124 protein-coding genes, 1 pseudogene and 1 riboswitch (2 of these 126 only partly in view) are annotated in these 109141 nt (G+C 68.7%); of the genes and pseudogenes, 54 read left to right on the top strand and 71 right to left on the bottom strand.

The genetic code is table 11. The annotated features are described in order from the left end of the window. Nucleotides 1-219, bottom strand: the 5' portion of a protein-coding gene (locus OG817_RS39010; RefSeq protein WP_406049977.1) for a GntR family transcriptional regulator. 498 nt of this gene lie to the left of the window's left edge; the window shows 219 of its 717 coding nt (coding positions 1-219); the start codon lies at nucleotides 217-219; the stop codon falls past the left edge of the window. Nucleotides 220-536: 317 nt separating this feature from the next. Here OG817_RS39010 and OG817_RS39005 point away from each other — a divergent pair, with 317 nt between their 5' ends. Further along, complete coding sequence (locus OG817_RS39005) at nucleotides 537-1973, top strand: S8 family peptidase (RefSeq protein ID WP_406049976.1); 1437 nt, start codon at nucleotides 537-539, stop codon at nucleotides 1971-1973. A 54-nt stretch (nucleotides 1974-2027) separates the two neighbouring features. Here OG817_RS39005 and OG817_RS39000 read toward each other — a convergent pair whose 3' ends face one another. Further along, nucleotides 2028-2846: an EamA family transporter gene (locus tag OG817_RS39000; RefSeq protein WP_406057610.1), complete on the bottom strand. Its 819-nt coding sequence runs from the start codon at nucleotides 2844-2846 to the stop codon at nucleotides 2028-2030. An 89-nt stretch (nucleotides 2847-2935) separates the two neighbouring features. Between OG817_RS39000 and OG817_RS38995 the strand changes: the two genes are divergently transcribed. Further along, entirely contained in the window at nucleotides 2936-3862 is a 927-nt protein-coding gene (locus tag OG817_RS38995; RefSeq protein ID WP_406049975.1) for an NADP-dependent oxidoreductase, read from the top strand. A 159-nt stretch (nucleotides 3863-4021) separates the two neighbouring features. Here OG817_RS38995 and OG817_RS38990 read toward each other — a convergent pair whose 3' ends face one another. The 4 genes from OG817_RS38990 to OG817_RS38975 all read right to left on the bottom strand — a co-directional run bounded on the left by OG817_RS38990 (nucleotide 4022) and on the right by OG817_RS38975 (nucleotide 9052). Beyond that, a complete protein-coding gene (locus OG817_RS38990) occupies nucleotides 4022-5368 on the bottom strand; it encodes a dihydrolipoamide acetyltransferase family protein (protein WP_406049974.1) in 1347 nt (448 codons plus the stop codon). Beyond that, entirely contained in the window at nucleotides 5368-6345 is a 978-nt protein-coding gene (locus OG817_RS38985; RefSeq protein ID WP_406049973.1) for an alpha-ketoacid dehydrogenase subunit beta, read from the bottom strand. Before OG817_RS38985 ends, OG817_RS38990 begins: the two co-directional genes overlap by 1 nt. Further along, entirely contained in the window at nucleotides 6345-7511 is a 1167-nt protein-coding gene (gene pdhA / locus OG817_RS38980; protein ID WP_396397033.1) for a pyruvate dehydrogenase (acetyl-transferring) E1 component subunit alpha, read from the bottom strand. Before pdhA ends, OG817_RS38985 begins: the two co-directional genes overlap by 1 nt. A 341-nt stretch (nucleotides 7512-7852) precedes the next feature. Next, nucleotides 7853-9052 carry a phytase gene (locus tag OG817_RS38975; protein WP_406049971.1) on the bottom strand — a complete coding sequence of 400 codons (1200 nt, stop codon included), beginning with the start codon at nucleotides 9050-9052 and terminating at the stop codon, nucleotides 7853-7855. Nucleotides 9053-9216: 164 nt separating this feature from the next. Here OG817_RS38975 and OG817_RS38970 point away from each other — a divergent pair, with 164 nt between their 5' ends. Beyond that, nucleotides 9217-10158, top strand: coding sequence for an EamA family transporter (locus OG817_RS38970; protein ID WP_406049969.1), 942 nt, complete (start codon nucleotides 9217-9219; stop codon nucleotides 10156-10158). A gap of 487 nt (nucleotides 10159-10645) precedes the next feature. Further along, complete coding sequence (locus OG817_RS38965; RefSeq protein WP_360455446.1) at nucleotides 10646-11239, top strand: hypothetical protein; 594 nt, start codon at nucleotides 10646-10648, stop codon at nucleotides 11237-11239. A gap of 154 nt (nucleotides 11240-11393) precedes the next feature. Here OG817_RS38965 and OG817_RS38960 read toward each other — a convergent pair whose 3' ends face one another. Both OG817_RS38960 and hisC read right to left on the bottom strand, forming a co-directional pair. After that, the gene (locus OG817_RS38960; RefSeq protein ID WP_406049968.1) at nucleotides 11394-12119 is read right to left on the bottom strand and encodes an SDR family NAD(P)-dependent oxidoreductase; all 726 of its coding nucleotides are present in this window, start codon (nucleotides 12117-12119) and stop codon (nucleotides 11394-11396) included. Next, a complete protein-coding gene (gene hisC / locus OG817_RS38955; RefSeq protein WP_406049967.1) occupies nucleotides 12116-13195 on the bottom strand; it encodes a histidinol-phosphate transaminase in 1080 nt (359 codons plus the stop codon). The genes OG817_RS38960 and hisC overlap by 4 nt, the downstream gene beginning before the upstream one ends. Before the next feature lie 169 nt (nucleotides 13196-13364). On the opposite strand from hisC, the gene OG817_RS38950 reads away from it, so the two are divergent. Further along, nucleotides 13365-14237 (top strand): dimethylarginine dimethylaminohydrolase family protein, encoded by an 873-nt coding sequence (locus OG817_RS38950; protein ID WP_406049966.1) that lies wholly within the window; start codon nucleotides 13365-13367, stop codon nucleotides 14235-14237. Here the strand turns inward: OG817_RS38950 and OG817_RS38945 are convergent. Next, nucleotides 14221-14817 carry a PEGA domain-containing protein gene (locus tag OG817_RS38945; protein WP_406049964.1) on the bottom strand — a complete coding sequence of 199 codons (597 nt, stop codon included), beginning with the start codon at nucleotides 14815-14817 and terminating at the stop codon, nucleotides 14221-14223. The two genes, OG817_RS38950 and OG817_RS38945, sit on opposite strands and share 17 nt — an antisense overlap. Beyond that, nucleotides 14810-15922 (bottom strand): phage tail tip lysozyme, encoded by a 1113-nt coding sequence (locus OG817_RS38940; protein WP_406049963.1) that lies wholly within the window; start codon nucleotides 15920-15922, stop codon nucleotides 14810-14812. Before OG817_RS38940 ends, OG817_RS38945 begins: the two co-directional genes overlap by 8 nt. Before the next feature lie 98 nt (nucleotides 15923-16020). Here OG817_RS38940 and OG817_RS38935 point away from each other — a divergent pair, with 98 nt between their 5' ends. After that, nucleotides 16021-16689, top strand: coding sequence for a GntR family transcriptional regulator (locus tag OG817_RS38935; protein WP_406049961.1), 669 nt, complete (start codon nucleotides 16021-16023; stop codon nucleotides 16687-16689). Nucleotides 16690-17254: 565 nt separating this feature from the next. Here OG817_RS38935 and OG817_RS38930 read toward each other — a convergent pair. Genes OG817_RS38930 through OG817_RS38895 form a run of 8 tightly spaced genes read right to left on the bottom strand, consistent with a single transcriptional unit; the run spans nucleotide 17255 to nucleotide 26150 of the window. Then, nucleotides 17255-19315: a hypothetical protein gene (locus OG817_RS38930; RefSeq protein WP_406049960.1), complete on the bottom strand. Its 2061-nt coding sequence runs from the start codon at nucleotides 19313-19315 to the stop codon at nucleotides 17255-17257. Next, nucleotides 19312-20526, bottom strand: a complete 1215-nt coding sequence (locus tag OG817_RS38925) for an enolase C-terminal domain-like protein (protein WP_406049959.1) — start codon at nucleotides 20524-20526, stop codon at nucleotides 19312-19314. Before OG817_RS38925 ends, OG817_RS38930 begins: the two co-directional genes overlap by 4 nt. Next, entirely contained in the window at nucleotides 20523-21350 is an 828-nt protein-coding gene (locus OG817_RS38920; RefSeq protein ID WP_406049957.1) for an SDR family NAD(P)-dependent oxidoreductase, read from the bottom strand. The genes OG817_RS38925 and OG817_RS38920 overlap by 4 nt, the downstream gene beginning before the upstream one ends. A 10-nt stretch (nucleotides 21351-21360) precedes the next feature. Then, nucleotides 21361-22170 carry a carbohydrate ABC transporter permease gene (locus OG817_RS38915; RefSeq protein WP_396397048.1) on the bottom strand — a complete coding sequence of 270 codons (810 nt, stop codon included), beginning with the start codon at nucleotides 22168-22170 and terminating at the stop codon, nucleotides 21361-21363. After that, entirely contained in the window at nucleotides 22157-23086 is a 930-nt protein-coding gene (locus OG817_RS38910) for a carbohydrate ABC transporter permease (RefSeq protein ID WP_396397049.1), read from the bottom strand. Before OG817_RS38910 ends, OG817_RS38915 begins: the two co-directional genes overlap by 14 nt. Further along, the gene (locus OG817_RS38905; protein ID WP_396397050.1) at nucleotides 23083-24366 is read right to left on the bottom strand and encodes an ABC transporter substrate-binding protein; all 1284 of its coding nucleotides are present in this window, start codon (nucleotides 24364-24366) and stop codon (nucleotides 23083-23085) included. The genes OG817_RS38910 and OG817_RS38905 overlap by 4 nt, the downstream gene beginning before the upstream one ends. A gap of 21 nt (nucleotides 24367-24387) precedes the next feature. Further along, nucleotides 24388-25113: a FadR/GntR family transcriptional regulator gene (locus OG817_RS38900; protein ID WP_406049956.1), complete on the bottom strand. Its 726-nt coding sequence runs from the start codon at nucleotides 25111-25113 to the stop codon at nucleotides 24388-24390. Next, complete coding sequence (locus OG817_RS38895) at nucleotides 25110-26150, bottom strand: DUF4185 domain-containing protein (protein ID WP_406049955.1); 1041 nt, start codon at nucleotides 26148-26150, stop codon at nucleotides 25110-25112. The genes OG817_RS38900 and OG817_RS38895 overlap by 4 nt, the downstream gene beginning before the upstream one ends. A 205-nt stretch (nucleotides 26151-26355) precedes the next feature. On the opposite strand from OG817_RS38895, the gene OG817_RS38890 reads away from it, so the two are divergent. Then, nucleotides 26356-26742, top strand: a complete 387-nt coding sequence (locus OG817_RS38890; protein ID WP_360453966.1) for a phage holin family protein — start codon at nucleotides 26356-26358, stop codon at nucleotides 26740-26742. A 1-nt stretch (nucleotide 26743) separates the two neighbouring features. Continuing rightward, complete coding sequence (locus OG817_RS38885; RefSeq protein ID WP_396397054.1) at nucleotides 26744-27184, top strand: low molecular weight protein-tyrosine-phosphatase; 441 nt, start codon at nucleotides 26744-26746, stop codon at nucleotides 27182-27184. A 1-nt stretch (nucleotide 27185) separates the two neighbouring features. Here OG817_RS38885 and OG817_RS38880 read toward each other — a convergent pair whose 3' ends face one another. Continuing rightward, nucleotides 27186-28397, bottom strand: coding sequence for a pyrophosphate--fructose-6-phosphate 1-phosphotransferase (locus OG817_RS38880; protein WP_406049954.1), 1212 nt, complete (start codon nucleotides 28395-28397; stop codon nucleotides 27186-27188). Nucleotides 28398-28474: 77 nt separating this feature from the next. After that, the gene (locus tag OG817_RS38875; RefSeq protein WP_406049952.1) at nucleotides 28475-28939 is read right to left on the bottom strand and encodes an Lrp/AsnC family transcriptional regulator; all 465 of its coding nucleotides are present in this window, start codon (nucleotides 28937-28939) and stop codon (nucleotides 28475-28477) included. A gap of 89 nt (nucleotides 28940-29028) precedes the next feature. Here OG817_RS38875 and OG817_RS38870 point away from each other — a divergent pair, with 89 nt between their 5' ends. Together OG817_RS38870 and OG817_RS38865 are read left to right on the top strand one after the other, a co-directional pair. After that, on the top strand, nucleotides 29029-29937 hold the full coding sequence (locus OG817_RS38870) for a DMT family transporter (protein WP_406049951.1): 909 nt from the start codon (nucleotides 29029-29031) through the stop codon (nucleotides 29935-29937). Then, on the top strand, nucleotides 29934-30911 hold the full coding sequence (locus tag OG817_RS38865; RefSeq protein ID WP_406049950.1) for an LLM class F420-dependent oxidoreductase: 978 nt from the start codon (nucleotides 29934-29936) through the stop codon (nucleotides 30909-30911). The genes OG817_RS38870 and OG817_RS38865 overlap by 4 nt, the downstream gene beginning before the upstream one ends. Here OG817_RS38865 and OG817_RS38860 read toward each other — a convergent pair. Further along, nucleotides 30904-31905, bottom strand: a complete 1002-nt coding sequence (locus tag OG817_RS38860; RefSeq protein ID WP_396397060.1) for an acetamidase/formamidase family protein — start codon at nucleotides 31903-31905, stop codon at nucleotides 30904-30906. The genes OG817_RS38865 and OG817_RS38860 overlap by 8 nt on opposite strands. Before the next feature lie 138 nt (nucleotides 31906-32043). Between OG817_RS38860 and OG817_RS38855 the strand changes: the two genes are divergently transcribed. The 3 genes from OG817_RS38855 to OG817_RS38845 all read left to right on the top strand — a co-directional run bounded on the left by OG817_RS38855 (nucleotide 32044) and on the right by OG817_RS38845 (nucleotide 35878). After that, nucleotides 32044-32736: a response regulator transcription factor gene (locus OG817_RS38855; RefSeq protein WP_406049948.1), complete on the top strand. Its 693-nt coding sequence runs from the start codon at nucleotides 32044-32046 to the stop codon at nucleotides 32734-32736. After that, a complete protein-coding gene (locus OG817_RS38850; protein WP_406049947.1) occupies nucleotides 32733-34388 on the top strand; it encodes a sensor histidine kinase in 1656 nt (551 codons plus the stop codon). The genes OG817_RS38855 and OG817_RS38850 overlap by 4 nt, the downstream gene beginning before the upstream one ends. A gap of 101 nt (nucleotides 34389-34489) precedes the next feature. After that, nucleotides 34490-35878, top strand: a complete 1389-nt coding sequence (locus OG817_RS38845; RefSeq protein ID WP_406049945.1) for a S1C family serine protease — start codon at nucleotides 34490-34492, stop codon at nucleotides 35876-35878. A 68-nt stretch (nucleotides 35879-35946) separates the two neighbouring features. On the opposite strand, the gene OG817_RS38840 is transcribed toward OG817_RS38845, so the two are convergent. Continuing rightward, nucleotides 35947-36195, bottom strand: a complete 249-nt coding sequence (locus OG817_RS38840) for a hypothetical protein (RefSeq protein ID WP_406049943.1) — start codon at nucleotides 36193-36195, stop codon at nucleotides 35947-35949. Nucleotides 36196-36435: 240 nt separating this feature from the next. On the opposite strand from OG817_RS38840, the gene OG817_RS38835 reads away from it, so the two are divergent. Both OG817_RS38835 and OG817_RS38830 read left to right on the top strand, forming a co-directional pair. Continuing rightward, nucleotides 36436-36942: a DinB family protein gene (locus OG817_RS38835; RefSeq protein ID WP_406049941.1), complete on the top strand. Its 507-nt coding sequence runs from the start codon at nucleotides 36436-36438 to the stop codon at nucleotides 36940-36942. Nucleotides 36943-36953: 11 nt separating this feature from the next. Continuing rightward, nucleotides 36954-37652: a pirin family protein gene (locus OG817_RS38830; protein WP_406049940.1), complete on the top strand. Its 699-nt coding sequence runs from the start codon at nucleotides 36954-36956 to the stop codon at nucleotides 37650-37652. 178 nt (nucleotides 37653-37830) lie between these two features. Here the strand turns inward: OG817_RS38830 and OG817_RS38825 are convergent, their stop codons facing one another. Further along, nucleotides 37831-38160: an L-rhamnose mutarotase gene (locus OG817_RS38825; RefSeq protein WP_360454002.1), complete on the bottom strand. Its 330-nt coding sequence runs from the start codon at nucleotides 38158-38160 to the stop codon at nucleotides 37831-37833. A gap of 301 nt (nucleotides 38161-38461) precedes the next feature. Between OG817_RS38825 and OG817_RS38820 the strand changes: the two genes are divergently transcribed. The 3 genes from OG817_RS38820 (at nucleotide 38462) to OG817_RS38810 (ending at nucleotide 41429) form a co-directional block, all read left to right on the top strand. Further along, nucleotides 38462-40342 (top strand): penicillin-binding transpeptidase domain-containing protein, encoded by a 1881-nt coding sequence (locus OG817_RS38820; protein ID WP_406049938.1) that lies wholly within the window; start codon nucleotides 38462-38464, stop codon nucleotides 40340-40342. Nucleotides 40343-40625: 283 nt separating this feature from the next. After that, a complete protein-coding gene (locus tag OG817_RS38815) occupies nucleotides 40626-41030 on the top strand; it encodes a nuclear transport factor 2 family protein (RefSeq protein ID WP_406049937.1) in 405 nt (134 codons plus the stop codon). A gap of 75 nt (nucleotides 41031-41105) precedes the next feature. Then, on the top strand, nucleotides 41106-41429 hold the full coding sequence (locus OG817_RS38810) for a zf-TFIIB domain-containing protein (protein WP_406049936.1): 324 nt from the start codon (nucleotides 41106-41108) through the stop codon (nucleotides 41427-41429). Nucleotides 41430-41434: 5 nt separating this feature from the next. Here the strand turns inward: OG817_RS38810 and OG817_RS38805 are convergent, their stop codons facing one another. Further along, nucleotides 41435-41848 (bottom strand): PaaI family thioesterase, encoded by a 414-nt coding sequence (locus OG817_RS38805; RefSeq protein ID WP_406049935.1) that lies wholly within the window; start codon nucleotides 41846-41848, stop codon nucleotides 41435-41437. A 153-nt stretch (nucleotides 41849-42001) separates the two neighbouring features. Next, the gene (locus OG817_RS38800; protein ID WP_360454023.1) at nucleotides 42002-42316 is read right to left on the bottom strand and encodes a WhiB family transcriptional regulator; all 315 of its coding nucleotides are present in this window, start codon (nucleotides 42314-42316) and stop codon (nucleotides 42002-42004) included. 158 nt (nucleotides 42317-42474) lie between these two features. On the opposite strand from OG817_RS38800, the gene OG817_RS38795 reads away from it, so the two are divergent. Together OG817_RS38795 and OG817_RS38790 are read left to right on the top strand one after the other, a co-directional pair. Beyond that, entirely contained in the window at nucleotides 42475-42909 is a 435-nt protein-coding gene (locus OG817_RS38795) for a GNAT family N-acetyltransferase (RefSeq protein WP_406049934.1), read from the top strand. 12 nt (nucleotides 42910-42921) lie between these two features. Continuing rightward, a complete protein-coding gene (locus OG817_RS38790; protein ID WP_406049933.1) occupies nucleotides 42922-44040 on the top strand; it encodes a DNA polymerase IV in 1119 nt (372 codons plus the stop codon). Here the strand turns inward: OG817_RS38790 and OG817_RS38785 are convergent. After that, nucleotides 44015-44857 (bottom strand): amidohydrolase family protein, encoded by an 843-nt coding sequence (locus OG817_RS38785; RefSeq protein WP_406049932.1) that lies wholly within the window; start codon nucleotides 44855-44857, stop codon nucleotides 44015-44017. The two genes, OG817_RS38790 and OG817_RS38785, sit on opposite strands and share 26 nt — an antisense overlap. Further along, the gene (locus OG817_RS38780; RefSeq protein WP_406049931.1) at nucleotides 44854-45987 is read right to left on the bottom strand and encodes a mandelate racemase/muconate lactonizing enzyme family protein; all 1134 of its coding nucleotides are present in this window, start codon (nucleotides 45985-45987) and stop codon (nucleotides 44854-44856) included. Before OG817_RS38780 ends, OG817_RS38785 begins: the two co-directional genes overlap by 4 nt. 145 nt (nucleotides 45988-46132) lie before the next feature. Between OG817_RS38780 and OG817_RS38775 the strand changes: the two genes are divergently transcribed. From OG817_RS38775 to OG817_RS38760, 4 genes are read left to right on the top strand one after another with little or no spacing between them, the layout of a single operon-like run. After that, entirely contained in the window at nucleotides 46133-46828 is a 696-nt protein-coding gene (locus OG817_RS38775) for a GntR family transcriptional regulator (protein WP_406049930.1), read from the top strand. Nucleotides 46829-46847: 19 nt separating this feature from the next. After that, the gene (locus tag OG817_RS38770) at nucleotides 46848-47699 is read left to right on the top strand and encodes a fumarylacetoacetate hydrolase family protein (RefSeq protein WP_406049929.1); all 852 of its coding nucleotides are present in this window, start codon (nucleotides 46848-46850) and stop codon (nucleotides 47697-47699) included. Between the two features lie 37 nt (nucleotides 47700-47736). Next, nucleotides 47737-48333, top strand: coding sequence for a class I SAM-dependent methyltransferase (locus OG817_RS38765; protein ID WP_406049928.1), 597 nt, complete (start codon nucleotides 47737-47739; stop codon nucleotides 48331-48333). A 40-nt stretch (nucleotides 48334-48373) separates the two neighbouring features. Then, nucleotides 48374-48751 carry a VOC family protein gene (locus tag OG817_RS38760; RefSeq protein WP_396397079.1) on the top strand — a complete coding sequence of 126 codons (378 nt, stop codon included), beginning with the start codon at nucleotides 48374-48376 and terminating at the stop codon, nucleotides 48749-48751. A 23-nt stretch (nucleotides 48752-48774) separates the two neighbouring features. Here the strand turns inward: OG817_RS38760 and OG817_RS38755 are convergent, their stop codons facing one another. The 4 genes from OG817_RS38755 to OG817_RS38740 are packed head-to-tail and all read right to left on the bottom strand — an operon-like array spanning nucleotide 48775 to nucleotide 50717. Continuing rightward, nucleotides 48775-49158, bottom strand: a complete 384-nt coding sequence (locus OG817_RS38755) for a hypothetical protein (protein WP_406049927.1) — start codon at nucleotides 49156-49158, stop codon at nucleotides 48775-48777. A 56-nt stretch (nucleotides 49159-49214) separates the two neighbouring features. Next, nucleotides 49215-49763, bottom strand: coding sequence for a histidine phosphatase family protein (locus OG817_RS38750; protein WP_406057608.1), 549 nt, complete (start codon nucleotides 49761-49763; stop codon nucleotides 49215-49217). Between the two features lie 2 nt (nucleotides 49764-49765). Continuing rightward, nucleotides 49766-50515 (bottom strand): CbtA family protein, encoded by a 750-nt coding sequence (locus OG817_RS38745; RefSeq protein WP_406049925.1) that lies wholly within the window; start codon nucleotides 50513-50515, stop codon nucleotides 49766-49768. Nucleotides 50516-50519: 4 nt separating this feature from the next. Next, nucleotides 50520-50717 (bottom strand): CbtB-domain containing protein, encoded by a 198-nt coding sequence (locus OG817_RS38740; RefSeq protein WP_406049924.1) that lies wholly within the window; start codon nucleotides 50715-50717, stop codon nucleotides 50520-50522. Between the two features lie 52 nt (nucleotides 50718-50769). Then, a riboswitch (cobalamin riboswitch) is annotated at nucleotides 50770-50835 on the bottom strand. Between the two features lie 108 nt (nucleotides 50836-50943). Here OG817_RS38740 and OG817_RS38735 point away from each other — a divergent pair. Next, entirely contained in the window at nucleotides 50944-51585 is a 642-nt protein-coding gene (locus OG817_RS38735) for a LysE family translocator (protein ID WP_406049923.1), read from the top strand. Here the strand turns inward: OG817_RS38735 and OG817_RS38730 are convergent. Genes OG817_RS38730 through OG817_RS38720 form a run of 3 tightly spaced genes read right to left on the bottom strand, consistent with a single transcriptional unit; the run spans nucleotide 51575 to nucleotide 54291 of the window. Beyond that, nucleotides 51575-52954 (bottom strand): MFS transporter, encoded by a 1380-nt coding sequence (locus tag OG817_RS38730; protein WP_406049922.1) that lies wholly within the window; start codon nucleotides 52952-52954, stop codon nucleotides 51575-51577. The two genes, OG817_RS38735 and OG817_RS38730, sit on opposite strands and share 11 nt — an antisense overlap. A 45-nt stretch (nucleotides 52955-52999) precedes the next feature. Next, nucleotides 53000-53368, bottom strand: a complete 369-nt coding sequence (locus OG817_RS38725; RefSeq protein ID WP_406049921.1) for a DUF1304 domain-containing protein — start codon at nucleotides 53366-53368, stop codon at nucleotides 53000-53002. A 20-nt stretch (nucleotides 53369-53388) separates the two neighbouring features. Beyond that, complete coding sequence (locus OG817_RS38720; RefSeq protein WP_406049920.1) at nucleotides 53389-54291, bottom strand: phosphotriesterase; 903 nt, start codon at nucleotides 54289-54291, stop codon at nucleotides 53389-53391. Between the two features lie 62 nt (nucleotides 54292-54353). Between OG817_RS38720 and OG817_RS38715 the strand changes: the two genes are divergently transcribed. Continuing rightward, a complete protein-coding gene (locus tag OG817_RS38715; RefSeq protein WP_406049919.1) occupies nucleotides 54354-54920 on the top strand; it encodes a CGNR zinc finger domain-containing protein in 567 nt (188 codons plus the stop codon). Between the two features lie 120 nt (nucleotides 54921-55040). Here the strand turns inward: OG817_RS38715 and OG817_RS38710 are convergent, their stop codons facing one another. After that, nucleotides 55041-56489 (bottom strand): DEAD/DEAH box helicase, encoded by a 1449-nt coding sequence (locus OG817_RS38710; protein ID WP_406049918.1) that lies wholly within the window; start codon nucleotides 56487-56489, stop codon nucleotides 55041-55043. A gap of 395 nt (nucleotides 56490-56884) precedes the next feature. Between OG817_RS38710 and OG817_RS38705 the strand changes: the two genes are divergently transcribed. Then, nucleotides 56885-57391 (top strand): DinB family protein, encoded by a 507-nt coding sequence (locus tag OG817_RS38705; protein ID WP_406049917.1) that lies wholly within the window; start codon nucleotides 56885-56887, stop codon nucleotides 57389-57391. Here OG817_RS38705 and OG817_RS38700 read toward each other — a convergent pair whose 3' ends face one another. Together OG817_RS38700 and OG817_RS38695 are read right to left on the bottom strand one after the other, a co-directional pair. Further along, nucleotides 57392-58060: a TetR family transcriptional regulator gene (locus OG817_RS38700; RefSeq protein WP_406049916.1), complete on the bottom strand. Its 669-nt coding sequence runs from the start codon at nucleotides 58058-58060 to the stop codon at nucleotides 57392-57394. Between the two features lie 78 nt (nucleotides 58061-58138). Beyond that, a complete protein-coding gene (locus OG817_RS38695) occupies nucleotides 58139-58555 on the bottom strand; it encodes a hypothetical protein (protein WP_406049915.1) in 417 nt (138 codons plus the stop codon). A gap of 147 nt (nucleotides 58556-58702) precedes the next feature. Here OG817_RS38695 and OG817_RS38690 point away from each other — a divergent pair, with 147 nt between their 5' ends. Both OG817_RS38690 and OG817_RS38685 read left to right on the top strand, forming a co-directional pair. Further along, on the top strand, nucleotides 58703-59059 hold the full coding sequence (locus OG817_RS38690) for a nuclear transport factor 2 family protein (RefSeq protein WP_360454083.1): 357 nt from the start codon (nucleotides 58703-58705) through the stop codon (nucleotides 59057-59059). Nucleotides 59060-59203: 144 nt separating this feature from the next. Beyond that, entirely contained in the window at nucleotides 59204-60670 is a 1467-nt protein-coding gene (locus OG817_RS38685; protein WP_406049913.1) for an ankyrin repeat domain-containing protein, read from the top strand. On the opposite strand, the gene OG817_RS38680 is transcribed toward OG817_RS38685, so the two are convergent. Then, a complete protein-coding gene (locus OG817_RS38680; protein ID WP_406049912.1) occupies nucleotides 60636-61748 on the bottom strand; it encodes a calcium:proton antiporter in 1113 nt (370 codons plus the stop codon). The two genes, OG817_RS38685 and OG817_RS38680, sit on opposite strands and share 35 nt — an antisense overlap. A 73-nt stretch (nucleotides 61749-61821) precedes the next feature. Here OG817_RS38680 and OG817_RS38675 point away from each other — a divergent pair, with 73 nt between their 5' ends. Beyond that, a complete protein-coding gene (locus tag OG817_RS38675; protein ID WP_406049911.1) occupies nucleotides 61822-62325 on the top strand; it encodes a GNAT family N-acetyltransferase in 504 nt (167 codons plus the stop codon). Nucleotides 62326-62366: 41 nt separating this feature from the next. Continuing rightward, nucleotides 62367-62513, top strand: coding sequence for a hypothetical protein (locus tag OG817_RS38670; RefSeq protein WP_406049910.1), 147 nt, complete (start codon nucleotides 62367-62369; stop codon nucleotides 62511-62513). Here the strand turns inward: OG817_RS38670 and OG817_RS38665 are convergent. Continuing rightward, a complete protein-coding gene (locus OG817_RS38665; protein WP_406049909.1) occupies nucleotides 62464-63351 on the bottom strand; it encodes a LysR family transcriptional regulator ArgP in 888 nt (295 codons plus the stop codon). The two genes, OG817_RS38670 and OG817_RS38665, sit on opposite strands and share 50 nt — an antisense overlap. 73 nt (nucleotides 63352-63424) lie before the next feature. Between OG817_RS38665 and OG817_RS38660 the strand changes: the two genes are divergently transcribed. Together OG817_RS38660 and OG817_RS38655 are read left to right on the top strand one after the other, a co-directional pair. Beyond that, the gene (locus tag OG817_RS38660; protein ID WP_406049908.1) at nucleotides 63425-64021 is read left to right on the top strand and encodes a LysE/ArgO family amino acid transporter; all 597 of its coding nucleotides are present in this window, start codon (nucleotides 63425-63427) and stop codon (nucleotides 64019-64021) included. Nucleotides 64022-64141: 120 nt separating this feature from the next. Beyond that, the gene (locus tag OG817_RS38655; protein WP_406049906.1) at nucleotides 64142-64942 is read left to right on the top strand and encodes an MBL fold metallo-hydrolase; all 801 of its coding nucleotides are present in this window, start codon (nucleotides 64142-64144) and stop codon (nucleotides 64940-64942) included. Here the strand turns inward: OG817_RS38655 and OG817_RS38650 are convergent. Further along, nucleotides 64939-65850 carry an SDR family oxidoreductase gene (locus OG817_RS38650; RefSeq protein ID WP_406049905.1) on the bottom strand — a complete coding sequence of 304 codons (912 nt, stop codon included), beginning with the start codon at nucleotides 65848-65850 and terminating at the stop codon, nucleotides 64939-64941. The two genes, OG817_RS38655 and OG817_RS38650, sit on opposite strands and share 4 nt — an antisense overlap. Before the next feature lie 50 nt (nucleotides 65851-65900). Between OG817_RS38650 and OG817_RS38645 the strand changes: the two genes are divergently transcribed. Further along, a complete protein-coding gene (locus OG817_RS38645) occupies nucleotides 65901-66590 on the top strand; it encodes a TetR/AcrR family transcriptional regulator C-terminal domain-containing protein (protein WP_406049903.1) in 690 nt (229 codons plus the stop codon). Here OG817_RS38645 and OG817_RS38640 read toward each other — a convergent pair. Both OG817_RS38640 and OG817_RS38635 read right to left on the bottom strand, forming a co-directional pair. Further along, a complete protein-coding gene (locus tag OG817_RS38640) occupies nucleotides 66515-67441 on the bottom strand; it encodes a DMT family transporter (RefSeq protein ID WP_406049901.1) in 927 nt (308 codons plus the stop codon). The two genes, OG817_RS38645 and OG817_RS38640, sit on opposite strands and share 76 nt — an antisense overlap. Before the next feature lie 10 nt (nucleotides 67442-67451). Continuing rightward, nucleotides 67452-68588, bottom strand: a complete 1137-nt coding sequence (locus OG817_RS38635) for an MFS transporter (protein ID WP_406049899.1) — start codon at nucleotides 68586-68588, stop codon at nucleotides 67452-67454. 240 nt (nucleotides 68589-68828) lie between these two features. On the opposite strand from OG817_RS38635, the gene OG817_RS38630 reads away from it, so the two are divergent. Further along, complete coding sequence (locus OG817_RS38630) at nucleotides 68829-69710, top strand: hypothetical protein (RefSeq protein ID WP_406049897.1); 882 nt, start codon at nucleotides 68829-68831, stop codon at nucleotides 69708-69710. On the opposite strand, the gene OG817_RS38625 is transcribed toward OG817_RS38630, so the two are convergent. From OG817_RS38625 to OG817_RS38610, 4 genes are read right to left on the bottom strand one after another with little or no spacing between them, the layout of a single operon-like run. Next, nucleotides 69694-70095: a GNAT family N-acetyltransferase gene (locus tag OG817_RS38625; protein ID WP_406049896.1), complete on the bottom strand. Its 402-nt coding sequence runs from the start codon at nucleotides 70093-70095 to the stop codon at nucleotides 69694-69696. The genes OG817_RS38630 and OG817_RS38625 overlap by 17 nt on opposite strands. Continuing rightward, on the bottom strand, nucleotides 70092-70865 hold the full coding sequence (locus tag OG817_RS38620; protein ID WP_406049895.1) for a phosphotransferase family protein: 774 nt from the start codon (nucleotides 70863-70865) through the stop codon (nucleotides 70092-70094). The genes OG817_RS38625 and OG817_RS38620 overlap by 4 nt, the downstream gene beginning before the upstream one ends. 41 nt (nucleotides 70866-70906) lie before the next feature. After that, nucleotides 70907-71890, bottom strand: a complete 984-nt coding sequence (locus OG817_RS38615) for a pyridoxal-phosphate dependent enzyme (protein ID WP_406049894.1) — start codon at nucleotides 71888-71890, stop codon at nucleotides 70907-70909. Between the two features lie 3 nt (nucleotides 71891-71893). Further along, the gene (locus OG817_RS38610) at nucleotides 71894-72250 is read right to left on the bottom strand and encodes a helix-turn-helix domain-containing protein (RefSeq protein WP_396397116.1); all 357 of its coding nucleotides are present in this window, start codon (nucleotides 72248-72250) and stop codon (nucleotides 71894-71896) included. A 126-nt stretch (nucleotides 72251-72376) separates the two neighbouring features. Here OG817_RS38610 and OG817_RS38605 point away from each other — a divergent pair, with 126 nt between their 5' ends. Next, nucleotides 72377-72955 (top strand): ClpP family protease, encoded by a 579-nt coding sequence (locus OG817_RS38605; RefSeq protein WP_406049893.1) that lies wholly within the window; start codon nucleotides 72377-72379, stop codon nucleotides 72953-72955. A gap of 105 nt (nucleotides 72956-73060) precedes the next feature. Here the strand turns inward: OG817_RS38605 and OG817_RS38600 are convergent, their stop codons facing one another. Continuing rightward, entirely contained in the window at nucleotides 73061-74221 is a 1161-nt protein-coding gene (locus OG817_RS38600) for a trans-sulfuration enzyme family protein (RefSeq protein WP_406049892.1), read from the bottom strand. A gap of 133 nt (nucleotides 74222-74354) precedes the next feature. Between OG817_RS38600 and OG817_RS38595 the strand changes: the two genes are divergently transcribed. After that, the gene (locus OG817_RS38595) at nucleotides 74355-74882 is read left to right on the top strand and encodes an Lrp/AsnC family transcriptional regulator (RefSeq protein ID WP_406049891.1); all 528 of its coding nucleotides are present in this window, start codon (nucleotides 74355-74357) and stop codon (nucleotides 74880-74882) included. A gap of 82 nt (nucleotides 74883-74964) precedes the next feature. On the opposite strand, the gene OG817_RS38590 is transcribed toward OG817_RS38595, so the two are convergent. From OG817_RS38590 to OG817_RS38580, 3 genes are all read right to left on the bottom strand, one after another. Next, complete coding sequence (locus OG817_RS38590; RefSeq protein WP_406049890.1) at nucleotides 74965-75984, bottom strand: LLM class flavin-dependent oxidoreductase; 1020 nt, start codon at nucleotides 75982-75984, stop codon at nucleotides 74965-74967. A 187-nt stretch (nucleotides 75985-76171) separates the two neighbouring features. Next, nucleotides 76172-76699: an NADPH-dependent FMN reductase gene (locus OG817_RS38585; RefSeq protein WP_396397125.1), complete on the bottom strand. Its 528-nt coding sequence runs from the start codon at nucleotides 76697-76699 to the stop codon at nucleotides 76172-76174. 45 nt (nucleotides 76700-76744) lie between these two features. Continuing rightward, the gene (locus OG817_RS38580) at nucleotides 76745-77968 is read right to left on the bottom strand and encodes a M4 family metallopeptidase (protein ID WP_406049889.1); all 1224 of its coding nucleotides are present in this window, start codon (nucleotides 77966-77968) and stop codon (nucleotides 76745-76747) included. Nucleotides 77969-78138: 170 nt separating this feature from the next. Between OG817_RS38580 and OG817_RS38575 the strand changes: the two genes are divergently transcribed. After that, complete coding sequence (locus tag OG817_RS38575) at nucleotides 78139-80388, top strand: HelD family protein (RefSeq protein ID WP_406049888.1); 2250 nt, start codon at nucleotides 78139-78141, stop codon at nucleotides 80386-80388. A gap of 6 nt (nucleotides 80389-80394) precedes the next feature. Here the strand turns inward: OG817_RS38575 and OG817_RS38570 are convergent, their stop codons facing one another. From OG817_RS38570 to OG817_RS38560, 3 genes are read right to left on the bottom strand one after another with little or no spacing between them, the layout of a single operon-like run. Further along, nucleotides 80395-80577, bottom strand: coding sequence for a DUF5808 domain-containing protein (locus OG817_RS38570; RefSeq protein ID WP_406049887.1), 183 nt, complete (start codon nucleotides 80575-80577; stop codon nucleotides 80395-80397). A gap of 21 nt (nucleotides 80578-80598) precedes the next feature. Next, nucleotides 80599-81033 (bottom strand): hypothetical protein, encoded by a 435-nt coding sequence (locus OG817_RS38565; protein WP_406049886.1) that lies wholly within the window; start codon nucleotides 81031-81033, stop codon nucleotides 80599-80601. Further along, nucleotides 81030-81206 (bottom strand): hypothetical protein, encoded by a 177-nt coding sequence (locus OG817_RS38560; RefSeq protein ID WP_406049885.1) that lies wholly within the window; start codon nucleotides 81204-81206, stop codon nucleotides 81030-81032. The genes OG817_RS38565 and OG817_RS38560 overlap by 4 nt, the downstream gene beginning before the upstream one ends. A 169-nt stretch (nucleotides 81207-81375) precedes the next feature. Between OG817_RS38560 and OG817_RS38555 the strand changes: the two genes are divergently transcribed. Beyond that, nucleotides 81376-82050, top strand: a complete 675-nt coding sequence (locus tag OG817_RS38555; protein ID WP_406049884.1) for a hypothetical protein — start codon at nucleotides 81376-81378, stop codon at nucleotides 82048-82050. Further along, entirely contained in the window at nucleotides 81948-82811 is an 864-nt protein-coding gene (locus OG817_RS38550; RefSeq protein WP_406049883.1) for a M23 family metallopeptidase, read from the top strand. Before OG817_RS38555 ends, OG817_RS38550 begins: the two co-directional genes overlap by 103 nt. On the opposite strand, the gene OG817_RS38545 is transcribed toward OG817_RS38550, so the two are convergent. From OG817_RS38545 to OG817_RS38515, 7 genes are all read right to left on the bottom strand, one after another. Further along, a complete protein-coding gene (locus OG817_RS38545; RefSeq protein ID WP_396397135.1) occupies nucleotides 82740-83348 on the bottom strand; it encodes a hypothetical protein in 609 nt (202 codons plus the stop codon). The genes OG817_RS38550 and OG817_RS38545 overlap by 72 nt on opposite strands. Nucleotides 83349-83409: 61 nt before the next feature. Continuing rightward, nucleotides 83410-84063 (bottom strand): response regulator, encoded by a 654-nt coding sequence (locus OG817_RS38540; RefSeq protein WP_406049882.1) that lies wholly within the window; start codon nucleotides 84061-84063, stop codon nucleotides 83410-83412. Next, the gene (locus tag OG817_RS38535) at nucleotides 84060-85172 is read right to left on the bottom strand and encodes a sensor histidine kinase (protein ID WP_406049881.1); all 1113 of its coding nucleotides are present in this window, start codon (nucleotides 85170-85172) and stop codon (nucleotides 84060-84062) included. The genes OG817_RS38540 and OG817_RS38535 overlap by 4 nt, the downstream gene beginning before the upstream one ends. 52 nt (nucleotides 85173-85224) lie before the next feature. Then, entirely contained in the window at nucleotides 85225-86190 is a 966-nt protein-coding gene (locus OG817_RS38530) for a GNAT family N-acetyltransferase (protein ID WP_406049880.1), read from the bottom strand. A gap of 17 nt (nucleotides 86191-86207) precedes the next feature. Continuing rightward, nucleotides 86208-86564, bottom strand: a complete 357-nt coding sequence (locus tag OG817_RS38525; protein WP_406049879.1) for a YciI family protein — start codon at nucleotides 86562-86564, stop codon at nucleotides 86208-86210. Next, nucleotides 86564-87013, bottom strand: coding sequence for a YdeI/OmpD-associated family protein (locus OG817_RS38520; protein ID WP_406049878.1), 450 nt, complete (start codon nucleotides 87011-87013; stop codon nucleotides 86564-86566). Before OG817_RS38520 ends, OG817_RS38525 begins: the two co-directional genes overlap by 1 nt. Further along, complete coding sequence (locus OG817_RS38515; protein WP_406049877.1) at nucleotides 87010-87651, bottom strand: DUF998 domain-containing protein; 642 nt, start codon at nucleotides 87649-87651, stop codon at nucleotides 87010-87012. The genes OG817_RS38520 and OG817_RS38515 overlap by 4 nt, the downstream gene beginning before the upstream one ends. Before the next feature lie 59 nt (nucleotides 87652-87710). On the opposite strand from OG817_RS38515, the gene OG817_RS38510 reads away from it, so the two are divergent. Together OG817_RS38510 and OG817_RS38505 are read left to right on the top strand one after the other, a co-directional pair. Continuing rightward, the gene (locus OG817_RS38510; protein ID WP_406049876.1) at nucleotides 87711-90368 is read left to right on the top strand and encodes an alpha/beta fold hydrolase; all 2658 of its coding nucleotides are present in this window, start codon (nucleotides 87711-87713) and stop codon (nucleotides 90366-90368) included. Between the two features lie 79 nt (nucleotides 90369-90447). After that, on the top strand, nucleotides 90448-90813 hold the full coding sequence (locus tag OG817_RS38505) for a VOC family protein (RefSeq protein ID WP_406049874.1): 366 nt from the start codon (nucleotides 90448-90450) through the stop codon (nucleotides 90811-90813). A gap of 271 nt (nucleotides 90814-91084) precedes the next feature. On the opposite strand, the gene OG817_RS38500 is transcribed toward OG817_RS38505, so the two are convergent. Next, nucleotides 91085-91315: a hypothetical protein gene (locus tag OG817_RS38500; protein WP_012924486.1), complete on the bottom strand. Its 231-nt coding sequence runs from the start codon at nucleotides 91313-91315 to the stop codon at nucleotides 91085-91087. 210 nt (nucleotides 91316-91525) lie between these two features. Then, nucleotides 91526-92290, bottom strand: coding sequence for an SDR family NAD(P)-dependent oxidoreductase (locus tag OG817_RS38495; RefSeq protein ID WP_406049872.1), 765 nt, complete (start codon nucleotides 92288-92290; stop codon nucleotides 91526-91528). 94 nt (nucleotides 92291-92384) lie between these two features. On the opposite strand from OG817_RS38495, the gene OG817_RS38490 reads away from it, so the two are divergent. Beyond that, on the top strand, nucleotides 92385-92966 hold the full coding sequence (locus tag OG817_RS38490; RefSeq protein ID WP_406049871.1) for a MarR family transcriptional regulator: 582 nt from the start codon (nucleotides 92385-92387) through the stop codon (nucleotides 92964-92966). Nucleotides 92967-93040: 74 nt separating this feature from the next. Next, entirely contained in the window at nucleotides 93041-93406 is a 366-nt protein-coding gene (locus OG817_RS38485; RefSeq protein ID WP_360454188.1) for a VOC family protein, read from the top strand. A 164-nt stretch (nucleotides 93407-93570) separates the two neighbouring features. On the opposite strand, the gene OG817_RS38480 is transcribed toward OG817_RS38485, so the two are convergent. Together OG817_RS38480 and OG817_RS38475 are read right to left on the bottom strand one after the other, a co-directional pair. Next, nucleotides 93571-94380: a DUF3152 domain-containing protein gene (locus OG817_RS38480; protein WP_406049870.1), complete on the bottom strand. Its 810-nt coding sequence runs from the start codon at nucleotides 94378-94380 to the stop codon at nucleotides 93571-93573. Between the two features lie 119 nt (nucleotides 94381-94499). Further along, nucleotides 94500-94982 (bottom strand): GNAT family N-acetyltransferase, encoded by a 483-nt coding sequence (locus tag OG817_RS38475; RefSeq protein WP_406049869.1) that lies wholly within the window; start codon nucleotides 94980-94982, stop codon nucleotides 94500-94502. Between the two features lie 104 nt (nucleotides 94983-95086). Between OG817_RS38475 and OG817_RS38470 the strand changes: the two genes are divergently transcribed. Further along, nucleotides 95087-96595, top strand: a complete 1509-nt coding sequence (locus tag OG817_RS38470) for an LCP family protein (protein WP_406049868.1) — start codon at nucleotides 95087-95089, stop codon at nucleotides 96593-96595. A gap of 8 nt (nucleotides 96596-96603) precedes the next feature. Here OG817_RS38470 and OG817_RS38465 read toward each other — a convergent pair whose 3' ends face one another. Both OG817_RS38465 and OG817_RS38460 read right to left on the bottom strand, forming a co-directional pair. Then, nucleotides 96604-97374 (bottom strand): glucose 1-dehydrogenase, encoded by a 771-nt coding sequence (locus OG817_RS38465; protein ID WP_360454200.1) that lies wholly within the window; start codon nucleotides 97372-97374, stop codon nucleotides 96604-96606. Between the two features lie 7 nt (nucleotides 97375-97381). Then, a complete protein-coding gene (locus OG817_RS38460) occupies nucleotides 97382-97990 on the bottom strand; it encodes a TetR/AcrR family transcriptional regulator (RefSeq protein ID WP_406049866.1) in 609 nt (202 codons plus the stop codon). 105 nt (nucleotides 97991-98095) lie between these two features. Here OG817_RS38460 and OG817_RS38455 point away from each other — a divergent pair. The 3 genes and pseudogenes from OG817_RS38455 to OG817_RS38445 all read left to right on the top strand — a co-directional run. Then, nucleotides 98096-98386: pseudogene (locus OG817_RS38455) on the top strand (ABC transporter ATP-binding protein); the annotation flags it as partial. Between the two features lie 16 nt (nucleotides 98387-98402). Then, nucleotides 98403-98597, top strand: a complete 195-nt coding sequence (locus tag OG817_RS38450) for a hypothetical protein (RefSeq protein WP_406057667.1) — start codon at nucleotides 98403-98405, stop codon at nucleotides 98595-98597. After that, nucleotides 98584-99456, top strand: a complete 873-nt coding sequence (locus OG817_RS38445) for a virginiamycin B lyase (protein WP_406049865.1) — start codon at nucleotides 98584-98586, stop codon at nucleotides 99454-99456. The genes OG817_RS38450 and OG817_RS38445 overlap by 14 nt, the downstream gene beginning before the upstream one ends. Here the strand turns inward: OG817_RS38445 and OG817_RS38440 are convergent. Then, nucleotides 99438-100346, bottom strand: coding sequence for a UbiA prenyltransferase family protein (locus OG817_RS38440; protein ID WP_406049863.1), 909 nt, complete (start codon nucleotides 100344-100346; stop codon nucleotides 99438-99440). The two genes, OG817_RS38445 and OG817_RS38440, sit on opposite strands and share 19 nt — an antisense overlap. Nucleotides 100347-100510: 164 nt before the next feature. Between OG817_RS38440 and pip the strand changes: the two genes are divergently transcribed. The 3 genes from pip (at nucleotide 100511) to OG817_RS38425 (ending at nucleotide 103141) form a co-directional block, all read left to right on the top strand. Then, nucleotides 100511-101464 (top strand): prolyl aminopeptidase, encoded by a 954-nt coding sequence (gene pip / locus OG817_RS38435; RefSeq protein WP_406049861.1) that lies wholly within the window; start codon nucleotides 100511-100513, stop codon nucleotides 101462-101464. Between the two features lie 73 nt (nucleotides 101465-101537). Next, entirely contained in the window at nucleotides 101538-102347 is an 810-nt protein-coding gene (locus tag OG817_RS38430; protein WP_406049860.1) for a phytanoyl-CoA dioxygenase family protein, read from the top strand. Nucleotides 102348-102415: 68 nt separating this feature from the next. Beyond that, nucleotides 102416-103141 (top strand): cupin domain-containing protein, encoded by a 726-nt coding sequence (locus OG817_RS38425; protein ID WP_406049858.1) that lies wholly within the window; start codon nucleotides 102416-102418, stop codon nucleotides 103139-103141. Here the strand turns inward: OG817_RS38425 and OG817_RS38420 are convergent. Continuing rightward, entirely contained in the window at nucleotides 103138-103722 is a 585-nt protein-coding gene (locus OG817_RS38420) for a YdeI family protein (protein WP_406049857.1), read from the bottom strand. The genes OG817_RS38425 and OG817_RS38420 overlap by 4 nt on opposite strands. Further along, the gene (locus OG817_RS38415) at nucleotides 103719-104684 is read right to left on the bottom strand and encodes a helix-turn-helix transcriptional regulator (protein WP_406049856.1); all 966 of its coding nucleotides are present in this window, start codon (nucleotides 104682-104684) and stop codon (nucleotides 103719-103721) included. The genes OG817_RS38420 and OG817_RS38415 overlap by 4 nt, the downstream gene beginning before the upstream one ends. 88 nt (nucleotides 104685-104772) lie before the next feature. Here OG817_RS38415 and OG817_RS38410 point away from each other — a divergent pair, with 88 nt between their 5' ends. After that, entirely contained in the window at nucleotides 104773-105750 is a 978-nt protein-coding gene (locus tag OG817_RS38410; protein ID WP_406049854.1) for an ATP-binding cassette domain-containing protein, read from the top strand. Then, on the top strand, nucleotides 105750-106565 hold the full coding sequence (locus tag OG817_RS38405; RefSeq protein WP_396397169.1) for an ABC transporter permease: 816 nt from the start codon (nucleotides 105750-105752) through the stop codon (nucleotides 106563-106565). Before OG817_RS38410 ends, OG817_RS38405 begins: the two co-directional genes overlap by 1 nt. Before the next feature lie 360 nt (nucleotides 106566-106925). On the opposite strand, the gene OG817_RS38400 is transcribed toward OG817_RS38405, so the two are convergent. Further along, the gene (locus OG817_RS38400) at nucleotides 106926-107771 is read right to left on the bottom strand and encodes an NAD(P)H-binding protein (RefSeq protein ID WP_406049852.1); all 846 of its coding nucleotides are present in this window, start codon (nucleotides 107769-107771) and stop codon (nucleotides 106926-106928) included. A gap of 90 nt (nucleotides 107772-107861) precedes the next feature. On the opposite strand from OG817_RS38400, the gene OG817_RS38395 reads away from it, so the two are divergent. Continuing rightward, a complete protein-coding gene (locus tag OG817_RS38395) occupies nucleotides 107862-108794 on the top strand; it encodes an AraC family transcriptional regulator (protein ID WP_396394617.1) in 933 nt (310 codons plus the stop codon). A gap of 1 nt (nucleotide 108795) precedes the next feature. Here the strand turns inward: OG817_RS38395 and OG817_RS38390 are convergent, their stop codons facing one another. Then, on the bottom strand, nucleotides 108796-109141 hold the 3' portion of the coding sequence (locus OG817_RS38390; protein WP_406049851.1) for a dienelactone hydrolase family protein. The gene runs 344 nt beyond the window's last position; only the last 346 of its 690 coding nucleotides appear in the window; the start codon falls outside the window, past its right edge — the gene reads right to left on this strand; the stop codon is at nucleotides 108796-108798.

Raw genomic sequence — 109141 nt, 5'->3', positions numbered from 1 at the left:
GCGCACGGGTGTCCGCGACACCCCGACCGCGGTGGCCAGCTCACCTTCGGTGAGCAGCTCACCGCCCGGGTAGACCCGGTCCAGGATCGCCGCCTTCACGTAGGCGTAGACCCGCTCGGTAGCCGGGATCTTCTCGACCCCCGGCGCCGCCTCGACCACCACCCGGGCGATCTCCGCGGTCTCCTCGCCCAACTCCAGCGCTGACCGCGACGCCGACACAGCCGACTCGTTCCCCGGCACCCCGCTTGTCACTGAACTCCCACCCATACGACCGGTATCTCTGTTGTATCTATCTTACACAGACCTCTAATCCACCGCCGCGGCCAGGTATTCCCCAGCTTGTCCACGAGTTATCCACAGGCCGATCCACAGCATGTGGGCAACTGAGCGTGAACAGATGGACTGTAGGTAGTGACAAGTGGAGGGTTTCCCCTGCGTTGTGGATGAAGAACTCCACGTTTTCGCGATCCGCTCTAGAGTCTCGGGATACCGAGCCTGGCCCGACCTCACCCAGGCCCCCGTCCCGAGGAGGCAGCGTGTCCCGAAGCTCCCGTCCGCGCCGGTGGACAGCCGGCCTGGCTGCCACTGCGCTCACTCTGACGACACTCGGTGCCGCCACCGCCCACGCCGTTCCGTCCGACCAGGCGTCGGCGGCGGCGCCTGGGCCGCTGATGAACTACGTGGTCAACACCAAGGCCACCCCCGGTCACGTCCGCAAGGCCGAGCTCGCCGTGAAGGCGGCCGGCGGGACCGTCGTGTCGTCGTACGGCCAGCTCGGGGTGGTGATCGCCCAGTCGACCAACCCGGACTTCCGCACCGACGTGCGCGCGGGCAACAACGGGCGAGAGGTCCAGTCGGTCGGCGCGACCCGCACCGCCGCGGTCAGCGAGGGCCCGGTCGGTACGGCGAAGTCCGCCGCCGGAGTGAAGTCGGTCGAGGACGCCGAAGCCGCGCCGGTGCCGGATCCGCGCGAGGTCGACCAGTGGGACATGGTCCAGATCAAGGCGGACCAGGCCCACGCGGTCACCGACGGCTCCCGCAGTGTGCTGGTCGGCATCAACGACAGCGGTGTCGACGACACCCACCCGGACCTGGCGCCGAACTTCGACGCCAAGGACTCGGTGAACTGTGTGAACAACGGCGTACCGGACACCACTGCGGGTGCCTGGCGGCCGACCACCAGCTCGCACGGCACGCACGTGGCCGGGACGGTCGCCGCGGCCCGCAACGGCGTCGGCATCGTCGGTGTCGCTCCCGGCGTGCGGATCGCGTCGGTCAAGGTGGTCAACGACTACGGCTTCATCTACCCGGAGTACTCGATCTGCGGCATCGTGTGGGCCGCCGAGCACCACATGGACGTCACGAACCACAGTTACTTCATCGACCCGTTCGAGTTCTGGTGCAAGGACAACGGTGACCAGGGCGCGGTCCAGGAAGCGGTGCGGCGCGCGTACGCCTGGGCGACGGGTCGTGGAGTGCTGTCCGTCGCGGCCGCCGGCAACGCGAACTACGACCTGGCCAACAAGACCACCGACAACGGCAGCCCGAACGACTCGACCCCGGTCCCCCGGCAGATCAACAACAGCTGCCTGGACATGCCGACCGAGCTGCCCGGCGTGATCACCGTGGCGAGCACGACCCAGGCCAGGGCGCGTAGCAGCTTCTCGAACTTCGGCCTGAACAAGATCGACGTCGCGGCCCCGGGCAGCTCGATCCTGTCCACCCTGCCGGGTGGCGGCTACGGAAACATGAGCGGTACATCGATGGCGTCGCCCCACGTCACCGGTGTCGCCGCGCTGATGAAGTCGGTGCACCCGTGGTGGAGCCCTAGCGACTTGGAGCGGGCGCTGCGCAACGAGGCGGACGACACCGCCTGCCCGACCACCCCGGACGCCCGCTGCACGGGGACGACCGCGAACAACGCCTTCTTCGGTGAAGGCATCGCCGACGCCCTCGACGCAGTACATCGCTAACCAGTCGGAGTGGGGGTCCTCCGCCCAGGACCCCCACTCATCACCGCGCGCTCGTCAGCCGGTGCTGATGAGGACGATTCCAGCGACGACTACTACGGCGGCCAGGGCTCGGCGAGGGCCGAAGCGTTCGCCGAAGAAGACTGCGCCGATGATCGCGCCGAAGATGATGCTGGTTTCGCGCAGGGCAGCGATCGACGCCAGTGTTCCCCGCGTCTGTGCCCAGAGCACCAGCCCGTACGCGATCATCGACACCACGCCACCGGCGAGGCCCGACAGGACCGCCGCCCGGGGCAACTGCAGAACCCGCGGGCCGCGCCACGCGAACACCACCAGCGGCATCGCGAATCCCTGGAGCATGAACACCCAGCCCATGTACGTGAGCACGGGCATCTTGTGCACCGCCAGACCGTCGACCACGGTGTACGACGCGATCATCAGCCCGGTCCCGACGGCAGCCATCAAGGCGGGCAACTGCCGCCGCCCGGGCCGCCCGATGAACACCAGCGCGATCAACCCCGCCGAGATGAGCAGCACGCCCGCCAGTTCGACCGCGGCCAGCGCCTGATGCAGTACGACGATCGACACCACGGCGACCACCCACGGCGACGTACCCCTGGCCAACGGGTACATCTGGCTGAACTGCCCCAGCTGGTACGACGCGAGCAGCCCACCGAGATACGCCAGGTGCAGCAACGCGGACGCGATGATGTACCCCCAGGTGCCGCCCGGCGGCAGCCCCATCACGAGCACCGCGACGAGACCGATCACTCCCGCCGCGATCTCGAACAACGCGAGCCCCGCCACCCGGTCCGGCGCCCCATGAGCCATCGCGTTCCAGGCCGCATGAAGAACCGCCGCCCCCAGCACCACCATCAACACCACCGCTACACCCTCTCACCGGCGGAAACCCGATCGCGATCGGTTTCTCGGCTCGTGCGCCTGGTACTTGAGACGCTGTAGGCATGCGATCTGTGAGGCAGTGGAAGTTCGGAGGGCCAGAAGTTCTCGAGCTGACCGAGGTCCAGAAGCCGGTGCCGGGGCCTACTGAGGTGCTGGTGGAGGTGCATGCTGCGGGCGTCAACCCGGTGGACTGGGTGACTCGGGCGGAGGAGGTCTACCTGGGGAAGCCGCCGTACACGCTCGGCTGGGATGTGTCCGGGGTGGTCGTTGAGGCCGGCCTGGGCGCGAGCGGGGTTGCCGTGGGGGACGAGGTGTTGGGGATGCCTTGGTTTCCGCGGGAGGCTGCGGCGTACGCCGATTATGTGACGGCGCCGTCTCGGCAGCTCGTGCGGAAGCCGACGGGGATGGCGCACGTGGAGGCGGCTGGGTTGCCGCTGGCGGGGCTCACCGCGTGGCAGTGCCTGGTCGAGGTGGCCGACGTACAGGCTGGGCAGCGGGTGCTGGTTGATGCTGCCGCGGGTGGGGTCGGGCATCTGGCGGTGCAGATCGCCAAGGCTCGTGGGGCTGAGGTGGTCGGGACTGCGAGTGCGGGGAAGCACGAGTTCTTGCGGTCGATCGGGGTGGATCAGCCCCTCGACTACCACGATCCGGCGGCTGACCCCGGGGAGCTCGACCTGCTGATCGGGCTGGCGGGGACCGAATCGGACCGGCGGTGGTTGGAGTTCCTGCGACCGGGCGGGCTGCTGGTCGCCGTACTCGGCGGGGTGCCGGAGAAGCTTGGGCGGGATGCCGACGCACGCGGCGTACGTACTGCGGAGATGTTGGTCGAGCCGGATCGGATCGGGCTGCTCGGGTTGACCGACCTGGTCGAGCGCGGGCTGCTCCGGGTGCATGTCGAGCGGACGTTCCCGCTCGAGCAGGCTGCCGAGGCCCATCGCATCGGCGAGACCTCGCGGGCAACCGGCAAGCTCGTCCTCACCCTCCGCTGACTTGCGGACCGCCCCCACTCACCAACCCCGGTCCCCACGAGACTCGCAGCGCGCGTGAGCGTGCGGCACTCGCGCCCAGGCGGGTTGGTGAGTGGCGGAGGTCCGCCACATGGCACGGCCCGGGCAGTCTGGTGACTGCCCGGGCCGTTCCAGGGTTGTTCAGAACATCAGGGCGCGGGCGGGGTCCTCGAGGATGCCGGCGACGTCGGCGAGGAAGGTGGAGCCCTTCTCGCCGTCGATCAGGCGGTGGTCGAACGACAGTGCCAGCGTGGTGATCCAGCGCGGGACGATCTCGTCGTCCACCACCCACGGCTGCTTGCGGATCGCGCCGAAGGCGAGGATCGCGGCCTCGCCCGGGTTGATGATCGGCGTCCCCGCGTCGACGCCGAAGACGCCGACGTTGGTGATGGTGAACGAGCCGCCGGCCTGATCCGCCGGTTGGGTCTTGCCCTCGCGGGCGGTGGCGACCAGGTCGTTCAGCGCCGCGCAGAGCTCGGGCAACGTGAGGGCGTCGGCGTTCTTGATGTTCGGCACGATCAGGCCGCGCGGGGTGGCCGCGGCGATACCGAGATTGACCGCGCCCTTGTAGACGATCTCCTGCGCCGGTTCGTCCCAGGCCGCGTTGATGACCGGGGTACGACGGGCTGCCAGGGTGACCGCCTTCGCGACGATCAGCAACGGCGACACCTTGAGATCGCGGAACGCCTTGTCACCCTTGAGCCGGTCGACCAGCTCCATGGTGGCGCTGACGTCCACGGTGATCCACTCGGTCACATGCGGCGCGGTGAAGGCACTGGCAACCATCGCCTGCGCCATCACCTTCTGCACACCCTTCACCGGCACGCGAGTGTCCCCACGCCCACTGACCACTGGCGCAACCTCAACCACCGGAGCCGGCGCCTCGACATGCCCTTCGACATCAGCCCGGGTGATGATCCCACCCGGCCCGGTAGCCGTCACTGTCGCGAGGTCGATGCCCAGATCCTTCGCCAGCTTCCGCACCGGGGGCTTGGCCAGCACATGTACAGCGCCCGCCGGTTCATTGCTCTTAGCAACAACTGGCTCGGGTACGGGTGCGGGTGCCGGCACCTCGACCGCCGGAGCTGATGCAGGGCCGGCACTCTTGCGGGGGCGGCGTTTGGCTTCGGTGGTTCGGGGGCCGTAGCCGACGAGGACCGCGGTGCGACCGCCGTTGTCGGGCTCGGGGATCGCGGGCACGAGGTCTTCGGTGCCGGCGTCAGCCGGTGGGGTCTCGTCGCCCGCGGAGTCGGTTTGGACGGCGATGATCGGCGTACCGACCGGGACGGTTTCGCCTTCGGGGACGAGGAGTTCGGCGATGGTGCCGGCGAAGGGGACCGGGAGCTCGACCAGCGACTTGGCGGTCTCGATCTCGACCACGGTGTCGTTGAGCTTGACCGTGTCGCCCGGCTTGACCTTCCAGCTGACGATCTCGGCTTCGACCAGACCCTCACCCACGTCGGGGAGGCGGAAGTGCTGGATGCCCATCAGTACCCCATCACCCGGTCGACACCGTCGAGCACCCGGTCCAGGTCGGGCAGGTAGTCCTCTTCCGTCCGCGACGGCGGGTACGGGGTGTCGAACCCGGTAACGCGCAGTACCGGCGCCTCCAGGTGGTAGAAGCACTCCTCGGTCAACCGCGCCGCGATCTCCGAACCCGGGCCGAGCGTGTACGGCGCCTCGTGTACGACGATCGCCCGCCGCGTCTTCTTCACCGACGCGAAGATCGTCGGCAGGTCGAACGGCGAGATCGTGCGCAGGTCGACGACCTCGAGCTGCCGGCCGTCCTCGACCGCGGCCTCGGCGGCCTGCAGGCAGGTCTTCACCATCGGGCCGTAGCAGAGCAGCGTCGCGTCGGTGCCCTCACGGACCACCTTCGCCTGGTGCAGCGGCAGCTCCGGCGGCACGGACTCGTCCAGTTCGGCCTTCTCGTGGTAGCGGCGCTTCGGCTCGAAGAACACCACCGGGTCGTCGGTGGCGATCGCCTGCTGGATCATCCAGTACGCGTCGACCGGGTCGCCGCAGGACACCACCTTGAGACCAGGCACGTGCGCGAACAGCGTCTCCGGCGACTCCGAGTGGTGCTCGACCGCGCCGATGCCGCCGCCGTACGGGATCCGGATCACGACGGGCATCCGGATCCGGCCGTGCGACCGGAAGTGCATCTTCGCGACCTGGTTGATGATCTGGTCGTACGCCGGGAACACGAACCCGTCGAACTGGATCTCGCAGACCGGCCGGTACCCGCGCAGCGCCAGGCCGACCGCGGTCCCGATGATGCCGGACTCGGCCAGCGGGGTGTCGATCACCCGGTCCTCGCCGAAGTCCTTCTGCAGTCCTTCGGTCACCCGGAAGACCCCGCCGAGCTTGCCGATGTCCTCGCCCATCACGACGACCTTGGGGTCGGCCTCCATCGCGGCCCGCAAGCCGGCGTTGATGCCCTTGCCGAGAGTGATCTTCGTCATCACCGAACCTCGCCTTCGAACGAAGCGGCGTACGCGGCGAACTGTGCCTTCTGCTCGATCAGTTGCGGCGTCTGCTCGACGTACACGGTGTCGAAGAAGTCGGTGAGCTCCGGATCCGGCATCGACAGGCAGCCGGCCCGCAGCGTGGCGGCGACCTCGTCGGCCTCGGCGTCGATCTGGTCGAAGTAGTCGTGGTCGACCCCGGCCGTCCGGGTCAGGTACGCGCGGACCCGCTCGATCGGGTCCTTCAGCTTCCAGTGCTCGAGGTCCTCGCTGAGCCGGTACTTCGTCGGGTCGTCGGAGGTGGTGTGGGCACCCATCCGGTAGGTGTAGGCCTCGATCAGGGTCGGGCCGCTGCCCTCCCGGGCCCGCTTCAGCGCCTGCTGGGAGACGGCGTACGTCGCGAGTACGTCGTTGCCGTCGACGCGGACGCCGGGGAAGCCGAAGCCGGCCGCGCGCTGGTACAGCGGGATCCGGGTCTGCCGGTCGATCGGCTCGGAGATGGCCCACTGGTTGTTCTGGCAGAAGAACACGACCGGCGCGTTGAAGACCGAGGCCCAGATGAACGCCTCGTTCACGTCGCCCTGGCTGCTGGCGCCGTCGCCGAAGTACGCGATCGTCGCCTCGCCGTTCTCGGCGTCGCCGATGGCGTGGTCGCGCTGCTGGCCCATCGCGTACCCGGTCGCGTGCAGCGTCTGCGCGCCGATCACGATCGTGTACAGGTGGAAGTTGTTCTCGCGTGGGTCCCAAGCACCCTGGTCGACGCCGCGGAACAGGCCGAGCAGCCGCAGCGGGTCGACGCCCTGGCAAAAGGCGACGCCGTGCTCGCGGTAGGTCGGGAAGACCATGTCCTTGGAGTTCAGGGCGCGGCCGGAGCCGATCTGTGCGGCCTCCTGGCCGAGCAGCGACGCCCAGAGACCGAGCTCACCCTGCCGCTGCAGGGCGGTGGCCTCGGTGTCGATCCGGCGGACCAGGGTCATGTCGCGGTAGAAGCCCTTGATCGCCTCGTCGTCGAGGTCGAACGAGTAGTCCGGGTGCTCGACGCGCTCACCTTCGGGCGTCAGCAGCTGGACGAACTCGACCTCCTCGGAGGCCTGGGGCGGACTGACCGGCGCCTCGACGGGCGCGAACACTTCCGGGGTCATCCCCGGCACCGACTCACTCACATGCACTCCTCGGGTTCGAGCGCGGGATCGCCGCGACCGCAACGTTGCGCGGGCCGGCCCCTTCAGCCGGGTGAGGCTTCGCAGGCAGGACCGCGTGGATCCAGGGTTGATGCACTGGCACTACTACCAGTAGACCTCCTCACCGGCCTGACTGGCTGTATTACTTGCGGGACACCGTACCCAGCGGGTTGCCTGATCCGCTAACTGTCTGGACGCTCGCGGGTACGCCGGTACCGAAACCGGTGCTGGCACGAGACACCAGTCCACCCACTGGTCATATCTCCACGCTCATATTACAGAAATCTGCAGCCCTGACAGCATCTGTCACAACTGAGTTGCGATCAGGGCAGCTTCTCGAGCCGGACGAGCTTGAAGTCGGTGCCCTCACGATCCCCGTCACCAGGCGTGTTCTCGCCGTCGTGCACAGCGAACAGACCGTGCGGGAACCGCGGCCCGAGCGGCTCTGTGGTCACCGCCGCACCGTCGCTGTGCTGTACGCCGTCCGCCGCCGACCCGTCGACGACCTGGAAGCCGGCGCGGTAGACCAACCGCCGCCCGTCCATCCGGTACGACGCGAACGTCGAGTCACCCTGGCTGGACGCGTACATGATCCGCTCGCCGTGCTCGTAGGCGATCGTCAGACCCTCGGCGTCCGCACTGAGGTACTTCCCGGCGTCCCGGCTGACCGGCCCGGTCGGCGCGCACTCCTCGGTCTCCTCGTCGTACGCCGCCGGCTGGCCGTACTCGCGGACCTTCTCCACCAGGTCGGGCTTGCCGTGCTGCGGGATGCGCCAGACGCCGACGTCCTCCTGGGCGGCGTACAGGTCGTTGGTGGTGCGGTCGAAGACCATGCCCTCGAGTTGCGGGCGGTCACCGGGCTCCTCGCACGGCGACCAGGTGCTGCCGTCGCTCAGCCGGAAGCTGCTCGGCAGGTCGACGTTGCCGATCGGGCGATAGGTGATTTTGCCCTGGCCGTCGGGGACGAGCCGGAAGAAGCCGACCCGGGTCTCGCTGCGCCGGGTCACTGCGACGACCGGCTGTCCGTGGATCTCGGTGGCGGCCAGGCCGTACGCCGTGTGCTGGTCCTGGACCTCGTCGGTGTCCTTGCTGAACACGAGCGGTGCGTTGGCGCTGGTCACGTCGATGAGTCGCCCGGCCTTGACGGCGTACGTCCTGAGCTGGTCGCGGCCGCGGTCGGTGACGACCGCGAGGTTGCCGACCAGGTCGACGTTGTTGAAGCGTCCGGGCTCCTGACCCGGCGCCGGCGGAGGTGGTGTCGCGATGTGCTGGACCTCCTTGCCGACGAGGTCGAACACGGTCAGCCCGCCGTTCTTCAGCGTCCCGAGGACGACGCTGCGCTCGGGGTGCTTGGCGTCGATCCAGATGGCCGGGTCGTCGGCGTTGGCGTTGCCGCCCGCCTCGTCGTCCCAGTTCGGCGCGGTCTCGGCGACCGCGGTCACCTCCGTGAGCCCACTGGCGTACGCCGGCTGGACACCCAGCGTGACGATCATCGCAGCAAGCGTGACACCGGCGATTCGCATCCAACTCTCCTCACCATCGGCAGTACGGCGCAGATTGCCCGGCGCTGATGGACTGGCGGGAAACAGCGGATTGCTGACTGGAAACCGGCTTGCGCGGCGACGCCTACCCGCTTAGCGTAAGCATCGTCTTTGCATGACACCCCTGACGGCCGAGGAGGCTCCAGATGGCCGCTTCTGCCCCGGCCGCACTGCCCGACGCCGGCGCCCGGCCGGCCTCGAGCGCGATGATCTGGACCGCGCTCGCGGTCGTGTACGTCGTCTGGGGTTCGACCTACCTGGGCATCAGGGTGGTTGTGGACGCGGAGATCCCGCCGATGCTCGGGATGGCGACCCGGTTCCTCACCGCGGCCCTGCTGCTGGCCGCGGTGCTCAGCCTGAAGTCGGGCTGGCGGCGGTTGAAGATCACCCGCCGGGAGGCGCTCGGCGCGGCCACGGTCGGCATCCTATTGCTTGCCTTCGGCAACGGTGCGGTCGCGATCGCGGAGCAGACCGTGCCGTCCGGCCTGGCGGCGCTGCTGGTGGCCGCGATCCCGCTGTGGCTGATGCTGTTGCGCGTCGGCGGTGGCGAGCGTCCACGCGGCTTGACGTGGCTCGGCGTACTGATCGGATTCGGCGGGGCGGCGCTGCTCGCGTTGTCAGGTGGTAACACGAGTGCGAAGCCGCTGTCGGTCGCGATCCTGGTGGTGGGCACGATCTGCTGGGCCACCGGCTCGCGGTTCGCACCGCGCCTCGGCCTGCCGCGCGATCCGCTGGTGACCGCTCTGTACGAGATGGTCTTCGGCGGTACGGCGATGGTCCTGATCGGCGTGGTCCGCGGCGAGCCCGGCCGGTTGCATCTCGACCGGATCGACGGATCCGGCTGGCTGGCGCTCGGCTACCTGATCGTGTTCGGCTCGCTGCTCGCGTACTCCGCCTACTCGTACCTGCTCGCGAACGCGCCGATCTCGTTGATCGGCACCTACGCGTACGTGAACCCGGCGGTCGCCGTACTGCTCGGATGGCTGATCCTCGACGAGCACATCACGTGGCAGATCCTGCTCGGCGGCGCGGTGATCATCCTCGGCGTCGCGCTCGTGGTCACCGCCGAGCGGCGAATGCGGACCTGACGGCGTCTACAGACGGAAGAACCCGGGCCCCTGAGGACCCGGGTCTCCCACCGCTGCCGATGCGCGCGGCAGCGGGCCATGGTTTGCCGGCCGGCACCCTGCCCCGAAAAAACACGGCGCGAAACTCCGGCAATGGTTCAACGATTTCCGATTCATCATGGTATTGCTCGTTCGGCGGCCACCGAGCCCACCGAAAACAATCTTCCGATTCACCGGGTTTCATCCGTCACCCGCGCAGACTCAACGACGTACTCCGGGTTCGGTTACGGCCGATTTCCCATCAACTGCCGATCGGTTCGGCGACAGCCCCGGCCGGTGGCAAGTTGCCTGGTCAGAGTGGATTTGCTGCGCCGTCAGGGAACTCATCACGTGCCGCCTATGGGGGCGAGCACGGACGCAATAGCTGACAAAAAAGTTTGTAACCGGCCCCGCCAGGTGTCGTTACCACTAAGACGAATCCGTCAAACCCGAAAGGAAACCTGGCATAATGCAGGTAACTCGCAAGATCGCCGCCGCCGCGGCAGTGGCGACCGTCGCCACGCTGGGCCTGGCTACCGTTGTGAGCGCGAACGTTCTCGACGACACGCAGCAGAAGGCTCAGGACACCGGTCTGGCCGACGCGGCGTCGCTGGCCAGCAAGGCCTACGGCGGCAACCACGGCTGGTACGGCGTCAAGCGCGACGGCGGCCTCCTGGCCATCGACGACAACAACGTCGGCCCCTTCCAGGCCTGCCACCTGTTCGGTTCCGGCACCGGTATCGGCGGCAACGTGCCGGCGAGCGACATCACCGGCGTCGTGGGCTTCTTCAACGACGGCAACTCGGTCACCGCTGTCAAGACCTGCGAGCAGGGCAACGACCAGGCCAACCACAAGTGGTACAAGATGGGCGACGACGGCGTGGTGTCGGTGAGCCGCAACAACGTCGGCCCGTTCCAGGCCTGCCATAACGAGCTGTCCGCGACCGGCATCGGCGGCAACGTCCCGCTGACCAACCTGGCCGGCGTCCTCGGCGCGTTCAACGACGGCAACTCGATCGACACGCTGAAGACCTGCGAGCAGGACTCGAAGCAGAACAACTGACCCTCCCTGGTCAGTGATGCAGGACCCGAAAGAGCCACCTCGGTGGGGTGACTGATTCGGTAGCACCATCCGCGGCGCCGGGAGCAAGCCTCACTCCTCCCGGCGCCGCATCACGCCCGGCCCCCGTCCCAGCGCGGGCCGGGCTTTCGCAGGTCTAGGCGTGTCTGAGGTCTACGCAGGAGCCGTTGGGGAGGTCGCGGTTGAGGAGGGACCAGATGCCGGTGGCGGCGGTCTCGGGGGTGGCCAGGGAGCCGGACTGTTTGAGGGCGTGGAAGCGGGCCACGGAGGGGAAGGACTGTTCGTCGGTGGAACGGATCTCGGATTGCATGGCGGTGTCGACCACGCCTGGGGCAACCGCGATCACGCGGCAGCCGTTGAGCGGTTGTTCTGCGCCTACAGTGCGGACCCATTGCTCGACTGCCGCCTTGCCCGCGGTGTACGACGACCAGCCGGCGTACGGCGTCTTGGCGGCGCCGGAGGACAGCATCACGAGGTGTCGTTCGCAGCGCAGCCCGGCGGTCGCGGTCAGGAAGGCTCGGCCGAGGACCTGCGGTGCGACCGAGTTGAGTAGCACGGCGCTGGTGTAGGCGCTGCTGTCGACCGCGTGGGCCGGGCCGATCGGCGTGATCGTCCCGGCGTTGTGGATGAAGACGACCCGATCACCGTCGTACCCGGCGAGCTCCGCCTCGAAGTGTTTCTCGACCCGCTCCCAGTCGGCCGGATCGGACAGGTCGACCTTGAAGTGTTCCGCCGTACCTCCGCCGCGCCGGGACAGGTCGATCACCCGCGCGTCCGGGTACGGCACGGCCGCGGCCAGCGCCGCACCGATCCCGGCCGATGCGCCCGAGATCCAGATCAGCGACCTGGCCGCCGACGTCACTTGCGCCAGTCGCGCGCGACCGCGAGGAAGAGGTCGTTCGCCTCACGTTCGCCGATGGAGATCCGGGCACCGTCACCGGCGAACGGACGGATCGAGACCCCCTCGGCCTGCACCGCCTCGGCGAAGGCGATGGTGTCCTCGCCGAGCTCCAGCCAGACGAAGTTGGTCTGCGAATCGGGCACGTCCCAACCCGCGGCGCGCAGCTCCTCGACGACTCGGGTCCGCTCGCCGACCAGCGCCTCGACTCGCTCCAGCAACTCGTCCTCGACGGCCAGCGATGCGATCGCGGCCGCCTGCGCGACGTGGCTGACCCCGAACGGCAACGCACACTTCCGGATCGCCGCGATGACCTCCGGATGGCCGATCGCGTAGCCGACGCGGAAGCCGGCCAGCCCGTACGCCTTCGAGAAGGTCCGCAGTACGACGACATTCGGCCGGTCCCGGTACACCTCGACGCCGTCGACGACGCCGGGCTCGCGGACGAACTCGCGGTACGCCTCATCCAGTACGACGAGGACATTCCGCGGTACGGCGTCCAGGAACGCGAGCAACTCGTCCCCGCGGACCACCGGGCCGGTCGGGTTGTTCGGCGTACAGACCAGGACGACCTTGGTCCGCTCGGTGATCGCGGCTTCCATCGCCTTGAAGTCGTGCCGCGCGTCGGCGGTCAGCGGCACCCGGACCGAGGTCGCGCCGGTCAGCTGGACGGCGATCGGGTACGCCTCGAACGAGCGCCAGGCGTAGACCACCTCGTCACCCTCGGACACCGCGGCCTGCAGCAGGTGGTAGAGCAGCGCGACGGACCCCGTCCCGACGGCGAGGTCACTCACCGGTACGCCGAACCGTGCCGACAAGGCCTCGAGCAGGTCGACCGCACCCATGTCCGGGTAGCGGTTCATCTGCGCCGCGGCCTCGGTGGCAGCGGCCAGTACGCCGGGCAGCGGCGGGTACGGGTTCTCGTTGCTGGACAACTTGTACGTCGGCCGGCCGTCGGAGCGCGCGGGCGGACGACCGGGCTTGTAAGCCGCCACATCGTCCAGGCACCCGCGGAAGCGAACCTCGTTGTCAGGGGTCATGCCCGCAGGTTAATCCTTACCGCACCCTCCGGCCACCCTGACCGCGTCACACCACAGCGGTCGCGAAACCTCATCTTGCGCGGACCGGGATACTGGTTGCACACTGACTGATTGTCGGACAATCAGGGGATCTTGCACTGAGGTCTCAACGGTCAGCTGGAGGGTGTTCATGGGTCAGCCGCTGGAGTGGGGTCGCCGGTATCTGATGGTCCGTCCGGACCACTTCCGGATCGACTACGTGATCAATCCCTACATGTCGACGCATGATCAGCCGGATCCCGAGCTGGCGCTGAAGCAGTGGGACTCGCTGCGGCAGGCGATCGTGGACGCCGACGGTGAGGTCGAGGTGCTGCCGCAGCGACCGGACTCGCCGGATATGGTCTACGCGATGAACCTGGGCCTCGCGGCGGCGGACGGCCGCGCGATGCTCTCGCACATGCGGTTCGAGCCGCGCCGGAGGGAGTCGCTGACCGCGGGTGACTGGTTCGTCGGCCAGGGGTTCGCACTCGGCCGGCCCGGCAGCGACGGCGTCGGGCCGCACTTCGAGTCCGGCGACGCGTTCGTGTTCGGCGACAGCCTGGTCGTCGGCTACGGTCCGCGCACCGAGGCGGACGCCCTGAAGCACCTGGCCACCGAGTGGAACGTCCGCGTCCGCGGGCTGCGGATCGCGCACGAGGGGATGTACCACCTCGACCTGCCGTTCTGCCCGGTCGACAGCACCCACGCGATGGTCTACCCGGCGGCGTTCGACCCGGCGAGCCAGACGGCGCTGTTCGACCTCGTGCTGGACCCGATCGTGCTGACGGACGACGAGGCATTCGCGTTCAGCGCCAACTCGATCGTGGTGAACGAGACGATCATCATGCCGTCCTGCTCGTCGCGCCTGCACGACGTACTCAGCGGACTCGGACTGCGCGTGGTCGTCCTCGACCTGACCGAGTTCCACAAGGCCGGCGGGTCCGCCCGGTGCCTGACCAACCCGCTCGACTTCCCGCTGCACTCGATCACCACCCCGGGCGGCGAGCTCATCCTCCCGGCATGACCGAGTAGATGAGCTCGAGGTCGTCAGGGTCGTACCCGTGGCCGGTGAGCCAGTCGCGGGCGTTCTTCCGTCCCTCGGGATAGGTCACCTTGACGTAGAAGGCAAGGTGCTCGGGGTCTCCCGGATGAGCCCGGGAGACGCCCTGGTCGATGGTGAAGCCGCGGCCGACGAAGGGCAGTTCCTGCAGAAGCGGGTACTTCGCCTCGAGCCGTCCATTGAGCTCGTCGAACCGGCGGCCGGCGTCGGACTCCGTCTCCAGCACCTGGGCGGGATGAGCCGTCTCCCAGGCACGGCCCTCGGCGTCGTTGGCGAACAGGTACATCTTGTAGCCGGCGTCCGCGTGGACCTCGACGGTCTCGGTGTACGTCGCGAACCCGTGCCGCTCACCGGTCAACCTGTGCCGACCGGCCTTCACCGCAACGTCGCCGTTCGCCGGGATCTGTCGGCCGTCCAGCGTGAGGGCGAGGTCGTTCGGGATCGATTTGATGGTCAGCGTGTGCTCCGCGTCCCCGCGGAACACCAGGAAGCCACCGATCAACAAGGCGATGACACCCAAGACGATCCACAACTTCTCAGCCATCTGACCTCCGCGCCACGGTGTAGTGGCCGCGCGAGTCGGAGAAGTACACGCGCGACGCCTCCGGCACATGCTCGGTCAGCGAGGCCGACGCCGCGTTGTACGTCTTCCCGTCGCCGCCCGTGTAGTTGCCGGTGTAGATGAACGTGTGACCGTCATGCACGAAGCTGTCGCCGGGTCGCAATTCCCCTTCGTTGGTCAGGTCCTCGAACACCTCGTACTTCGGGGACGATCGCACGTACTCCCGCTGGCTACTGGTGAGCCGGCGTACGTAATCCTTGTCGGCGCCACTCATCACCATCACGGTCGCCACGAAGACACCGCAGTCGGTCAACTCGTCGTACCCCTTGGAGCCGTTGTACGCCGCCTCGGCCGCCGCGTACCCCGGTTTCGGGTCGTGGCCGTGGCCCGGGGTGTCCCAGGCGAGGGCGAGCGCGGTCTGCACGATGCCACCGTCGCACTCTCCAGCACTCGCGCCGTCGCCGTACCGCTCCAGGACAGTGCGGGCATCGGCCTTGCGCTGGGCCCAGTTGGCGCCGGCCAGGTCGTCGCGATCAGCGAAGCGCTCAAAGTGGTAGCCGAAGGCAAACGTCGCCTCGTCGACGGTCGTGGCGGCCTTCAGGTGGTCACCGGCGGCCTTCTCCGGCACCGGCCCGTCACCGTCGAGTTGGTCCTTGAGAAAGTCCAACTGGAACTCGAGCGACTCGATCGTCGCGTCGTCGACACCCGCGTCCCGGGCCGGCTTGATCAGCTTCCCCGCAGGAGTCCACTGCACCAGGCCCCACCCGAGCGAGCTGTCGACGACGTCGGCCGGATGCGTGACCGTCCCTGGTAGGTCGCCCTGCCGCAGTGCCGGCTCGACGCTGGACTCGGTGATCAGGTTGCCGACCACGCCCGCGGCCTGCTCCTTGCTGTAGCCGGCCGAGACGAAGAAGTTGAAGGCCTGCTGCTGATTGCCCTTGCCCGTCAGGCCGGCCGGATCGCACTGCGCCTCCGCCGTATCCATCCCGGCCAGGCCGACAACGATCAGCGCCAGCACGATCAGCAGCGGCAGGAACAGCGCCGCCACGACGCCGCCGATGATCGGCACGACCTTGATGTCACCCACCCGAAAATCCTGCCTGAAATGGGCCCTTACGCGTCGCGAGTTATCCACAGGGGGGTGCCGGGCGCGACAACGGACCCTGCCTGGACGAGAATCGCCCTATGTACGAACGGCTGCGGGTGGATCGCTCGACGACAGTCGACCGGGTGGTCGACGCCCTGCGCTCCGCTCTGTTCGCCGGCGACCTCCAGCCCGGTACGCCATTGCGCGAGCAGCCGCTGGCCGAGGCGCTGGGCGTTGCCCGGAGCACCGTTCGTGAGGCGATGACCATGCTGGTCACCGAGGGCCTCGCGGTCCGCGAGCCGAACAAGGGCGTGAGCGTCGCGATCCTGCACCCGGACGCGGTGGCGGACATCTGCCGGGCCCGGTTCGTGCTGGAGTCGGCCGGGATCCGGGCGTGGTTCGACGCGGACGAGGCCGCACGCGAGCGGGTCCGGGAGGCGATGCGGACGTTCGCCGCGACCGCCAAGGACGGCGCGGACCCGGAGGCGATGACGGAGACGCACCTGGCGATCCACCGCAGCCTGGTCGCGCTCACCGGCAGCGAGCGGCTCATCGCAACCGCCGACTCGGTCACCGGCGAGGCGCGACTCGCACTGGCCCGCGTGGACGCGCTGCGGCAGGACGCGCGCCAACAGGTCGCGTCCCACCGCAAACTGGTCCGCCTGCTCGAACGCGGCGAACTGGACGAATGCGTCGACGAACTCCGCCGCCACCTCGCCGGCGCCGAGGAGTCCCTCCTCGAAGCCATCGCCCTACCCCACGCCTAACCACCCCACCCTCGCCCCACGCCGCCCTCGCCCCGGCCCACGCTCGCCCGACCCGCTCTGGTGGGTGAACCCACCCCGCCCTCGCCCCGGCCCACGCTCGCCCGACCCGCTCTGGTGGGTGAACCCACCCCACCCTCGCCCCAGCCCACCCCTCGCCCGACCCGCTCTGGTGGGTGGACCCACCCGCGCCCGTACCCGCCCCGACCCGCCCACTCCCGTCCGACTCCGGTGGGTGGACCCACTCCACCCTCGCCCCAGCCCACCCTCGCCCGACCCGCTCTGGTGGGTGGACCCACCCGCGCCCGTACCCGCCCCGACCCGCCCACTCCCGTCCGACTCCGGTGGGTGGACCCACCCCACCCTCGCCCCAGCCCACCCCTCGCCCGACCCGCTCTGGTGGGTGGACCCACCCGCGTGTGGGTTGGCCCACCGCGTGCGGCTGGCCAACCCACAGGCTCGTGGGTCAACCCACCAGCCAGGTTGGGGAGGGAGGACGACGGGGTAGGGCGGTGGGGTGGGGAAGGGCGGGGTGGGGTGGGGAACGGCAGGGTGGGGTGGGAGTGGGTCAGGCTGGTGGGGTGGGGGTTGCGCCGGTGGCGGTGATGTCGTAGGCCTTGGAGCCGATGCGGAGGCCGGTGAGGCGGGCGTTGGGGTCCAGGGCGGCGACCTGCGGGTTCGCGGTGACCGTTCCGTCGAGGCCGACCTCGACACCGAAGACACCCTCCAGGACCAGGCTGACCCAGGAGCCGGACGACGAGCACGACCAGTCGATCAGGTAGGGGAACTGCGGCGGCGACTTGCGCGCTCCACCGGCCATGGCCGGGACCGCCTCCTCGACGAAGTGCGCCTGACCGGTCGGCCCCTGGTTGGCCGACTTCGCCAGACCGGGCAGCCAGTCCAGTACGACGTCCGCCCGCCCCAGCTGGAACAACGCGCGACCGGCATCAGCCGGCCAGGCGGGATAGGCACCGTTCCACTGGTGATCCGGCCGCACGCTGAAGGCCGCGTCGGCGTCGTACGGCGAGAGTGCGCGCATCCACGTCGGGGTCTGCAGTTCTCGCTGGAAGAAGTCGACCATCTCGGTCCGCTGGTTCTCCGAGAGGTCGGCGGCGATCGTCGTACCGACGATGTTGAAGTCGTAGCAGTGCCGCACCGGGATCATCGCGCCGTCGGGCTGCCGTGCGTGCCAGAAGCCGCTGCCCTCGATGTACAGCTCGTTGACATGACCGACCTGCTCGTCGGCCTCCTTGCGCAGCAACGCCGCCCGGTCCTCGTCGCCGGACCGCTCGGCCACCTCGGCCGCGACCCGCAGACACCACACGTTGGCGGCGTTGAAACTCGCGACCTCGTGCACGTAGCTACTGACGCACTCCATCAGGTTGTCGATGCCGCCGTAGTCCGCCAGTGCGTGCTTGCCGCGGAGTCCGCGCCAGGCGGTGGCCCAATCGTGCAGATGCTCGCCGACCGGCTTGTGCGCCACTTCCCGGCCCACCTCGGTGTCCAGGAACCCGGCGTCCCCGGTGAAGCGGACGTAGTCCCGCACCAGCCGCGTCATGGCGAAGTCGTTGACCGAGTACCAGTACCCGACCGGCCCGCCGGTCAGCCACTCGGTGCCGAAGTGCGCGTGCGTGTCGAGATCGATCCAGTGCTCGATGTGCTTGCGCATCGGCGCCGGGTCGAGCAGCGCGTGGGTCAACGACGAGAGGCTGTAGTCCCAGATGAAGGTCGTGGTCTGCCAGTACCGCGGCATCAACGTGTCGTACGTCCGTCCGAGCACACTGGCCGGGTTGTCCCGCCGGAACCAGATCACCCCGAGCACGCCCCACCAGTACAGCTTCCGCAACGCCTCGTTCGACGTCTCCAGGATCGGCAGCGACCCGCTGAAGCCATCACTCGTTGGGTCGAACGCATCCGCCAACGCCTTGTCCCACAGGACTTCCGCGTCCACGATCACCGCCGGTACGTCGGCCACACACGCGTCGAAATGCGCGGAAGCCTCGGCCAGGTCGCCCGCCAGCACATGGACGTACGCCAACCGGCCACGACCCGCCGAGTCCAGCGTAATCGTTGCTTCGAGCATCGACCGGTCCACGGAACCCGGTACGTCGAGACCCTGCACACTCACCGCGGACCCGGACTCCCCTGTTCCGACGACACGCTCGCCGTCGGCACGCACTGTGTTCGGCTCCGACGGCGGCTCCGGCTTCAGCCAGCCGCTCGGCGAACGAGTCGCCGTACTGTCCAGTGCGAGGCCCAGACGCACCGAGCGGCCTGGTGTCCCGGAAACCTCCAGTTGTACGACGACCGCCGGGCGACCGGGCGCACACGCGGTGGTCGAGCGCAGGTGGAGCCCATCGACCGTCGTCGACCGCACCACGCAGTCCGGCCGCCACACCACCTCGACCGTGCCGCCGTACGACCGGGCCAGCCGGCCGTCGACGTACAGCTGACCGGTGATGCAGTCGCCGTGCGAGTACGGCGGGAAGTTCACGCTGCGGACCGCGAACACGTCCAGATCGACCTGTGCGGTGCCCAGGAAGTTCGTCAGCCCGGGCGGGTTGAACATGTCGTCGTACGTATGCGTCAGAACGTCGCTCGCCAGATCGGCGGAACGAGGAATGGTCATGAGGGGTCTGCCCAATCGGTGTTCGGGAGGAGGGGGTACCAGTCCGGGCGCGCCGGATCCCGGTCGTACGGATACGGGCCGAGTTCGCGGAACAGTTCGGCGTACTCGGCCAGCTTGTCGCGGTCCAGCTCCACCCCGAGCCCAGGAGCCTCCGGTACGGCGATCGACCCGCCGTCGTACGGAAGCTTGCCTCCGACAATGATGTCGTCGCGCAGGTGGTGGTAGTGCGCGTCCGCGGCGAAGGCCAGGTTCGGAACCACGGCGCCCAGGTGCAGCATCGTCGCCAGCTGGATGCCGAGCTCGCCGGAGGAGTGCACGGCAACCCCGAGCTGGAAGGTCTCGCAGACGCCGGCCGCCTTGATGCACGGCCGGATGCCGCCCCAGAACGTGGTGTCCAGCAGGATGACGTCGACGGCCGGGTCGAGCACGTTCGCGGCGAGCTGCTCGAAGTTCACGACCACCGTGTTGGTGGCGAGCGGGATCGGAGTGTTCTCGCGGACCCGCCGCATGCCGTTCAGGCCCCAGGTCGGGTCCTCGAGGTAGTCGTTGTCGAGGTCATCGATGCCGCGGGCGAACCGGATCGCCTCTTCGACGCTGAACGCGCCGTTCGGGTCGAACCGGACCCGGTGCCCGGGGAACGCCTCGGCCAGCGCGCGGAAACACTCCCGCTCGTAGTCCGGCGGGAACACGCCGCCCTTCAGCTTGTGCACGCGGAAGCCATGGTCGTCGACGAGCGACCGCGCGTGGTCCACCAGCTGCTCGGCGGTCCGGATCTCACCGGTGCCGTCGTCGGCCGGGTGCCGGAAGAACAGGTAGCTGGCGAACTCCACCCGATCGCGGACCTTGCCGCCGAGCAGTTCGTGCACCGGTACGCCGAGCTCCCGGCCCTGCAGGTCGAGGCAGGCGAACTCGATCGCGGCGAGCAGCTGGGTCCGGTTGTTGTAGAGGCTCGCCGTCGGGTTGGCGAGCATCCAGCGCAACGCCTCGGTGCGGGCCGGGTCATGGCCGACCAGGTAGGGCTTGAGTCCGGTGACGGCGGCCTCGGCGCTCTGGCCGCCGCCGCCCATCTCGCCCAGGCCGATCAGGCCGTTGTCGGCTTCGACCTCGACGACGGTCCGGACGAACCGCCCCCAGTGCGCGCCGTTGCTGTGCCGCAGCGGCGCCTCGAGCGGCATGGTGACGGTGGTGGCGCGGATGTCGACGATCTTCACTTGGCGTCCTCCGGCAGTACGACGGCCAGTCCGGCGGTCAGCCCGCCGTCCACCTTTACGTCCGCGCCGGTGACGAACGCGGCGCCCGGCGAGGCCAGGAAATGGATGACCTCGGCAACTTCTCCGGGTGTCGCCACCCGGCCGAGCGGATGCGAGCGACCCCACTCGGCGACCACCTCGTCGGTCGATCGCCCGCCACCGAACTGTGCCGCGGACGTCCGCAGCATCGGGGTGTCCACCGAGCCCGGGCAGACCGCGTTCACCCGGATCCCGTCCGCGGCGTGGTCGACCGCCATCGCCCGCACCAGGCTGAGCAACGCGCCCTTCCCCATCGAGTACGCCGCCACCCTCGTCTGCGCGGCATAGGCCTGCACCGAGGAAACCACCACAACACTCCCGCCGCGTGGAAGCTTCGGCACAAACGCCTGACACGCAAAGAACACTCCGCCGACGTTCACCGCCATCACCTCGTCGAAGACAGCGGGCGGCGTATCCACGACAGTCCCATACCGCTGAATGCCAGCCGCACAGACCAACACATCCACGCTGTCGAGCTGCTCCGCAGCTGCTGTCAAGGCACCCCGGTCACCAACGTCGACCGAGATCCCCCGAACACCCAGTTCGTCCTGGAGGGAAGCGAGGGCATCCGCATCCCGATCCAGGGCAACCACCTGATCACCGGCGGCAACAAACCGTTCCACGGCACCACGTCCGATCCCGGCAGCCCCACCGGTCACGACGACTGTGCGGCCACCCCCCACCCCGCCGCCGGAGGCGGCGCGTTGCACTTCGCCACCGACGGCGGCGCCAGGATCCTGCGACATATGTGTCCTTTCAGAACTGGCCGAGGGCGAGGCCCCGGGAGAAGAAGCGTTGCGCGGCGAGGAAGAGGATGACGGTGGGGAGGGAGACCAGGAGTCCGCCGGCCAGGACGGTGGGCAGGGCGGCGCCGCCGTACGTGCTCTGCAGGCCGGTGAGGGCGGGCATGATCGGGCGGACCGATTCCGACTGACTCAAGGTCAGGCCGAGCAAGAGGTCGTTCCAGACGAACGTCGCCTGCAGGATGAAGATCGCGGCCAGCGCCGAGCCCGCCATCGGCAGGTAGATGCTGCGGAAGATCCGGAACAGTCCGCCGCCGTCGACCACCGCGGCCTCGAACACGCTCCGCGCGATCCCGGTGAAGAAGTTCCGCATCACGAACGCCGAGAACGGCACGGTGATCGCGGTGTAGACGATGATCATCCCGACCCGGGTGTCGTACAGGCCGGAGTCGGCGTACCCGGAGAACAGCGGCATCAGGATCATCTGCAGCGGGAAGATCGTGCCCCCGAAGATGAACACGAACCACAGGAATCCGCGCTTCAGCTTCAGTACGACGATCGCGTAGCCGGCGGCCGCACCGATCAGAACCGCGAGCACCGGCGCGATCACGCTGTACAGCGTGGTCGCCACCAGCGTGTCGCCCAGTGCCGCCTTGTTCCACGCGTCCGCGAAGTTCGTGAACAGCGAGAACCCGGCAGGCTTCCACACGGTCGCCGCGTCGTACCCGTCGACGGGCTTGGACGCGTTCACGATCAGCAGGTACACCGGCGCGAGCCAGATCAGCCCGAGTACGACGAGGAACGGAGTCTTAACCCTGCTCACGCGAATCTCCCAACTGGTAGCGGAGATAGAGGATCGACGCAGCAAAGGTGACCAGGCTCAGGAACAACGCGATCGCGGCGCCCTGGCCGTAGTCGTTCAGCACGAACGTCTCCTTGTACATCGACAACGCGAGCGTCTCCGACGACGTACCGGGACCGCCCTGCGTCATCACCCACACCACGTCGAACGTCTTCAGGCTGGCGACGATCGACAGGCCGATGACGACCGTGGTGATCGGCCGCAGCTGCGGCCACAGCTGGTGCAGGAACAGCCGGAAGCCCTCCGCGCCGTCCAGCCTGGCAGCCTCCAGCGGCTCGGCCGGGATGGACTGCAGCCCGACCACGAACAGCAGTGCGTTCACACCGGCCGCCTGCCAGGTGACGGCCACGATCATCATCAGCGTGTTGCCCGGACCGGCCTGCAGCCAGCCGGTGTGCGCACCGGGGAGGCCGAAGAACCCCAGCATCTGGCCGAGCGCGCCGTCCGGCTGCAGTACGAAGCCCCAGATGACACCCACGGCCACACCGGAGATCGCGTACGGCAGCAGGAACGGCAACCGCAGCCACGTGCCCCACTTGTGCCCATAGGTCAGTACGGCGATCAGCAACCCGAGCACCACCGGCAGAGTCACCATGCCGACGACCCACAGCAGCGTGTTGACCAGTGCACCCACCAGGTCCGGGTCGCTGAACATCGCCTTGTAGTTCGCGAGCCCGGACCAGATCGGTGAAGCCAGGCCGTCGTAGTCGGTGAAGCTGACGTACGTCGTCCAGAGGAACGGCAGGTACAGCAGCAGTGCGACCACGGCCACGGCCGGCAGGCCGAACAGTGGCGCGGCCCGGGCACCCGTCCGCGCCGACTGCTGTCCAGTCGTGCGGCGCTTGACGGGTGCCGGCCGCTCGATCGTCGAGGTCACTTCTGTTTGGCCCAGTACGCGTCCGCCTCGGCCTGGATCTTCTGCAGGCCCGGCATCGGATCGCCCGGCTTGGTGACGAACGCGCCGAACACCTCGAGCGCCTTGTTCGCCACCGGCACCGGTGTCGCCTCGAACCAGCGGTTGATCAGCCGGTAGCCGTCGCCGCCGACGTCCTTGTTCAGCGCCGCCAGCCCCGGGTCCTTGACCTCGGCCTTCGGGTTGAAGGACAGGTCGCCGCGGGCGTTCGCCCAGGCGGTCTGCGCCTGCGGCGTGACCCACCAGTCGGTCCACTTCTTCACCGTCGAGGCATGGTCACTTCCGGCGGCCGAGCAGACCGGACCGGTCTCGAAGATCATCGAGGTCTTGGGCAGTGACGGATTCACGTTCGGGATGAGGAAGAAGTCGTAGTCCGTGCCGGCCTTCATCTTCAGCGTGTTCAGGTTGCCACTGAACCAGGTGCCGAAGTTGATCATTCCCACGGCGCCGCTCTTCAGCTGCGCCTGCGGCTCGGTCTTCGATCCCGGGTCGCTGAAGTCGCCGGCCTCGATCATCTTCTTCCACTCGTTCATCACCTCGACCACACCCGGGTCGGTGTACTTCGCCTTGCCCGTGGCCAGGGCGTCGTACAGGTCCGGGTCCTTGCCGGCCAGCAGCGTCTCGAACCAGACGAAGCTGAACAGGATGTTGGTCTGGTAGAACGGCTTCACCCCGACGGCCTTGACCTTGTCGGCCACCGTCATCAGTTCCTGCCACGTCTTCGGCGTCTCGGTGATCCCGGCCTTCTTGAAGACGGACTTGTTGTAGTACATCACCCAGTAGCCCGCCAGCAGTGGGAGACAGTACTGCTTGTTGTCGAAGGTGAAGTACTGCTTCAGCTGCTCCGGGATGTTGCCGTCAGCAACTGCCTTGGTCCACTGGTCGGTGGTCTCGGCGACGAGCTTCTGGTCCACCAGATCCTGAAGCTCCTTGCCGGTGTGCCAGCTGAACAGGTCCGCCTTCTCCTTGGTCCGGAACGAGGACCGGATGAACGCGGTGTAGGTATTGGAGTCGGAGTAGCCGACAGGCTCCATCCCGACTCCGATGTCTTTCTTGCTGGCCGCGCCGACCTGGACGAAGGCGTCCTTCCAGCCGCCTTTGTCGTTGTAGAACTTCAGCGAGTCGACCGGCTTGTCCTCGCCCTTGGCGGCGCTCGAGCCGCCATTGCCCCCGCAGGCGGACAGCACGAGCGCGCCGGCCACCGCCAGAGCGGTCAGTGCTTTCCGATTGGTGATGCGTCGCATTGTGGTGCGTCCTCTCAGCTCTCAGGGGGTGCTGGGGTCTTGGGGCGGGTTGACACGTTCGTTGATGACGGCAAGAACTCCGTCGAGGTGTTCGCGAGTCAGCCGCTCGGCCAGCTCGGAGTCGCCGGCCACGACGGCCGCGTGGATGGCCCGGTGCTCGTCCAGATCGGTCTGCCGGTCGCCGTGGATGTGCAGGATCTCCAACTGCTCGCGGACGTTGACGACCGTCACGGACTCGACCACCTCGGCCAGCGTCGCGTTCCCGGACGCTTGCGCGAGCGAGCGGTGGAAGTCCATGTTGACCTCGGCCAACTGGGCGTGGTCGCCGGTCTCGATCAGCTCGGCCGCAGCGGCCAGGTCACGCTCCATCTGCTGCAGTGCGGCCTCTGTGCGCACCCGCGCGGCCGCTGCGGCGACCGGTGGCTCGATCAGCGCCCGCGCCTGCAGCAACTCGACCAGGCGGTCTGCTGACGGCGTCGGAGCCAGCGGGTTGGCCAAGACCAGTCGGCCGACGTGCGGACCGACGTACACGCCTGATCCGTGCCGGAGCTCGACGGCACCGGTGGCCTCCAGCCTGCGGAGCGCCTCCCGCACTGTCGGTACGGCGACCTTGAAGCGGTCGGCCAGCGATCGCACCGACTCGAACTGGTCACCGGACGACAGCTTGCGGTCGGCGATCAGCGCCAGCATCGACGCGGCCAGGTCGTCGAGAAGGCTACGGCGTACGACGCCACCCGATGAGCTCACTGTGCTCCCGCCGGGGTCAGCGTCACTCCGACGAACCGGGGCCGGTAGATGCTCACGTCGGCGTACAGGTCGGTGTTGGCGTCGAGGCTGTTGACGTTGTAGCTGACCAGGAGCGTGTCGCCGCGGCGCAGGTCCGGGTGGTCGTGGGAGTTGTACGTGATGATGTTGGCGTTCCCATAGCTCCCGGTGGCTCCGGTCTCCGGGGTCTGGTAGAGCTCGACCGGCTTCACGAACGGACCGGTCGGCGAGCAGGAGAAGTACCCGAGGACGCGCTTGCTGAACAGCTCGGTGGTGTCGTGGGTGACCAGCATATAGCCGTCGTGCCAGCGCGTCACACTGTGTTCGTTGGCAACGCCCTCCAGCACTCGGGCCGAGGCGGTCTCGTCCGCCGACCAGCCGGAGCCGGTCCAGTACTCCCATGGCTTCGCGGTCAGGTCATCGCCACGGACCCGAGCGACATGCTGGTACTTCGAGCTGCCCAGGTCCTCGACACCGTAGATGTAGGTGTAGCCGCGGTCGCTCAGCAGCCAGGCGGACCACTGCACATTGGCGGCCGACGGGAGCGGGGTGAGCGAGCGCAGCTTGAGCGTCTTGCTGTCGAACCGCGCGAGGTAGTTGCTGGCCCAGTGCCAGTCCCACTGACCCGGACCGGTCTTCTCGAACCGCAGTGCGGTGACGTCGAGGTACCGACCGGCGTGGCTGGTCGCTGCCGCGCCGACCCAGTACCAGCCGTTGGCGGGCGGTGGCAGGAGCGCCGTTGGGTTGGCCGGCGTACCGCCGGTGACCGTCTTCAGCGTCTTGCCCTGCTGGACCACGAACGAGTTGTTGATGAACGGCGTCGTGGTCGGACGGCCGCCATCCGGGTTGACGGGGCCGAGGAAAGTGTCCGAGAAGACCCAGGCGGTCCGGCCTCCGGGCAGCTGGACCGAGTAGGTGCTGTCCGCACCGGTCCAGCCCGTGCCGGTGTTGCTGTAGGCGTTCAGCAGCGACTCGGGCGCGGCGTGCGGCTCCGCGGTCGCCGACCAGTTGCTTCGCACCGCGCTGCAATCCGGTGTCCCGGAGGCAACCGCGGGCGAACTGATTGCTCCAGCGGTCAACGACACCACTCCGACCGCAGCTACCCACCGACGTCGAAACATGAAAATGATCAGATCACTTGGTCATTAGCGTGTCAAGACTCAGGGTTGGATCAGGGCGCATACGGGGGCTTGACGCTACCGGTGGGGTGGGAGGATCGACCGCATGAAGAACTTGGTCATCAGGCTGCTCGCCAACGCGGTCGCGCTGGCGATCGCCAGCTGGATCGTCGCCGGGATCACTCTGCAGGGTGCGACCACGGGCCGGCGGATCCTCACGCTGCTGATCGTCGCCGCGATCTTCGGTGTGGTGAACGCGATCGTGAAGCCCGTGGTGAAGCTACTGTCGCTCCCGTTCATCATCCTGACGCTGGGGCTGCTCACCTTCGTCATCAACGCGGTGATGCTGCTGCTCACCTCGTGGATCACCGGGAAGCTGGACGTGCAGTTCCACGTCGACGGCTTCTGGAACGCGCTGCTCGGCGCGTTCATCATCACCGTCGTCGGGGTGATCCTCAACGCCGTCCTCCCGGACAAGGCGGAGATCAAGTGACATGAGACGGGTCGAGATCGTGTGTACCGGGAACATCTGCCGGTCGCCGATCGGGGAGGTCGTGCTGCGGGCGAAGCTCGCGGAGGCCGGGATCGACGACGTACAGGTCACCAGCTCGGGCACGGGCGGGTGGCATGTCGGCGACCCGATGGACCCGCGGGCCGCGGCGGCGCTGCGCCGGCGCGGGTACGACGGCAGTGCGCATCGGGCCCGGGAGTTCCGGGCCGGGTGGTTCGCGGAGCGCGATCTCGTCCTCGCGATGGACTCGGGACACCTGTCCGCGCTGACCCGGCGAGGTCGTGCGGCCGTCCCGATCCAGTTGTTCGCGGACGTCGACGTACCCGATCCGTACTACGGCGACGACGACGGGTTCGACGACGTCCTCGCGCAGATCGAGAAGGCGGCCGACGCCTGGGTCGACCGCCTCCGGACCAGGGCCTGACCTACGGCTGGTCGATCTCCGACTTGAAGGCGACGAACCAGTCGACGCCCGGGTCGAACTTCTTGCCGCCGGCGATCCGCGGGAACTCGATCGCGCGCAGTTCGTCGCCGCGCTCCTCGTCGTGGCCGACCACACCGCTCTCGCCGCGCAGCGCCGCGTCGACGGCGTAGTCGGTGCACTCCTTGATCAGGGCCAGGTCGCGGTCGTTGGACGCGGCCGAACGGCTGAAGTAGCCGCTCTTCTGCACCATCGTCTTCTCGGCGCCGATCCGCTCGGCGAACTGCTTGGCGAACCAGGCACCCGGATTGATCGTGTCCAGCTTGACGTGACCAAACGGGTCCCGGCCGACCTCCTCGCCGCGGGCCTCCAGCTCGGCCACGATCGACTCCACGCCGGCGCCCTCGGACAGGAAGATGTTGACGCAGTCGTGCTCGTCCATCACCTTGCCGAGCCGCTCCGCCTCGGCGTCCAGGTCGATCGTCTCCTCCGGCACGTACACCGCGTGCACGTCCCAGCCGGCCGCGTCCAGGCCGATGCCCGGGTTCCACTCCTGCTGCTTCCACCAGTCGCGGTATTCCCGGGCCGTTGCCGCTGTCAACCAACCGCAGTTGCGGCCCATCACCTCGTGGACGATCAGCATCCGGGGATTCGAGCTGTGCTCGCCGATGATGTTGCGGGCGAACAGCGCACCCTGCTCGGCCGCGGTCCACGCACCCAGGCTCTGCCGGATCGGGATCACGTCGTTGTCGATCGTCTTCGGCAGGCCGACCACGGTCAGGTCGTAGTCGTGCTCGTGCAGGTACGCCGCCAGGTCCGCCGCGGTGGTGTTGGTGTCGTCACCGCCGATCGTGTGCAGTACGTCGACGCCGTCGGTGACGAGCCGCTCGGCCGCGACCTGGAGCGCGTTCTGGCCCTCGGCGATCAGGCCGCGCTTGACCAGGTCGGCGGTGTTCGTCAGCTTGACCCGGCTGTTCCCGATCGGGCTGCCGCCGAACTTGTGCAGCCGGGACGCCTTCTCCCGTACCTCCGGCGTCACCTCGACGTACCGGCCGCCGAGCAGGCCGTGGTACCCGTTCAGGTAGGCGATGATCTCGACGTCGGGCGCCACCTCGGTGTAGCGCTCGATCAGCCCGCCGACGGCGGACGACAGGCACGGCGCGAGCCCGCCGGCGGTGAGCAGGGCAACTCTGCGGACAGACTTGTCGGCAGCCATGGTCCAGGGTCCTTCCAGAGGTCGCTGAAGTCGCCAACAGCCTAGTGAGGCAGACCACTCTCAGCGGTGGTTGGGGTTCACTCCAGCGGCACCGAGCGGGGCGGCACCGGGGTGGAGACGACGAAGGAGCTGGTCGTCTGGCCGTGGACGAGGAACTTGTCGAGCACGTCCTCGAGACTGGCGATGGCGGCGACCTGGACGCGCATCAGGAAACAGTCCTCACCGGAGATGCGGTGGCACTCGACGACTTCCGGTGTTCGCGCGGCCAGCTCGATGACCCTCGGGATCTGACCGGGACCGGGACGCAGCCGCACCCAGGCCGCGACCGGCAGCCCGAGCGCGGCCGGGTCGACCTCGAGCCGGTAGCCGCGGATCACGCCGGATTCCTCCAGCCGGGTGACCCGCTCCCGCACGGTCGGCGCCGAGACTCCGAGCCGGCGCGCCAGTTCGGTGGTGCGCAGCCGCGGATCCGCTGTCAGCTCGGTCAGCAACCGAACATTCAGGGCGTCGAGCAGCGGCTTGTCAGTTTGAAGGGATTGCACGCCCTCTACGTTCGTTCCGGCAACCATGAGTTGGCTCCTTGGCTCGTTTCGCCATGGGAAACAGCTGATGCGATTTCTAGGGTAATCACGTGGCAACCATCGTGGAAGCACCGCCCCAGAAGGGGCTGGCGACCGGGGCAGCGGCCGTGACTGTCGTGCTCTGGGCCTCGTCGTTCGTCGCCATCCGGCATGTCGGCACCGAGTTCTCCGCCGGTGCCTTGGCCCTGATCCGCCTGGGCCTCGGCAGCGTCCTCCTCGGTGCGTTCCTGTTCCTCCGTCCCCGGCGGGAAGTCCCCGAACGCCGTTGGCCGGGCAAGCGCGACTGGCCGCAGTTGCTGGCCTGCGGCCTGCTCTGGTTCGGCGTCTACAACCTCGCGCTGAACGAGGCGGAACGCCGCCTCGACGCCGGCACCGCGGCCATGCTCGTCCACATCGCCCCGCTGCTGATCGCCCTGCTCGCCGGTCTCACCCTCGGCGAAGGCTTCCCCCGCCAGGTCATCATCGGCAGCCTGGTCGCGTTCGGCGGCATCGTGCTGATCGGTACGTCGACCTCCACCGGCCGAGCGGAAACCTGGGGCGTCGTCCTCTGCATCACCGCCGCCGCGTCGTACGCCATCGGCGTGGTGACGCAGAAGCCGCTGCTGAGCCGGCTCCCCGCGGCAGAGGTGACCTGGCTCGCCTGCACGATCGGCGCGGTCGTCTGCCTCCCGTTCGCTCCCACCCTGATCGACGAGCTCGGTTCCGCCAGCGCCGGGACGATCTGGTGGGCGGTGTATCTGGCTGTCTTCCCGACCGCGCTCGGCTTCACCACTTGGGCGTTCGCTCTCCGGCGGACGAGCGCAGGCAAGATGGGCGCCACGGTGTACGCCGTACCGGTCGTCGCCATCGCCCTTGGCTGGCTGTTCCTCGGTGAGGCTCCCGCTCTGCTCGCACTGGCCGGCGGTGCTTTGTGCCTCACTGGCGTCGCGATCTCACGTCGTACCCGGAGGATCCGATGAAGTTCGGCGTCTTCGTACCGCAGGGCTGGCGGATGGACCTGGTCGAGATCAAGGACCCGGTCGAGCAGTGGGAGGCCATGACGGCTGTCGCGCGCGCCGCCGACGCGGGGCCCTGGGACTCGATCTGGTTGTTCGACCACTTCCACACGGTCCCCGAGCCGGTCCGCGAGACCGTCTTCGAGGCCTGGACGGCGACGGCGGCTCTCGCCCGCGACACCGAGCGGGTGAACATCGGCCAGATGGTCGGCTGCAACGGCTACCGCAACCCCGCGCTCTACGCGAAGATCGCGGCCACCGTCGACGTCGCCAGCCACGGCCGCCTGTACGCCGGGATCGGCGCCGGGTGGTCGGAGCACGAGTGGAAGGCCTACGGGTACCCGTGGACCGGACTCAAGGACCGGATGGGTTCGTTCACCGAGGCTGTCGAGCTGATCCACCGGCTGTGGCACGAGGAGGACGTCGTCTTCCAGGGCAAGTACCACTCGGTCGACCGGCCGTACGTCGAGCCACGCCGGCAACCACCACTCTGGATCGGTGGCGGCGGTGAGAAGGTCACCCTCCGGCTGGTCGCCGAGTACGCCGACGCCTGCAACTTCGGCAGCGGCAAGCCCGAGCTGGTCGAGCAGAAGCTGGCCGTACTGCGCGCGCACTGCGACGAGCTCGGCCGGGACTACGACGCGATCGTGAAATCGACCAGTATCAACGTGTTCCCGATCGAGTCCGGCGCCGATCCGGCGGCCGCGACGGCGAAGGCCCGTGGCCGCTACAGCGTCCAGGAGTTCACCGAGATCGGCGCCGGTGGTGGTCCGCCGGACCTTCGCGCCGGAATCGTCACGACCAAGGAGCTCAGCGCGCACATCGAGCAGCTGGCCGAGGCCGGCGTCGAGTACGTCATCGTCTACATCCCGGGCGTCGCGTACGACCACGAGCCGCTGCAACGGTTCGCGGAGGAGGTCGTACCGGCGTTCAGCTGAGGGTGGCCGCCAGCTCGCGCAGGTGCTGGTGGATGCCGGTGTAGACGTCCGCGGCCGGCAGGAGGCGCTTCGGGACCTTGGTGACCACGCTGTAGTTCACGTCGACCACGTTGGCCAGCGGGACCTCGCTGATCTGGCTGAGCAACTGGTAGGCGTCCAGCTTGTCCAGCCCGTACAGCGAACCGAGCCAGTGCACCATGTCGACCTGGCCGGCTCGCCAGGCGTCCTCGAGTGGCCGGCTCGACCCGACCACGGCCAGGTACTCGTCGTTCTCGATCCGCGGCCAGACCGGTCCCGGCGTCTTCACCAGATCCACGATCAGTACGACGTTCATCGCGCCCTCGACCGCGGTCCCGCAGGACTCGCCCTCGCCTTGGCGGTAGTGCCCGTCGCCGACCGAGAAGAGTGCACCCTCGACGTTCACGTTGAGGTAACAGGTCGCACCGGCCCGCATCTCCGGCGTGTCCATGTTGCCGCCGAACATGTCCGGGACCAGCGAGGAGCGCGCCTCACCCGCGGCGGGCGCGACACCGACCGTGCCCAGCATCGGCTCCATCGGCAGCGCGAGCTCCAGGTCGCTGCCCTGCGCCTGGAACCCGACGGTCTGCTTGTCCGAGTCGACCTCGTAGATCCAGGTCCGCTCCGGCAGCGGGTCCTGCAACGTCGCCGTCCGGTCGGTGCTGGTCAGGCCGCCGAAGTACGGGATGGTCGCGGACACGCCCCAGGTCCGGGCCGGCGTCAGGTCGACGAAGTGCAGCACCAGGGTGTCCCCCGGCTCGGCGCCCTCGACGTAGAACGGGCCTGTCTGCGGGTTCACGAACGGCATCTTCAGCGAGGCGCTGGCCAGGTCCGTCGTGCTGCGCAGCGTGCCGCAGTACGCGTCCTCGGTCCACAACCGCAGGGCGGTGCCCGGCTTGATCCGGCGCACCGGCGGAACCCCGCCGAAGGTCCAGGCGAACTGCTCGGGCTCGGGGCTGAAGTCGAGGATGTCCACGAGTCAGCAACCTACGGCGTACGGCGGGATTGGGCGAGCGATCAGCGGGTTCTCAGGCGATTCTCACAGAGACGGCCTAATCTCGAAACGCGGACGGTCATTCCGGGCTGTCCGGACTCAGGCCGAGCGGGGAGCACGATGCGCGTACTGGTGGTGGACGACGACCGGGCCGTCCGGGACTCGCTGCGCCGTTCCCTGGAGTTCAACGACTTCGAGGTGGTGACGGCCTCCGACGGCGCCGAGGCGCTGGCCGTGATCGGCAACGTCGAACCCGACGTCGTGGTGATGGACGTGATGATGCCGCGCCTGGACGGCCTGGAGACCACGAAGGCCCTGCGGGCCGCGGGCAACAACATCCCGATCCTGGTGCTGACCGCCCGGGACGCGGTCGCGGACCGGGTCGACGGCCTCGACGCCGGCGGCGACGACTACCTGACGAAGCCGTTCGCACTCGAGGAGTTGCTGGCCCGGCTGCGCGCCCTGCTCCGCCGCAGCAGCACGCCCGGCGAGGGCGGCCAGCGCGGCGAGATCCTGCAGTACGCCGACCTCGTGGTCGACGTGGACGCGCACGAGGTGCACCGCGGCGACGTACCGATCCCCCTCACCCGGACCGAGTTCTCCCTGCTCGAGTTGCTGATCCGCAACCCGCGCCGAGTGCTCGAGCGCGCGGTGATCCTGGACGCGGTCTGGGGTTACGACTTCCCGACCACCGCCAACTCCCTCGAGGTCTACATCGGCTATCTGCGCCGTAAGACCGAGGTCAACAACCTGCCCCGGCTGATCCACACCGTCCGCGGTATCGGCTATGTGCTGAGAGACACCCCACCGTGAGCAAGCAACACCCCGACGACTTCCCCTCGTACGCCGGCCGTCCGCCGGGCGCCGCTCAGTCCGGTGCTGCGCCGCGTTCACCCCGGCCGCAGCCGTCCGGACCACTACCACAGCCCGCTCAGCCAGGTCAGCCTGTTGCCAACGGCAACGGCAACGGCAACCGGATGGTCGCGACCGCGGCCCGGACCCAGGACTGGTGGCAGGAGAAGGTCCACACCCTCAGCCTGCACGCCCGGGTCACCCTGCTGGCCGCGGTGGCGGTCGGTCTGGCCGTCGCGATCGTGAGCGTCGCGGCGTACATGACCGTGCGCCAGCAGATGTACCAGAACCTCGACGACAGCCTGACCAACCGGGTCGCCCAGGCCGCGCAGAAGGGCGTCCTGACCAACCTCGAGAATCTGCAGAACGTCTCCTCCGACGCGCTCGGCCTCAGCGACATCCGGGTCGGGATGATCGGAGCGGACGGCCAGAAGTTCGGGGCGGCGAACAGCCCGGTCCCGCCGATGGGCCCGGACGAGGTCGCGGTCGCCCAGGCGCAGGGAAACGAGGCGAGTCTGCGGACCGTCGGCGTCCGCAACGGCGGCTCGCACTTCCGCGTGGTCGCCGTACCCGCGCACTACTGTCCGTTGCGCGCCGACTGCCAGGTCAATCCCGAGCTCTACCAGCCGGCCGCGCTGGTGGTGGCCCAGTCGCTGGCGCCGATCGACCGGACGCTGCACAACCTCGGTGTGGTGCTGTGGGCATTCGGCCTGATCGGGGTGATCGGTGCGGCGCTGGCCGGCAACGCGATCGCGCGGTCCGGGCTCCGGCCACTGGCCCGGCTGACCGGTGCGGCGGAGCATGTGGCGCAGACCGAGGATCTGAAGCCGATCCCGGTGTCCGGGTCGGACGAGATCTCCCGCTTGGCCCAGGCCTTCAACGCGATGCTCGCGGCTTTGGCCCGATCACAGGATCGGCAGCGGCGGCTGGTCGGCGACGCCGGGCACGAACTGCGGACGCCGCTCACCAGCATCCGGACCAACCTCGATCTGCTGGCCCAGGCCGACCAGCGTGGTGGCCTCCGGCCCGAGGACCGGCAGCAACTGCTGGACGACGTACGCGCACAGATGGACGAGCTGACCACCTTGATCGGCGACCTCACCGAACTGGCCCGCGACACACCGCAGGTCCGCAACGCCGAGCTGATCGAGCTGTCCAACGTGGTCGAGGACGCCGTCATCAAGGTACGGCGCCGTGCACCGGGGCTGGAGTGGGACGTCCAGCTCACACCGTTCCCGGTGTGGGGTGACGAACGACTGCTCGGACGCGCGGTGACCAACCTGCTCGACAACGCGGCGAAGTACAGCCTCCCCGAGGACGGCACCCAGCGCAGCGATGGGCAACCGTCCGGCCTCGTCACGGTCCGGCTGCTGGACGGCGTACTGACTGTGACGGACTCCGGCTCGGGGATCGCCGAGGCGGACCTGCCGCACGTGTTCGAGCGGTTCTACCGGTCCAGTGAGGCGCGCAGCAGGCCCGGTTCGGGGCTGGGGCTGGCGATCGTGAAGCACGCGGCCGAGCAGCACGGCGGGATGATCTACGCCCGCAACCTCCCGGGCGCTGGTGCGCAGTTCACGCTGTGGCTGCCGCACGCGGCCACGCAGACTCGCTGACAGCGCCTTGACTGATCCTTCAGGGGATCTTCATGGAGTTCTTCGGCTGCTTTGACGGGATCTTCAGGGCCTTCTCAGGTCCAGCCCGCACAGTACTTCTCATGACCGAGAACCAGCCGCACCAGCCGCACCAGCCGCAGAACCAGCCCGGCCAGAACCCGCAGCAGCAAGGGCCGGACCGGACGCAGCAGTTGCCGCTGTCTGGTTACGGACAGCACCAGCAGCAGCAGTACGCGCCGCTCGGTGGTCAGCAGCGACCGGGTCAGCACCCTTCAGGTGGGAGTGCCTACCCGCAGTTCGGAGCGCCGGGGACGCATCAGGGGACGCCTCCCGGCTCGAACTGGCCGCCTTTCGGCCCGCAGCCGGCACACCAGCCGCAGCCTGCCAAGCCGAAGCGGCGTGGCCTGGCGGCGGTGGCGCTGACCGCGCTTCTGGTCGGCGCCGCGGGCGGCGTGGGTGGTGCGGCTGTGTACTCGGCGACCAATGACTCCAGCGCGACTCCGTCGGTGACGGCGCCGCTGAACGGCAACCAGGCGGCTCCCGCCGCCGCACCGGACGGTTCGGTGCAGAGCGCCGCCGCGAAGGTGCTGCCGAGCGTGGTGAAGATCGCCGTCGCGTCCCAGCAGGGCGCGGCGACCGGGTCCGGCATCGTGATCAGCAAGGACGGCCTGATCGTCACCAACAACCACGTGGTCGCCGGCGGCGGCGCCGGTGCGCAGATCACCGTGATGCTGAACGACGGGCGCACTGTACCGGCCACGATCAAGGGCACCGACCCGCTGACCGACCTGGCCGTGATCCACGCCGACGCGACCGACCTCACCCCGGCAACTCTGGGTCAGAGCGGCAAGCTCGGCGTCGGGCAGGGCGTGGTGGCGATCGGTTCGCCGTTCGGCCTCGAGGCGACCGTGACGAGCGGGATCGTCTCGGCGCTGAACCGCCCGGTCACCTCCGGCGACGAGCAGCAGGACAGTACGACGGTCTTCCCAGCAATCCAGACGGACGCCGCGATCAATCCCGGAAACTCCGGCGGCGCCCTCATCGACCTCGCCGGCCAGGTGGTCGGAATCAACAGCGCGATCAAAACCGCCGGTGGATCGGGACAATCCGAAGGCGGCAACATCGGCCTGGGCTTCGCTATCCCGATCGACCAGGCCAAGCCGATCATCGACGAGCTGGTGGCCAAGGGCAAGGCCACGCATGCACGGCTCGGAGTGACGGTCGGCGACGCGCAGTCTTCCGACGGGCTCTCTTCAGGGGCACGCCTCGGCGAGGCAACGTCCGGCGGTGCGGCGGACAAGGCCGGTCTGCAAGCGGGTGATGTGGTCACCGCTGTGGACGGTAAGGCGATCTCGTCAGGGGACGCGCTGGTCGCCGCGGTCCGCTCGCACCGCCCGGGCGATGAGGTGAAGATCGACTTCACCCGCAACGGAAAGGCCCAGTCGGTGACCGCCACCCTCGGGTCCGACAACGGCAACCCGACCGGCTGACACCACGGCATTCCTCCCTGGTTGGGACTGCGGCCGCCCACCGAGCGGCCGCAGTCCCTTTTTTGCTGTCAGCACACAGCTTCCAGGTAGTTCTCGAGTCGGGTCTGCAGGAGTTGCGGGGTCAGGTCGGTGCGGCCGAGTCCGCGCCACGGTTCGGCGACCTTCTGCGCGTCGGGCGCGTAGGCGAACGCGTCCAGCAGGAACCAGTACTGGCGGTCCGGCGAGAGCGCCCGCCCGCTTGCCTTCTCGTAGAGGTCGGCGAAGCGCAGTCCGGTCTCAGCCCCGTGCAGCAAGGCCAGTGCGGTTACCTCGGGCACGCGCACGCTGTCCGGTGTGGTCCAGGCTTGGTACTCCCGTGGCTGGTCCTCCTGCGCCAGCTGGAGCCGAGCAGCTGCGTCATCAACAACGACGGGTGCTCACAGTGCCGGCCCTTCGGATCCACCCGCCGCCGACTCGACCCACTCCTGCGTCGTCATGTCCACAGCCCCCGACCCTAGGTCGGCTGGGGAGCAGCAAAATGCGGTGCGGTGGCCGGGGGTGCACGCTAGCGTCCGGCCATGACTCTTTCGCGGGAACGGCCGCCCCTTGTTGCTGATGAGCGCACATTGTTGATCGGGTGGCTGGATCTGCAGCGGGCCCTGGTGCGGTGGAAGCTGGACGGGCTGGCGGAGGCGGACGAGCATCGGGTGGTGTTTCCGGAGTCGCCGTTGATGACGCCGGCGGGGCTGGTGTCGCACATGCGATGGACCGAGCACTGCTGGTTCAATGTCATCTTTCTGGGTGAGCCGGAGGCAGACAACCCGCAGTTCCAGAAGGAGCCGGAGAACGCCGACATGCGGGTGGACGGCGTACCGCTGGCTCAGTTGCTGGACGAGTTCGAGGCGCAGTGCGCGCAATCGAACGAGATCGTGGCGGCGCACTCACTCGACGAGATCGGGAAGGATTCGCAGTACCAGCCCACGCTCCGGTGGATGCTGCTCCACATGCTCGAGGAGACGGCCCGCCACGTCGGCCATCTCGACACCATGCGCGAGCTGCTCGACGGCCAGAAGGGGTATTACTAGAGCTTGTGAGTATGGAGATCCGGCGGGCCGACGATCGCTTCCAGACCGCGAGTGAGTGGCTGGACTCGCGGCACTCGTTCTCGTTCGGGCCGCACTACGACCCGGCGAACGTCGGGTTCGGGTTCCTGCTCGCACACAACGACGAGACGGTTGCCCCCGGCACCGGTTTCGACACGCACCCGCACCAGGACCTCGAGATCGTCACCTGGGTACTGCGCGGTGCTCTGGCGCACCAGGATTCGCAGGGACACAGCGGTCTGGTCTACCCGGGTCTCGCGCAGCGGATGAGCGCCGGGTCAGGCATCCGGCACTCCGAACGCAACGACGGCGCCGAGCCGGTCCACTACGTGCAGATGTGGGTCCGCCCGGACGAGCTCGACCTGCCGCCGTCGTACCAGCAGAGCGAGATCGATCTGACGAGCGGCGAACTGGTCCCGATCGCCTCCGGTCTGCCGAAACACGCTGCCAGCGCCGCGATCCGCATCAACCAGCGCTCCGCCGGAATGTCCGTCGCCCGGCTGGCTCCGGGTGCCACGGTTGCCCTGCCATCCGCGCCGTACGTCCATCTCTTCGTCGCTCAGGGCACGGCAAGCCTGGAAGGCGCCGGTGACCTGGGTACCTCGGACGCCGCACGGCTGACCGCCTCCGACGGACCCCGTATCACCGCCGGCCCAGCCGGCGCACAGCTCCTACTCTGGGAAATGCACTAGCCCCACCCCCGCCACCCACCTGCCCCAAAGCGCGGCCTTGAACATCATCCGGGCACCTCGAACACATCACAACCTGTCCCAATCCCCCACGTACTGTCCAAACCCTCCATGCCCGCCTCTCGTGCGCAGCGGGCAAGGGGTGGGTTGCCGCGTGTCTGCGGTACGGCGGGACGGTCCGCTAGGTTGTCTGCTCGCTCATTGTCCAGACGTGGCGTAGGGACTGGCCGGCGACGCCTTCTGGGTTCTGGGCGAAGCCTGCGACGAACTGGCTCATGTGTTGCTGCCAGCGCTGGTCGACCGGGTCGTCGCGCAGTTGTGCAGTGGCGGCCTCGAAGTCGTCGCACTCGACCAGGTGGAACAGATCGCTGCCGCTGCGCCAGATGGACCAGTCGGCGATCCCGGCGGCGTGCATCACGGTGATCAGTTCCGGCCAGACGCGAGCGTGCTCGAGCTCGTAGGCCTCTTCGGTGCCGGGAATCAGCCGGCTGTGCAGAGCAAGGCGGGTCACAAAGGAGCAGAATACGCCGGTGGTGACCCTGCGTTCACGGCGTTCCACGATTGCGGTAGACCTCCGGCGCGGTGATTCACGCTGCGTCTCGGTCCTGATTCGTCCTGGCGATCCACGGCCGGTCCGGCGCGGACGAACGGCGTACCGGGGCCAACTGAAGGGGGGCCACGGGCGTCGTACTTGCAGGGGTTGAGTACTTTCGCCCTCGTGGCTGTGAGCCACACGCCGAAGACTGTTCCAGGTGTCCATCCGTCGTCGTGCGAGAGTTGGAAACGTGAAGCGAACCGCTGCCATCGTCTGCTTGAGTAGTCTGCTGATCACCGCTGGTTGTTCCGACAGCAAATCAGGAGCAGGTGGGAAGCCGGACCCGAACGACGAGAAGCAGGCGTCCGCCGAGGTGGTGAAGCAGTTCGCCGACGCCTGGGTGCAGGCGTGGGCGCCGGACGGGAAGCCGGACGCGGCGGCGGCGTTCACCGACAACCCGACGGTCTTCGGCAAGCGGCTCGACGACGTGGACAGCGCGCTGATCGCGAACACGGTGAAGGTGACGCCGCAGGGCGACCCGAAGTGCACCGACGGCACCAACTGCACGCAGGACCTGGCGGTCGAGGCCGAACTGCGCGGCATCGGCACGATGAAGTGGACCAGTACGGCGACCGCCGTGAAGACCGGCGACGCGTGGAAGATCAAGGCCTCCGGCGACACCATCTACCCGGGGCTCGGCGACGCGAACTACCTCAAGCGGGTCCGGGCGCTCCCCGCGCGCGCCTCGATCCTGGACCGCAACGGCGCCGCGCTGACGGCGAACCGTCCGGTCGTCATTGTCGGCGTGGCGTCGGGCACCGTGGCGACGCCGGCGACGTACGCCGCGTTCACGAAGAACCTCGATGTGGACGGCGCGAAGCTGGCCGCGCGGGCCAAGGCGGCGCCGGCCGGGCAGTTCGTCGAAGCGATCACGATCCGGTCCGAGGAGTGGAACCGGCTGCGGCCGATCATGGGCAAGCTGCCCGGCGTACTGACGATGGGCGGGACGCAGTCACTGGCGGCGACGCCGACGTTCGCGCGGTCGATCATCGGCACCATGCGGACCGCGACCGAGGACACGCTGAAGAACGCCGGCCCGAGCGCGTCGGCCAGTGACCAGGTGGGGACGACGGGCCTGCAGTACGCGTTCCAGCAGCAGCTCGCCGGTACGCCGGGTGGCACGGTCACGCTGCGGGACGGCAAGACCAAGCTGACGATCAAGACGGTCTTCAGCCAGCAGGGCACGGTCGGCAAGCCGGTGAAGACCTCGCTGGACACGAAGATGCAGCAGGCGGCCGAGGCCGCGCTGGCGACGAGCAAGCTGCCGGCGTCGCTGGTCGCCGTCCAGGCCTCGACCGGTCAGATCCTGGCGGCGGCGAACGGACCCACGCCGGCCAGCTACAACCGCGCTTTCCAGGGCCAGTACGCGCCCGGGTCGACGTTCAAGATCGTCACGTCGGCGGCGTTGCTGGGCAGCGGCGAGACCGCGGCGACCACGCTGCCGTGCACGAACACGATCAACGTGTTCGGCAAGTCGTTCAAGAACTACGACGGGCTGGCGGCGTACGGCGCGGGCACGATGCAGAAGGCGTTCAACGAGTCGTGCAACACGGCGTTCATCTCGCAGCACGCGCGGCTGCCGAAGGACGGCATGACGAAGGCCGCGGCGATGTTCGGCATCGGACGTGAACTCGACCTGTCGCTCTCGGCGTACGGCGGTTCGGTGCCGGCGCCGAAGGACGACACCGCCGAGGCGGCCTCGATGATCGGTCAGGGCACGGTCACCGCGAGCCCGCTGGCGGTCGCGCTGATCGGTGCGGCGGTCGACCACGGGACCGCGATGAAGCCGGTCCTGGTACCGGGCAAGGACGCCGCCGGGGCAGCCGCCTCTCCGTTGCCTGCGGCAACCGTTGCGGCGTTGCGAACCTTCATGCGGACCACGGTCACCAACGGCACCGCGCATCTGCTGTCGGGTAACGGTGCGGTGGCCGCGAAGACCGGTACCGCTGAGGTCGTCCAGAAGGGCAAGGTCGTCACCAACGGCTGGATGGTCGGCTATCGCGGCGACGTAGCCTTCGCCGTCATCGTCGAAGGCGGCGCCTCCGGCGGCAAGGCAGCCGGACCCATAGTCCAAAACTTCCTCAGCCACACGAAGTGAGCTATGACCACCCGGCTCTTCTGACTGAGGTGTGAGTGGTTTGGGTGTGGCTGAAGTGCCGCACACCGTTTCCTGTCGAGGTTTGTGAGCTGTCCAGGGACAAGGGGCCTACGACTCGATGCCCACAGGAGAGTGTGCAGATCGACAGGTAGTGCGCCCGCGATACACCGTACACAGAGCGCACGCACGCTCAACTGCACTACCCTCCGACCGGATACCTCCTGTCCAACTGCGGCGCACGCACCGCCGCAGGAGTGTCGGCGGGGCCGATTAGCGTCTGGGCATGGACGAGACGCAGCGGACTCGGGATGTCGTGGGGCGGTACTTCGCGACGATGGCGGGGCGGGAGTGGGACGCGTTCGGGGAACTGCTGAGTGCGGAGGTGGTTTACGAGCTGCCGCAGACTCGGGAACGGATTGTGGGGCGGGCGAAGTACCTGCGGTTCAACCGGGAGTATCCGGGCGACTGGACCGCCATCGTGACGCGATTGATCGTGGACGGGACCAGCGCGGCCGGATCGATGAACTTCACCGTGGGTGACGAGGAGATGGTCGGGCTGGTGTACCTCGAGCTCGACGACGGGCTGATCACCCGGATCACGGATTTCTGGCCCGAGTCGTACGACCCGCCTGCCGGGCGGGAACACCTTGTGGAGCGGGTTGTATCGGCGACCGATCGAATCTCCTGAGAGTTGTGCTCCGAAGACCCTGAGAGTTCCCTGAAAGCCCGGCGTTCCGGCGATTTCGTCACTTAGGGTTGCTGGATGGAGAGCCTGACCTGTCCCAAGTGCCGAGGCGCGATGCGCACCTACGAACGCAGCGGCGTCACCGTCGACCAGTGCGGCGAGTGTCGCGGGATCTTCCTCGACCGGGGTGAACTGGAGCGGCTGGTGGATGCCGAGCTCGAGTACAACAGCCCGCAGCCGCGCCACGAGGAGAAGCGGCACGACGACCGCCGCTACGACAATGACCGGCGGTACGACGACGACCGCCGCTACGACAAGGATCGCAAGTACGACCCGCGCTACGGGAACCAGCAGTACCCGCGCAAGAAGAAGAAGTCCTTCCTGGAAGAACTCTTCGACTGAAGTAGTCAGCGGCGGAGGGCGATGACGGTGCCTTGGGCGAGCGCGCACAGGGTGACGTCGCCCGACTCGTCGACGGTCGACAGCCGGCAGGTACAGGTGGCCTGCCGGCTGCCGGCGTGCGCGACCGTCGCCTCGGCTCGCAGTACGGCGCCTTGGGCCGGACGGAGGTAGCTGATCGTGAACCCACCGGTCAGCACCTCCGGGCCCAGCGCCGTACCGCCGGCGAAGGTGATCGCGTTGTCGGCCGCATAACCGAGGACTCCCCCGTGCAGGAAGCCGTTCTGCTGCCGAAGTTCGTCCCGGATGTCCAGCTCGAGGGTCGCGGCACCGTCGCCGAAGGCGGTCAGCCGCGCGCCGAGCAGCACGCTGAACGGTTGCGCGGCGAGCACCTTCTCGGCCAGTTCGAACGTCAGCTCCATGCCGACAGGCTAACCAGCCGGTGGCTGCGGACATCCGACCATCATGCCGTCAGCGAAAGGCAGTCAAGACCTGGGCCAGGGATTCAGTTGTGGTCGTAAGGGTGGACAGGCTGAAAGAGTAATTACGGACAACACCCGGACCGCGGCTGAGGGCTAGTGGCGGCGGCCGTGGAGGGCCGGCTCGCGCTCCTCTTCGGTCGTGCCGCCCCAGACGCCGTACGCTTCGCCGACGATGAGGGCATGTTCGCGGCACTCACGCCGTACCGGGCAGGTCCTGCAGAGCGCCTTGGCGAGCACCTCGCGGGCGTGTTTGCGCAGGCCGCGTTCGGACTCCGCGGCGAAGAACAGCTCCGGGTCGACCTCGGCGCAGGCGGCTTGGTCCTGCCAGGCCCAGTTCTCGAGCAGCGGGGACGGTAGGCCCTCCGGGGCCCTGGCCACCGCTCCGGCGGGCGGTTTGCGCCGTCTCATGACGGGCTCCTCGGCTGCGCTGTCATGGTGTGACACCTCGGCATCGGTCGGTCAGCCGCGGCTGGATCCACAACCGCGGGCATTTGTCCTGGTACCCGTCCGCAAACCCTCGGGGCTATCGTCAGCACGTGACCACGCCTCCGGTGACCCTTCGCCCGATGACCGAGACCGAGTTCCAGCAGTGGAAGGACCGCAACGCCGAGTCGTTCGCCGCCGGCATCGGACCGGCCCGTGGCCTGGACCCCGCGGAGGCGCTCGAGTTCGCGCATCGCGAGACGGACAAGCTCCTCCCCGACGGTCGCGCCAGCGAGAACACCCTGATCTGGATGGCCTGTGACGGTGACCAGGTGATAGGCAGCCTGTGGATCAGCACCAAACCGAGGATCCCGTTCATCTACGGCATCGAGGTGGACTCCGGCTACCGCGGCAAGGGCTACGGCCGGGCGATCATGCTGGCCGGCGAGGAGGAGTGCCGGCGGCTCGGGCACACCCAGCTGGACCTCAACGTGTTCGGCAACAACACCACAGCGATCAGCCTCTACAACTCGCTCGGCTACACCGTCACCTCGCAGCAGATGCGCAAGGAACTCTGACGTGGGGCCGCGATGACCTGGTGGGTCCTGCATGTGGACATGGATCAGTTCATCGCCGCTGTGGAGATCCGGCGGCGGCCCGAGCTGCGCGGTCTGCCGGTGGTCGTCGGCGGGTCTGGGGATCCGACCCAACCGCGGCAGGTTGTCGCCACCGCGTCGTACGAGGCTCGTGAGTACGGCGTGCATTCGGGGATGCCGGTGCGGGCGGCGTACAAGAAGTGCCCGCAGGCAGTGTTCCTGCCGTCCGATCCGGCCGCTTACGAGGCGGCGTCGACCGAGGTGATGGACGCGCTGCGGTCGTTCCCGGTCGTGGTCGAGGTGTGGGGCTGGGACGAATGCTTCGTCGGCGCGGAGACCGACGACCCCGAGCAGCTCGCGGCCGACCTCCGCGCAGCCGTCGCGGAACGGACCACGCTGACCTGCTCGGTCGGCATCGGCGACAACAAGACCCGCGCGAAGCTGGCGACCACGTTCGCGAAGCAGGCGCGGTCGCATGCGACGCCGTTCGAGGACGCCAGTACGGCGGATGGCGCGGTGCAGCACCGTGAGGTCGACGGCGTCTACCGGCTGACCGGCGCGAACTGGCGTGAGGTGATGGACCACCGGGCCGTGCGTGAACTGTGGGGTATCGGCAGCCGGATGGAACGGAACCTCAACGAGCTCGGCATCGTCACTGTTGCCGACCTGGCCGCCGCGGACGTCGACGTACTGCGGAAGCGGTTCGGCCCGAACATGGGCGCCTGGTACGCCGCCCTGGGCCGCGGACTCGGAGACACCCAGGTGACCGACGTACCGCGCGAACCGGTGTCGCGCAGTCGCGAGGAGACGTTCGCCGAGGATCTGGTCGAACGCGCCGAGGTGGAGGAGCAGTTGCGCCGGATCGCGGTCGAGGTGACGCGGGACGTGGTCGCCGAGGGCCGCAGCATCCAGCGGATCTGGGTCAAGGTCCGCTTCATCAGCTTCTACACCCCGATCAAGAGCCGCAAGCTCCCGGAGATCACCCAGGACCCCGAGGTCATCGCCGCCACCGCCCTCGCCCTGCTGGAGAAGTTCGAACTCCGCCGCCCCATCCGCCTCCTCGGCGTCCGCCTCGAGTTCGCCCCCCTCAGGACAGCTTGTAGGTCCGGGTAGCCGTGGTGCTGAAGACCGCTTCGCGCTCCGCGGGACCCAGCCTGGCTGTCAGAGTCTCCGCTGTGTCGACCACCTGGGCGTACGTCGCGGCCAGCAGGCAGACGGGCCAGTCGGAACCGAACATCACACGGTCGGGGCCGAAGGCATCCAGTACGACGTCGGCGTACGGCTGGAGGTCGGCCGGCTTCCAATCGGTCCACGATGCCTCGGTGACCATCCCGGAGAGCTTGCAGGTGACGTTCGGCAGCGCTGCCAGCTCACGCAGCTGACTTGCCCACGGCTCCAGGGGCTCACCGATCACGGGCTTGGAGATGTGGTCGACGACGAAGGTCAACTGGGGGCACGCGCGAGCGGTCGAGATGGCGGCCGGGAGGTGTGGAGTCTTGGTCAGGAGGTCGTAGACCAGACCGGCGTCGGCGACTGCGGCGAGGCCGCGCCGGACCTCGGGCCGGAGAAGCCAGTCGACATCAGGCTCGTCGTGGACCTGGTGGCGGATTCCCTTCAAATACAGGCCATCCGGCCGGGCCAACAGCCCGGACAACGCCGTCGCCACGTCATCGGCCGTGAGATCCACCCACCCGACCACCCCCGCGACCAGCTCGTTGCTCTCAGCAACCTCCAGGAATTCGACCGTCTCCTCCACCAACCCGGCGGTCTGCACCAGAACCGTCGCCGTGACATCTGCGGCCGCGGCCAACGGCGCCAGATCCTCGACGGCGAAGTTGCGCCGGATCGGGTCCAGCTCCGGGCCGGCCATCCAGCTCTGCTCACGGACGGTCAGATCCCAGACGTGGTGATGGGCATCGACTCTGCTCATGCCACTCTCCGATCGTCGATCGCGTCGCGGTCCCAGTCGATACCCAACCCGGGCGCGTCGGGCGCGACCGCGTGTCCGTCCACCACAGCCATCTCGGACCGCGTGATCGCCCGCAGTTGCGGGATGTGCTCGACGTACCGTCCGTTCGGCACGGCGGCCGTCAGACTCACGTGCAGTTCCATCAGGAAGTGCGGGCAGATCTCGAGGTTGAACGCCTCGGCCAGGTGCGCGACCTTGAGCCACGGCGTGATCCCGCCGATCCGGGCCACGTCGGCCTGAACGATCCCGGCGCCACCAGCGGCGACGTACTCGCGGAACTGCGAGATCGAGTACAGCGACTCGCCGACCGCGATCGGGATCGAGGTCGACTCCGCGAGCCGGACGTGGCCGGTCACGTCGTCGGCCGGCAGCGGCTCCTCGAACCACGCCAGGTCTACGGCCTCGAACGCGGCGGCCCGTCGCTTGGCCTCGGCGTACGTCATCGACTGGTTCGCGTCGACCATGATGTCCAGCGCGGGACCGACCGCGTCCCGGACCGCCCGGAGCCGGTCGAGATCCTCGTGGACCCGGGGCTTGCCGACCTTGAGCTTGACGCCCGGCCAGCCCGCCTGCTGCGACGCCAGTGCGCCCGCGACGAGCTCATCGGTTGTCAGGTGCAACCAACCGCCCTCGGTGTCGTACAGCGGGACCTGCTGCCGGAACCCGCCTGCCAGCCGCCACAACGGCTCACCGGCGCGCAGGCACCGCAGATCCCACAGCGCGGTGTCCACCGAGGCCAGGGCCAGCGAGGTGATCGCTCCGACTGTCGTGGCGTGCGTGGACCAGAACAGGTCCGACCACAACCCCTCGACATTGCGCGCGTCGGCACCCACCAGTCGCGGCAGCAGGTGATCTCGCAGCAGCGCCAGTACGGCGGTGCCGCCCGTGCCGATCGTGTAGGAGTACCCGAGTCCCACCGCTCCGTCCGAGGTCTCCAGTTCGACGAAGACCGTCTCCTGCTTCAGGAAGGACTGCACGGCGTCGGTCCGGACCGTCTCGACCTCCAGGTCCACCAGGAACGCCTCGGCCCGGGTTACCGTCGTACCGGCCGGCAGCCCGACTGATGCGATCCGGCGGGACAGAGTGGTCATGGGCGGCTCCAGATCCTATAGGATATTGCCAACCTGATGCTGCCGCCTCACACTGGACGCGTCAAGACTTGTCCAGGTAACGATGCGGGTCGGGCAGAATTGGCCTCGATCCACGATCGAGGCTCGGGCTTCGGGAGGAGCGACGGTGACGGATGCGCATGTGGGTCTGGCGGGGCAGCTCTCGCGCCTGCCCCAGCGACAGGTGTTGAGCGACGACGTCTACGAGACGGTCAAGGGCTTGATCATGGACAGCGTGGTGCAGCCGGGCACCCGGCTGAACATCGACGCACTGACCCGCGAACTGGGCATCTCCCAGACCCCGATCCGGGAGTCGCTGGCGCGGCTGGAGTCCGATGGATTGGTGATCAAGGAGCCGCTGCGCGGTTACCGGGTGTCGTCCCGGCTGACCCGGGACGAGTTCGACGACCTGTTCGAGTACCGGCTGCACATCGAGCCGTGGGCGGCCGGGCGCGCCGCCCAGCGGGCCGGCACCGAGGACCTGGCCCGGCTCAAGGCCGAGATGCTGAGCTACACCGACGTACCGGACCGCCCGGCGTACGAGAGCTACCGGGCGATGGCGGCGCACGACCAGCGCTTCCACGACCTGGTGCTGGAGCTGTCCGGCAACGAGACCGCCCGGCTGTCCTTTGCGCGGACACACTGCCACCTGCACCTGTTCCGGCTGTACTACGGTGGCGGCATCGCGACAAAGGCGTTGCGGGAGCACAAGACTGTCGTGACCGCCGTCCGCAAGGGCGACCCGGAGGAGGCGGCCGCGACGATGCGGGCGCATATCGAGGCCTCCCGGGCCCGGTTGCGGCCGATCTTCGACCAGGAATGACTCACCCAGGGAGATCTTTGTGGAACTGCTGCGCCTCGGCGCGGTCGGTGAGGAGCGCCCGTACGTGCGCGCCGCCGACGGCACCGTTCACGACCTGAGCTCCGTCACCGCCGAGATCGACGGCGCTTTCCTGTCCGGCGACGGCATCGCCCGGGCCCGCACCGCGCTCGAGGCAGGCGACCTGCCGGCTGTCGACGTCGAAGGGCTACGGATCGGCGCCCCGATCGCCAGGCCTGGCGCGGTGGTCTGCATCGGCCAGAACTACGCCGCCCACGCGGCCGAGTCCGGCGCCGAGCCGCCGAAGCAGCCGATCGTCTTCTTCAAGACCCCGAACACGGTCGTCGGCCCGTACGACGACGTCCTCGTCCCGCGCGGTTCGACCAAGACCGACTGGGAGGTCGAGCTCGCCGTCGTCATCGGCAAGCAGGCCCGGTACGTCGACTCCGACGCGGAAGCGCTGGCGTGCATCGCCGGGTACGCCGTGTCCAACGACGTGTCCGAGCGGGCCTTCCAGCTCGAGCAGTCCGGCGGCCAGTGGTCCAAGGGCAAGTGCTGCGAGACGTTCAACCCGCTCGGCCCGGCGCTGGTCCCGGCCGACGAGATCGGCGACCCGCAGAACCTCGACCTGAAGTCCTGGGTCAACGGGGAGCCGCGGCAGGCCTCCAACACCCGGGACATGATCTTCAGCGTCGCCGCACTGATCCGCGACCTGTCGCAGTACATGACGCTCGACCCGGGCGACATCGTCAACACCGGCACTCCGGAGGGCGTCGCGCTGTCCGGCAGGTTCCCGTACCTGGCGCCCGGCGACACGATGGAGCTGGAGATCCAGGGCCTCGGCCGGCAGAAGCAGACCCTCGGAAAGGCCTGATCCGAAACTGTCCCCGGCCGGCCCTAGTGTCGGCCGGGTGACCGATCATCTCGCCGACATCCGGACGTCGTACGACACTGTTGCCGTCTCGTACGCCGAGCTCGTGCAGGAAGGCCCGCCGTTCGAGGCGCCGACTCTCGACCTGTTCGGGAAGCTCGCCGAAGGTGGGCCGGTGCTGGACGTGGGGTGCGGACCGGGCCGGGTGGTCGGCCTGCTCGCTGACCGTGGTCTGCCGGTGATCGGAATCGACCTGTCCCCCGGGATGATCGACGTCGCCCGGCGGGACCATCCGGGTCTGGACTACCGGGTCGGTTCGATGACCGCGCTGGACCTGCCCGATGGCGAGCTCGGCGGAGTGGTGTCGTGGTGGTCTGTCATCCACCTGCCTCGCGACGTGGTCCCGCAGGCCTTTGCCGAGTTCCACCGCGTCCTGCGGCCCGGTGGGGTTCTGCTGATGGGGTTCCACGTCGGTGCGAAGTCGACGCACAAGACCTCCGGGTACGGCGGCCACCCGATGAACATCTACGTCCATCGATGGCTGCCTGAGGGACTCACCGCGATCGCAGTCGCCGCCGGCTTCACGCCGTACCTCGACTCCGCGATCCCCGATGAGTGCCTGATGTTCCGTAGGTAATCCGGTGGCGGTGACACCCGGCGTACGCGACGCTCGGCGCATGACTTCGCACGTTCGCACGGTGACCTTCGACGCCCACGACCCCTACGAGCTGGCCGGCTTCTGGCTGCAGGTGCTGAGAGCGCCGCGCCCCGACGACGACGCGCCGGACGACCCGTACGCCGCCGTCGTCACGGACTCGATGACGCTGCTCTTCGGCCAGAACGACGACGAGAAGGTGGTCAAGAACCGCGTCCACCTCTGCCTCGAGCCGGACGGTCTGCGCGACGCGGAGGTCGAGTGGCTGCTCACCATCGGCGCCACCATCGCCAACGACCACCGCGAACCCGACGGCACCGGCTGGGTCGTCATGCACGACCCTGAAGGCAACGAGTTCTGTGTACTCCGCAGCGCCGCCGAACGAGCCGCCACCAGTTGACCGTCAGGCCGTCCCCAGTTGGCTCAGAGGTCGTCGGTGACGGGGGTTTGGCCGGTGAAGGTCAGGCGCCAGTCTGTGGTGCTGGCGTCTACGGTGAGGTCGTAGCCGTCACGGTTCGCGGTGAGGTGGTGGTGGTCGCCTTCGACCGGGGCGACCTCGACCTTCCAGCCGCGGCCGTCGAGGGTTTCGGCGGCGAAGCCGATGTGGGCCTCGGGGTCGGGCGAAGTCGGGTCGCCGGTTTCGACTGTGATCGTGCAGACCGACTCCGGACCACGGTCGTCCGACAGGGCTTCCTGGCTGACCGGGCCGACGTCGTGCGTCACCGTCGGTGTCTGGCCAGGGACGACGATCGCCGCGACCGCGAGCAGTTCCGAGCGGAGGAAGTTGCGGGCTTCGGTGAGCGTCATATCCCGGTCCTACACCTTGGCGGCCACTCTGGCGACGCCAGACAGCGATTCGTACGTCAGGCGAAGGCCAAAGACCAGGAACCCTCGTGCAGCGAGAGCCGGACCCGGGCAAGCGGCCGGACGTCCACGTGCCGGAGCGACTCAGCCGGCGCGTCCAGGACGTAGAGCACGGCCGCCCGCACGACCGCCGGATGGACGACGGCCACGACGGTACGCCGCTCACCGGGCAGCTCACCGAGGTCGCCGAGCCAGTCGGCGACCCGGGTGAGTACGTCGTTCTCCGATTCGCCGCCCGGCGTCGCCGTGTGTGGGCGCTCCAGCCATGCCGTGACACGTTCCGGATCGACCCCGAGCAACTCCTCGAGTCCGCGTCCGGACCAATCGCCGTACTCGCGGTCCCGTAGCGCCGGCTCGACGACGGGCGTCAGGCCGAGCGCCTCCGCGGTCCGTACGGCGGCCACCTCGGGACCGGCGAAGACCGCGTCGGCCTCGACCGTCAGCTCACGCGCCGCGTCGACACCGGACGGATCCGGCTCGTGGTCACCACCGAGCACAAGTCCACGCAACCCAGGGGTCAGTGCATGGGCGACCAGCGTCAGCGACACGCTCAAGCGGCAACCACCTTCTGTCGGGACAGCCGGTGGTCCACCGCGGCGGCGTACCCGAATCCGAGCAGGAGCCACAGCGTCGCCTGCGTACCGAGTGAGGCGAACCGGAACTGCCACAGCAGCGTAGCGGGGAACGACCCCGGAACCTCGTTGATCGACGGCAGGATCTGGTACGCGATCACGATCGTGACGAGGAAGGCAGCCGCGCCGCCGGCCAGCCGGGCGACGTCGCCGTACCGTGCGGCCCAACGCGATGCCGCGACACCGGCCCAGACCGCGAGCAGTCCGATCACGAGCGTCAGCAGATAGGTCACCGTACGGCGGGTGATCGTGTCCGGATCGCCGACCGCGGGTGGATTCGGTGGATATTTGAGGAACGGGACCAGCACGATCCCGACGAAGCCGGCAGCGGCCAGGCCGAGAGCGGCGTACGGATCACGTTCGGTCCGCAGCTTGCGCCGCAGCAGCGTGAAGGCGACGGCGAACATCCCGCCGAGCGCGATGCCGTACAGGGTGGTCGCGAGGAACAGCCCGGCCTTCTGGCCGTCGCGGCTGACGAGCGGTTCCTCTTCGGCGGCGGCTTCAGCACCGTCGCCATGGTCGTGGGTATGCGCGGCACCGGCCTCTTCGATCGCGATCGCGGCGTCGACGTGCGGTTCGCCCGTCACGTACGCGAACGTTCCGGCCAGCAGGCCGGCGAAGAGTCCGATGATCAGTCCGCGCACCAGGAGCGATCCGAAGGTGCGCATGGGGTTAATGGCAGGGCACGCCGAGCAGGTGGCGACCGTCGTGCATCAACTCGTGCAGGTACATGCCCGAGTGCGACACCGCACCCTGGTCGAACATGACGAGGTAGCCGAGCAGGAGCAGTACGCCGAAGCTGAGCGCGGCGGCGGCGAGGAGCCGGGGTGAATAGGCCGGTACGGCGACCGAGCGGGCAGGAGCTGCCATCTGAACCTCCTGGGGAAGTGCGCGTCCCCTTCGAAAGGCTGCTGGTGCCCGAGCGTCCTGACTCACGAGCTGAGCTCGCTCACAGTGGCGCGGCCGTGCCGGACTCTCACCGGCTTCCCTCATGGCACCGCAGGTTGTCCCCCGAACCGTAGCGGTGGGGATGGAGAGGGGTCAACGCGTGGGACGGCCGGGTGACGTTCCCCACCCCCGGACCTACTCTGGGCAGATGCCGTCCGCTCATCACCTGGTCGCCTTCGCGATCACCGCGTTCATCATCATCGTCGTCCCCGGTCCGAGCGTGCTGTTCATCGTCGGGCGGGCCCTCGCGGTCGGCCGCCGGGAAGCGGTACTGACCATGGTCGGCAACACCATCGGAGCCGCCGTGATGCTGGTCGCGGTCGCCCTCGGACTCGGCACGCTGATCGCGGCCAGTGCGATCGCCCTGACCGTGGTGAAGCTCGCGGGCGCGGCGTACCTGATCTATCTCGGGGTGCACGCCTTCCGCGCCCGCAAGTCGCTGGTCGAGGCGATGACCAGCGGGGTCAAGCCGGGCAACAGCCGGCGGACCATGCGCCAGGGCTTCCTGGTCGGGGTCACCAACGCGAAAACCGCGGTCTTCTTCGCTGCCGCGTTGCCGCAGTTCGTCGACAAGGGCGCGGCCAGCCCGGCCTGGCTCCAGATCCTCGTTCTCGGCCTGGTCTTCATCCTGATCGCGCTCTGCTCGGACAGCGTCTGGGCCGTGGTGGCCGGCACCGCACGCGAGTGGTTCGCCCGCTCGCCGCGCCGGCTCGAACTGGTCGGCGGCACCGGCGGTCTGATGATCATCGGCCTCGGCGCCAGCATCGCCGTGACCGGCTCTAAGGAGTAGCGGTACGCCGGCCAGCCTGGACACCGAGCAGCGCGAGCACGGCAGGCAGACCGAACGCAACCAGGTACGCCGTCAGCGCGGAATGCGGCTCGAGTGCCGCGAAGAGCGAACCGCCGATCGCCAGGATCGTTGCCGTGGCCAACGAGTCGCTCAACTGCGCGGCCGAGCTGTTGGCGCCCTGCTCCTCGCATTCGGAGTAGTCCAGCACGAGTACGGACAGCGTCGGGAAGACCGTGCCCATGCCGAGTCCGGTGAGGCTCCAGCCGAGGATGCCGACGACGACCGGCACGTTGTCGTTCAGGGTCAGCGTGGCGGTCACGATGCCGAGCAGGATCGCGACCATGCCGGCCTGCAGGAAGACCGAGTGCGAGAACGGCTGGTTCGGGCGGCCGCGGTACCACGAGGCCGCGGTCCAGCTGAGTGCGCTGACGGTCAGCACCAGACCGGCGACGGCCGGGGACAGGCCACGCTCACGGGTGAGCATCAGCGGCAGGAACACCTCGGCACCGAAGCCGGACGCCGCGACCAGCCCGCGCAGCGCGACCACCGAGGGCAGACCGCGTCCGAAGGTGAAGGTTCCACGCGGCAGCAGCTTCGGCGCGAAGGCGACCACGCCACCGAGCCCGACCGCCAGCAACGCGAGCTGGAGTATGCCGTGCTGCTGGCCGCCGTAGTGGAGCAGACCAACCCCGACCGCGGCCGCGACCGCCCACAGCGCTCGCTTGTCCCACAGCCGTCCCGGGAGGGGTTCGTGTGTGCTGCCTCTGAGCCCGGGCCGCATCACCAGCGCCGCCGGGATCGCGAGGGCCGGCACGGCGAGGAAGACGATGCGCCAGCTGGCGTTCTCGACGATCAGCCCCGCGATCGCGGGTCCGACCAGCGAGGGGACCACCCAGCCGGTCGCGAAGGCGGCGAAGATGCGCGGCCGCAGCCGGGCCGGGTACAGCTGCCCGACGACGACGTACAGCGCGACCGTGAGCAGACCTGAGCCGAAGCCCTGGATGATCCGGCCCACGACCAGGATCTCCATGCTCGGAGCCAGGCCTGCGATGATCAGACCGGCCAGGAACCAGGCGGTCCCGTGCCAGAGCGGGCGGGTCGGGCCCTTGAGGTCACTCCAGGTGCCCGAGACGACCATCGCGATCACGCCGGAGGCGAGCGGTCCCCCGAAGGCGAGTGCGTACAGACTGAGTCCGTCCAGCGCCTGCGCGACGGTCGGCATCGCGGTCGTGACGGCGAGCGACTCGAACGCGACCAGGGTGATCAACGCGACCATCCCGACCGTCAGCGCGCGGTACTGCGGCGCGAGTACGCCGCCGGACGGGGCTGGGGTGCCCTGGTCGAGGGTGGGCTCGGCAGCAATGGTCATGCCAAGCACCCTCAGACATCAAGGGCACTTGAAGTCAACCCCGGGTCAGAGAACGGCTGCGAGCACCAGGGCGAGGATCGGCGGAACCGCCTGGGTGGCCGCGGCCCGCGCCATCCGGCGGTCCGAGGCGATCAGGACGATGCCGGCACCGGCCATGCACGCGCAGCTGAACAGCGCGATGGCGTGGCCCTTGTCCCCGCCCCAGATCAGGCCGCCGATCGCGCCGATCGCCAGGAACAGGTTGTAGAAGCCCTGGTTGAAGGCCCACGGCCGCGCGGCCGCCGCCTCCGTCTCGTCCTTGATCAGGAAGCGGTGGTACGTGCTCGGTTTGCGGAACAGCAGGCTCTCCATGGCGAACACCGCGACGTGGAAGACCCCGGCCAAAGCCACGAACACCTGCGCGACAACGCTCATGCCGGAAACGTACCGGGTTCTCAGCTGCTCCAGTCGAAGGCGCGAGCAGGGTTGGTGGTGAAGACCGCGTCCGCCACCTCGGCACCCAGCCGCTGCGCGATCCGCGGCCGGAGATGGGTCAGCAGGTACGGCATGCCGGGGCCCTCACCAGTCGCGCCCCGCGCACGGGCGGTCGTCGTGTCGCCGCCGAGCAGCAGCCGGTCGGCGTACCCGGCGTCGGCCAGCGCGGCCAGGCAGTCGATCAGCCACGGGTCGGTCGCGTGATTCGCCCGTGACGGCCCGTCGAACGCCAGCCACGCACCCCGCTCGGCCAGCTCGAGATGCCCACGATGATCAGGGAACCGGTTCAGGTGCCCGAGGATCACACTGGCGGGCGGTACGGCGAGTTCGTCGACCAGCAGATCGAGTACGGCGTCCGTTGCGGTCCCGAGTTCGTGATGCACCGCGATCGGTGCGCCGGTCGCATGATGCGCCTCGGCGGCGGCCCGCATCACCCAGCGGGCATGGGAATCCAGCACGTGGTAGCCACCGGCAACCTTGATCAGCCCGGCGCGGACCGGACTGTTGCCCATGCCAACGGTCAGCTCGGCGTGGAAGATCTCGGCCAGCTTCGGGCGGACCTGGTCGACGAAGCCTTCCGGGTAGAGCTCGGCGCGGTGCAGTCCGGTGGCCGCGATCAGCGAAACACCTGTGGTGGTTGAGATTCCGGGCAATGCGTCGGCTCGGCGCCCCAGACCATGCGGCGTCCACTGCACGATCGCTTGACCCCCGGCCGCGGCGAAGGCTCGCGTCTCGGCCAGGGCCGCGTCCACGTCGTCCAGCTCTTGCCCGGCGAGGAACGGCGTACTGAAGAACAGGTGGTCGTGCGAGTCGGTGACGCCGAGCTGGTCCGGCCGGATGTGACCGGTGACGGTGCGGATCACTGCGCCTCCTTGTAACGGTTGAAGCGTTACTAACGTAACGGGCGAGGCGTTACGATGTCCAGGTGGTTGATCGGATGGAGTTCCGGCTGGATCTCGGCGCGACGTGGCTGAACCTGCTCGCCACGCGCGGAACGCATTTCGGGGAGAACCCGGTGGAGCGGGTGCCGACGGTCGAGCGGTTCACGGAATGGCTCGACCTGGTGGAACTGCGGCCGGTGCGGAAGGTGACGTCGGCGGACCTCGAGAGGGGATGGGAGCTACGGGAGATCCTGCGACCGATCGCGCTCGCGACGGTGGACGGCGTACCCCCTGATGCGGCGACGGCGGAGGCGCTGGCGGCGTTTCTCGAGGGCGACTCACCGGTGCTGACGGTGACTGATCGGCTCGAGCGCTCCCGTCCACGGACGACGGCGGACGCGCTGTCCCGGATCGCCCGTCAGGCCGTCGATCACCTGACCGGACCCGAGCGCGCCTTCCTCTCCGCCTGTCCCGAACACGACTGCCGCGGCGTGTTCAGCGACCCCACCGGCCGCCGCCGCTGGTGCCCCAACCCCACCTGCGCCACCAGAGGCCGAGTCCGAGCCCACCGAGCCCGCAAACACGCGGAAACCGCCGGCCAAGCTGACTGAGAGTCAGCCCGACCGACGGTTGCCTACAGCAACTTCAAGAGCTCCGGCAGGACGCGTGGCCTGCGGCAGACGACGATCGCGCCTCCCCGGCCGACGCCGCGGCGACAGCCGGGAATGCGATCAGCGGCTCCGGCGGGAGGCGCGGGTGCCGGCCGAGAACGCGGCCGCTCCGCCCGACCGCGAGGTCGAGCCGGACGCGGGAGCCGGGCGCTTGGCAGACCCCGAGGAGGCTGCGCCGCCCGGGCGGCCTGCGCCGGGCGCCTGAGCACCCCGGCCACCACGCCGGCGGCGACCACCACCACCACGACCGCCCGCACCGCGGCTGGCGGAGCCGGACTCCGCCGAACCTCGGCCATTCGACGAACGGCCTGGAGCCGCGGCTCCTGCGGCTGCGAGCTGCGGAGCTACGAAGGTGCGCTCGCCCGGAGCCAGCTCGGAGAGCAGCGGGTCGCCGGTGGTGAGCTTGGTGATGGTCGGCGCGATACCGGCCTTGCGAGTGAGGTCGCGCACGTCACGAACCTGGGCGTCGGTCATCAGCGTGACGACCGTGCCCTCGGCGCCGGCGCGGGCAGTCCGGCCGGAGCGGTGCAGGTACGCCTTGTGCTCGATCGGCGGATCCGCGTGGATCACCAGCGCAACGTCGTCGACGTGGATCCCCCGGGCCGCGATGTCGGTGGCGACGAGTGTCTTCGCCGTACCCTCGGAGAAGGCTTCGAGATTCCGGGTGCGCGCGCCCTGGGACAGGTTGCCGTGCAGTTCGACCGCCGGCACGCCCTGCGCGATCAGCTTCTTGGTCAGCGACTTCGCGCCGTACTTCGTCCTGGTGAAGACCAGCGACCGTCCCGGTGCCGCGGTCAGGTCGACGAGCACGGGGAGCCGGGTGTCGGGCTGGACGTGCAGCACGTGGTGGGTCATCTTCGAGACCGGCGACTGCGCCGAGTCCACGCTGTGCGTGACCGGGTCGGTCATGAACCGCTGCACGAGGACATCGACGCCCGCGTCCAGCGTGGCCGAGAACAGCAGCCGCTGCGCTCCTGCCGGGGTCGCCTCGAGGATCCGCCGTACCGCGGGCAGGAAGCCGAGGTCCGCCATGTGATCAGCCTCGTCGAGCACGGTGATCTCGACCGCGTCGAGCTTCACGTGCCCGGCCTGGAGATGGTCCTCGAGCCGCCCCGGGCAGGCGACGACGATGTCGGCACCCTTGCGCAGTCCGGTGATCTGCGGACCATGGCCGACACCACCGAAGATAGTCATCGTGCGCAGGTCGAGCGCGTCGGTCAGTGGTGTGATGGACGCCTGGATCTGGGTGGCCAGTTCGCGCGTCGGCGCCAGGATGAGCGCACGCGGGTGATTCGGACGCCGCTTGGTCCGGCCGGCGGCCAACCGGGCCAGCACGGGCAGCACGAAGGCGTAGGTCTTGCCGGATCCGGTCCGGCCGCGGCCGAGAACGTCCTTGCCGGCCAGAGCATCCGGCAGTGTCGCCGCCTGGATCGGGAAGGGCTTGGTCACCCCGGTCGCCGCGAGCGCGGCCACCAGGGACGCCGGTACGCCGAGGTCCGCGAACGTCAAGTTGTCCGGGACAACTACTTCCGCGACCTGTTCGTAAGCCTCCCGCGTGACGGCCTTGTTGCTCTGAGCAACCTTCGGCCGCGGGGCGCCGTCGGAACGGCGACGCCGGCGGGGACGGGAGGTGGAGGGTGTTTGGGCAGATTGCGTTGATGTCGGGCGGCGGGCCGCCATGTAGTACTCCAGAAAGTCGGGGGGTCGTCCTGCCCGGCGCGGCCGTTCATCGGCCGCGGCGCGTGGTGGTCGACTGCTAGCGCTCTGTCACAGGCGCTCCGGCCCGAGGCAGAACTGGGCGGGCCGTCATGGACAGTCTACGTCACGCAGGGTCCGCGCCGCGCCGGTTTGTTCACAGGACGCTCGTCACACGGCGAGAGACGTGCCCTATGTTGTGCACCGTGATGACTGAGAACCGGGTGGATCCGCCGACCGCCGGCGGCGAACGTGCGCTTCTGCAGGGATTCCTGGATTTCCACCGCGGCACGCTGCTGTGGAAGGTGTCCGGACTGACCGGGGCGCAGTTGGTCCAGCGCAGTGTCGACCCGTCCAGCCTTTCGCTGATCGGGCTGGTCCGGCACCTGAGCGAGGTCGAGAAGTACTGGTTCCACCGGGCGCTCGCCCAGCTCCCGGCGCCGCCGTTGCACTGGACCGCTGAGCATCCGGACGGCGACTTCGACCTGACCGACCCGGCTCGGGCCGAGCGCGATCTCGCGGAATTCCGGGAGATCGTCAGGGTGTCCGGCGAGATCGCCGCGGGCCACACCCTGGACGACACGTTCCTGCGCCCGGGCCACGAGGGTGAGTACTCCGTCCGCTACCTCTACATCCACATGATCGAGGAGTACGCCCGCCACAACGGCCACGCCGACCTCCTCCGCGAACGGATCGACGGCCTGACCGGCGAATAGTCAGCGCTTGATCGACCGGATCAGCCCGACCAGATCGTTGGTCACGCCCCGGACGCCCGGGATGCGGGTCAGCCGGAGCAGCCGGTCGACCAGCGGGACGGACCGATCGATCAGCACCTTGGTACGACGAAGATCCTTGCTGTCGTCGTGCACCCAGAACAGCACGATCCCCATCTGCATCAGCCACAGCAGCTCGGGCAGCTCCGCCTTCAGGTCGGCCGGCAGTTTGTGGTCCGATCCCTCCACGACCCGGCGGAACAGCTCGACGCTCGCCTCCCGCGCGGGCCGCGACTGGTCGCTGAACGGCGACAGCGGGCTCTTCGGTTCCGCCGCTGTCTTGAAGAACGTGCCGGCGAACTCGTGGTACGGCGCGGACACCTCCAGCCAGGCCCGCAGTACGCCGGTCAGCCGCGGGACGAATGCCTTCTCCGTCGCGAGGACCGACTCGACCGCCTCCACGTGCTGCACCTGCAGGTGGTCGTAGTACGCCTGCATCAGGTGCTCTTTGGAGCCGTAGTAGTAGTAAGCGTTGCCGACCGAGACACCCGCCTCGGTGGCGATCGCCCGCATCGTCGTCTTGCCGTACCCCTGCTCGCGGAACAGCCGCAGCGCGGTGGACAGGATCAGCTCCCGGGTCTGCTCACCCTTGGTGGTCGCACTTTCCGTCACATCCGTCAGCGTAGTCACCCCCATCGCGCACACCCGCCCAACTCCACAGCCCGGCGTGGTCCCCGACGTACACGGACCCTAGTGGACCGGTGTCTTGGCCAGCGCTTCGGCCGGGAGTACGTCGTTCGGCGGAACCGGTGGGTTGGTCATGGTCTCGAGCTGGCTGCGGCGGCGGATCATGTTGAAGATCCAGACGTTCATCAGGTGCAGCACACCGAGCACGAGCATCACGATGCCGAGCTTCACGCTCAGCTGCTCGAACACCCCGCGAGCGTCGACGACCACCTTGTCGGCGCGCAGGAACAACGTCACGAACCCCAGGTTGACCAGGTAGAACCCGGCCACCAGCAGCCGGTTCACAGCGTCGGCGAAGTCCTCGTTGCCGTGGAACACATCGATCAGGAAGATCCGGCCGTTGTGGCTCAGCGTCCGGGCCACCCAGATCGTCAACGGCACCGAGACCAGCAGATAGATCAGGTACGTCGTCACGGTCATGCTCACCACGTCCTCACAAACTGAACACGTTCAAATTTGGTCACGTGCCGAGCGTACGACCGACTTTTGAACACGTTCAAGTAGGCGACGACGTGAGCTGGGTCTCGCGCTGAGGCAGGATGGCCGCATGACGAGGATCGTCTGACCATGCGGGAGAAGGATCTCGACCGCTGGGTCGCCAAATACCGGAAGGCCTGGGAGTCGAACGACCCGGGCCACATCGCGGCGCTCTGGACCGAGGACGCCCTCTGGCACCGCCGCCCGGACGACGAGCCGGTGGTGGGCCGGGAGGCGATCGTCGCGGCTTGGCTCGAGGTGGCGGACGCACCGGGTGAGACGAGGTTCGAGTACGAGGTACTCGGGTTCGGCGACGGTGTCGGGTTCGTCCGCGGCTGGACGACGTACCAGACCCAGCCGCCGAGCGAGTTCAGCAACCTGTGGGTGATCCGCCTCGCCCGCGACCGCGCCCACGAGTTCACCGAGTGGTGGATGGAGAAGCCGTGATGGGTTACCGTGCCGGTAGGCACTCAGGGTGCCACCGGTCCGCGGGAAGGGCTCAGCCCACCTGATCACGGAGTTGTGTGGTCGTTGTTCACCTCCTTTCTCGCCTGACGACGCGGACAGCAGGCTCGTAGAGAGGAGGTCGCGATGCCGACCCGGAATCTCCCGAACGACCCGCACCTGGACCACCTGCGCAAGCAGGCCAAGACCTTGCTCAAGCAGGTCCGCGCCGGGGACGACGAGGCCGTCGCCCTGGCCGACGAGTTCCATCCCGTCCAGTCGCTGGCCGACGCGCAACTGGTGATCGCCCGCAGCTACGGATTCCCCAGCTGGCCGCGGATCGTCCGGCATCTGGAGCTCGTCGACCAGTACAGCCGCTCCCCGCACCGCCAGTCGATCGGTGGTCCGCTCGACACCCCGGAGCAACGCGCCGAGGAGTTCCTGCGGCTCGCGACGCTGCACTACGGACAGGACGATCCGGCCCGGCAGCGGTCCGCGGAGCAGTTGCTCGAACAGTTCCCAGAGGTTGCTCGGAGCAACATCTACACGATGGCGGTGGCCGGCGAGCTGGACGCCGTACGCGAGGTTCTTGCGGCGGATCCCTGGCAGGCAAGGGAGGAAGGCGGGCCGTACCGCTGGCCACCGTTGCTCTACATCACCTACGGGCGGCTCGACGTACCGCATCAGGTGGAGATCGCACGGCTGTTCCTCGAGCATGGCGCCGACCCGAACGCAGGCTATCTGTGGCAGGGCATGCCGTCACCGTTCACTGCCTTGACCGGGGCGTTCGGTCGTGGTGAAGGCGATCAGCCACCGCACCGCGACCGGGTCGAGCTCGCGCGGTTGCTGCTGGACGCCGGAGCCGATCCGAACGACAGCCAGACCATGTACAACTGCGGTCCCGGTTGCCCTCCGCCGTACGACGACGTCCACCTGGAGCTCCTGCTCGAGTACGGACTGGGCACAGGCGACGGCGGCCCGTGGCACGAGCGGATGACGACCGCACATCCGACACCGCAGCAGTTGCTGGAGGACGAGCTGGTCTTCGCGGCGTCGACAGGCCTGCTGCACCGGGCCGAGCTGGTGATTGCCCAAGGCATCGATCCGGAGGGACGTGGTACCGAGCATCCGGGCTTCGGTGGGCATCGCGCCTACGAGTTCGCCGCCATCCAGGGGCACACCGAGATCGCGGAGCTGCTGCGTGCTCGCGGTGCGGCGCCACTGGACGACGTACACGAGGTCTTCGCCGCCGTCATGCGGGGTGAGACCCCGGCCGTCAGCCCCGAACTGATCTCGCGAGCCATTGCGCGCAATCCGTACCTTCCCCTCCGGGCCGCCGAGATCGGCCGGACCGAAGCTCTGGAGCCGTTGAAGAACCTGGGCTTCGACCTCAACGTGATGGCGGGGTCCGCGCCGATTCACCAAGCCGCGATCAACGGCCACCTCGACACCGTCAAGAAGCTCGTCGAGCTGGGCGCCGATCCCGAACTGCGCGATCCCTCGTACGACGGGCCCGCGCTGGGCTGGGCAGAGCACAGCTGGGCCGACGACGACCGCAAGCAGGCGGTGATCGACTACCTCAAGGGCTTACGGCAAGGAACAGGAACGCGCTGAACACCATCAGGTGGACGGCGCCCTGAAGCAGGGTCGCCCGGCCGGTGGCGAGGGTGAGAATGCTGGTCACGACGGTCAGCGCGAACAGCACCATCTCCATGCCACCGAGGCCGAGCACCAACGGGCCGTCCAGCCAGATGGAGGCGACCGCGATCGCCGGGATGGTCAGGCCGATGCTGGCGAGCGCTGAGCCAAGAGCCAGGTTGACGCTGGTCTGGAGGCGGTTCCGCAGTGCGGCGCGTACTGCGGCAACCGTCTCCGGCAGCAGCACCAGCAGCGCGATGACGACACCGACCACGGCCACGGGTGCACCGGCCGACTCCACCGCGGACTCGAGTCTCGGCGAGACTGTCTTGGCGAGGCCGACGACCGAGATCAGGCAGACGAACAGCAGTCCAAGGCTGAGGAGCGCGACCTTCGCGCTCGGCGCGGCCGCGTGCACCTCCTCCCTCTCCACGTCCTCGCCCTCGGCCTCCGCGTCGGGGACGGGAAGGAAGTAGTCGCGGTGCCGGATCGTCTGGACGAACACGAAAACGCCGTACATCACGAGTGACGCCACACCTGCGAACGCGAGCTGAGCCGTGCTGAACTGCGGCCCCGGCGCGCTGGTCGTGAACGTCGGCAGCACCAGGCTCAGCGTCACCAGCGCGGTCATCACCGCGAGCACACCGGTCGACGCACGGACGCGGAACTCCTGCACGTGATGCCGCAACGAGCCGACAACGAGTGACAGGCCGAGGATGCCGTTGCAGGTGATCATCACCGCGGCGAACACGGTGTCCCGCGCCAGCGACGCGGCCTTGTCGCCGCCGGACGCCATCAGCGTCACGATCAGTGCGACCTCGATGACCGTCACCGCGAGCGCGAGAATCAGCGTGCCGAACGGTTCACCGACGCGATGTGCGACCACTTCGGCATGGTGGACGGCCGCGATCACCGCCGCGCCCAGACCGGCGCAGACCAGGATCAGCAGGATGACACCCAGGTCACGACCCCAGGACAGGACCAGGACGACGAGAGCGAGCGGGGGCACGGCCAGACTCCAGCGCGGCAACCCTTGGACCACGGTGTTTGTCATCCCCCGAGAAGTCTATGGCGTACGGCGATATCCGGTTGGCATCCGCCGCCTGACGGGTGATGCTTCTCGCACCATGACAGTGCAGATCAGGACCGCGACCGACGCCGACTGGCCGGCCATCTGGCCGTTCTTCCACGAGATCGTCACCGCGCGGGAGACGTACGCCTACGACCCGGAGCTGACCGAGGAGCAGGCCCGCCCGCTCTGGATGTCACCGTCGAGCGCCGCGCGCAGCCGGACCACGGTCGCGGTCGATGCCGACGGCACTGTTCTGGGCACCGCCAACATGTACCCGAACCGCCCGGGTCCGGGATCGCACGTCGCCAGCGCGAGCTTCATGGTCAACGCGGCAGCCCGGGGCAAGGGCGTCGGCCGTCTGCTCGGTCAGGACATGGTCGACTGGGCCGCCCGGGAAGGGTTCCGGTCGATCCAGTTCAACGCGGTGGTGGAGACCAACGAGTCCGCCGTACACCTCTGGCAAGCGCTCGGCTTCACCATCATCGGGACGGTGCCGGAAGCCTTCGACCACCCCAAGCACGGGTACGTCGGCCTGCACGTGATGCACCGCCCGCTGTAACTCAGCCCTCCAGTCGATGTCCGGGATGGAGCAGGTGGTTCATGCTGCTGCGGAACCTGACCCTCCGGATGCTGCCGTACCTGCTGTGGCGGAAGATGATCGACGAGATGCCGCTGAAGGTGGGCAACGCGATCGGGCTCACGACGTACGAAGACCTGCCGCGGCGGCCCGCAGCACCGCGGCCGTGAGTGCGTCCAGGATGGGCGACTCCAGCTTCCAGTGCTGCCAGTACAACGGCACGTCGATGTACTTGCCGGGAGCAACATCCACCAGGCGGCCGGCGGCCAGCTCGGGCTCCGCGATCTCGTCCTCGATCATGCCCCAGCCGAGGCCGATCCGGACGGCTTGGTGGAAGGCGCCGGGAGCCGGTACCGCGTGCGCCGGCGGGTCCATCCGGCGCCGGGTCACCTTGCGGATCAGCCGGTGCTGCAGCACGTCCTTGGCGTTGAAGATCACCATCGGTGCCTCGGCGAGCGCATCCGCCAGCGGCTTGCCGGCCAGCCACCGCTCGGCGTACTCGGGAGTCGCGACGGGTAGGTACCGCATCTTGCCCAGCGGTACGACGCGGCAGCCTTGGACCGGCCGTGGATCGGCCGTCACCGCGGCCAGGACCGTGCCGTTGCGGAGGAACTCGGCCGAGTGCTCCTCGTCCTCCTGGTGGACCAGGAACCTGGCGTCGAGGCTCTGGGACAGGTCGAGCATCGCGGGCAGGAACCAGTTGTTCAGCGAGTCCGCGTTCACCGCGATCGGCAGCCGGAGCGCCTCGACGGTGCCGCGGACCGCGACGATCGCCTCCAGTTCGAGCAGCGAGACCTGCCGCGCGAGCCGGAGCAGCGCCTCACCGGCCGCGGTCGGACGCACCGGCTTGCCGCGCATCACCACCACCTGACCGAGGCGGCTCTCCAACGCCTTGATTCGCTGGCTGACCGCGGACGGCGTCACCCGCAGACGCCGCGCCGCCGCGTCGAAACTGCCCTCGTCGACGACGGCGGCGAACGTCTCGAGCTGTGCGGAGTCGAACTGCATGATGAAGCAATCCTAATGCTGCTTCAGAATCTTTAGCTGGTTTGTCCGGCCGTCCACTGTCTACCGTCGAGGTATGCTCCTCCTCGCCGGCTTCGCCACGTCCTTGTCGCTGATCGTCGCGATCGGCGCCCAGAACGCCTTCGTACTGCGCCAGGGCCTGCGCCGTGAGCACGTGCTGCCGGTGGTCCTCACCTGCGCGTTGTCCGACGCGCTCCTGATCTCCGGCGGAATCGCCGGCCTCGGCGCCCTTCTCACGCGGAGCCAACTTGCCCTCGATGTGGCGAAGTACGGCGGCGCCGCCTTCCTCTACCTGTACGCCGCCTTCGCTCTGAAGCGAGCCTTCAACCCCGGCTCCATCAGCCCCGCCGACCACGGCCCCACCGCGCTCCGCAGCGTCGTACTGACCTGCCTCGCCTTCACCTACCTCAACCCCCACGTCTACCTCGACACTGTCGTGCTCCTCGGCTCCCTCGCCAACCAGCGCGGCACCGACGGCCGCTGGTTCTACGGTCTCGGCGCGGTCACCGCCAGCTTCACGTGGTTCTTCGCTCTCGGCTTCTTCTCCCGCACCCTCACCCCCGTCTTCACCCGCCCCCGAGCCTGGCAGTACCTCGACACCGCCATCGCCATCCTGATGGCAACCCTCGCCACCTGGCTCCTCCTGCCCTGACAACCTCCCGGGTGTCTGGACCTGTACCTCCAGGACGACGATCGAGGAGACGGCGGACAACGCGTATCTGTTCCGCTGACCCCCTCGCTGCGGTACCTCTGCGGGGAGGAGGTATCGAGCGTGGACGTGACCGTCTTGTGCGATGCGGTGGCGGTGTTTCCCGAGAGTGTGCCGGATGCGTTGCCTGGTTGGGGCAAGGAGCACGCCGCGTGGACAGCGGACGTGATGCCGGGCAACGTGTCGGACGGCGGGTGGCTCCTGCACTTCCACAGCTACTTGGTGACTGGCGACGCCGGAGTGGTACTGGTGGATGCCGGAGTCGGGCCGGCTGGTGGCGAGGCGGCGGAGTGGTTGGGGGTGGCTGGGCGGTTGCCGAGGCTGCTGGAGTCGGCCGGGGTGGGTGTGGATGACGTTGACGCGGTGGTGTTGACGCATGTGCATCTGGACCACGTCGGGTGGAGTGCGGAAGGGTCGGCGCCGCGGTTCCCGCGGGCGGAGTACGTCGTACAGCGGGATGAGCTGGAGCATGTGCGCGGCGGGGTGACGTACGAGCGGATGATCCGGCCGGTAGCGGAGGCGGGTCAGTTGCGGATGGTGGACGGCGAGGTGGGGTTGCGGGGGATGCGGTTGGTGCCGACTCCGGGGCATACGCCCGGGCATCAGTCGGTGGTGACCGAGCGGGCCGTGCTCGGGGGTGACGTGCTGGTGCATCCGGCGCAGGCGCGGTGGCCCGAGCTCATCTATGTGTACGAGCGTGATCCGGCGCAAGCAGTCACTTCACGCCGGGAGGTGCTCGCGCTGGCGGCCGCGTCGGGGATCCCGATCGCGGCCGCGCATCCACATGCGGCCCTCGACGGCCACGCGAACCCGCTCGCAACACCGACCGCGGGCGACACCGCCTGTCCGCCGTACACCCTTTAGCGATAGCCGGTGGTGTCCGCCGGCTTGCCGGGTTCCTGGACCTCGACGATGTAGCGCCATGCGTCCGGGCGGCTGCCGTCCAGGTCGGTGAATCCGTAGACCTGCGCGAGTTCACCGCTGGACGTGGACTTCCCGTTCCAGCGGCGTACGTCGGGGTCCGCCGCCAGCGCGGCCACCGCGCGGCCGACGTACGACGGGCTCTCGGAGATCGCGAAGTGCGGGATCCGCTCGGTGGCCTCGCGCCAGGTCTCCTCGGTGACGCCGAAGCCCTCCAGCATCGCCTCGGATCGAAGCCACCCGGGCGTCATCAGGACGGCGGTCGCCTCGTGCTTGTCGAGTTCGTGCGCGAGGGCGAATGCCATCCGGCCGACCGCGCCCTTCGCCACGTCGTAGAAGAACGACACGCGGTACGTGTGAGCGTTGTACTCGTTGGTGCCGTCGGTCATCTCGATGACGAGGCCACCCGGTGACTTGATCAGCAGCGGCAGCGCGTAGTGGCTGGTGATCACGTGCGTGTCGATGCCGAGCCGCAGCAGCCGCAGGCCGTCCTCGAGGTTGCTCTCCCAGACCGTCTTGTCCCACTCGGGTTCGCCGTGCTGACCCCAGATGTCGTTGACCAGGATGTGCAGCGCGCCCTGCTCACGGTCGATCCGGTCGACCAGGTCGCACACCTGCTCAGGGACGAGATGGTCGACGGGTACGGCGATGCCGTGGCCGCCGGCCTGGTCGACGAGCTCCGCGGTGTCCTCGATCGTCTCCGGCCGGTTCATCTCGGAGCGACCGGCCCGCGTGGTCCGGCCGGTCACGTACACGGTCGCGCCGGCCGCGCCGAGCTGGACCGCGATCCCCCGCCCGGCCGCTCGGGTCGCCCCGGTCACCAGCGCCACCTTGCCCGCCAGCGGCTTCATCCGCCCGCCTCCTTCTTCCATACGTTGTATGATTATGTACCATACGACGTATGGTTAACACGGGCAAGCGGTCCGGACGGCCTCGCGCCGGAGAGGAGCGGCTGAGCCGCGAGACGATCCTGACGGCGGCCCTGCGGATCGTGGACGACGAGGGGATCGACGCACTGACGATGCGGCGACTGGCCGCGACCCTCGAGGTCAACCCGATGTCGCTGTACCACCATCTGCCGAACAAGGCGGCCGTGCTGGCCGGGCTGGCGGAGCTGGTCTTTGCGGGGCTCGAGCAGCCCGATCCCGGTGATTCCGTGCCGTGGGACGAGCAACTGAAGGACGCCGCCCGGGGCTATCGCAACGCTCTCCGCGCGCACCCGAACCTCGCGCTCCAGGTGCTGTCGGACACGTCCGCGGTGTCGGCGGTCGTGGTGGTGGTCGTGGAGCCGTTCTACCGCGCGCTCGATCGGGCCGGGCTGTCACCGCGGCAGATCTTCGAGGCTGCGAACACCCTGGTCGACTTCATCCACGGCTTCTCGCTCGGCGAGGCGTCGGTCCGCACGGAGAACTTCGACCTCGCGCCCGACCTGATCACTCGGGTTGAGCAGTTGCCCGCCGGCAAGGCGCCCGTACTAGCGCGGGTCGTCGGTGAGCTAGGCCCCGAGGGTCTCGCCTACGACTTCGACAGCGGGTTCGAGTCCGGGCTGGCCACGCTCACCGCGGGCATCGCCGCCACCCGTCGCCGGTAGCGCGAGATCGCGACGCCCATCAGACACAGCACCCCACCGAGGTAGGCCAGCGGCGCAGGGCTTTCGTCGAGCAGGAGCCGGCCGAGGAAGATCGTCAGTGGCGGGACCAGGTATGTCGTGGCGCCCATCCGGCCGGCCGTCGTCCGAGCCAGCGCATAAGCCCAGGTGGTGAACGCGATCGCGGTCGGGAACGCGCCGAGGAAGACGATCCACCAGATGGTCGACGGTCGCGCGTCGGCGGTCTCCCGGACCAGCGTCGGCGCGAACGGCAGACAGGCGATCGCACCGATCACGCATGACAGCCAGGTCACCTCCAGCGCGGGCAACCGAGACAGCAGTGGCTTCTGCGAGACCACCGCGATTGCATACGCCACCGCAGCCACCAGACACAGCAGGACACCCCACGTCTCCGCGCTGCCGCTGGACGACGACAGGCCGATCAGGACCACGCCGCCGAAGGCCGCAACGCTGCCGATCACCAACTGACGTGGGAATCCTTCGTGCAGCAGGACACCGGCGAGCAGTGCGATCAGCAACGGACCGATGTTCACCAGCATCGCGGTCGTGCCGGCGTCGAGGCGGCGCTCGGCCTCGTTCAGCGCGAGGTTGTAGAGACCGAACCAGAGCAGACCGCAGACCAGCAGCAGCTTCCAATCGCCCCTCGCCGGCCAGCGGCGTGGCCGGGTGAAGACGAAGGCGCCCAGCAGCACGCTGCCGACCAGCAACCTGCCCAGGGACAGGGCGCCCGCCGAGATCTCCTGGCCGACATGGCGGATCGCGACGAACGCCGATGCCCACAACACCACCGTCACCGCCGCCGCACCCGCAATCAGCACACCCTGCTTCCTCATGACTGTGACACTAGGTCTCCGTTGCTTCGGCGGATACCGAATTGACCGGCGCCGGCAGGGCCAGCGGTACGACGAACGCTGTCAGCAGCACCGGCACGGTGAGGGCGGCGACCAGGATCGCCATGCTGAACCAGAGCGAACCGAGCGCGAACCCCGCGAAGACCGCGATCGCGAACACCTCCGAGAAGAAGCCGGATACCGACGTGATCGTGGCGCGCGCCGGTCCGGTGATGGAGTCCTGCAGGCGTGCCTCCGAGACCACGATGACCAGTTGCATGACGCCGTACCCGACCGCGATCGGGATGAAGCCCCAGGCCGACCGGCTCAGCGAACCCCACGCGATCAGCACCGCGGTCACCCCCAGACCGATCGCGAAGGTTGCTTCTGGCAACCTGTACGCCGCTCCCGCCAGCGCGCCGCCGATGGCTTGGGCGGCGACCGTACCGGCGATCAGCAACGGGATCGCGCCGGTGGACGCACCTGCCTCGCGGGCGAGCAACGGGAAGTACTCGTCGAACGCCATGAAGCCCATGAGCACGGCGACCAGGCCGGCCGCCCGACGTACCGTCCGGCCGGTCAGCACCTCCGTCACGCCCGACCGCAGCATGGCCAGGTACGACGCGAACGCGGCACCCGTCGATTCGGAGCCATCGTCGGCGGCTGCCTCGGCCGGCGGCGCCTCCGGAAGAGTCAATGCGACGACGGCCTGAACTAGACAGCTGAGCACACTGAAGACGCCGGCCAAGGTGTAGCCACCGAGGGCGAACAGCGGTGTCGCCAGGGCGGTGGCTGCGAGGTTCGCCAGGAAGGATGCCGACCTGGCCCGACCGAGCAGACTCGCGTATCGACCAGCGCGGTCCCGGGCGACCAGTTCGTCGTACACGAAGGCTTCGAAGGTGCCGGAGATCAGCGCCGAGGATGTTCCCCACAGCACGAATCCCAAGGCGAAGCCGGCGAACGACGGCAGCGTGATCCAGGCGGCGTACCCGAGCCCGCTGATCAGCGCACCGAGCACCAGCAGCTTGCGCCGCGAGTACGTGTCCGCCCAGGCGCCCGACGGCACCTCGAGCACGAAACCGGTCGTCGACCAGATGACGAACAGCGTCGAGATCTGGGCAGCCGACAGGCCGTGATCGGCGAACAGCAACTGGTAGAGCGGATACAGCGGGATGAAGTCCTGCAGCGCCTCGAACGCGACAATCCGCGCGGAGAGACTGGTCGGCAGGCGGTCGGGGCGCTCAGTGGGTCAAAGGTGCGGGCTGGTGAATCTCATGTCTTGAAAGATACGGCGAAATCACCGCGCCAGGCAGGTGATTTCCGCGGCCTGTGGATAACCGCCGCGCAAAATGAGGAGCGGTCCGGGACACGGGTCCGTCAGAGTAGAGCGATGGAAGATGTCAGCGAACGGTTCTGGGCGAAGCTGCCGGATGGTAGCCGGGACGCCCTCATCGACGGGCTGAGCCAGTCCGAACTGCAGTCGGTTCTGCTGGACGTGAACCGCCGGCGAGCCGCCAAGATGACGCCGGCCCGCCTCCTGCAGCGGTGGCAGCAGGACCGGTTCGTGCGACCAGGGCCTGCCGACCCGCGGCAGCTGGTGAAGACCCAGCAGCGGCTGTGGGAGCGACTGCCGGCCCGGTTCGAGGGCGTCGAGCTGTCCCCGGTGACTCCGCTCGGCACGTGCTCTGCGATGTCGACCATCAACCAGAACCAGGTGGTCAGCACGATCCGCGGTACCGAGGTCGCCAGCGACCCGACGAACGAGCTCGCGATCGAGGCCGCCGTACGACGACGTGCCGGGCGGGCCCGGGTGGACCTGGCCGCGTGCCAGCGGGTGCTGCGCGCGCAGCCGTTCGAGGGGCCGGGCATGTTCGCTCACTTCCAGCTGTTCGTGCTGGTCTCGAGTGCGCGGGACACCGGTTCGGGCCGGACCGAGGCCGAGCTGCTGATCGACCATCTGCGGTTCTGGCACGACGTACTGGGTGACACGGCTGATCTCACCTTCACCATGTTCAGGCCGTCCGCGGTGCGCGAGCGGATCGACGATACGGTCCGGCCGGCGCTGAAGATCAGCCTCACCGAGGACACGGAGCGGACGAAGAGCGAGAACTATTACTCCGGTACGGCGCTCAGCATCGGCTGCGACGGAGAGGGCCTTGGTGATGGCGGCTTCACCACCTGGACCGCGGACCTGCTCGGCGACCAGAAGGAACGCTGCCTGACGTCGTGCGTGTCCACCGAGCGCCTGACCGCGATCAGCCCCGCAGCTTGAGCAGTCCGGCGTCCGTCGGGCGGAAGCCGCACGCGTCCAGGTAGAACGCCGTCAGGTGTGGCTCGAAGTCGACGTGGAGCCATTCACACCCGGCGGCCTTCGCCTCCGCGGCGGCGGTCAGCACCAACTGCTTGCCGATGCCTTGCCGGCCGTGCTCCGGATGGACGGCGGTGTCCAGCACGAACGCGTGAGCGCCGCCGTCCCAGCACACCTGCACGAATCCGACCAGCTGGTCGTTGCTGAAGGCCCCCACCCAGGTGAGTGCGTGCCGCTCCAACCGCGCGGCCCACGGCTGCACGGTGACGTCGCTCCCGAAGGCGAGGGCGTGCAGGGTCGACAACTCCTGGTCGTCGACCGGAAACCGCACCACGTAGCGCGCAGTCACACGCGACCCCGTGCGAGCAGCCCAGCGGCCGATTCCAGGCGGGCGTTCCAGCCGGCGGCCGGCTCCGAGCCGTCCGGGTAGTCCGCCATCGTGAGGTAGCCCTGGACCATCGTCGACGGCATCGCCTCTGCCAGGCCATGGCTCGTCCCGTAGGCGTCCACCGCCTCACGCCAGCGCTCGGGCTCCACCGACGACAGCAGGAACCACGCCAGGTCGAGCGCGCCTGGCGCCGCTGACACGTCCTCCCAGTCCAGGAACGCGACCACGCCATCCGGTGCGGTCCGCAGGTTCTGGGCCGATGCATCGCCGTGGGCCAGCGTGAGCTCGCCGGCTCGCGCCACATCGCGCTCAGCGTCGAGGACGTGACCCACCAGCCGCTCCCCCGCCTCACGCACCGGAGCGGACAGATCTGAGCGGGTGGCCAGTCGGGGCCAGGTCCGATCGAACAGGGCGGCCACCAGGTCCGCACCGGCTTCCAGTGGCCGCAGCCACGGCCACTCCACGTGCGCACGGCCGATCCACCGATCGTGCAGGTCCCGCAGAGCCTTGGCACCCGCCACGGGCTCGGCGCCGGGCTCCCAGGCGGAGAGGTCCTCCAGCACCAGCAGCGTCCCCTCGGCGTTCGCCTCGGACTCGTAACAGGCGGGCACCCGGACGCCGACGACCGGCGCGATCTCCCGATAGAACCGGACCTCGGACTCGAAGATGTTCAGGACCGCGGGGATCGATCCCGGTTCCGCCGGTGACCGGCGCTTCACATGGTTCGGCATCACGTCAGGCTAGGCGGGGATCGTCCCCGGCCGAACCTGATTTACTGCGCCGCCTCCGTGCTGATCAGGACGACAGTGCTGTCGGGCCGCAGGTCCAGGTTCTCTCGGGCCGCACGGAGTCCGGCCAGCGTGGCGGCTCCACTCGGGCCGGAGGAGATGCCGGCTCCGCGCAGGTCAGCTGCTGCTTGCAGGGCGGCGGCGTCGTCGACTGTCACCGCGTAGTCGAGGCCTGCACGTAGTACAGGCCAAGCGAGGGTTGACGCCGTACCGCAGTTCAGGCCGGCCATCACTGTCTTGCCGGTCGGCACCGTGACCAGCTCACCAGCCAGCAGACTGGTGGTGACGCAGGACGCGCTGGCCGGCTCCACACCGAGCACAGCCGCGGCAGACGAGCCACTGCGATAGTGCGTGACCGCTGCCTGGGCGATCGACCCGACGCCCATCGGTACGACGACCAGATCGGGCTCGACCTCGATCTCGCGGAACAGCGTCGAGTACCCATCGACCACGTGCTGTGGCACATCCTCGTACCCGGGCCACGCAGAGTCCTGGATCAGCAGCCGCCCGTCCGCCGCGTACGCCGCCGCCTCGGCGACCGCGGCGTCGTACGAGTCAGGTACGACGGTCACGGTCGCTCCCTCGGCGCGGATGGCGTCGACCGCCTTGTCGCTCACCACGTCCGGTACGAATACGTGTGACGGCAGACCGAGCATGGTGGCCCGCCGCGCGACGGCCCGGCCGTGGTTGCCGTCAGTCGCGGTGACGAGCTCCACCTGACCAGGGCGCTCCTGCAACGCACGGTGGATCGCCCACCAGGCGCCGAGCGCCTTGAACGCGGGCAAGCCGAGCCGCTGCGACTCGTCCTTCACGAGGACCTGTCCGACCCCAAACTCCGACGCCAGTGCGAGGACCGGCGTCAGCGGAGTCGGGCGGTAGCCGGGCAGGCTCTGGTGGAACGCCTGCACCTCAGCCGGTGCAGGCGTCGTACGCCAGGCCTGGGCAGACGCGTTGCTGTACCAGCGCACCAGCTAGGCGACCAGTGCGAATGCCTGTGCCGTGCTGGAGTAGGCCTGCGGGGACGAGGTGATGCGCTGCGGGCTGGACTGCTCGACCCGGATCGCAGCCGTCTGCAGGCGGACCGGCATGGTGGACCGGACCACCGTGGCCAGGTCGAACTGGACCTCGGAGAGCAGGTCGGACAGGTCGAGGTCGAGTGCCCGGCAGATCGCGGCGAGGATCTCCGAAGAGGGCTCCTTGCGGCCGCGCTCGATCTCGGACAGGTAGGGCACCGACACCTGGGCCAGCTCGGCGAGCTCACGCAGGGTGATGCCCCGCTCGCGCCGCAACCGGCGGAAGACGTTCCCTATCACCTGGCGTAGCAACACGTCGTGGCCCTCCTCGCATCATGAAGTCCTGTAACGAGTGTGCCATCTCGACGAGGTCTGCGGCGGGCAGATCTGCCACGGGCAGATTCCGGCCCGGTTCCGCGCGGTTCGCCGCAGGCTGGACGCATGAGTCAGTTTCAGCTTCCGAACAACCTGGACAGCCACATCTACGAGCGGCTGCTGTGGCAGCGCATCCTCGTCCTCGGGGACGAGATCAAGGACGAGAACGCCAACGCGCTGTGCGCCCAGCTGATCCTGCTGAACGCCGAGGATCCGAAGGCTGACATCTCGCTCTACATCAACTCGCCCGGCGGCTCGGTCTCGGCCGGGCTGGCGATCCTGGACACGATGAACTTCATCACCAACGACGTCGCGACGTACGCGATGGGGATGGTCGCGTCGATGGGGCAGGTGCTGCTGACCTGCGGTACGCCGGGGAAGCGGTACTCGCTGCCGCACGCCAGGATCATGATGCATCAGCCGACCGGGGGCATGGGCGGTACGGCGAGCGACATCAAGACCCAGGCGGAGCAGGCGATCAAGGCACGGGAGGACTTGGCGCGGCTGATCTCCGACCGGACCGGGCAGCCGCTCCCCCGGATCGAATCCGACTTCGACCGCGACCGCTGGTTCACCCCAACCGCCGCCCGCGACTACGGAATCATCGATCGAGTGCTCACGCGTCCGACTCCTGTTCCGGCCTGACGGCCGGAACAGCAGGGTGAAAGATAGGGCGGGAGGACCGAGCCGAGCGGACCCGGGTCGGGTCAGGCGGGGGTGGTGGCGTGGACCAGGTCGGGTGGGGGTGGGTCAGGTGAGGGTGGTGGCTAAGGCCTGGGTCAGGTCGGCGGTGAGGTCCTCGGGATCCTCCAGTCCCAGGCTCAGGCGGAGCAGGCCATCGCTCGGCTTCGCCTCGGGTGTGACCAGGCGGTGGGTGAGCGCGGCCGGGTGCTGGATGAGGGTGTCCACGCCGCCCAGCGACACCGCGTGAGTGATGAGCTTGAGAGCGCCGGCGACATAGGCCGCCGGCTCGTAGCCGCCGGTCAGGGTGAAGGCGAGGACGGCGCCTGGGCCGGATTGTTGGCGGCCGATCAGTTCTTGGGGATCGGAGAGCCCGGGGTAGTGGACCTTCTCGATGGCGGGCTGGGCGGTGAGCCAGTCCGCCACTTTGATGGCGGTCGCCTGCTGCGCCCGCACTCGCACCGGCAGCGTCTGCAGTCCCCTGTGCAGTTCGTACGCCGCCAACGGGTGCAGCAGGCCACCAGTCACTGCGCGGATCTGCCTCAGCCGGCCGATCCACTCCACGCCGGCCGCGACGACGCCACCCATCACGTCGCCGTGCCCGCCGAGGTACTTCGTTGCAGAGTGCAACACCAGACTTGCCCCGTGCCGAGCCGGCTGCTGCAGAACCGGGGTCGCGAACGTGCTGTCCACGAGCACCGGTACGTCGCCCGCCTGCCGGACCACCGCGGCGATGTCCACCAGCTCCACAGTCGGGTTGGCCGGCGTCTCCACGATCACCAGTCCGGTGTCCGGCCGGATCGCCGTACCGATCCCGGTGACGTCGACCCAGCTGACCGTCGTACCCAGCAGGCCTGTGGATAACAGGTGGTCGGAGCCGCCGTACAGCGGGCGTACGGCGACCACGTGCGGCTTGCCGGCCGCGACGGTAGCGAGGAGACAGGCGGTGAGCGCGGCCATGCCACTGCCGAACGCGACCGCACCATCGGTCTGCTCGAGCTCCGCCAGAGCGTTCTCGAAGCGCGCGACGGTCGGGTTCCACAGCCGCTGGTAGACGAGGCTGCCGCCGTCCGGGCCGTTGCCCTGCGCCAGCGCGTCGTACGACGTCCCGCCGCTGTCCACATCCGGCAGTGGATAAGTCGTGGAGAGGTCGATCGGCGGCACGTGGACGCCGAGGGCGGTGAGGTCGTCGCGACCGGCGTGGACCGACCGCGTGTCGAGCTGGGTCATCGAGCCTCCTCGGACGCTTGGCGTGACCAAGGATGGAATCTTCTGCGGATCTGACGCAAGAGTTCCGAAGAAAATTCATCCACAGGTTCATCCACACGCTGTGGATTCTGTGGAGGAGCCCTACAGTGGTGCCATGCCGAAGGATCGTCGGAGCCCCGGACCGGCGCCGCGGGCCGCGCCCGGGTCCGGGCCCGGCGGGCTGGACGAGGTGGATCGGGAGCTGGTCCGGCTGCTCACCGCCGACGGGCGGATGCCGAACAACGCGCTGGCGGAAGCGACCGGGATCGCGCCGTCGACCTGCCTGACCCGGGTACGGTCGCTGCGCGAGCGCGGGGTGATCCGCGGCTTCCACGCCGACGTGGACCTGGCGGCCCTCGGTCAGCCGCTGCAGGCGCTGATCGCGATCCGGATCGGCGCGCACTCGCGGGACGAGATCAACCGCTTCCGCAGCAAGGTCCCGGCGCTACCGGGCGTCCTGTCGCTCTTCCACGTCAGCGGCGCGAACGACTACCTGCTGCACGTGTCCGCGCCCTCGCCGGACGCCCTCCGCGAGTTCGTGCTGGATCACCTGACCGCCGACCCGGCGGTTGTGCACGCCGAAACCAGCCTCATCTTCGAGCACGTCCGCGGCACACCCCGGACCTCCAGCACTCACCAATGACGCCGCGCTCGCGTGGTTCACGCTCAGGCAGCGGCCGACATCGTCTGTCGGCACGCGTTGATGAGTGCTGCAGGTCCGCCACTCATCGCGGCTTGAGGCCCCAGGCGCCGGCGAGCAGGTCGAAGGACCTCCGCCGCTCGGCGGGGTCGTGGATGTTCGTGGTGATGATGAGTTCGTCGGCGCCGGCGGAGGTGGCTCGGCGGGAGAGGTCAGCGGCGACCTGGTCCGGGGTGCCGACCGAGACGAGCCCGGCCCACTCCTCGACCGCGGCGAGCTCGGCGTCCGACCACGGGTAGGCCTCGGCCTCCTCCGGCGAGGGCAGCGGACCTGGACGGCCGGAGCGGAGCCGGAGCATGGACAGCGCGTTGGCCCGGGCCAGTTGCTGTGCGCGCTCCTCGGTGCCGGCCACGATCGCGGCCAGGGCGAGGATGGCGTGCGGCTCGGTCTGCTGGTCCGACGGCTGGAACATCTCCCGGTACGACGCGATCACGCCGGCCGGATCCAGAGTCCCGAAGTGACCGGCGTACGCGAACCCGGTCCCCAGTGCCGCCGCGGCCTGACCGCCGTACGTGCTGGAGCCGAGGATCCACACCGGCGGCAGCGGTACGTCGCTCGGTTGCGCGGAGATCGGCGCGAACGGATGGCCGGCCGGGAAGCCCTCGGCGTACGCGCGCAGCTCGGCGTACTGCTCGGGGAAGTCGTCGGCGCCGAGCGCCTCTCGGCTGCGGCGGAGCGCGAGCGCGGTGCGCTGGTCGGTGCCGGGCGCGCGGCCGATGCCGAGGTCGATGCGGTCGGGGTACAGACCGCCGAGGACGCGGAACGTCTCGGCGACCTTGAGCGGTGAGTGGTTCGGCAGCATGATGCCGCCGGAGCCGACACGGATGGTGGAGGTGGCCGCGGCGACGGCCGCGATCATCACCTCCGGGCTCGTGCTGACCACGCTCGGGATGTTGTGGTGCTCCGCCAGCCAGAAGCGGTGGTACCCGGCGGCCTCAGCGGACCGCGCGAGTTCGAGCGTCTCGTGCAGCGCCTGCGACGGTCGCGATCCCGTCGGTACCGGCGAGAGGTCGAGCACGGACAGGGGTATCGGTTCGGAGCTCACCTCAGGTCGCAACCGCCGGGTCTCGCCCGCTATTCCACCCCTGTCCCTTCCTCTTTGCTGGGTTCACCCATCGGATGGTGGGTTCGCCAGCTGCGTACGGGTGGCAAACCCCTCGTCTGCTGGGCGGACCCACCAGACGGGGAGGTGCTGCGGCGCGGAGCAGGAGGGTGGGAGGGAGGGAGGGAGGTCAGGCCGGGTACGGCGTGTTTGCTCGGGCGTCACGTAGGCAGCGGGACCACCAGGCCAGTTGGCGGAGCAGCGCGGACGCGGCGGCGGGGGTGGTCGCGTCGGTGGGTTCGCCGGCCAGGGTGAAGTCGGCCTCGTGGAAACCCAGCGAGTCGCGGATCGTCACCGCATGAAGTTCGGCGAAGACCAGTCGCAGCTGCTCGGCGGCACGCAGTCCGCCCGATCGGCCGCCGTACACGACGAAGGCGATCGGCTTGGCGTACCAGGGTCGGCGGACCGCGTCGATCGCGACCTTCAGATCGCCTGGGTACGCGTGGTTGTACTCGGCCGTCACGATCACGACAGCGTCCGCGTCCTCGATCCGCCGCGGCAGTTCGGTGAGCGGTACGACGCTGAGGTCGATCAGGTCGAGCTTGAACTCGTCGGTGCGCTCGACCTCGCGGGCGAACCACTCCGTGACCAGTGTCCCGAATCGCCCGGCGTCCACGTTGCGCGTGAGCAGCGCGAGCCGCAGCGGATGAACAGTCACGCTGAGGACGCTAGTACCTCAACTCGACTTGAGGTCAAACTCCGTTCACTCCTCGGAAGCGGACGGTGGGGTGGGCGACGGTACGGGCGGAGGTGTGGGTGGCGCGGGCGGGCTGCTGGACGGCAGGTGCGATTTGGCGGCGCGCATGAGTCCCTCCGACTCGGACTCGGCGCGCTCCCTCGACGCGGGCTGCTTGGCACCAGACGGCTCAGCGGGCTCGGTCGTGGTCGACGACTCCGCTGTGAGGACTCCGACGGTCTGCCAAGCCTCCGTGACCGCGGCGAGTTGGCTGGAGTCGTCGCCGAAGAGCTCCCGCGCGGCCGCCTGAGTGGCCTCGGCGAACTCGGCGAACGTCGCCGTCTCGGAGAGCGTGCCCGACGTGAGGGTCTCGTACCAGATCTTCCCGGCGTCGTCGTACGCGTTGCCTTCGATCGCCGCCGCGGTCAGGTAGAACGCCCGGTTCGGGATCCCCGAGTTGAGGTGTACACCGCCGTTGTCGTCCTCGGTCTCGATGTAGTCCGACATGTGCGCCGGCTGCGGATCGCGGCCGAGTCGCGGGTCGTCGTACGCGGTGCCGGGTGCCTTCATCGAGCGCAGCGCCACACCCTGCACGCCCGGCTGGAACAGCCCAGCGCCGATCAGCCAATCGGCCTCCTCGGTGCTCTGGCCGAGGTTGTGCTGCTTCGCGAGCGAGCCGAAGACGTCGGAGATGCTCTCGTTCAGCGCGCCCGACTGCCCCTCGTACGCGAGGTTCGCGGTGTACTGCGTGACGCCGTGGGTCAGCTCGTGCCCGGTGACGTCGACCGACCCGGTGAACCCGCCGAAGATCTCGCCGTCACCGTCACCGAAGACCATCTGCGCGCCGTCCCAGAACGCGTTCGCATAGCCGCGGTCGTAGTGCACCGACGACGTCAGCGCCAGCCCGTCGCCGTCGATCGAGTCACGGCCGAAGCACTCCCTGAACATCGTCCAGGTCGCGCCGGTCCCGTCGTACGCCTGATTCACGGACTCGTCCTGGACCGGATCCTCGCCCTCGGCGCGCACCGGCGTACCCGGCAGGTTCGTCCGGTTCTCCGCGTCGTACACGGCGCGTTGCAGTCCACCCGACTCGGCCGCAGGCTCGGCGGCAGCGGCTCCAGTCGCCCGGCGTGTTCGCAGTACGGCGTCGTGCTGCAGCGACTGGCGGAAGCGGGCGCGGAGGCTGGGGTCGTCCACGGCTTGCTCGAGCTGCTCGAGCAGGTACGGCGGGACGATGTAGTGGAACACCATCCTCCGATCGTGCCCGACCGGCCGATCCGGGGACAGGGGACGGGCCGAAAAACTGCGGCAGTACAAAAACGCCGGGAAGGAGGATAAACTCAACGATTTGTATGGCTGCTACCAGAGAATGCGTCAGAAATGACCTCTGGGAACCAACGCGCGTAGTTTATCACAAGGGGATGGAATTGCCGAATCCGGTGCAGGCCGAACAGGGTCACCTGACGACGTTCTACGCCGCGCTCGATACCGAGCGCGAGCGGGCCGAGGAGCGCAAGCAGGACGAGCAACTGGTCCAGACCCGCAACGCGCAGGCACTCCACCAGCGCGACGGCCGGATCCGCGACCTGAACGCGCGGCTGGCCCGGCTGAACGCGGCCGAGGAGGGGCTGTACTTCGGCCGGCTGGACGCGGCCGACGGTGAGATCCTGCACCTCGGCCGGATCGGGTTGCACGACGACGACTACGAGTCCCTGCTGGTCGACTGGCGTGCGCCCGCGGCCCGCCCGTTCTACATCGCGACCGCGGTGGCGAACGAGGGCGTCGTCCGGCGCCGGCACATCCAGACCCGGCTGCGCACGGTGATCGACGTCCAGGACGAGCAACTCGACCTGGGCCGGACCGCGGCCGACGCGTCCAAGCCCGGCACCGGCGTGATCGGCGAGGCCGTCCTGCTGAAGGCGCTGGACGCGCGCCGGACCGGCCAGATGGAGTCGATCGTGCAGACGATCCAGGCCGACCAGGACCGGATCATCCGCTCCGAGCTGCCCGGAATCCTGGTCGTCCAGGGCGGTCCCGGCACCGGCAAGACCGCGATCGCACTGCACCGCGCGGCATTTCTCCTTTACACCCACCGCGAACAACTGGAAAAACGCGGAATTCTGGTGGTCGGGCCGAATGCGGCGTTCCTGCGCTTCATCGGTCAGGTGCTGCCGTCGCTCGGCGAGGACGGCGTCCGCCTGGTCACCGTCGCCGAGCTGTACCCGGGCCTGACCGCGACCCGCCCGGAGACGGCCGAGAGCGCCGAGGTGAAGGGCCGTCCGGTGATGGCCGACGTGATCGCGAAGGCGGTCGACGACCGGGAGTGGATCCCGGAGCGCCCCGTCCACGTCACCGTCGACCGGACCGTGCTTCGTCTCGATCCGACGGTGTGCCTGGAGATCCGCGAGCGGGCTCGCGCACGGAACCTCACCCACAACCAGGCCCGTCCGTTCTTCCTGACCGAGATGGTCGACCACCTGACGAATCAGTACGCCGATCTGGTCGCCACCGACCCGTACGACGGAGAGAACCTGCTCGACGAGTACGAGCTGTCCGAGCTGCGCAAGGAGGTCCTGGCCGAGCCGGCGGTCCAGGCGCTGCTCGATCAGCTCTGGCCGCTCCTCAGCCCACAGAAGCTGCTCGAGGACCTGTACGGCGACGAGGACCGGCTGGCGTTGGCCGCGCCGCAACTGAGCGAGCTCGAACGCGAGCATCTACTGCGCTACGGCGCCGACTGGAGTCCGTCCGACGTACCGCTGCTCGACGAGGCCGCCGAGTTGCTCGGCGATGACGGGAGCGAGGCGGCTCGCGAACGGGCGGCCCGGGCGCGGGCGATCTCTTACGCGCAAGGGGCGCTGGACGTTCTCAGCGGCTCGGGGTCGACCGACTTCGACGAGGACGACGATGCGGAGGTCCTGACCGCGAAGGACATCCTCGACGCCGAGGCGCTGGCCGAACGCTACGAGGCGGACGACGATCGCACACTCGCGGACCGGGCCGCGGCGGACCGGCGCTGGACGTACGGGCACGTGATCGTGGACGAGGCGCAGGAGCTCTCACCGATGGCGTGGCGCGCGATCGCGCGCCGCTGCCCGCTGCGTTCGATGACCGTGGTCGGCGATGTCGCCCAGACCGGGTCGATCGGCGGCGGAACGAGTTGGTCGGCCGCGCTCGGCGAGACGTTCGGCGATCGCTGGCGGCTGGCCGAGCTGACGCTCAACTACCGCACGCCGGCCGAGGTGATGGACCTGGCCAGTGACGTCCTGCACGAGGTCGACCCGTCGGCGAAGGCGCCGCAGTCGGTGCGCTCGACCGGGGTGAAGCCTTGGCACGCCGACATCTCGGCGTCGGACCAGGCCATGTACGTCCATAAGGTCGCGGCCGAGGAGTCGGCGTACGGACAGGTCGGGATCATCACGTCGCGCAGCCGGCTCGAGCTCGTCCAGGAAGCGGTCGCCGACCTTGACATCACCGTTCTGAGTGCTCGCGAAGCCAAGGGCCTCGAGTTCGACTCGGTCCTGGTCGTCGACCCCGACGGCATCGTCATCGAGTCCCCGCGTGGGCTGCGTGACCTGTACGTCGCTCTGACCCGGTGCACCCAACGACTCGGGGTCATCGGCGAGCTTCCCGACGTACTGCGGGATTCCGACGCGTGGGACGTACGGCGCTGAGCCCGGTCAGTTCTTCTTGGGGTGGCGGCCGAACAGCCGCGCCAAGTTGAGGTCGTAGCCCCAGCCGAGCACCTTCGGCGTGAACAGCCGTGGCTCGTCGGGATTCCACCATCGTGACCTCGTGCGGTCCGGCGTCGGGCGGCGCCAGTCGTACGGGATGCCCAGGAACCTGCCTGTCCCATCGCCCATACTCCGACGGTAGCTCGCCGTTCAGTGGTCGGCGCAGCACTGCTGCTGGTGCTGGAGCTCGAACGGGATGAGGACGTTGCCGGCGGCGGGCTGGAGCTGGAGGACCAGGCGGCCGTCGCGGCGGAGCGGGCGGAGGAAGTCGCAGGTGTCGACCAGGGCGTCGTCGGCGACCGGCTGACCGCCGACGGCTTCCAGGTGGTCGATGTTGCAGCGGGTCCGGAGTTCCGCGCCCGGGCGGGTGATGGCCAGGCCGACGTTCTGCCCGGCCAGGTGGTCCCGGACCGGTTGGGCGAGGTCCGCCGTACTCGTCAGGGACACCGCGACGTGCGGACGGTCGCCGCCCGACACCATGTGGGTGCAGGCGACGACCGGTCGGTCCATGGCGTCGAGCAGGTCGTACAGCAGGTGGTCGGCCGCGGCCGTGTCCCGGCTGTCCGCGTCGATGGCGATGATCACTTGGGCAGCACCCAGATGGGGTTCGTGTAGAACCACGGGTCGACCCACGGGTCCGCGTCGCCGACCACGTCGAGGGCCGGACCGGCCGGGTCGACCGCCGCGCCGAGGTACCCGGGCTGGCTGCGGTGGCCGTCGGTACCGCGAACCCGCAGGGGGTCGTGCGAGTGCCCCATCACATGTCCTCTCGGAAACCGGATCCGGGCCGGATCATCACCCACCCCGATGACCACCAGATGTTCTCCCGGTGAACCCACCGCCGCCCCACCTGCGACCCAATCGCAACACCCGCGACCCATGGACAGCGCAAAGTCGCGAAGCTTCAATGGGTCGCGGGGGGAAATCATGAACGGAGAACCGCATTCACGCACGCATCGTCACCACACCGGTCACCTCGGTCACGAGCACGGCAACGCCACGCTGGCGGCGATCGGCGGAGTGGCCGTCGGGGTCATCGTGGTCCTGCTCATCTGGCTGGTGGTGCTGATGACGAACAAGGACGACCCGGTGCGCGACGCGGCCAGTACGCCGCAGCAGCCGACAACCGCAGCACCCGCACCGGTCACGACGCTGACCGTGCCTCCGTCGGCCAAAGGCACGACGACCTCATCCGTACCTGCGCCACCGAAGGTGGTCGGCGATGTACGTTCGTTGCCTGCGGGGTTGTTCTGCCGTGATCTGAAGGCCAAAGGCTTCAGCTACGTGGCGGCGATCGACTACTGGCGGCTGCATGGCCAACCGAACCAGATGGATGCCGATCGCAACGGAATCCCGTGCGAGACGGTATATCCGCGCAGCGATGTCGCCGCATACTGGAACGGCCGGGAGACCAGCGGAGCCGCTCCGCTGGGATCCGGACTGCTGTGCCGTGACCTCGCAGCCCGCGGAGCGACGTACGCCCAGGCGGTCGCCTACTGGTGGTACTACGACAGGCCGCTGCGGATGGATGCGGACAAGAACGGGATTCCCTGCGAGACGGTGTACTCGGCCGCAACGGTCAACGCCTTCTGGTACCCGTGACGCGTCCCGTCTGGGCAGTATTCCTGGCGGCCGCGGTGGCTGTCACGGCCACCGGACTGTTCGCGCTGTCTGCGATCGGCGTGTTCGATGATGCACAATCCGGCCAAGCCAGTCCGCCGCCGACGAACAATCCCCGGACTACGACGCCTGCCCGGCCGACAACTACGACTGCGCCGACTCCGACTCCAAGCGGTCGGGCCACGGTCACCGCACCAGTGCAGTCGCCAGCCGCGCGGGTTCGGTATGTGTTTCCGGTTGGAGGGTGTCGGGGGGATGCTTCGGGGAGTCATCATGACTATCCGGCGGCGGACATTTTTGCGGCGGTGGGGTGCCGGTTCGTGTCGCCGGTTGATGGGCGGGTGGACGAGGTGACGCGGGTCGACGGGTGGCATGCGACGACGAATGTGGGGCGGGATCGGGGTGGGCTGTCGGTTTCCGTTGTGGGGGTCGACGGGGTTCGGTACTACGGGTCTCATTTGTCGGCGATCGCGGGCGGGATCCGGCCGGGGGTAGCGGTCCGGGCCGGGCAGACGCTGGGGCTGACCGGCAAGACCGGGAGTGCTCGTGGGACGCCACCGCATCTGCATTTCGGGATCAGCTGGCCGACGGCTCCGGGCAAGTGGTGGATCCGGCGTGGGGCTGTGCCACCACAGTCCTTCCTGGCCAGCTGGCACGGCGGTGGGCAGCTGTCACCCGTCTCGTCGGTTGCCAAGGTCCGGCGTGCGTACGGCGTCGATCGTGGATGCCGGTCGTACTGCTAGCGCGAAGGCGGCGCCCAGGAGCAGGCCGCCGAGCGGCATCAGGTCCAGGTTGGCGGTGATGACGGCGAAGCCGGCCGCCAGCAGGATCGGGGACCAGACCGGCAGGCGGCGGTCGAGCACGAGGAGTACCGCCAACGCGAGCAGTCCGATCAGGAACAACGCGGGGCCAACGGTGGACAGCGGTTCGTAGATGCCCAGGTTGCCCGGCCAGCGGTCGTACTCGTCGCTGATCCGCGACATACCAGCCCGGTCCTCGGCGCGGAAGCCGACCATGAGGTCCACCAGGATCACCCGGACGAACGCCGCCACTCCCAACAGCCCGACCACCACAGCCGCTGTCCCAACGCCCCGTCGCCGGATCAGCTCACCGCGAGCGAGGACAAGCACGACGGCGAACAGCAGCATCCCGGCCAGGAACAGCAGATGTCCGACCGTCCACCACAGTCCCGGCCCGTGCGAGCCGTCCATCCCGTCGATCAACCGAACGATGCCGTAGGCAACCAGCAGCCCGGCCGCGATCATCCCTAGTCTCTTCATTCCTCCAGCGTCGTCACCACAACCACGCACCACATCGCCGAGAAGAGGGAGCTTGCGGCAACTACTGGTTCGTGGGAGTGACCAGACCAGTCTCGTACGCCGCGATGACGGCCTGGACCCGATCGCGGAGGTCGAGCTTGGTGAGGGTGTTGCTGACATGGGACTTGACGGTGTGTTCGCTGACGGTCAGGGCAGCGGCGATCTCGGCGTTCGACAAGCCGCGGGCGAGGAGGACGAGTGTCTCCCGCTCGCGGCTCGTGAGTACGTCGAGCGCAGCGGCCGGCGTACTGCGGGGACGGCTCCGGGTCAGATCGGCGATCAGGCGACGGGTGACACTCGGCGCGAGCAGAGACTCGCCGGCCACCACAACGCGCACGGCGTGCACCAGGTCGTCCCGCCGAACATCCTTCAGCAGGAACCCACTGGCCCCGGCGTACAACGCGTCGTACACGTAGTCGTCGGAGTCGAAGGTGGTGAGCATGACCACCTTCGCCGGGGTGCTCGCGCAGATCGTGCGGGCCGCGGCGAGGCCGTCGACGCGCGGCATCCGGACGTCGAGGAGAGCTACGTCGGGCGTGAGAGCCCGGACAAGCTCGACCGCCTCGGCACCATCGGCCGCCTCACCGACGACCTCGATATCGGGTTGCGCGTCCAGGATCATCGCGAAACCGCTGCGTACCAGCTCCTGATCGTCGGCCAGTACCACCCGGATCATGAAACCCCTTCCAGATAAGGCAATCTGGCCCGTACCTCGAACCCGCCACCACCCAACGGCCCGGCTTCCGCGAAGCCACCACAGGCAGCGGCGCGTTCGCGAATCCCGACCAGCCCGTGCCCGCCCGCCGACACCTCGGCGCCGATCCCGTCGTCCGTGATCGACAGCTCCAAGCCCGCCTCCGACCAGTCCAGCCGTACGGCGACCCGCTGGGCGCGCGCATGCTTCACCGTGTTCGTCAGCGCCTCCTGGACGATCCGGTACACCGCGACCTCGGTGTCCGGCGCCATCGCACGTCGTACGCCGGTCTCCTCCAACGACGCCGTACCCGTCACCAGGTCCGGCAGCGAAGCCAGCGTCGGCTGCGGCGCCCGGTCCTCGCCCGCCTTGAGTACGCCGAGCAGCCGCCGGAGCTGCACCATCGCGTCCCGGCCGGCGTCGGCGATCGCGTCGAAGGCGCGTTCGGCCCGGTCCGGATCGGTGCGTACGACGACCGGCCCCGCCTCGGCCTGGACGACCATCAGCGTGACCGCGTGGGCCAGGATGTCGTGCATGTCTCGGGCGACCCGGGCCCGTTCCTCGGCGGCGGCCCGGGCGGCCTCCGACACACGCTCCCGCTCGAGTTGAGCGGCGCGTTCGCGATGACTGCGTTCGAGCGAGCCGGCCAGGAAGGCGGCAACCGGCAGCAGGAAGGTGAACATGAACTCGTCCAGGTCGTTGTGCTTGAGCAGCAGCGACGCCGGCGGGAACGTGACCAGGATGACGACGAGCAGCCCGATTCGCTGCCACCGTTTGTGGCCGAGGCTGGCGAGCGTGTAGATCGCGACCAGGCCACCGTACTGCAGGTTCTGACCCGGTCGATGGTGGAGCGAGACCAGCACCGCGGCCGCGCCGACGACGACCATCACGCCGAATGGCCAGCGGCGGCGCCAGAGCAGCGGGATCACGGTGGCCAGGTTGGCGACGACGCCGAGCGCTGTGATGGCTCCGGGTTCGCGGCCGATGAACGGCACCGAGGACGCGACGCCGACCGCGAGCACGACGGCGACGTCGATCATCCGATCTCGCGTGCGTGGACCGGGGATGCCCAGCCGCTCGAGTCCGCCCATCGCATCAGTCTGTCTCACCCGAGTCCTGCGGACCTGGCTCCCACGACGGAGATCAGCCCGGCGCACTCCGTCGTACGAGTGAGAGCCGGTGCAGGATCGTCCGCGAGACGGTCTTGAAACCGAGAGAGTCGTAGAGGCGGGTGGCGCCGGTGGGGCTGTCGACGTCGACGCCCAGGGCCGAGCGGTCGCAACCGTCGGTGCGGGCGATTCGGAGGCTGGTGCTGATCGCGGCGCGGGCGAGACCCTGGCACCGGTACTCGCGACGGGTTCCGACCTGGCCGATCCAGAGCTCGCGGTAGCCGGTGCGTTCGGTGTCGATCGGGAACTCGTACCCGAACGCGTACGCCGCGACCCGGTCGGCGTCGAGGACGACGCTCGACCACTCCGCCCGGAAGTGGCGGCTGCCGGTGAACCACCGGCGCCATGCCGCGTCGTCCTTCTCACTGACTCCCCAGTGGTCCCGGAAGATCTCGTTGTGCGCCAGCCGCAGCCGTTCGTCGTACGACGGCTCGAATCTGATGATCGTGAATCCGGCGGGCAGCGGCCGCGCGCTGACGGGCTGATCGTCGTACCAGCGACGCATCACCTCGAAGTAGCGGACCGGTTGGAAGCCCTGGGATGCGAGCATCGCGAGGGCGCCGGTGGCGATCGCCTCGACTTCGACGTCGACCACGTCGGCGGCGCGCTCGCGGGCCCGGTTCGTCTGCCAGGCGAGGAGTGGACCGCCAAGGCCGGTCCGGCGCGATCGTGGATGGATACCGCCTTTCGCCTCCGCGACCGACTGCCCGTCACGCACCTGCGGCGGATCGACGAGGCCGTAGCCGGCCAGCCCGTCGGCATCGCACACAGCCATTGAGTCCTTGGCCAGGTCGAGGTCCGCGATGGCATCGGAGAAGCCTTCCGCGGTGACGTACTGACCGCTCTGGTCTGCCTCGGCGATCGCGTTCGCCACCTCGACCACGGCCGGCACATCCTCAGGCCGTAGTGGTCTCGTCGTCACCCCGGCCGGCCAGTCCACGCCGCAACAGTAGAGCCTCAGGACTCCGGGCCGAACACCTGGCGGATCTCGGACTCGCCTTCCCAGCCCGGCCAGGTCTGGCGATGAAGATCCATGAAACGTTTGGTCCAGTGGACGACCTCGTCGCGGCCGGCCACGTCGTAGACCGCGTACGCGCCGAGCGGCAGCCCGTCGTCTCGCGGCCCTTCACTGACGGTCAGCGTCCCGGCGGAGACGACGACCCGGGTAGCGGTTGCCACCGGCAACAGACCGGCGGTGTCGACCAGCACCCCGCTCCGGACTGCCTCCGCGCCGAGGGCGGCGATCCCCTCCGCCAGCTCCGGCGGTGGAAACCCGTAATCCTCGGCGGCACGCAGTACGGCGATGAACCGCATCAGCGGGCCCGGCCCTCGTGCAGCATCCCGATCGACTTCTCGATCCGCCGGTCCCGGGTGGCGTCGGTCTTCGCGGACGTCACCTGCAGCACGTGCCACTGCTGCTTGCTGTAGCTCAGCGTCTCCCAGAACTCCTTGGCCTTCCCGTCCGCCGCCAACGCGGCAGCAAGCTCCTCGGGTACCTCGAGCACCCGCTCGGCCGTGTCGAGTTCGACGTCGACCTCCATCACCCCACCGGGTACGACGCCTGCCTCGGTACGACGTTCAGCGCTGAAACCCAGCAGATAGCGGCCACCCATCCGGGCGATCGAGGTGCGGAAGGTGTAGCCGTTGACGGTGACACAGACCTTCGGGTGACCGCCGCCGCCGAGCGCCTCGACGACGTCGGTGGGTACCTCGAAGCCGGCGGTGTTCTTGCCCGTGGACAAGAGTTCGGCAGTGAACTTCATCGGACCTCCTCCGTCCGAGCGTGGAGCATCAGAAGGGTCAACCAGGTCCAGCCGAGGATCACGGCGACGGTGAAACCGAGGTTGCCGACGGTGCTGCCGCCCCCGGTGGACAGGCCGACGAGGCTGAGGAAGTAGACGACACCGGTGACCAGGGAGAAGCGGGACCAGCCTCGCTCGTTCTGGCGGGCGAACCTCCGGCTGAGCACGCAGCAGGCGACGATCAGGCCGATGAACCCGATGAACCCGGCGATGACGTGGCCGAAGCCATGCCAGCTGACGCTGTCCGGGATCCCGGGGGGCGTACCGATCGGGAAGCCGTCGGCCGGGTCGGCCCGCATCAGACCGGCAACGGCGACGCCTGCGCCGTACAGGACGAGTCCGCCGACGGCCCAGCGGGATCGGAGTCCGGCGCGGCGCAGCGCGAGAGCGCCGACGACCGTGAGCAGGCCGGTCACGACCATCATCGTCGAGTGGATCCAGCCGCCGTTGCCGTTCGCGAGCAGGCTCAGCGAGTGCCTGCGGATGTCGTAGCCGTCGCGGACGATCGCCTCGATGGTGCCGATGCCGACGTACAGCGGGCCGGCGATCGCACCGGCGAGTAGGAGTGGTGGTGCGGATTGCTTCGTCATGGTTGTCATGGCGGCAAGCCTGGAGCGAACCACTTCAGAAAACCTTTGGAGGACCTAGTCTGAGCCGCATGCGTTTCGGCGTACTGGGTCCGGTCACCGCGTGGACCGACGATGGCCAGGCGGTGCGGATCCCTGATCGCAAGGTGCGGGGGCTGCTGGCCGACCTGCTGCTGCACGCCGGCCGCCCGGTCGCCGTGACGGCGCTCATCGACGATCTGTGGGGTGACGAACTACCTGGCAACCCGACCGCGACGCTGCAGACCCGGGTGTCCCAGTTGCGTCGCGCGCTGGAGGATGCCGAGCCGGGTGCTCGAGACCTCGTACAGACCGGACCAGCCGGCTACCTGATCGCAGTGGCACCGGAGGCGGTCGACTCGGGCCGGTTCCGTGCCCTCGCCACTCGTGCTCGGCAGACCGGCAGCGCCCGGATGCGCGCCGCGACCCTCGCCGACGCGCTCACGCTGTGGCGCGGTCCGGCGTACGCCGATGTGGCGCAGGAAGCGTTCGCCCGGGCGACGATCGACCGGCTCGACGAGGAGCGGCTCGCGGTCCAGGAGGCGTACGCCGAAGCGCGGTTCGTGCTGGGTGAGCACGAGGTCCTTGTCGCCGAGCTGGCGGAGCTCGTCGCGCGTCATCCGTTGCGGCAGCGGCTGCGCGCCGTACAGATGAAGGCGCTGCATCGGTCCGGGCGGCAGGCCGAGGCGCTGGAGAGTTACGGCGACCTTCGAGATCGGTTGCGGGACGAGCTCGGGCTCGATCCGAGCGCAGAGCTGGTAGCGCTGCATCAGGAGATCCTGACCGAGGAGCCAACTGCGACGGCCACGGCGAAGAGCAACCTTCCGGCCGGGCTCACGGAACTGATCGGCCGGGACGCGGCGGTCGACGACGTGGTGGAGCAGCTTGAGTCTGGGCGGCTCGTAACACTGACCGGCGCGGGTGGGGTCGGCAAGACGAGCCTCGCGCTCGCGGCCGCTCGCCGCGTCGACTCACCCGACGGGGTCTGGCTGGTGGAGTTGGCCGCGCTCGATCCGGGCGCCTCCGTGCGCGAGCTGTCGGCGCTGGTCGAGGCGACCGTGCAGCCGGGTGCCGACGTACTTGTTGTCCTCGACAACTGTGAGCACGTGATCGAGGCGGCCGCGGAGGTTGCGACCGGACTCCTGCGCTCGCCTGGTCTGCGGATTCTCGCGACCAGCCGCGAACCCCTGTCGATTGCCGGCGAACACCGGCGGCCGGTCCCTCCGTTGGACCTGCCGACAGCCGGCGCCGACGCGGCCGAGAGTGCGGCGGTCCAACTCTTCGTCGCCCGCGCCGAGGCCGCCGATCCGCGCTTCCGGCTGACCGCTGACAACACCGATGCGGTCATTGCGTTGTGCCAGCGGCTGGACGGTTTGCCGCTTGCGCTGGAGCTGGCCGCGATCCGGGTGGGCGCGATGGACGTTCACGACCTCGTCGACCGCTTCGACAACCGCTACCGCCAACGCGGTCTGCCCGATCGGCAGCAGACCCTGTCGGCGATGGTCGAGTGGAGCTGGGACCTGCTCGGCGAACCCGAACGCGCCGTGCTGCGCCGGCTCGCACCACATCCCGGCGGGTGCACGCTGGCCGCGGCCGAGGCGGTGTGCGCGGGTGACGACGTACCGGTGGCTGAGGTTGCGGAGCTTCTGACCAGGCTCGTCGACCGGTCGCTCGTCGTCCGTGTGGATGGAACGTCGGGGTCGCGCTATCGGTTGCTGGAGACGGTCCGCGCGTTCTGCCTGCAGCGGTTGGACGATGCCGGCGAGCTCGACGCGACGCGACGGCGGTATCAGCGGTACTTCGAGGGATTGGCGCAGCACACCGAACCACGGCTGTACGGACACAGCGACCTGTTTGCCTACTTGGGCGGGCTGTACGGCGAGTCCGCCCCGCAACGATCTCCATCCACCGCGGCGTTGCGGCCGCGAATCGAGACCGTGGTGTCGCGCGACGGGACACCGATCGTGGTCGAGGTGTACGGCGACAGTGGTCCGGCGATCGTTCTCGTCGGTGGGGCGCTGAACGACCGGCGGACATTCATTCCCTTGGCGAAACGGTTGGCCGGTGGGTTCACGGTCGCGACGTACGACCGTCGCGGCCGCGGGGACAGTGGCGACGTGCAGCCGTGGGCGGTCGAGCGTGAGCTGGAGGACCTGGCCGCGGTCGTCGACGTCGTGGGAGGTTCGGCGTACGCGCTGGGTGTCTCGACGGGTGCCGTGTTCGCGGCGGAAGCCGCCGCGCAGGGGGTTCCGATCCGCGGGCTGCTGCTGATCGAACCGCCGTTCATCCTCGACGACACCCGATCCGTGCCGGTCGATCTCGCGAACCGGCTGCACGAGCTGGTCGCGCAGGACCGGTACGGCGACGCGACCGAACTGTTCCTGGTGACAGCCGTGGAGATGCCGGCCGAGGTGGTCGCACCGCTGCGGAACGCCCCGCTGTGGAAGGACCTGGAGGCACTGGCCCCGACGCTTGTGTACGACGTACTGCTGATGGACGACTTCACGATCCCGGCTCACTGGGCGACCGCGATCACCGTGCCGACGCTGGTGATCGACGGCGGCGAGAGCCGGGATTGGCGGCGCAACACCGCGCGGATCGTGGCGGACCTGCTGCCGCAAGGCCGGCGGCTGACGATGGACGGTCAGCCGCACGATGTCGACCCGGAGGTGCTCGGCCCGATCGTGGCGGAGTTCATCACCGGGAGCTGAGGATGTCGAGACAGCCGAGCTGACTCCGACGTACCGGACGTGTGAGCTGATCGGCAGCTCGACGGACTCAGGAGACACTGTGGCTCAGCCCGTTCTGAACAGCATGTTGCTCGGCACTGCCGACCCCGACCGGTTGAAGGCCTGGTATCGCGACGGCTTCCACGCGGAGGTCGACGGCCACGGCAACCTGAACCTCGGCGGGTTCGGCCTGGTCGTCGAGCACCGCGACGACGTCGCCGTGAAGACCGCCGAGCCTGGCCGGTGCATCGTGAACTTCGCCGTCGACGACATCGAGGCGACGGCCGCGCACCTGCGCACGCTCGAGGTGGAGTGGCTGGTCCAGCCGGAGGACCGCGGCATCGGCTGGTTCGCGACGCTGATCGATCCGGACGGCAACTACGTCCAGCTGATCCAGATGCGGCCGGAGTACTACGCCAACCTCTGACCAACGAAACGTCCGCACCGGACCTTGGGGATCCCGGTGCGGACGTGGTTCTCGGTTTCAGGTGGTGCTGTCAGGCGCATGTGTGCAGGGGAGAAACGGCGGCAAGCGAGGGGCAGACCGCCCACACTCGCTTGCCGCCTAGTGCTCCGCACCCGGTGCGGAGCACTTCAACCGATGCCTTCAGGTGATCGAGGTGAGGTTCTCGACCGGCCGCGTTTCCGGGTGGGTTGTCTGGTGAGAAAAGGAACGCGAGAAGGTACCGGGGGCTTCCTCAGCGGGGTGCTACGTCCCACATGCGCTCGCCGGGCAGGGGGTCGGGGAGCCGGTCCACGGCGGGCATCGGGTCGTTGGTGACCCGAAGTCCGGCGAAGCGACGGCTCATGGCGTGTGCGTACCGTTCGGCCAACGCCGGCTCGGCGTTGTAGTCGGCGATCACGTGCTCACCGAACCAGACTCGGACGCGTCGGCGCTCAGACGTCTGGGTGGCGGTCGCGGTTGTCACTGGTCCTCCTGGCTGTCTTTCGAGATGTGCGGCCTGGGAACGCGGAGCGAGCGCGGTGCCGGTGCGCCGTGTGTTCACCGTCACGTCAGATCCAACGGAAGACGCGGACGCTAAGTCACGCCTCGATCGCGATTTGTCCGGCTGTGGGCAAACTTTTTCGAGACCGGGCAGGACCCAATTCTTCGAGCAGGTTTTCGACTGTCGTGATCGTCAGTCGAACGGCCCGCGCACGGAGACGCCGCCGTCCAGCACGACCTGCTGGCCGGTCATGTACGCCGAAGCGTCCGAGGCCAGGTAGACGACGGCAGCAGCCACCTCTTCCGACCTGCCGAACCGGCCTACCGGGATCTCCTCGACGACCTCGGCGTCCACGTTCTCGTTGGCCACCGCGGTCGCGATCGCACCGGCCGCCGCCACGTTCATCCGGATGCCGTCGCCGGCGTACTCGGCAGCGACCGTCCGGGCCAGGCTGAGCAGTCCCGCCTTCATCACGCCGTACGCCGCTTGGTGTGGTGCCGCCATGAAGCCGGTCACCGAGCCGACGCTGACGATCGCGCCGCCGCTGCCCTGGTCGAGGAACACCCGTAGCGCCGCCCGGACCGCGCGCGCCACGTAGCGGAGGTTGACCTCGTAGATGGTGTCCCAGTCCTCGTCGGCCATCTCGTGCAGCTTGACCGCCGGCACGAACGCGACCTGCCCGCCGACCACTGTGACCAGCACGTCGAGCCCGCCGAGATTTTCGACCGCTGCGGCAACCATCGCCTCGACGTCCTGTAGTGAACGGACATCCCCGGTCACGGCGTACGCCGTCGCGCCGTGCTGGCGCAGCGCCTCGGCCGCCTCTTCGGCCCGGCCGAGGTCAATGTCCGCGACAGTCACCGCGGCTCCCTCGGCCCCGAAAGCCGCACTGACGGCGCGTCCGATCCCGCCGCCGCCTCCACCGATCACCAGTGCTCGTTTGCCGTTCAACCGCATGCCCGCGAGGGTAGATGATCGAGGCGTTCAGATTCACAGGGTTTCCTCAGGAACGACACGCCGGGCTGTCGGAACGACTCCGTACGCTGGAGACGTGACCATCGAAGACGCTGGAACGAAGGCACTGGCGGTCCCTGAAAGAGTGGCCGACGGAGTCGTGCAACCATCCGATCGGGTCCACCCCAACGGCCTCGAGGCTGTCCAGACCGAGCACTTGATCGGCAATGTCGGCGACGCGCTCCGTCTGCTCGACGCGGTGGAGCGAGTCCGCGGCCACGCGCATCCACTCATCCTCGGCCTGCAGGACGCGGTCGGGATGAAGATGCCGGCCGCGCTGATGCTGAACGCGATCGCGAACGGCCGCCGCACCGCGGACGACGTGGCAGAGCAGGTCGGTACGACTCCGGGCGAGGCGGAGCTGGCGATCGCCGAGCTCGAGGCCCTCGGCATGGTCCGGACCACCCCGGGGCTCGCGGTGACGTCGCTGGGTCAGGCGCGGCTGTCACAGCTGGACGGCCTGACGGTCCGCGTTCTCGACGTGATCACAGGGATTCTCGGGCCGACCGACGCGGCCCACCTGGTCCGTCTCCTGCACACCGTTGCCGACGGCCTCGAATCCGCCGCCGTCACGGCCACCGTGACGCAGGCGATCCCACAGGTGGCTCTGCACAACTGAGTTCGCCGCGGTGTCGAAGAGCCCTCGACAGCCTCGACGTACCTGATATCAGGGAGTCAACCAGGAGGTTCGAGATGTTCAAGGACACCAAGGCGTTCAGCGGGTTCTCCGTGGACGACATCGCGACCGCGAAGGAGTTCTACGGGAGCACGTTGGGTCTGACCGTCGGCGAGGAGAACGGGATGCTGCAGCTGCAGATCTCAGGCGGCATCCCGATCCTCGTCTACCCGAAGCAGGATCACGTGCCGGCCGAGTACACCGTCCTCAACTTCCCCGTCGCGGACATCACGTCGACCGCGCGTGAGCTGACGGATCGCGGTGTGACGTTCGAGCGGTACAACGACGACCAGGACGAGCTCGGTGTCTACCGTGGCGTCGGCCCGCTGATCGCCTGGTTCAAGGACCCGGCTGGCAACGTCTTGTCGATCATTCAGGAGTAGGTCGTGTCTGGTGCTCCCGCGCCGTAGCGAGCAGGTGCTCGGTGCGGTGTATCGGCGTGCTGGAGTGAAGGCCTCGATGTGGTTTCATCGTGGCCTTTGCTCCAGTGCGGCGAGGTGCCGTGCCGAGCACCTGCTCGCTACGGCGCGGGAGCACCAGACACGGCCTAAGGAATGGGGTCGTCGTACTGACCTAGGCGGCCCTTGTAGCGCACGCCGTTGAGGTACGGCCAGGCGTACGCCGTACAGCCGTGGAGACCAAGGGTTTGCTGCTGCATGACCGGTGCCGGCCGGCCCGGGCGCGGGCAGAGTTCGTGGCCGTAGCCGAGCCGGTGCCCGGTCTCGTGGTTGATCATGTACTGCCGGTACGTCGTCAGCGGTGCACCGAAGTTCGGTACGCCGTGTACCCAGCGGGCGACGTTGAGGACAACGCGGTCCCCGATCCGGCAACTGGTGTAGCGATCCGGCGCGGCACCGCAGATCGTGTCGCGCGTCTCCGGCGTGACCAGCATCAGCTTGAAGTCCGGCGTCTCGCCCGGCCCGACCTGCCGGAACCGCCATTGACCCTGCGACGCCCAGCCTTGCGGAGCGCCGTACGTCGCCCGCACGAACTGCGCCAGCTCAGTGCGATCGATCCCCTTGATGCCACCCTCGATCGCGACCTGGAACGTCAGCAAGGTCCCGGCCCGCCCGATCACCGCGGGATTCTCAGGCAGAACGGCGTACGACTGTGTCCCGCGCATCGGGTACGTGATCACCGGCTTCGGCGTCGCCGGCACCGGCGTCTCACCAGGTGCGGCTGTTCTGGACAGCTGTGGTACGACGCCTTGCGCGGACGCCTGCGCGCTCTCGGCACCCGGCTTCGACGGGTAGCCGTGGCGGGCGAACGGGCTGGCCGGCAGCTCGTACAGGGCCCCGATCGCGACCACCACAGCGGCGGCCAGCCCGACCGTCCTGACAACACTCCAGCGGCGCATCCCGTGAGCTCCTCACGACACCCCGGCGGGCGTCTTCTCACTCTCCTCTTGCCACTGTGCCCCGAAACCCTTCTCAATCCACAGATGAAGCCAGATCCGCCGGGTGATGCCGTGGTGGGTCAGCGGGTCAGGTGCAGACGCAGAGCCGGGTAGCGGGACTCGATGAAGCCGAGCTCCCGGTAGAGCTCGATGCCCAGATCGGTCGCGTGCAGCTCGACCACACCCACAGGGGTCTCGTCGCGGAACCAGTCCATCAGCGCGCCGACGCACGCCCGCGCGAGGCCGCGGCGCCGGAAGTCCGGCTCGGTGCTGACGTTGTACAGGTGACCACGGTACGTGCTGAGGTCCTTCGGGCCCGGCGGGTGAACGAGTACGTCGCCTGCCGCGCCCGCGACCACGCCGGCTGCCGGGTCGTCCACGACGTACGCCGCGAACGTGTCCGGGGTCGCGAGCCGCTCGGCGAACCAGGCCAGCGCGATCGGCCGCCAGGGAGCGTCCGGTCCGCCGATGTCGGTGCCCATCGCGGCGAGCATCAATCCACGGAGCCGGACCAGTGCCTCCGCGTCGTCCGGCTTCGCCCGTCGTACCTGAATGTCGGTCACCTGGAAGATCATGCCAACTTTTTGCCGCCCGGGTGAATCGAAGGAAGTGGACGCGCACCGGGGACGCGTCCACTTGTCCTGCCGTCGACCGCCGAGTGGAGCCCATGTCCTCGAGCAGCAGAGCCCGCCGTGCCTCTGGCTCCACCCGAGCCCGGAGGGCAAGGCCCCGCCGGCACACCTCGGTCGCCGCTGCCTGTCTCGCGGTCCTCGGCGCGCTCCTGCCGGGGACGGCGTACCTGGTCGCCCGCCGGTTCCGCCTCGGTATCGCCGTGACGATGCTGAGCCTCGCCGGGTACGCCGCAGCGGCGTACGTCGGCCTGAAGCGCCGGGACGACGTGATCGCGTGGGCCCTCGACCCGACCCTGCTGCTGTGGATGGTCGCCGGCCTGACCGCGGTCGCACTCCTGTGGGTCGTCGTGCTGGTCACGTCGTACAAGATGTTGCGCCCGCTGGCCGCGGGGCCTGGTGCGCGGATGTTCGGGTCGCTGGTGATCGGGCTGGTGTGCTTCGGGATGGCGTCCAGTACGGCGATGGGTGCGGAGACCCTGATGGCGCAGCGCAGCCTGGTCCAGAAGGTGTTCGGCGGGGAGGAGTCGAAGAGCCAGACCCGGCCGACGATCACCGCGAAGAAGGATGTCTGGGACCAGTTGCCGCGGCTGAACGTGCTGCTGCTCGGCGCGGACGACGGCGCGGACCGGGACGGCGCGCGGACCGACACCGTCATCGTGGCCAGCATCGACACCAAGACCGGTGACACCGCGCTGATCTCGCTGACGCGGAACTTCATGCGGATGCCGTTCCCGGCCGACTCACCGCTGCACGAGAAGTATCCGACCGGGTTCTGGGATCCGAAGCTGGGCGACACCGAGCAGTCGAACTTCTACCTGGACGCGATGTACCGGATGATCCCGCAGAAGTACCCCGGCATCCTCGGTCCGTCGGACAACGAGGGCGCCGACGTGCTCAAGCTGTCGGTGGGCGAGGCGGTCGGGCTGAAGCTGCACTACTACGTGCAGATCAACGTCATCGGGTTCTCGCAACTCGTGCAGGCGCTCGGTGGGATCAAGGTCAACATCAACTACCCGGTCCCGGTCGGGGGTGACGACGACAAGGACATCCCGCCGAGTCGCTACCTGCAGCCCGGGCCGGACCGGGAGCTGAACGGCTTCGACGCGATGTGGTTCGCCCGCGGCCGCTACCGGGTGCCGGGCGCGGACCTGGCCCGGCAGGCCCGGCAGCGCTGCACGATCAAGGCGATCGTCGAGCGTGCGACCCCGCAGAACGTGCTCGCCAACTACCAGTCGATCGCGAAGGCCGGCGAGCAACTGATCCGGACCGACATCCCGCAGAACCTACTGCCGGAGTTCGTCACCCTCGGCCAGCGGGTGAAGTCGGCGAAGATCACCAACATCGACCTGGACAAGAAGAAGAACTTCCCGAACGGACGCAATCCGAACTACGCGGGGATGCGCGAGATCATCAACCGCGCCCTGAACCCGGCGGCGGCCCCCAAGCCGCACCCGACCACGACGGCACCCACTCGCAAGCCGACGACCACCAAGACCACCCCTGGGGACCTGGCGGACGACTGCGCCTACCATCCGACCAACTGAGGCCGGGGTCAGGCGTAGCGGACGCCGAGACCGCCGTCGACGGCCCAGTTGGCGCCGGTGACGAAGGCGGCGGCTTCGGAGGCGAGGAAGCAGACCACCTCGGCGACGTTCTCCGGCGTACCGATCCGGCCGAGCGGGTGGACGCCGAGCGCTTTCTCGCGTTCGCCCGGGATCGTGTCGAAGAACTCCTCGAGCAGGTCGGTGCCGATGTAGCCCGGGCTGACCGCGTTCACCCGGACGTTGTGCTCGGCAACATCCAGCGCGAGTGACCGGGTCATCCCGACCAGGCCGGACTTGGCCGCGGCGTACGGGAACATCCCCGCGGTGGTCAGCTGCGAGTGGATCGACGCGATGTTGACGACCGACCCGTGCCGGTTCGCGATCATTGCCGGGAGCACCTGTCGCGCCATCAGCCAGGCGCCCTTCAGGTCCACGTCGAACACGCTGTCCCACTCGGCCACCGTCATCTTGGTCGCGTCGGCGTACGCGTTCTTGCCGGCGTTGTTGACCAGCACGGTGACCGGCTGCCCGAGGTCGTTCGTCAGCTTGTCCACCGCATGCCGTACGGAGGCCTCGTCGGTGATATCCCCCACCGCGGCCGCGGCCTTCGCGCCGGACTCCTGCAACTCCGCGGTCGTAGCGGTCAACTGATCCGCCAGTACGTCGACCAGCCCCACGGCCGCGCCTTCGGCAGCCGCCTTCACCGCCACCGCTCGCCCGATCCCCCGAGCAGCCCCCGTCACCAGCACAACTTCGTTCGCCAACCGTCCAGTCAACACAGTCTCCTCACGCTCGCCCGTCCCCCGACCCTAATCCGCCGCGGGCGGACGCGGCGGCTACCTGCGCGTAGTGGACAGCCATGGCCTGGTTCATGGGTTGTCGCAGGAGGACCAGTTGGTGGTAGAGGGGGGCGGTTGCGGTCATGACGACCTGGTGGGGGTCGGTTGACGAGGGAACCTGGCCTCGGGTGATGGCCCGGCGTACGACGGTCTCCGTCCGGGTGTAGCGGTCGGTCCAGAAGTGAGTGAGGGCTTCGGCGGCCTCCGGCGTACGGAAGGAGGCTGCGATCACCGCTTGAGTGACGGACGGACGGGCGGTGAGCGCGGCGAACACCTCGCGGTTGATCGCGATCAGATCGCCCTCGAGCGAGCCTGTGTCGGCAGGCGCCCAGGCATCATCCGCGCCGGCCTGGAGCAGATCGACGAGGAGGCCCGCGACGGTCTTCCACCGGCGATAGACAGTCGTCCGATGTACGCCGGACCGCACCGCGACCGCATCGATCGTCAACCCGTCGTACCCGTGCTCGGCCAACTCGACCTCGACTGCCGCGAGCACGTCCGCCCGCACCCGCGCCGTACGTCCGCCCGGCCTGCTTGCGCGTTCCGCGTCCGCCATGGCATCATCTTAATACGACATTCGTCGCATTAGTGGAGGACGCCAGTGATCTTCTGACCCGCCGTTCGCAGTCCAACGAACCCGCGAGAGAGTCAGGAGATCCGTATGTCCACCCAGCTGTCCCTGCACGACGTCACCAGGTCCTACGACCACCGAGTGGTGCTCGACCAGGTCACCTGCGCGTCCCCACCGGGCCAGGTCAGCGGCCTGATCGGCGAGAACGGCTCCGGCAAGTCGACGATGCTGCGGATCCTGGCCGGCCTCGAGCCGCCCACGGACGGCACGGTCACCGCGGCCGGCAGCATCGGCTACCTGTCGGACCTGTCCGGCGGCGAACTCGCCCGCCCGCACCTGGCCGCAGCACTGGCGTCGGCACCGGAAATCCTCCTGCTGGACGAACCGACGAACCACCTTGACCACGCCCTACGACGTGTTGCTGCTCGACGAACCCACCAATCACCTGTCGCTCGTCCTGGTGGAGGAACTGGAGGCGGCCCTCGACCGGTACGCGGGTGCCCTCGTCGTGGTCAGCCACGACCGCCGGTTCATCTCCCGCTGGCGCGGAGCCGTCCTCGACCTGAAGGAGACCTGCCTTGTCACTCGCTGAGTTCACCGCCGCCGGCCCGAACGAGGGCCCGTACGGCGTCGCCGTCGTCGACGGCGCGGTGTGGACGACGCTGGTCCACGCCGGCGTGGTCGCGCGCCTTTCGCGGTCTGCGGACCGGGCTCCGGGTGATCGGTTCGATCTCGATGCACCTGGTTCGCGGCCGAGTGTGATCGTGCCAGGACCTGACGGCGCCGTCTGGTTCACCCGCAACGGAGACGACCACCTCGGCCGGATCGATGCTGAGGGCAACATTTCGGCGTTCGCGGCGGTCGGGGCGCCGTACGGCCTGTGTGTGGGACCGGACGGCGCCTTGTGGTGCACGCTGATGAATACGGATCAGTTGGCCCGCATCACAGTCGACGGCGATGTCACGACGTACCCGATCGGAACCAGTGGCGGGTTCCCGGCGATGATCACGGCCACCGACGAGCTGTGGTTCACGCTCAATCAAGGCAACGCGATCGGCCGCATGACCACGAGCGGCGTGGTCACGACCTATCCCCTGCCGACCGCGGCCGCCGGACCCGTCGGGATCAGCGCCGGACCCGACGCGGTGTGGTTCGTCGAGATCCTCGCCGACCAGGCCGGGCGGATCGCGGCCGACGGGACGATCGAGGAGTTCCCACTCCCCGAAGGATCCAAGCCCCACGCGGTCGTGGCGACCGACGACGGCGGTTGCTGGATCACCTTGTGGGGTACGCATACCCTGGCCCAACTCGATGCTGACGGCAACCTCATCACTCAGGTCCCGTTAGGCGACGGCTCCGAGCCGCACGGTCTGGCGGTCGACGCCGACGGCTCGGTCTGGGTAGCCCTCGAGACGGGCGCCCTCGCCCATCTTCAGAGGACGCCGGTGTAGGTCAGGGCGAACGTGCCGCACGGGAGGAGGAACAGCGATGCGAGCACGATGATCCCCTTGAACGCCTGCCGCGGACCGATCAGCTTCGGGTACGCCGCAACCAGGACCGGCACCATCACCAACTCCAGCGGGAGCATGCTGCGCGGGATGATCGTTCCGGTCGCGGCCAACACGACCGAGAGCGTTGCGGCGGCGATCCAGGCGACGTACCCGATCAGGTACGTCGTCCGTGCACCGAAGCGAACCGCGATCGTGTGATAGCCGGCGGCCCGGTCGGCATCCAGGTCGGCGAGAGTCGTAGGAAGGTAGAGGCCCACTGCGGCGAGGGTTCCCTGCAGGCCCATCAGCCAGGGGAAGTCGCCGAGGTCGGGGTTGATCGCGGCCCAGCCGGCGAGCGGTCCGAAAGCGCCGAGGGCGAGGGCGTTGACCGCGACGTCGAAGCCGGCGCGAGTCTTCAGCCGGATCGGCGGCACGCTGTAGGCGTACCCGAGGAGCACCGCCAGCAGGACCCCGAGCGCGAACACGATGCCTACATGCAGGCTGACCCCGACGGCCACGACCGCGGCGGCGAACGCAAGACGCTTGGCCGCCCGCAGCGTGATCCGTCCGTCGAGGAGCGGGGACTTCGCCTTGCGCGGGTTGAGGCGATCGCTGGGCAGGTCGTACGCGTCGTTCACAGCCAGCACCGCCAGCCACACCAGCGGCCCGATCACCACCGCACCGACAATCAGCCGAGGCCACTCCTCGAGTGGCGGCACCAGGCGGTGCGTCGCGAGCAGGATGCCCACGTAGTACGGAACCACCGACACTGCCCAGAAGGCCGGCCGCCCCACCGCAATGACATCCCGAACTCTGGGCCCGACCGTCCGAACCGCCACCGACGTGGTCACACCTTCACTGTCCACCCACCCCGGCCCACCACACCTCCACCCGAGGAGTGAACCGCCTCACGCCTACGAGTGACCGTGGCACATCCCACCTGCCTCTCCCGAAATCTGACAGTGCTGTTATGTTTGATACAACAGCACTGTTATATCTGGCTGGAGGAGCGTGTATGTACCCCGAGACGGAGCCGTACGACCAAGGGATGCTCGACGTCGGCGACGGGCACCGCATCTACTGGGAGGTCTGCGGCAACCCGGACGGGAAACCCGCAGTGGTGATCCACGGTGGCCCGGGGTCCGGTGCCGGCGCCTGGTGGCGGCGGTACTTCGACCCGGCGAAGTACAAGGTTGTCCTGATGGACCAGCGGAACTGCGGCCGCAGTACGCCGGACGCCGCCGAGCCTGACGTGGATCTCAGCACCAACACGACCGCCCACCTGATCGCGGACCTCGAGCAGCTCCGCCAACAGCTCGGCATCGAGAAGTGGCTGCTGCTCGGCGCGTCCTGGGGCGCGACCCTCGGTCTCGCGTACGCCGAACAGCAGCCGGAGTCGGTGTCCGAGATCGTGCTGTTCAGCGTCACCAACACGACCCGGCGTGAGGTCGACTGGATCACCCGGGACATGGGCCGCGTCTTCCCCGAGGAATGGGAGAGGTTCCGCGACGTCGTACCCGCGGACCAGCGGGACGGGAACCTGGCCCTCGCCTACAGCCGACTGCTGCACGACCCGGATCCCGCCGTCCGGGAGCAGGCCGCCCGGGCCTGGTGCGACTGGGAGGACACCCACATCGCGACGCACCCGAACTACAAGCCGGACCCACGGTACGACGACCCCGTCATCCGGATGCGGTTGGCCCGGCTCGTCACCCACTACTGGGGGCACGCTGCCTGGCTGGAGGAGGACGTGCTGGTTCGCGAGGCCGGGAAGCTGGCCGGCATTCCCGGGGTCCTGATCCACGGGCGGCTCGACATCAGCAGCCCGCCGGACGTCGCCTGGCGGATGGCGCAGGCCTGGCCGGACGCGGAGCTTCACCTGCTCGAACAGGCCGGCCACGGCGCCGGCGGAGTGGGCATGCGGGAGCTGATCCTGGCGGCGCTGGACCGGTTCGCCGATCAGCGCTAGCACGTGCATGACAGGGCAAAGATTTGATCACTGATCTTTACAACGATTACTCGCCCCGGAACCCTTGGGTGGCATGACTCTGACCCGCCCGGAGCTCGTGACCGACTACACCCTCAGCCGGTCCGACATCGCGCACTTCGCCGAGCACGGCTTCGTCAAGCTGAAGAACGTGCTCAGCCCCGAGACCATCGCGGCGTACGAGCCGGAGATCACCGGCAAGGTGATCGAACTGAACACCCAGGACCTCCCGCTGGGCGAGCGCGACACCTACGGGAAGGCGTTCCTGCAGGTGATGAACCTGTGGCAGGACAGCGAACAGGTGCTGGACTTCGTCTCGTCACCGCGGCTGGCCCGGATCGCGGCGCAACTGCTGGGGGTGCAGTCGGTCCGGCTGTACCACGACCAGGCGCTCTACAAGGAGTCCGGCGGTGGCGTCACGCCCTGGCATGCGGATCAGTACTACTGGCCGTTCGCGACCGACCGGTGCGTGACGGTGTGGGTGCCACTGCAGGAGACGCCGATGGAGATGGGCCCGCTGTCGTTCGCCGCGGGCAGCCACGTCTTCGAGCACGGCCGGGACCTGCCGATCAGCGACGAGTCCGAACAAGTCCTGCAACAAGCGCTGGCCGAGCAGAACTTCGCTGAGGTCTCCGAGCCGTACGAGCTCGGCGAGGTCAGCTACCACCTCGGCTGGACCTTCCATCACGCGCCGCCGAACACCACCGACGTACCGCGGCGGGTGATGACGATCATCTACGTCGACGCCGCCATGGAGATCGCCCCGCCGGTCAACAGTTTCCAGGAGGCCGACCTCGCCACCTGGATGCCCGGCAACGAGCCCGGCGAGCCGATCTCCTCACCCCTGAACCCCGTCCTGTACTGACAGGTCTCCCGGCAGGCGCCCGCACAAAGCGCGTGCGCTCTGTACCTATTGGTATGTACGATCCCGCCATGGACATCGACCGCCCACCGTTCCCCCGCACCGTCGCCTCCGACACCTGGATCACCGGCCCCGCCTGGATCGAGAGCGTCGTAGCACCAGGCCCGGCGCCGTCGACGCAGATCGACAGCGTCACGTTCGCCCCGGGCGCCCGCACCCGCTGGCATCGCCACGACGGCGAGCAGGTGCTGGTCGTGACCGCAGGCATCGGCCTTGTCCAGCGCAAGGGCGGCCCGGTGGAGGCGATCCGGACCGGCGATCGCGTCCGGATCAAGCCCGGCGAGTGGCATTGGCACGGCGCCGGGACGACGTCCTCGATGACCCATCTGGCGATCGAGCACCTCCCGCACGAGGGCGAGTGCGCCGAGTTCGGCGAGATAGTCGGGACGCTGCCCGGCGAGCCGGAGCCGGCAGCCGTGAGCCGAGTCGTCGTTCTCAACCAGGAGTTGCCCGAGGATCTCGCTGTACGGCGGGTCGAGGTCCGCCGGATCACCATCGAGCCGAACGGCCTCGCGGGCGCGCATGTCCACAACGGACCGGTGTTCGGCAGCATCGAGACCGGCTCGGTCAGGTACCAGGTGGCGGACGACGAGGAGCGCGTACTCAGGCCCGATGATGTGTTCTACGAGCCGGCGAGCGAGCGCATCTCCCACTTCGACGCCCTCGAGGACGGCGTGACGTTCCTGGCCTACTTCCCCCTCACCACCGGCCAGGACGCGACCCTCGACATGCTCTAAAGCGTCCGCTTCTGGGGATAGATCGTCTCGCCTCGCGCCAACTGCTCGACGTACAGCGCGATCCGCTTCGCCCTGGTGTCGGCCCGCTTCGCCTCGTTGACCCGGTGGACGACCGCGAAGCGGTTCGCGCTGGTGAGGATCTCGAACATCGCTTGGGCCCGGGGCTCCGCGGCCAGTGCCTCGACCAGATCCGTGGGGATCTCCAGCGCACTCGAGCCGCCGTACGCCTTGTCCCAGCGCCCGTCGGCCTGGGCTCGCTCGACCTCGGCGCGGCCGGCCGGAAGCATCCGGCCTTCGCGTTCCATCCGGGCGACAAGGCCGACGTTCCGCTGCGACCACAGGCTGCGCGACCGCCGCGGCGTGTAGCGCTGGATGAACGTGTGCTGGTCGCGACCCTTGCGCTGACCGTCGATCCAGCCGTGGCACAGCGCCTCCTCGAGCGCCTGGTCGTAGGTGAGGCTCGTCGGCGTGGTCACGTTCTTCTTCGCCAGCACCAGCCAGACGCCGTCGGGCTCACCATGGTGCTCGGCGAGCCAGGCATGCCAGTCGGCCGCGTCCGCGACGATCAGCTCGGCAGTCATGAGGCGGCCGCGGTGTAGCGGGCGGCGAGGTGGCGCGCGGCGTCGATCAGCTCGGCCGGGCCGACGAACTCGAGGTCGCACTCGAACATGCCGAAGGTTGCGGCCAGTCCGGTCCACGACCAACTGCTCAGGGTCAGCCGGCAACTCGACGCCGTGACCTCCTCGACGATCGCCCCACCGCCGGCCCACTGGACGATGTCGGACGCCTTCGCCTGCAGGATCGCCTCGCCTGTGCACGGCAACTGACCCCGGCCCTTGAACTTGCTGGAGATGTACGTCGCGACGTCCGGCGCGGGCAGGTCACGCGGCGTGAACCGCGGACCGGTCGGCGTCTTCGGCGTCATCCGATCCACCCGGAACGTCCGCCAGTCCTTCCGGTCGAGGTCCCAGCCGACCAGGTACCACCGCCCACCCCACGTCACGAGATGATGCGGCTCGACCTTCCGGGGCGGGACGAACGCGTCCGACGCTCTCGGTGAGGCGTAGTCGAAGCGCAGTACCTCGTGCGCCCGGACCGCCATGCCGACCGCGATCAGCTGCTCGGAGTCGACCGCCGTACGACGTCTGCCGGCGTACTTGTCGACCGTCGTGACCTGGAGTGCGTCGACGCGTTGGCGCAACCGGGCGGGCATCACCTGGCGGACCGTGGCGAGCGCGCGCAAAGCGCCCTCCTCGATCCCGGTGACCGTGGTGGTCGCCGTCTGAAGGGCGACCGCGACCGCGATCGCCTGATCGTCGTCGAACAGCAGCGGCGGCAGGTCCGCCCCCGCATCGAGGCGGTAGCCGCCATCCGGTCCCTTGGACGCGCGCACGGGGTAGCCGAGGTCGCGCAAACGGTCGACGTCGCGGCGGACCGTACGCGGGCTGACCTCGAGTCGTTCGGCCAGCAGTGCGCCCGGCCAGTCGCGGCGGGCCTGCAGCAGGGACAGCAGCGAGAGGAGTCGGGCCGAGGTTTCGGACATGACTCCAGATTGCCAGAAGAAGCGGCCACAAGCTGTCCGCTACTGCTGGAAATGTCTGAGGCATCAAGCCAAGACCGAAGGAGACATCGTGATCAGCACCCGACAGCTCACCCGCGACTTCGTGGTGAGCCGTACCGAGACAGTGCACGCGGTCCGCGGCATCAGCCTGGACGTCGAGCCCGGCGAACTGGTCGCCGTCCTCGGCCCGAACGGCGCCGGCAAGACCACCACGCTGCGGATGCTCACCACCCTGATCACCCCGACGTCGGGGACGGCGACGGTCGCCGGGTACGACGTGACCGGGCAGCCCGGCCAGGTACGCCGCCGGATCGGGTACGTCGGCCAGGGCAACGGCGCGGGCCACAACCAACGGGCCGGCGACGAACTGGTCGGCCAAGGCGTCATCTACGGACTCGACCGGCGTGCTGCCAGGCGTCGTACCGGGGAACTGCTGGAAGCGCTCGAGCTGACCGAACTCGCCGGCCGCAAGGTGTCCGAACTGTCCGGAGGTCAGCGCCGCCGGCTCGATGTCGCGATGGGACTCGTTCATGCGCCGAAACTGCTGTTCCTGGACGAGCCGTCGACCGGTCTCGACCCACAGAACCGCGCGAACCTGTGGGACCACATCCTGCGGATGCGCGAGCAGTACTCGATGACGATCGTGCTGACCACGCACTACCTGGACGAGGCCGACTCGATGGCCGAGCGGGTCGTCGTGGTCGACCACGGCGAGGTGATCGCGGACGACACCGCCAATGCACTCAAGGCCGAGCTGGCCGGCGACCGGCTCGCCATCACCGTTGCTCCAAGCAACCTTCCGAAGCTGGCCGAGCTGGCGGAGAAGTTGCCCGGCGCCCGCGAAGTGGTTGCCGTCGGCGACGAGCTCAGTGTGCGGGTCGCGGACGGACCGGCAGCACTGCCCGAACTGATCACAGCAGCCCAGCAGTACGGCGTACCGATCGCGGCGGCGCAGGTGCATCGCCCGACCCTCGATGACGTATTCCTCAACCTCACCGGCCGCAGCCTGCGCGAGACGGATGTTGCGACCAACGGAAAGGCCGCCTGATGACCACCCTCACCCTGTCCACCGTCGACCTTGCCGCGACTCAGGACCAGCCGGCGCGCAGCCTGGTGCGCGATATCCGGATCGTGATGACGCGCGAACTCAAGCCGGTGCTGCGGGATCCGTTCTCCTTGTTGTTCGGGATGATCCAGCCGCTGGTGTTCCTGGTCCTGTTCGGGCCGCTGCTGTCCGGGTCGATGGGCGGTGCGTTCGGCGACGGCGTCTGGCAGTGGTTCGTGCCGTCGATCCTGGTGATGACGACGCTGTTCGGTACGTCGACCACCGGCGCGAACCTGTTGTTCGAGTTCCAGACCGGCGCGCACGAACGGATGCTGGTCACGCCGCTGTCGCGGTCGTCGCTGCTGATCGGCCGGGCGCTGAAGGAGATGGTGCCGCTGTTCGGCCAGGCGGTCATCGTGATCGCGGTGATGACGCCGTTCGCGTTCGACCTGCACCTCGGTGGCGCGGTGGTCGGGATGGCGCTGCTGGCGGTGTTCGGGATCGGGCTGGGCGCGTTCAGCTACGCGCTGGCGATCGCGGTCCGCAAGCAGGACTGGATGTTCTGGGTGGTGCAGCAGACGTTCCTGTTCCCGGTGATGATCCTGTCCGGGATGTTGCTGCCGCTGGAGACCGGGCCAGGGTGGATGAAGGTCGCGGCGAAGTTCGACCCGCTCTCGTACGTCGTCGACGCGGAACGGGCACTGTTCTCCGGCGACGTACTGACCACCGCGGTGCTCTGGGGCTGGGTCGCCGCGATCGTCACCGCCGCCCTCGGGCTGACCGTCGGCATCCGGTCGATGCTTCGCTCGGCCGGCTGACCCAGTTGGGTCACTGGCTCTCCTGAGCCGCTCGCGGGGCCATGATTCACCTACGGTAGCGGGCAGATCACCCACCGCCCACAAGGAGATCTGATGCGGCCGACATCAACGACGACAACGCCACCACATCGCTGACCGCCCAGAACAACTGGGCCGGCCTGATCTTCGGCGGCGGGGCCGTCGGTGGAGGCACCACGGTCCAGCCCAAGGCCGGCACGGGCGAGATCCAGGAACTCACCCACGACGAGTGGACCGCGATGCAGCACTGACCCGGACCGCCAGCACTCATCAACTGACTTCGCGGGTGGTCGCCTGAGCGTGCGACCACCCGCGAAGCATCGGTTGGTGAGTGCTGGCGGTTCACTCCGCCCAGACGCCGGTCGCCGCGGTCTCGCGGGCCCAGTCGGCGAAGTCACGTGGCGGCCGGCCGAGAACCCGCTGGACTCCGTCGGAGACGTACTCCGAGCGGTGGTTGCGGATCACCGCGAACAGGTCGCGGACGGCCTCGGCATCCTCCTGGGGCAGACCGTCCTCGCGGAGCTCTTCGACGTGGACGTCCGGCTCGACGTCGACGTACTCGATCAGGCGGCCGGTGGCGGCCGAAAGCTCGGCGGCGACCTCGGTCATGGTGAGCGGGCGCGGACCTGACACCGCGATCACCTGGCCGGTGTACGACTCGTCGAGCAACGCGGCGGCCATCACGTCTCCGACGTCGTTCGTGTCGATCCAGGCCTCGCCACCAGTGCCCGCGGAAACGCGGATCTCGCTGGCCTGGACGTGGGATCGGAGGAAGTCCTCGCTGAAGCCCTGGGCGAACCAGGCCGGCTGGACGATGGTCCAGTCCGCGCCGCTCGCCTGCACCGCGTGCTCCAGGTCGAGCTGACCGTCGTACACGGCGAAGTCCCGGCCGGGGCTGCCGACGCCGCGGCCGGACAGGAGGACCACACGGCGGAGGCCTTGGGCGGCAGCCTCCTTGATGAACCGGCCGGCCTGCGCGAGTCCGGTCGGCCCGACGGGCGGCGCCAGGTACGCCGTGTCGGCGCCGGCGATCGTTGCCGGCCAAGTGCTGTCGTCGTACCAGTCGAAGCGCTGCTCGCTCGAGCGGGACGCCAGCCGGTACGGGACGCCGCGGGTCTCGAGCTGCTCGACGACGCGGCGGCCGGTCTTGCCTTTACCACCCAGGATGAGAATCGGTGTCGTTGTCATGGCTCTAGTTCAGCCGGATTTGATGAGACGAACCATGGTTGTTCGGCGCAATTTGATGTCCGAGACGCTCACGTGGCGTACCCTGCGGGTATGGACGTGCTCGATGACCTGCTGGCCGGGACCCGCGCCCGGGACGGCGTGTTCAACCTGACGATCCTGGATCCGCCGTGGGCGATAGAGATCCGCGACGAGGCCCCGCTGGCGCTGGCCACCCTGGTTCGGGGGTCGGGCTGGGTCACTCGCCATGGGATCGAGCCGGTGCGGATGGACCAGGGAGATGTCGCGATCTTCACCGGATCATCGCCGTACGTCGTGGGCGACAGCGTCGAGACCGCGCCACAGTTGCGGATCCATCCCGGTGGCCTCTGCGAACCGTTGCCTGGAGCACCGGTCGACTATTCCGCCCGGCTCGGGGTGCGGACGTACGGCAGTCGCGCGTCCGGCGCCGTCATGGTTGCCAGCGGCACCTACCAGTTGGCGGGTGATGTCAGCCGGCGACTCGTGACGGCGCTTCCGCCGGTGCTCGTCGTACCGGCGGCGGAGATCCTGGGTCCGGTGACGGACATGGTGATCGGCGAGATCCAGCGGGACGCGCCTGGGCAGCAGAGTGTGCTGGATCGGTGGCTCGACCTGGCGCTGATCACCACCTTGCGAGCGTGGTTCGCGCGGCCGGAGTCCCAGGCGCCGGGGTGGTATCAGGCGCAGACCGATCCGGTGGCCGGTACGGCGTTGCGGTTGCTGCACGAGGATCCGGCGTACCCGTGGAATGTCACGGAGCTCGCGGATCGGGTCGGGGTGTCGCGGGCGTCGCTCGCGCGCCGGTTCACCGCGCTCGTGGGTGAGGCGCCGATGAGCTACCTGACCGGGTGGAGGATCACGCTGGCGGCCGATCAGCTGCGCGCGACCAAGGACACCGTCGAGACGATCGCGCGACGGGTCGGGTATGCGAACGCGTTCGCTCTGAGCGTCGCCTTCAAACGCGTTCGCGGTACGACGCCAACCGCTCACCGCCGCGCGGCCTGAGTCAGCCGGTCGTTGTTCGCATGAACGCGAGTGCCTGCGGCCACGCCAGCCGGTAGGCGGCGGCGTTGACCTCCTTGTCGTGACGCCCCTTGTCGGAGAAGCCGTGGTCCGCACCGGGGAAGTACTGCGCGAACGTCGCGCCCGTCGGCCGGGCCTGCAAAACAGTCTGCAGTGCTTCGAAGTCGGCATTCGGTACCGCGGTGTCCGCGCTCGGGTAACTCACCAGCACCGGCGCCGCGATCCCAGTAGCCTCGGCGATCGCGTCGTACGTGTGATGCGGCGGTCGCTGCGACGGCACGGTCGGGTGGAAGGCGACGACGTTCGCCAGCCGGTGGTCGCGCGCCGCC

Source organism: Kribbella sp. NBC_00889 (genome assembly GCF_045207705.1).
Taxonomy (GTDB): domain Bacteria; phylum Actinomycetota; class Actinomycetes; order Propionibacteriales; family Kribbellaceae; genus Kribbella.
The sequence above is the reverse complement of the archived record's forward strand: the minus strand, read 5'-3'. Positions and strand labels throughout refer to the sequence as shown.

Bases quoted from the DNA above. Each gene is read 5' to 3' on its own strand.
- OG817_RS39000 (WP_406057610.1), bottom strand. From the start codon at position 2,846: ATGGTGGTGCTGGGGGCGGCGGTTCTTCATGCGGCCTGGAACGCGATG.
- OG817_RS38995 (WP_406049975.1), top strand. From the start codon at position 2,936: ATGCGATCTGTGAGGCAGTGGAAGTTCGGAGGGCCAGAAGTTCTCGAG.
- OG817_RS38990 (WP_406049974.1), bottom strand. From the start codon at position 5,368: ATGGGCATCCAGCACTTCCGCCTCCCCGACGTGGGTGAGGGTCTGGTC.
- OG817_RS38985 (WP_406049973.1), bottom strand. From the start codon at position 6,345: ATGACGAAGATCACTCTCGGCAAGGGCATCAACGCCGGCTTGCGGGCC.
- OG817_RS38975 (WP_406049971.1), bottom strand. From the start codon at position 9,052: ATGCGAATCGCCGGTGTCACGCTTGCTGCGATGATCGTCACGCTGGGT.
- OG817_RS38970 (WP_406049969.1), top strand. From the start codon at position 9,217: ATGGCCGCTTCTGCCCCGGCCGCACTGCCCGACGCCGGCGCCCGGCCG.
- OG817_RS38965 (WP_360455446.1), top strand. From the start codon at position 10,646: ATGCAGGTAACTCGCAAGATCGCCGCCGCCGCGGCAGTGGCGACCGTC.
- hisC (WP_406049967.1), bottom strand. From the start codon at position 13,195: ATGACCCCTGACAACGAGGTTCGCTTCCGCGGGTGCCTGGACGATGTG.
- OG817_RS38950 (WP_406049966.1), top strand. From the start codon at position 13,365: ATGGGTCAGCCGCTGGAGTGGGGTCGCCGGTATCTGATGGTCCGTCCG.
- OG817_RS38945 (WP_406049964.1), bottom strand. From the start codon at position 14,817: ATGGCTGAGAAGTTGTGGATCGTCTTGGGTGTCATCGCCTTGTTGATC.
- OG817_RS38935 (WP_406049961.1), top strand. From the start codon at position 16,021: ATGTACGAACGGCTGCGGGTGGATCGCTCGACGACAGTCGACCGGGTG.
- OG817_RS38930 (WP_406049960.1), bottom strand. From the start codon at position 19,315: ATGACCATTCCTCGTTCCGCCGATCTGGCGAGCGACGTTCTGACGCAT.
- OG817_RS38920 (WP_406049957.1), bottom strand. From the start codon at position 21,350: ATGTCGCAGGATCCTGGCGCCGCCGTCGGTGGCGAAGTGCAACGCGCC.
- OG817_RS38905 (WP_396397050.1), bottom strand. From the start codon at position 24,366: ATGCGACGCATCACCAATCGGAAAGCACTGACCGCTCTGGCGGTGGCC.
- OG817_RS38890 (WP_360453966.1), top strand. From the start codon at position 26,356: ATGAAGAACTTGGTCATCAGGCTGCTCGCCAACGCGGTCGCGCTGGCG.
- OG817_RS38885 (WP_396397054.1), top strand. From the start codon at position 26,744: ATGAGACGGGTCGAGATCGTGTGTACCGGGAACATCTGCCGGTCGCCG.
- OG817_RS38880 (WP_406049954.1), bottom strand. From the start codon at position 28,397: ATGGCTGCCGACAAGTCTGTCCGCAGAGTTGCCCTGCTCACCGCCGGC.
- OG817_RS38865 (WP_406049950.1), top strand. From the start codon at position 29,934: ATGAAGTTCGGCGTCTTCGTACCGCAGGGCTGGCGGATGGACCTGGTC.
- OG817_RS38855 (WP_406049948.1), top strand. From the start codon at position 32,044: ATGCGCGTACTGGTGGTGGACGACGACCGGGCCGTCCGGGACTCGCTG.
- OG817_RS38845 (WP_406049945.1), top strand. From the start codon at position 34,490: ATGACCGAGAACCAGCCGCACCAGCCGCACCAGCCGCAGAACCAGCCC.
- OG817_RS38835 (WP_406049941.1), top strand. From the start codon at position 36,436: ATGACTCTTTCGCGGGAACGGCCGCCCCTTGTTGCTGATGAGCGCACA.
- OG817_RS38830 (WP_406049940.1), top strand. From the start codon at position 36,954: ATGGAGATCCGGCGGGCCGACGATCGCTTCCAGACCGCGAGTGAGTGG.
- OG817_RS38815 (WP_406049937.1), top strand. From the start codon at position 40,626: ATGGACGAGACGCAGCGGACTCGGGATGTCGTGGGGCGGTACTTCGCG.
- OG817_RS38810 (WP_406049936.1), top strand. From the start codon at position 41,106: ATGGAGAGCCTGACCTGTCCCAAGTGCCGAGGCGCGATGCGCACCTAC.
- OG817_RS38805 (WP_406049935.1), bottom strand. From the start codon at position 41,848: ATGGAGCTGACGTTCGAACTGGCCGAGAAGGTGCTCGCCGCGCAACCG.
- OG817_RS38800 (WP_360454023.1), bottom strand. From the start codon at position 42,316: ATGAGACGGCGCAAACCGCCCGCCGGAGCGGTGGCCAGGGCCCCGGAG.
- OG817_RS38795 (WP_406049934.1), top strand. From the start codon at position 42,475: ATGACCGAGACCGAGTTCCAGCAGTGGAAGGACCGCAACGCCGAGTCG.
- OG817_RS38790 (WP_406049933.1), top strand. From the start codon at position 42,922: ATGACCTGGTGGGTCCTGCATGTGGACATGGATCAGTTCATCGCCGCT.
- OG817_RS38785 (WP_406049932.1), bottom strand. From the start codon at position 44,857: ATGAGCAGAGTCGATGCCCATCACCACGTCTGGGATCTGACCGTCCGT.
- OG817_RS38780 (WP_406049931.1), bottom strand. From the start codon at position 45,987: ATGACCACTCTGTCCCGCCGGATCGCATCAGTCGGGCTGCCGGCCGGT.
- OG817_RS38760 (WP_396397079.1), top strand. From the start codon at position 48,374: ATGACTTCGCACGTTCGCACGGTGACCTTCGACGCCCACGACCCCTAC.
- OG817_RS38755 (WP_406049927.1), bottom strand. From the start codon at position 49,158: ATGACGCTCACCGAAGCCCGCAACTTCCTCCGCTCGGAACTGCTCGCG.
- OG817_RS38745 (WP_406049925.1), bottom strand. From the start codon at position 50,515: ATGCGCACCTTCGGATCGCTCCTGGTGCGCGGACTGATCATCGGACTC.
- OG817_RS38740 (WP_406049924.1), bottom strand. From the start codon at position 50,717: ATGGCAGCTCCTGCCCGCTCGGTCGCCGTACCGGCCTATTCACCCCGG.
- OG817_RS38735 (WP_406049923.1), top strand. From the start codon at position 50,944: ATGCCGTCCGCTCATCACCTGGTCGCCTTCGCGATCACCGCGTTCATC.
- OG817_RS38730 (WP_406049922.1), bottom strand. From the start codon at position 52,954: ATGACCATTGCTGCCGAGCCCACCCTCGACCAGGGCACCCCAGCCCCG.
- OG817_RS38725 (WP_406049921.1), bottom strand. From the start codon at position 53,368: ATGAGCGTTGTCGCGCAGGTGTTCGTGGCTTTGGCCGGGGTCTTCCAC.
- OG817_RS38705 (WP_406049917.1), top strand. From the start codon at position 56,885: ATGACTGAGAACCGGGTGGATCCGCCGACCGCCGGCGGCGAACGTGCG.
- OG817_RS38695 (WP_406049915.1), bottom strand. From the start codon at position 58,555: ATGACCGTGACGACGTACCTGATCTATCTGCTGGTCTCGGTGCCGTTG.
- OG817_RS38690 (WP_360454083.1), top strand. From the start codon at position 58,703: ATGCGGGAGAAGGATCTCGACCGCTGGGTCGCCAAATACCGGAAGGCC.
- OG817_RS38685 (WP_406049913.1), top strand. From the start codon at position 59,204: ATGCCGACCCGGAATCTCCCGAACGACCCGCACCTGGACCACCTGCGC.
- OG817_RS38680 (WP_406049912.1), bottom strand. From the start codon at position 61,748: ATGACAAACACCGTGGTCCAAGGGTTGCCGCGCTGGAGTCTGGCCGTG.
- OG817_RS38675 (WP_406049911.1), top strand. From the start codon at position 61,822: ATGACAGTGCAGATCAGGACCGCGACCGACGCCGACTGGCCGGCCATC.
- OG817_RS38670 (WP_406049910.1), top strand. From the start codon at position 62,367: ATGCTGCTGCGGAACCTGACCCTCCGGATGCTGCCGTACCTGCTGTGG.
- OG817_RS38665 (WP_406049909.1), bottom strand. From the start codon at position 63,351: ATGCAGTTCGACTCCGCACAGCTCGAGACGTTCGCCGCCGTCGTCGAC.
- OG817_RS38660 (WP_406049908.1), top strand. From the start codon at position 63,425: ATGCTCCTCCTCGCCGGCTTCGCCACGTCCTTGTCGCTGATCGTCGCG.
- OG817_RS38650 (WP_406049905.1), bottom strand. From the start codon at position 65,850: ATGAAGCCGCTGGCGGGCAAGGTGGCGCTGGTGACCGGGGCGACCCGA.
- OG817_RS38645 (WP_406049903.1), top strand. From the start codon at position 65,901: ATGGTTAACACGGGCAAGCGGTCCGGACGGCCTCGCGCCGGAGAGGAG.
- OG817_RS38640 (WP_406049901.1), bottom strand. From the start codon at position 67,441: ATGAGGAAGCAGGGTGTGCTGATTGCGGGTGCGGCGGCGGTGACGGTG.
- OG817_RS38630 (WP_406049897.1), top strand. From the start codon at position 68,829: ATGGAAGATGTCAGCGAACGGTTCTGGGCGAAGCTGCCGGATGGTAGC.
- OG817_RS38620 (WP_406049895.1), bottom strand. From the start codon at position 70,865: ATGCCGAACCATGTGAAGCGCCGGTCACCGGCGGAACCGGGATCGATC.
- OG817_RS38605 (WP_406049893.1), top strand. From the start codon at position 72,377: ATGAGTCAGTTTCAGCTTCCGAACAACCTGGACAGCCACATCTACGAG.
- OG817_RS38600 (WP_406049892.1), bottom strand. From the start codon at position 74,221: ATGACCCAGCTCGACACGCGGTCGGTCCACGCCGGTCGCGACGACCTC.
- OG817_RS38595 (WP_406049891.1), top strand. From the start codon at position 74,355: ATGCCGAAGGATCGTCGGAGCCCCGGACCGGCGCCGCGGGCCGCGCCC.
- OG817_RS38580 (WP_406049889.1), bottom strand. From the start codon at position 77,968: ATGGTGTTCCACTACATCGTCCCGCCGTACCTGCTCGAGCAGCTCGAG.
- OG817_RS38575 (WP_406049888.1), top strand. From the start codon at position 78,139: ATGGAATTGCCGAATCCGGTGCAGGCCGAACAGGGTCACCTGACGACG.
- OG817_RS38570 (WP_406049887.1), bottom strand. From the start codon at position 80,577: ATGGGCGATGGGACAGGCAGGTTCCTGGGCATCCCGTACGACTGGCGC.
- OG817_RS38560 (WP_406049885.1), bottom strand. From the start codon at position 81,206: ATGGGGCACTCGCACGACCCCCTGCGGGTTCGCGGTACCGACGGCCAC.
- OG817_RS38555 (WP_406049884.1), top strand. From the start codon at position 81,376: ATGAACGGAGAACCGCATTCACGCACGCATCGTCACCACACCGGTCAC.
- OG817_RS38545 (WP_396397135.1), bottom strand. From the start codon at position 83,348: ATGAAGAGACTAGGGATGATCGCGGCCGGGCTGCTGGTTGCCTACGGC.
- OG817_RS38540 (WP_406049882.1), bottom strand. From the start codon at position 84,063: ATGATCCGGGTGGTACTGGCCGACGATCAGGAGCTGGTACGCAGCGGT.
- OG817_RS38535 (WP_406049881.1), bottom strand. From the start codon at position 85,172: ATGGGCGGACTCGAGCGGCTGGGCATCCCCGGTCCACGCACGCGAGAT.
- OG817_RS38525 (WP_406049879.1), bottom strand. From the start codon at position 86,564: ATGCGGTTCATCGCCGTACTGCGTGCCGCCGAGGATTACGGGTTTCCA.
- OG817_RS38520 (WP_406049878.1), bottom strand. From the start codon at position 87,013: ATGAAGTTCACTGCCGAACTCTTGTCCACGGGCAAGAACACCGCCGGC.
- OG817_RS38515 (WP_406049877.1), bottom strand. From the start codon at position 87,651: ATGACAACCATGACGAAGCAATCCGCACCACCACTCCTACTCGCCGGT.
- OG817_RS38510 (WP_406049876.1), top strand. From the start codon at position 87,711: ATGCGTTTCGGCGTACTGGGTCCGGTCACCGCGTGGACCGACGATGGC.
- OG817_RS38495 (WP_406049872.1), bottom strand. From the start codon at position 92,290: ATGCGGTTGAACGGCAAACGAGCACTGGTGATCGGTGGAGGCGGCGGC.
- OG817_RS38485 (WP_360454188.1), top strand. From the start codon at position 93,041: ATGTTCAAGGACACCAAGGCGTTCAGCGGGTTCTCCGTGGACGACATC.
- OG817_RS38480 (WP_406049870.1), bottom strand. From the start codon at position 94,380: ATGCGCCGCTGGAGTGTTGTCAGGACGGTCGGGCTGGCCGCCGCTGTG.
- OG817_RS38470 (WP_406049868.1), top strand. From the start codon at position 95,087: ATGTCCTCGAGCAGCAGAGCCCGCCGTGCCTCTGGCTCCACCCGAGCC.
- OG817_RS38460 (WP_406049866.1), bottom strand. From the start codon at position 97,990: ATGGCGGACGCGGAACGCGCAAGCAGGCCGGGCGGACGTACGGCGCGG.
- pip (WP_406049861.1), top strand. From the start codon at position 100,511: ATGTACCCCGAGACGGAGCCGTACGACCAAGGGATGCTCGACGTCGGC.
- OG817_RS38430 (WP_406049860.1), top strand. From the start codon at position 101,538: ATGACTCTGACCCGCCCGGAGCTCGTGACCGACTACACCCTCAGCCGG.
- OG817_RS38425 (WP_406049858.1), top strand. From the start codon at position 102,416: ATGGACATCGACCGCCCACCGTTCCCCCGCACCGTCGCCTCCGACACC.
- OG817_RS38420 (WP_406049857.1), bottom strand. From the start codon at position 103,722: ATGACTGCCGAGCTGATCGTCGCGGACGCGGCCGACTGGCATGCCTGG.
- OG817_RS38415 (WP_406049856.1), bottom strand. From the start codon at position 104,684: ATGTCCGAAACCTCGGCCCGACTCCTCTCGCTGCTGTCCCTGCTGCAG.
- OG817_RS38405 (WP_396397169.1), top strand. From the start codon at position 105,750: ATGACCACCCTCACCCTGTCCACCGTCGACCTTGCCGCGACTCAGGAC.
- OG817_RS38400 (WP_406049852.1), bottom strand. From the start codon at position 107,771: ATGACAACGACACCGATTCTCATCCTGGGTGGTAAAGGCAAGACCGGC.
- OG817_RS38395 (WP_396394617.1), top strand. From the start codon at position 107,862: ATGGACGTGCTCGATGACCTGCTGGCCGGGACCCGCGCCCGGGACGGC.